Here is a 115,343-nt window from a genome sequence, read left to right on the forward strand (position 1 = left end):
TTTAAATATACTGAAACAGGGTCAGTCGGATTACTTGAAGATAAGCAAGTTATTGTATTAACGAGTCGTGGTGGGATCCATAAAGGACAACCCTCTGATTTAATTATTTCATATCTAACACAATTTTTATCATTTATTGGTATTAATAATGTACAGTTTATTCTAACCGAGGATACTGCGCTAGGCGAAGAATATGCACAACAGTCACATGTTCAAGTACAAAAAGAAATAGATTTAATTATTAATAAAGAAATAATGATAAAATCAAAATATATCTAATGGCACCTTTAATCAAGGTGCTATTTTTTATAAATATAATTACAAAAAAAACCTCTATTTTTTTTTAAAAAAAACCTTCAACAGATAAACCTTTCACCTTTTACCTATAAGTTAAAATTTAAATCTAACCAACCAAACACAAAAAACATATTTCGCTAATCATTTAACAAAATAATACTAATCATAATTATATATAACTTGTCAAATTTCACGTAAAAAAATATTATTATCTTGCTCTTAATTATGAGCAAATTTGTAACTACAATTAATACTTAAATGGACTTTAAAATGAAAAAATCATTATTTTCACTATTAATTCTATCTACACTTTCTTTATCAACACAAGCTATTGCACAACAGATTTCCCTTGGTGGTTATAATATAGATATCCAAGGCAGAGTAATTGACGAGAAACTAACTTGTGTCGTTCAAGATATTCCTTCAATTCAATTGGATGATGCTTACGTTGATTCTTTACTACTTACTCCTGCAAAACGATTTAGTGTGGATTTTTCTGGCTGTACTAATCAAGCAAGAGATAGAAAAGTCAAAGTAGTTGTTGCACGACAAAACGATACTCATTTAATGAATACTGGTTCGACAGAAAATGATACCAATGCTCGAGTAGTATTATTGCGTTCTACAGGTGAACCTGTTCTACTTAATGGTGAGGATTCAGAACGTACATTTTCTTCGGAGGTTGCCGGTGAACATGGTAGCTTAGAATTTTTATTAAAATATGATAGACCTGAATCGATTGATGATGCTATTACCGCAGGTGCTTTCAGAGCTACCTTATCTCTTGATACTTACGTCACTGATGATATCCAATAAAAAACGATCAAAACTAAATATAATTCTGCTTTAATTTTCAACCCAATAAAAAGCCGGGGAAATACCGGCTTTTTATTTATAGGGTAATACAATAAATAACTTAACTAATGGTTAATTAAAAAACACATGATTAAAAAATATATTGTTTATATAATATCATTTGTCTTTACATTCTCATGTTATGCTTCTATTCAAATTAATAAGGATAGATTTTTTTATAAAGAACAAGATAAGGAAATTCTATTTGACATAAGAAATAAAAGCGAACAAAAAACCTATATTATTCAAAGTTGGGTATCACACTATAACAAAGAAGATAATAGTGAGGCACCATTTATTATCTCCCCTAGCTTAATAAAACTAGCACCCAATGAAAATTTCACATTAAAAATTATCAAAACGGATGATATAAAAGAAATCAATCAAGAATCTGTATATAGAGTAAATATAAAAGTAGTTCCAGTTATAGATGATGAGATGGCCGATAAAAACCTGCTTCTTATCTCTTTAAACTCAATATATAATCTTTTCTATACACCTAGCAATATTATTAACAAAAGTGATAATAAAGATATTAATTTTTTTATTAATGATGAAGATTTTATTAAAATAAACAACCCCACTCCTTATTTTATTACCATAGCAGAAGCAAAGGTAGATAATATTGATATATTAAATGAGAGAATAACCCTATCGCCATTTAAAGATTACAGTATAAAAAATAAAAAAATAACTAAAAATATTAAAGATAGAAAAGTACATTGGAAGAGAGTCGATGAGTATGAGCAGACTATCATTGCAACTCCAAAGGAACTTGTTTATGAGTAAGATAAGCTTTAGGATAAAAACATCTTTGCTATTGATATTAAATGCATACCCTTTCTTTTCTATTGCTAACAATAATATTCATTCTCTATATAAAAGTGTATTGTCAAACATTGATAATAAAACTATCAATAACTTATTAAATAATGAACATCCTGATGGTTATTACTCAACAAATATTTATATCAACGAAAATAAAAAAGAAAGCATTGTTTTATATTATGAAAATAAATACGGTATATTAACACCAAGGATTAATGTTAATGATTTAATTCGTTTAAATATTGATCCGTCTTTTTATAACATTCCTGTTGATTTAAATTCGGATTTGTTATTAAGCGATTACAATATTGATTTTAAATATAATTTTTCCTCGCAATCATTATATTTAACTATTCCACAAAAAGCCTTAGATAATAAAAAAAATATGCTTGCTAGCCAAGTTTTATGGGATGATGGTGTCGCTGCTTTGTTTAGCTCATATTCTTATTTTGGTAAATATAACAATCAAAATAAGATAGAACACAAAATCAGTTTTAATTCAGGTGCTAACTTAGGTGCTTGGCGAGTACGTAGTAAAAGTTATTATCACCACACGGATAAGCAACAGCAATTTAAGCTATACTCATTATATGCTTATCATCAATTAAATACGCTGTTGGCAACGCTTAATATGGGGGAATTTCGACCAACCAGTAGAATGTTATCAACAGATAAATTAATTGGATTTCAACTTATATCTAGTAATTTGCTCTCTGGTAATGATCTCTATATGAATAGTCCTATCATAGAAGAGATTGCAGAATCTCATGCTGAAATTAAAGTGAAACAACAAGGAAGAACCATTTATGAAACTATTGTTCCTCCTGGGCCTTTTGTTTTAAACGATCTACCTGTTATAGGCAGCAATGAATTGGTATTAGAAATAAAAGAGGCTGATGGACGTATAAGAAAAAGTACACATTACTTTACTACAATGCCAAACCAATTAAAAAAAGGTCGTTATCAATATAATTTTATTTCTGGATATTCTTATGATAGATATAACCAGTTTAATAATCAAAATAATAACCCTATTTTTTTACTGGGTGAGTTCTCCTATGGTATTAATCAAAAAATAACCGCTTATGGTGCAATTAGAAAGAAGCTGAATAGCAATACTTTCTTTTCAGGACTATCATTAGATTTAGGACGCTGGGGGGGTGTCGCCAGTGATATTAGTTATTTTGATCACAATAATCTATTAAAATACCAGTTGCGCTATAATAAACGATGGAGCAATATTGGTACCTCTTTAAATATATCTTCTAGCCATTATCAATCAATAAATTCTGATAGTGTTAACATTAGAAAAAGTCAAAAAGACAATATAAAAAATAGCTATACAATCTCTCTTTTTCAACCGATTAAATCTTTCGGGACATTTTCTATTGGTTATCATCAAAATTCTTATGACAAAATAAAAAATGACTTTACAATCAATACTTCTCTATCATCTTCTATAAAAAAAATAAATTATAGTATAAAATATCAATATAAAAATGAAAGATATTATAATGACAATCATTTTTCTTTAAATTTTAATATTCCACTAACAAATAGCTCTCACTCTTATCATTGGGTAAGCAATCAATTTGATTATCATCCAAACAATAAAGGTTATATAAATAGTACGACTATAGGGGGAAGTTTACTAGAACACTACCGCTTAGGCTATTCTATTAATTACCAACGGGACTTTAGCCACCCAAATGCTGGCTATCATACTTCAGTAAATACTCAGTATAAGGGGAGATATCAATCTTATTCTATTAATGCAACGAAATCGTCTAATAATAAAACCAATTTAAGATTAGGGATTAATGGTGCTATAGTGTTACATCAAAGTGGAATAACTTTGTCACCTGATTTAGGTAATACTTTTGCTATTGTAAATACGAATGGCATTGCCGGAATTAAAACTAATTATTCTTCACAAGACACTACAGACAATAACGGTAATTTAATATTACCGCACATCATGCCATATCGCAAAAATACTATTGGACTAAACATAAATTCGTTACCCGAGTTTAGTAATACAAAAATTCAAAGTAAAATCATCGTACCTACTTTAGGTGCGGTAGCAAAAATCAATTTCCCTATAAATAGGGGTTATAATGTTTTATTTACCTCAAATACACCAATTCCTTTTGCTGCCAATGTAATGGTATTTGATGATAATAATAATCTCATTTCTAGTGATTCTGTCTATGACCACAATAGAATATTCCTCTCCGGAATAAAAGAAACCGGAACGGTACAAGTAAAATGGGGAGATACAGAGGAGCAACAATGTTTCTTCAATTATAACGTAAAAAATGAAAGTAAAAATAATTCAATTATTAATAAACAAATTGATTGCCAATAATGAATAATTTTTATTCTTGAATATTTATGTAAGGTGTTTCTATGAAGTCAATAAATATAACATTTTTAATTCCTCTATTATTACTATACTTCCCTTTTATTGCTTTATCTGATAATAGCAGAGGTAGTTTACCACCACCAGTAAATTGTGATACTTCCATATATCCCATTATACTTCGTGATATAAGTACTGATGATTTTGCTACACATTATGCTGGAACCTTAGCTGATGAACGCTATACTAGATATATTGCAGTGTTTTTCAATAATTGTTCAGAAAATAATACTAAAATAACCGTAAGTTTTGATAATAAAGATATTGATCCTAATAATGGTTACCTTGTCAATCATGCAACAGGCCCTACAGCAAGTGATAATGTGACATTCCAATTAATTGATCTTGAAGATAATCCTATTAATTTAAACCAGAGAAATGTATTCACCAAAAATATTGATGAAAATAATGAAGCTTTTTTTCGTTTCGCTGTAAATTATGTCAAAAAAGATAATCTTCCCCCAAAGCCAGGAAATGTAATTGCTCATATTACGTTCATTGCGGAAGCGAACGGTCAGATTGTTGAATCTGATAAAATCAAAATAGTAGACTAAAAAATAAAGTGATAATAAGTATTATCACTATATCAACGCTATGAGAATAATTTAGTCTCTCTTTTATCGCTACTTGGGTAGTGGATATTATTTCTTAATCCACTGCCCATTAATTCCTTTAACAAACTCACCTGAACTGGCTCTTGCTACTAATTTTTCACCCGCTAAACGGGCAACAGACTCAGGAGTCACTTGATTGGTTTTAGCAATTTCAGCATATTTGGCTTTTCTGGCTTGATTGATTTCATTCACCAATATTTGAGCCTGCTTATGGTTTGGTTGCACTAACTCAACATAACCACTAAAGGTTTCCCCTACTAAACCTTGCGCGCGTGCCTCATCAAGTGTTAACGCAAGCGCATTTGAACTAATCAATGCTGTGATTAATGCAAAACTAAAGAGATATTTTTTATAATTCATTATTCACTCCAACGTTAGAATATAGCGCTATTGTTTTTCAGCAAGTCTTCAACTTGGCGATCTATTTTGACATTAATTTCATGTTCAATCTTAACGTTCATATTAATATTTATCGGTTTTTCAGGGGTAGCAACCTCTAATCGAATACATCCGGTAAGTGCTGATATACCGATAGTGAAAATAACAAATAAAGATAATCTTTTTAAAAATAATAACATCATTCTGACTCACTCCCTAAATCGGATAGGCTCTTTTCTAACCACTCTTCCAATTGCGAACCAAATCGCAAGCTGCGCCATAACTGAAAAATATTTTCTTGATGGCGATAATTAAGATTTACTTGTCGCCGTTTGTCTTCCAATGGATTTTTCCCTTGGATTTCCGCTTCAAGCACTAATTCACCTAGGTTGCTTAAATTAACCCGCGTCCAAGAGCGACTAATCTCTAAATATCGTAACCATGCCATAGCAACACCGGCTGTCATATTGCTATCATCAATAGAGTCAACAAAATCTTTATCAAGCCTGAGGGTTAAATATGATGAATTAGCCAGCCACCCGTCTTTCACTATCCACTGATTGTTATTGATAAAGAAAGGCAATTCACCACTGACTTTACCTGATGCGGCAAATTGGGTCACCTTCAATAAAGTAAAAAGCCGACTTAACTCTAGATTGTCTAATGAGATAATCGCCGCTTCATGCTGTGGTAATGCTAATTTAGCCATAGAAATAGTGCCATCAAGCATGGCAACCTTGACATTAGATAAAACTAAAGGTTTTGCTTCTGTAATAGGGTAAAATCCTTGCAGATCGGCGGTAATATCTGTCATTTCAAATAAGTTATTGACGCGCTTAATGCGTAATTGCACTGGCTGCTTTACACCTAGTTGCCATTCGTCACCGTTTAAACGCCAAGGTAAAATAAAATCGAGTCCTTCCAATACACCATCTTTTAGCCACATGCTGCCTTGCTTAACCACTAGATGTCCACCAGCAACTAAACCTTGTTGAGGGGCAATAGAAAAGTCAGCTTGTGTATAAAACTCGCCATTATCTAATGTGATGCCTAATTTTTCTGGCAATAAAGATTGAAAGGCATTGATTGGTTGTGCAGGCCAACGCATCTGCCCTCTTAGCCTTTCACCATCCCAACGTGTATTAATCGTTATAGGTCCAATATTTGGCTTGGCATTGAGCTCGCCTTTCATATTAAAACGAAAAGGAGATTGACCTTTTACACTGGCAATAAAGTCCGCTCTATCTAAGAATCCCCCCGCAGGAAAATCAATTTTTTGACTGGTTAACTTCAATTTTCCTTCAAATAACGGGTTTTTATCGTCTCTTAACCAACGAAATGGCGTTAAGAGCGTCAATCTGGGTGCTAACATACTGGTATGCTGATAAGTTAAAACATCAAATCCGGTATTTAATGTCTCAAAACTCACCATGTTATCTATCCAAGAGCCAGTTCCAGCAATATCCCAACGCGCTTTTAATGGCAATAAATTGCCCTCTCCCCAATAACGCCATTGCCAATTGCCCTGATCAGGTAAGAAATCGGTCGAACGTCCAGCAAAATGGACTCGATAATCTCCCCAAATTGTATCTTCAGCTAACACAATCGCATTTAGGTGACCATTAAATCCTTTGGAAGATAATGTTGAACCAGCTAGTGGTAAACGAGCATCTTTTACCGTCAGCGTTTCTGTTAGTTGCCCTTTAAAGCGTAATAGTGAACCGGGCTGAAATTCGATAGTGGGATCTGTCAACATACCGGTCACTTTAACGGGAAGTTGTGCACTGGCTTGCATGAGATCTTTATTTACAATGCCTGTCAATTGAATAGGTATATCAGCATCTAACCAGTTAATCGCCGTTTCAGGTATCGTCATCACTAAATTCCCTTTCCCTGCATGCCCTTGCGTCATAACATTTAAGCGCGCAGTTAAGCGTAACCCCGTTAATCCTTGCTGCCACTGGGCAATGTTGATATTCACACCACCACGTAAGGGTTGATCAAGCCCAAACCATTCCCAACGCCCTTTTTCTATCGTGATATTTTCTGCAGTTACATTCCAAGGCAACACAGCTAACGCTTGCCCTCCACCTTGTTCAGCAATAGAAATAGTACCGCTATTCCCTTGCCATTGAGCAATAAAGACTACTGGGTAAGCATAATGGGATGTTAACAATGTTGTGCTGATAGAACCATTTTCTGGTAATGAATCAACATTAAGGGGTAACGCTATTTCAGCCGCCAGCTCTATCTGATTATCGTCAGGTAAATTAATCTTTAATTGTTTAATATCTAACCATTGATTATCACGGATCAGCGCTTGTATCTGCGTATTATCTCCCTGATAGCTGATTAACCGCCCATTTGTATCACTTTTAAGCTGAAAATGGCCGTTATAGCGCTGATTATCCATTAAAGAAACATGATTAATATCAACCGATAAATGAGGAATAGTAGCTAATAACGCATGAATATCGAGAGGAACTGCTGCGGTCTCTTTTTTATCTGCAAAAGATAATTGTGAAAAACACCCTTCGTTAATAGTAAGTTGTTGACTATTAAATGATAGGCTATCAATTTGCTGTTTTTGATAGTTAAACGTAAATTGCTGCACATTAGCCAAGGTACAGCTATCACTTTTTAATGCGATATCATCAATAAAAACACCCCATTGTTGTAACCTTGGTTGTGTTAAAGAGAGTGAAACACCTTCAGGTAAATAGGTTTTAGCCACAACAGGTAACCAACGTGGAATGGTGAGCCACAAGGTCGTGCTAACTGCGCCGACACCCAGTAGTATCATCCCTGTCCATTTGATTGTTTTCTTTAACAACACCTCATTTTCCTTTTGATCACATTAACCACATTCCGAACATCCACTTTACCCATTAAATTGTTTATAATAATAGTATTAAATGCTTCTCTATTGGGGTTAGATAATTCTTGTTTTCTCACTCTCAAAATAAATTTTAATCGATAATAAGCGAGTACAGGATGAAAATTGTTTCCTATAGTACTAAACATTATGACCGCAAACATATGGAATGGGTCAATCAGCATAATGGATATCATTATGATATCGAATATTTTGACTTTAATTTGACTGAACAAACAGCAAAAAATGCCGTCGGCGCAGATGCAGTCTGTATCTTTGTTAATGATGATGCTAATCGTGCGGTATTACAAGAGCTTGCCAGTCTCAACATCCATATCCTTGCACTGCGTTGTGCGGGATTTAATAATGTTGACCTTAAGGCAGCGGCCGAATTAGGGATCACCGTAGTGCGTGTGCCGGCTTATTCCCCAGAAGCGATTGCTGAGCATACTGTTGGGATGATGCTCTCGTTAAATCGTCGTATTCACAGAGCCTACCAACGTACCCGTGATGCAAACTTTTCCTTAGAAGGTTTAACTGGTTTTAATATGCATAATCGCACTGCTGGGATTATCGGTACGGGGAAAATTGGCCTAGCAACTTTACGCATACTAAAAGGCTTTGGTATGAAGCTATTGGCCTATGATCCTTATCCAAACCAAGCTGTATTAGATTTGGGTGCGGAATATGTTGACTTAGCGACTCTTTACGCAAATTCACATGTTATTTCGTTGCATTGCCCATTAACCGCAGGAAATCATCATTTATTAAATGAAAGTGCTTTTTCGCAAATGAAAGATGGCGTAATGATCATCAACACTAGCCGTGGGGCCTTAATTGATTCTGCAGCTGCCATTAATGCCTTAAAACAAGGTAAAATTGGCGCATTAGGCATGGATGTCTACGAAAATGAGCGCGATTTATTTTTTGAAGATAAATCAAATGATGTTATTCAAGATGACGTGTTCCGTCGCCTTTCCTCTTGCCATAACGTATTGTTTACCGGGCACCAAGCATTCTTAACTGAAGAAGCGTTAATTAGTATTAGTGAAACGACATTGCACAATATTAAAGAGGTTGCTGCAGGTATAACATCACCTAACGAAGTGAAAGCCTAAGTCTCTAAAAAACCCCTGTTAGTCACCTTTGAGTGGCTAAAGGGGTTTTATCTTATTCGTCTTGGCTAATGAATTAACAACATATTTATCTTCTTAGGTACATTTTTATCAAGCGCAAACCAACCCTTTTATGCATGCCTAGTATTTTCTTTCTCATCTACTTTAAATTGAGAGACTAAGTTGGCAAGCTGATGAGCTTCATCATCCATATTGGCAGTAATAGTGGCAGACTCTTCCACAAGTGCCGCATTTTGTTGAGTCACGGTATCCATCTCACTTACGGCCATAGCAATTTGATTAATCCCCATACTTTGTTCATTAGAGGCTAAGGCAATCTGTTGCATAAAATCATTAACTTGACTAATGGTGGTCACAATTTCCGACATAGAGCGTCCTGCTTCGCTCACTTGTTGTGATCCAACCTGTACTTTATTTACCGAATGGGTAATAAGTTCATTGATCTCTTTGGCTGCCTCTGCACTACGACTAGCTAAGTTACGTACTTCGGCTGCAACAACGGTAAATCCGCGACCTTGTTCACCTGCTCTAGCCGCTTCAACCGCTGCATTCAATGAGAGGATATTGGTTTGATTGGCAATACTGTTAATGATGTCATTAATATCTGAGATCTTCTTTGCACTTTCAGAAATCGATGACATGGTTTCGATAACATTATCCATCACCTTTTCGCCGTTTTGTGCTGACGTTGTCGCTCTTAATGCCAACTGGCTAGCTTGGCGTGAGTTATCGGCATTTTTTTCAACCGTCGTTTTGATTTGCTCCATGCTTGCAACGGTTTGTTGTAGCGCACTAGCCTGCTCTTCAGTACGTGAGGAGAGGTCAGTATTACCTGTTGCTATTTCACTTGCACTGACGCTAATGGTGTTTACTGCATTTTTTACCGAAGCAATCATTTGACTTAATGAAACTTTCATTTTATTCATTTCATTAAATAGCTTACCAAATTCATTGTTACCGTGATTTTCCACTCGCATACTTAAATCGCCTTGGCTCATTTTGCTAAAAATATTAATAAGCACTTTAATATTGCCGATAAAGCTATGAGAGAACCAACGTAAGATAATGATAAAGAGCATAATGACAATAATCGCTGTGACTAACGCCATTAGCATAATGCGCTGTTGTGAAGTTTTCGCAATATCAATATAATTATTCTCAATACCATTGGCGACTGCATAATATGTCATGGTGATCTCGTTGAGTTCATCCATTTTTTGACTAGCAGAGTGCGTAGTCAATTGTCCTTTACGTAATTTAGCTAAGGCATCGGTAAATATATCTAAAAGCTCATCAAAGCGTTTCGTCATATCATCAGCAACCTGACGCCCTTCCATGGTTAACTTTTCAGCATCCGCCCAACGGTGGATCTCTTCACGAGTGATTTTTATATATTCTTGAGTTTGATGAAGGTATTTAGCAGAAGGTTTTTCATTCACTCTTAACTGCCCATCCAAGCCATTAATATTCGCTCTGATCACCGCCATTTGATAACGCGCTTTTCCCATCAGCAACATTTGCTGACTTAAGTTATTTGATGAAACAAAGTTATGATAAGAGCGTGTTGAAGCATCATAACTAAAGTAAATAATGCTCATAATAAGTACAAATAAAATAGCCAGCATAACTTTAACGGTTTTTTCTATACTGATGTTTTTAAACATAATCATATTCCAGCAAAATATACAGCTTTGATTTTTCTGTATATTTGTAAGATATCAGAATGCACTCTTTAGTAAAAAAGAGTGCATTCCCTAGTGTTAACAAAATAAATTAAAGATTATTTTTTAGATTATAGAGACAGGTAAGAGACTGCTCACATTGATAATGTCGGTCATTTTTATCAAAAACTTTAGAGCATAGTGAAATCTATTTTTTATTTTTGAAATAAACATTTCATTTCACTGTCCACTAAGCAATTCGTTACATAATATTCCATTAGCATTATGATTTGATTGATAAAAAATTAAATGATTAATTATCTTTTAGAATGAACAGGATAGATTTTAAAGCATGACCAATTCATCATACAATATCAGTATTTATTTTATAAATTAAACTAATCATACTTTTTTATTTAAACAGAAAGAATTGTTGTTACTTTCTTAAAAAATAATGCTATTGCTTAATATTGTGGACATTAGGTTATTTAACTCAAATAGATTAACGATATTAAGAAAGATTACTTATTCTATTTTTAATTATTTTTTAGTTAGTTCAATTAAACTTATCTCTTTATTCAATCGCCATGTTTTTCTATTCAATAATACAGTGATAATTGAACAGAATTATTTGTTGATTGTTAATCTTTTGCGCAATGCTTAGAGGTATTTTAATACCTCTTTATGCCATATGTTGATGACGCTGTGGTGATGCTTGTTTTACCCCGATTAAAAAATCAGCAAAAATAGCTTTAAAGTCACTACATGCCTCTTTCGGTAATGACGCTTCATTTTTTAGATTGATAGCAATATGAGTAATAAAACCATAAATTAAATTCACCACAATAGCCGGTGAATAAGCACAGATCTGTTTTTCAGCAAAGAGTATATCAACACAGTGTTGGATACGAGGAATAAGAATGTTGGCGTCAATCTCTTCCCACTCTTTCCAACCTAATACCGAGATAACTTCTTGTAAGGGAATTAACTCGTTTTTACACTGATAAATATGGTCAACACAAAGAGAGAAGAGCGCCGTTAGCTCTTGCCATTTATCATCATAAGTAGGTACTTCATCTAATTTTTGAACAGCATGCTTAACTTGCAGTAAATAACACTCTCTCAAAAGGGCTTTTTTATTACTGAAGTGATGATAAAACGCCCCTTTAGTGACCCTTGCATAACGTGATATTTCATCAATGGAAACATCGTAATAGCATTGATTTACAAAGAGATATTGCCCGGCTTCAAGTAAAGCTAAGCGTGTTTGTTCTGAATTCTCTTGTTGCCGTGATTTTAATTTCATGATAAAAAAACCCATAAAACATACCATAAGTATGTAATAATATATGGGTATCAGTTTTGTGTAAACTGAACAAAATATCTTTTCAGGAAATCATCATGTCATCTCAGTTCAATGGACTTATCCCTTCCAATTCTTTATCTTCGTTTAATATAGAAGTGATTAAAGAACTTCTGCTCTGGATCGAGGTAAATCTAGAAAAGCCGTTATTACTTGATGATGTTGCGATAAAATCAGGTTATACAAAATGGCATTTGCAACGGGTGTTTAAACAAGCAACGGGCTTAACATTAGCCTCTTATATTCGTGGTAGACGACTGACCAAAGCCGCCACTGAATTGCGCTTAACTAAACTTCCGGTATTAACTATCGCACTACGCTATCAATTTGATTCGCAGCAATCTTTTACACGCCGCTTTAAAGCTGTTTTTGGCGTCACTCCTTCGGAATACCGTAAAGTTGATGTGTTGTGTAGCGACAATTTTCAGCCCCCCATCAATTTTGAAGTTACCGATCTCCCTATTCCAAATATTATCGAGCTACCTGAAAGCTTTCTTTATGTTATTCAATACCAATACTTTTGCTCTATCGAGGATATTGGCAAACTACATGAAGATATTCGCCATCAGTTTTGGAATGATTTTTTGTTGTACACAGATAAAAACTTTACGGAAAGTAGTGTGTTAATTTCTTATCAGCCAAATACATTACGTAAAGATAAGATCCAGATTGATTATGAAATTGGCCTAAACAATTTAGATCACTTTACCAGACCCCGTGGTTTTAGAAAAAAAGCGATCGCAGGCGGGCGTTATGTTCGTTTCCAATTTAAAGGCACGTTAGAAGAATATAAACAATTTGCCATCAAGATCTACTTTTATACTTTACCGGCTTTGGGGTTATGTCGTCGTTTAGGGCCAGATATTGAAAACTACATTTGTATAGAAACAGATAGCGACATTATGGAACTACCAAAAACACTGGAAATTGATTATTACGTTCCAATTCATTAATCAGTAATAAGTACTTAACGACTTGACTTTCTGTTTATTGATATGGCTAATTAACCGTCTTGATGGATTATTTAGCCATCCTTCTCTCTCACCCTCCCTTGGTTAATAAGGTTGTTCTATGCGTATTTGTTCTTTGTTGCTATGCACCACTTTCTTAGTATCATCAATAACATCAAGCTACGCAGAAATAAGCACACATAAACTAATTCGACAAGATAATAGCGAACTGATTTATTATCTAGATAAACAAGCTGAACATAACAAAACACTGTTAGTTTTAATGCAAGGTTCTGACTGTAATAGCATAAAAAATAATACTTTTATTCAAGAAACCTTTGGTAGATGGCTACCGAGTAGTGATATTTTAATGGTTGAAAAGTATGGTATTACAGCACAATTGACTTATTCCGACGATAATGGTGAAAGAGAAGATTGCCCTAAAAACTATAAACTGCATGATAATCCTAACCAAAGACTTGCTGATTATTTAGCAGTGCTAGATAAATTATCCCCTAATTACACCAATATTGTATTACTTGGAGGAAGTGAAGGCGCAACAATGGTTAATTTAGTTGTTGCTGAACGTCATGATATTAGCGCTGCAATCGCATTAAATGGCGGTGGCCGTTTTTTCCTTGATGATGTACTGTACAATATACGCAATACAACACCTAAAGAGCATGTGGAAGAAGCAATAAATAGCTTTCAACAACTCGCTAATGCAATAATAACGAATCAAATTGATGATGAGCAATTTGTTAGTGAACATAGCAAATTATGGTGGCAACAATATCTTGCTATTGATCTACTTGAGGTGATTAAGCGCAACACGCAAACTCCGGTATTAATTGTTCAAACATTAGATGATATCAATGTAGATGTGGCGGCATTCCATCAATTATCTCAAGAGATAACGCAACCTAATGTGACATTTATTAAATATGATAAATTAAATCATGGTTTTTATAATCAACAAGGCGAGCGATTAACCGGAAAAGTCGTTCAAGATATACAGCAATGGTATGCGCAATATAATAAATAACTTATTCATCCTATCTTGACTTATTTATATTAAGATAATTTTTACGAGCTGATGATTAGGCCTATTTTATCATGCTTAATCTTTTATGCTGCGTTATCTTTCTGTTTCCCCTATTGGCTATTTAATATTGATTGACTGATAGTAGTGATAGAGAAAAACAATTTATCATCACACACTTATGCTCTTATACTTAAGTTAAATCTTGTTATCAGATCACTGATATGGAACAGGATCATTATACAATTAACCTTGTATAATAGTGATAACTTCTCTCTTCTAGATGTATAGGATCAGAATGAACAATAATCGCGCACTACTATGTCTGGAAAAAATTGGCTTTCAACTCGATAGCAAAATTATTCTAGATAATGTGACTTTCTCACTACAACCTTCTGAATTTAAATTGATTACAGGCCCTTCTGGTTGTGGAAAAAGTACGTTATTAAAAATCATTGCCTCTTTATTCTCACCGACAAGTGGCACACTTTTCTTTGACGGAAAAGACTACTTAACCCTTTCTCCTGAACAATATCGACAACAAGTTTCGTATTGTACTCAAACCCCGATGTTATTTGGTGAAACGGTTTATGACAATCTTAAATTTCCTTATTTACTACGCAAAATCGCCGTTGATGAGAAGAAATTAGCGAAAGATTTAGATTACTTTAATTTGCCCAATGAGATTTTAAATAAAGGTATTAATGAACTTTCTGGTGGTGAAAAACAGCGTATCTCACTTATCCGTAACCTACAGTTTTTGCCTAAAGTGTTATTGCTTGATGAAATTACTAGTGCTCTTGATGAAGACAATAAAATAAAAGTCAATGAGCTTATCCATCATTATGTCAAAGAGCAAAAAATCGCCGCATTATGGGTAACTCATGATCAAAATGAAATCAAACATGCCGATGATGTGATCCACTTACCGAGTCATATGAACAATTAAGGTTAGGTTTACTTCCATTACCCCCCTTAGTTTTAACTTTATTGAGCAGTGAGCAAATAAATTATTATGAACGAACATACAATCAGTAATGAATCTCTTATTTTTTCTCTATTACTGGTCTTAGTGGCTATATTTATTAGCCGAAAAGAGAAACTTTCATTAGAGAAAGATATTATTTGGAGTACCGCCCGAGCGATAATTCAACTCTTTATTGTTGGCTACGTATTAACTTATATTTTCGACGTCGACCATATTATCCTTACATTTCTAATGGTCTTATTTATCTGTTATAACGCTGCCTATAATGCTAAAAAACGCAGTAAATACGTTAAAGATATTTTTATTATCTCGTTTGTCGCTATTACCACAGGGGCATTGCTCACCTTAAGTATTTTACTTTTTACCCATGCTATTGCCTTTACCCCTATCCAAATTATTCCTATTACCGGTATGATCGCGGGGAATGCAATGATTGCGACCGGACTTTGTTATAATCAGCTTGGGCAACGTTTTGAAAATCATCAACAACAGATCCAAGAAATGTTAAGTTTAGGGGCAACCCCTAAAATTGCTTCAATGGCTATTATTCGAGATAGTATTAAATCGTCGTTAATTCCGACCGTTGACGCAGCTAAGACCGTGGGGATTGTAAGCTTACCTGGAATGATGTCTGGATTAATTTTTGCCGGTGTTGATCCACTACAAGCGGTTAAATACCAAATTATGGTCACCTTTATGTTGATGGCAACCGCCAGTATTTCAACAATTATTGCTTGCTATTTAACCTATAAGAAATTCTTTAATCAACGCCATCAGTTAATGACGTTTAATCAATAAGATAATGACTCTCCCTCTGTGTAACACAAAGGGAGAGCGCAATATTAACCGCGTCCTTTGGGGCGATTAAGAATATGATCTTCCCAGTCCTCAACTTCCACTTCAGGAACAGCAATATATCTTACTGAAATATTACCTTGATGCATTTTTGCTTTATTACCTGCAATAAGGGGATGCCAATCCGCTAAAGGCTTCCCTTCTGCTAATAAGCGATAAGCACAAGTCATCGGTAACCATTCAAACGTCGGCAAATTATATCGCGTGAGTTTGATACAATCAGGCTCATAACGAAAACGATCTTCATAGTTACTGCATTGGCAGGTTTTAATATTTAACTGATTACAAGCGACGTTAGTAAAATAGATCTCATCAGTATCATCATCCATTAACTTGTGTAAACAGCACTGCCCACACCCGTCACATAACGATTCCCACTCATCATCACTCATTTCATCCAAAGTTTTTGTCTGCCAAAAAGCCTGTGTCATCTCTACGTTATTACCTTATTGCTCATCATATTATTAAATAACCCGTGTGGTCAGCTGATGTTCATTAACACTTAATACCAACATATCACCCGATGCTAAGGGACCGACACCTTCTGGTGTTCCCGTTAAAATGACATCACCTGGGCGAAGGGTAAAAAAGCGCGACATATAACTGATAAGGGGTAAAACAGGCGTTAGCATATCACGACTGTTCCCTTGCTGACGAATTTCACCATTAACTTTCAACATTAAGTCAACATTTTGGGGATCACCAAAAGAGTTCACCGGAATAAATCCCGACAAAGGTGCCGAGCCATCAAACGCTTTACTTTTCTCCCAAGGTTGTCCCGCTTTTTTTAATTGACTTTGTAAATCACGTAAAGTGAGATCTAAACCAACACCAAAACCAGCAATAGCGCGATCAACCCTATCTTCATTGGCTTGTTTCAGTGGCTGACCAATTAATACCGCTAACTCTATTTCATGATGCACCGCCCCCATCTCTTTGGGGATCGCAATAGGTTGGCGAATATCACACATTGCCGTTTCTGGTTTAATAAAGATAACCGGCTCTTCAGAGCGCACCGAGCCCATCTCTTTTATGTGGTTTGCATAATTACTGCCCACACAAATCACTTTATTGACAGGAAAATCAAGCAACGAACCTTCCCAATCTCTATGTTGATACATAATATTTTCCTTATTAGGTAAATCGCTGTGTTTTATGTCACTGCTAACGTGATTTAGTGTTGAGTTGGCAGTGTATTTATTTTATTGGCAACGCCATCAGCCATCGTCACAATGCTCAAAGCAAAAAAGTAAGAGCTATTCCAATGCATGATAGTACGGAAATTTTGGGTGACTAAATAGCTTCTATGTAAATCATCATCAGGAATTATCAGCCATACCTTCATATCATCACTTAATTGGCTATTAGCGGGTAATTGCACCCCTAGTGCCTTCCATTGTGCGACCGTTTTTTGTTGCTCTGTTTTTATACCTTCCAACTGTTGATTAAAATTAGCAGGTAAACTGACTTGTTCCCCCCAAGGGAGATCATGTTGCCATCCCTCGGTTGCTAAATAATTAGCGGCTGAAGCAAACGCATCTTCACGGCTATTCCATATATCAATATTGCCGTCACCATTGCCATCAGCAGCGTAAGTCAAAAATGAAGATGGCATAAACTGTGTCTGCCCCATTGCGCCTGCCCAAGAGCCTTTTAAACGCTGGCCTACAGGTAAATGTCCATTTTCGATTATCTCAAGTGCGGCCATTAATTGGCGACTAAACAAGGCCTCACGGCGACCTTCAAAAGCTAATGTGGCCAGTGCTGAGATAACATCTTCTTTCCCTTGTACTCGACCAAAGCCACTTTCTAATCCCCATAAGGCAACAATATAATTTGCAGGCACACCATATTGATTGCTGATCTGCACTAGGGTTTGTTGGTTAGCTTGATAAAGTTTCGCCCCTTCTGCGATACGTCCTTTCGTCACCACTCGAGGTAAATACACATCTAAAGTAATTTTCTTTTCTGGCTGATTACGGTCTGACTTCACTACTCTGTCAATAAAGTGAATTTCCGAAAAGGCAAAATTGATAGTTTCAGGTTTATAACCCAATTCAGCCGCTTTTTGTTTTAAAGCATCTACATAAGCAGGAAATTGTGCAGGTGTCCGTGACTGTTTTGGAAAAGCCTGTTCAAGTGAGGCAACATCAATCTGTTTCCAGCGAGCCGGTGCTGATGTCGCAATATTGGCAATTTCACTTGTTACAGGTTTTTTTTCTGCGCTCTTCTGATGGCTATCTGCACAAGCAGATAGCAAAACAGTAGAAACAATCACCGCGATGAACGAATATTTGAACATTTATGCTCCTTTTATCTCGATGATTTATTCAGTTTTTTCTGAATTTTTTAATTCATCTAAATAAGCATTTAACATACTTTCGACGGGAGGTGGCACTTGTAGGTAAAAACCTTGGTCAATCAACGCTTGTTTGACTTTTTCTATGTCAGCATTCGCTAAACGCTGTCTTTGCGCCAGATCTAGCAACATTGCAAACTGTGGTTCACCAAAACTTTGTAATAATTCCTCAGGAATTCGAGAGAAATCATCTTTTTTTTCGATGTATAAATAAGTTTGATCACGCTTGGTACTACGGTAAATTGCACAAATCATTTTCATTAAACTCTAATTATTAAAATAAGCGACTTGCCTGAATATTTTAGTAAATATAACATGCTTATATAATTTCGTAATATCGTCTCTGGTTTTTTGTGCCAGATTATAGAAAATTTACTGAGTCAGATAGATGTCAAACACGCCCATTGAGTTAAAAGGCAGTAATTTTACCCTCTCGGTACTTCATTTAAATGATGGATCACCGAAGGTTATTCGTCAGGCTATTTCAGATAAAATTGCCCAAGCGCCTCAATTTCTGAAAAATGCGCCTGTTGTTATCAATGTCTCTGCTATCGCAGATCAAACGATTGATTTTAAAAAACTGAGGCGAATAGTAGAAGATGCTGGCTTACGTGTTGTGGGAATTAGTGGTAGTCATGACGCTCAACAAAAAGAAGCGATAATTGCCGCACAGTTACCTATTCTAAATGAAGGTAAAATAACTAAGCCAGCAGCTCAGGCAAATAACGATAAAACGAATGAAGTACCGATAAATGTACGACAAAAAACCAAAATCATTCATACACCAGTGCGTTCCGGGCAACGTATTTACGCACCAAATAGCGATTTAGTTGTGTTAAGCAATGTCAGTGCTGGCGCTGAATTAATCGCAGACGGTAATGTACATATTTATGGTGTATTGCGTGGACGGGTTCTTGCCGGAGCATCAGGCGACCAAGAGAGCCATATTTTTTGTACACATTTATCTGCAGAACTAGTTTCCATTGCTGGTCAATATTGGCTAAGCGACCAAATTCCTACAGATTTTGTTGGCAAATCAGTCCAACTTAGTTTGCAAGAGAATGAATTAACAATCGAGAACTTAATTTAGAGCATCGACAAGGAATCACTCCATGGCACGCATTATTGTTGTTACGTCAGGTAAAGGTGGGGTTGGTAAAACAACTTCCAGCGCGGCCATTTCTACCGGCCTCGCTCAAAAAGGGCATAAAACGGTTGTTATCGACTTTGATATCGGATTACGTAATCTTGACCTAATTATGGGTTGTGAGCGTAGAGTCGTTTATGACTTTGTTAATGTTATTCAAGGTGATGCTACTTTAAATCAAGCCCTGATTAAAGATAAACGTACAGAAAACCTTTATATCCTCCCTGCTTCACAAACAAGAGATAAAGACGCTTTAACCCGTGATGGTGTAGAGCAAGTGTTAGATGAACTGGATGAAATGGGTTTTGATTTTATTATTTGTGATTCACCTGCAGGGATTGAAAGTGGCGCACTTATGGCACTCTATTTTGCAGATGAAGCCATTATCACCACCAACCCAGAAGTCTCCTCTGTACGTGACTCAGACCGTATTTTAGGTATTTTAGCCTCTAAATCACGTCGCGCTGAACGAGGCGAAGATCCTATTAAAGAACATCTTCTATTAACACGCTATAATCCAGGCCGAGTAAGCCGTGGTGATATGTTAAGTATGGAAGATGTGCTAGAAATTTTATGTATTCCACTGCTGGGTGTTATTCCAGAAGATCAATCCGTTTTACGTTCATCAAACCAAGGTGAGCCTGTTATTCTTGATAGTGAATCTGATGCAGGTAAAGCTTATTTAGATACAGTAAATCGTTTATTAGGTGAAGAACATCCATTCCGTTTTATTGAAGAAGAGAAAAAAGGCTTCCTAAAACGCCTTTTTGGGGGGTAAAAGATGGCTTTATTAGATTTTTTTCTGTCGCGTAAAAAGTCGACAGCAAATATTGCCAAGGAGCGCCTACAAATTATCGTAGCAGAGCGTCGACGTGGCGATACTGAGCCAGCTTATTTACCTGATATGAAAAGAGATTTATTAGGTGTTATCTGTAAGTATGTGCAGATAGATCCCGATATGCTATCTGTTCAGTTTGAGCAGAAAGGCGATGATATCTCCGTACTAGAATTAAATGTGACATTACCTGAAAATGAAGAATCACCTAAGTGATCATATTTAATTCGCTGATATAAGCTAATGATCCACAGAGCCAGCTATAAACTATCACATATTTGCTTGGCTCTGTGTTTTTAATTATATATAAACTGGCTGAATACAAATGTGCAAATAGCGCTATATATTGTTGCTATTTTAAACATTCATTAATAATAAGTTGGAGTTGCTATTTATTGGATGATAGAGGAATGATAGAAACTCATATTGGGTTTGAGAAAATTTCAGGCTAAATAATTACTCTTTAGCCTGAATTAATATAACGTGATATTAAGGATATTGCGCCAAAATTGCAGTAATTTTTTCTGCTAGTAACGCTTTACGCCAGCGTGAAAGCAATTCAGGCTCCCCTGTTTTAATTTTCCAGTGAATATTAAGCAATTGGTTTATTTGTCTTCTTGAGGCTAATAACTCGGGGTTATAGCGCTGCCCTTCACTTACCTCTTGGATCACCGTTTTTATTGCTTTAAAGGCTTTTTTATAGTTAGGTTGTTCAATTAAATTGCCAATAGGCTCAGGACAATCTTCATCTTTGATCTGTTTGGCTTTAGCAACAAAATCCAACAAGCGACGGCCATGACAACGAATTTCTTGCCCCGATAGAGAAAGCGCATCTAATTCAGCAAGAGAGGTCGGTAAATAGCGTGCTACTGACCATAAATGCTCTTCCCTTATAACAAAATTTAATGCCATATCACGGGCTCTAGCTTGATTTAAACGCCATTCTGCCAACATTTTTAAGCATGCTAATTGTTGACCTCGTAATTGCCATGCATTACCAATATCGCGGTAGGCAAGCTCTGGTGATACGGTCTCTTGGCGACGCTCGGCTATCATTTCACACTCATCAACAATAGCGTCCATATAACCGGCTTCTTGTGCCTGTGCAATTAATTTCTTAGCTAGAGGTAACAAATAAAACACATCACCACTCGCATATTGGCACTGTTTTTCGGTTAATGGGCGTGCCAGCCAATCTGTTCGTGATTCACTTTTATCGAGAGCAATATGTTCATATTTTTCTACTAAGGTCGCAAAGCCACAAGAAATGGGATAGCCCAGAAAAGCGGCCACGACTTGGGTATCTATCATGGGTGTCGGAACACAACCAAATTGATGAGAAAATACTTCAAGATCTTCACTTCCAGCATGCAAATATTTAAGGACTGCGGGATTAGTTAATAATTCAACAAAAGGAGTCCACTCAGTAATGGTCAGGGGATCAATAAGAGAGATCTGTTTACCATCGTACATTTGGATAAGCCCCAAATGTGGGTAATAGGTGCGTATACGGACAAACTCTGTATCTAATGCAATTTGTGATACCTCGGACGCTGCTTTACAGACATCTTCTAGTGCTGTGTTTGTCGTGATAAATTGATAATTCAAAACAGGTTTCTCTTGTATTTTTATGTCTAATGACTTTTTCGTAAAGACAAAAACGCCGGTATAAACCGGCGAATTTATCAAAGGTTATACTTTGTTGTATCAAGATCCAGTTGATGTTTTCAACTGTTTTTCTTCATTTCTTAATTCTCTGCGTAAAATTTTACCAACATTTGACTTAGGCAGCTCTTCTCGAAACTCAATAATCTTAGGTACTTTATAACCCGTTAAGTAACGGCGACAATGAGTTTTAAGTTCATCTTCTGTCAATGAGGGATCTTTTTTGACAACAAAGATTTTCACAGTCTCACCCGAGCTTTTACTCGGTACACCAATAGCTGCTGATTCTAAAACTTTCGGGTGCGCAGTAACCACTTCTTCAACTTCATTAGGATAGACATTAAATCCTGAAACCAAGATCATATCTTTTTTACGGTCAATGATGCGGATAAAGCCTTCATCATCCATTGTGGCAATATCACCTGTGGCAACCCATCCATCATGTAGTACTTCTGCTGTCGCATCAGGACGATTCCAGTAGCCTTTCATGACCTGAGGGCCACGAACCCACATTTCACCGCCTTCTGTGCGAGACACTTCATTACCTTCATCATCCATAAATTTTACTTCCGTTGAAGGTACAGGAAGCCCAATACTACCACTGTATTTTTTCAGGTTATAAGGGTTACCTGTTACTAGAGGCGAACACTCAGTTAAACCATAACCTTCTAATAGATGCTTACCGGTTAATTCTTCCCACTCTTTCGCAACACTACTTTGTACGGGCATTCCGCCACCAACAGAAAGGTTGAGCTTAGAAAAATCAAGTTGACGAAACTCGGGATTATGTAACCAAGCATTAAATAGTGTATTTACCCCGGTAATCGCCGTGACAGGATAACGCGATAACTCTTTAATAGTGCCTTTAACATCTCGTGGGTTCGTTATCAGTAGGTTTTTCCCGCCAACTTCAATAAATAACAAGCAGTTCACGGTTAAAGCAAAGACGTGATACAAGGGTAAAGCGGTTACCACCAGCTCTTTCCCTACATTAAGTGCAGGAACATAAGCGGCTTTAGCTTGTTCTAGATTAGCCAACATATTACGATGAGTTAACATCGCGCCTTTCGCAATTCCTGTGGTACCACCAGTATATTGTAAGAAGGCTAAATCATCTCCAGTAATTTCTGGCTTAATATATTGCATTCGATAGCCTAAATGCATCGCTCGACGAAATGATATCGCGTCAGGCAAATTATATTTTGGGACTAATCGCTTGATATATTTAACCACAAAATCAACCAGTGTCGCTTTAGGACGAGATAGCTGATCTCCCATACGTGTTAAAATAACGTGTTTAATACTGGTGTTAAAGACGATTTTTTCCAGCGTATGGGCAAAGTTAGAAACAATGACAATAGCTGTGGCGCCACTATCATTAAGCTGATGTTCAAGCTCTCTTGGTGTGTAGAGTGGGTTTACATTGACCACTACCATACCGGCACGAAGAATGCCGAAAAGCGCTATAGGATATTGCAGTAAGTTAGGCATCATTAAGGCGACACGATCACCTTTTTTCAATCCTAAGCCATTTTGCAAATAAGCGGCAAAAGCACGGCTACGCTCTTCTAGTTTGCGGTAAGTCATGACCTCGCCCATATTGATAAAGGCGGGTTGATCTGCGTAATTTGCGACAGCGTTTTCAAGCATCTCCGCAAGAGATGCAAAACGGTCCGGGTCAATTTCAGCCGGAACATCTGCCGGATAACGTTTAAGCCAGACTTTTTCCAAAGTAGTACTCCTGATTAATCGCACTTCTTGGTTAATATTATGTTTCTTTTTAACAAAGTATTAACTCATCCTACCAGCACAAACAATTTTCTGTTGTGAAGATGCGAAGTGTATCACTAAATTTTTTCTTTTTATGTTTAACAAAAAAGAAGGCGGTCAAAACCGCCCTCTCTTTTGTTGTCTTCATCTTTAATAATTATATTAGATAATTGCCATCTAATATATTACAGGTATTGATTATACACCGTTTCAAACTCATAAAGGTAAAATATTATATCGTCATTAACAATTATTCTAGTTTATTACTCCAAAACGGGGACAACTTGACCAGTGCCATATGGATATGCCCCATAGCCGCCATAGCCATAATTATACCAGTAAGGGGCATTACCATAGTATCCCCATGTCATAACAGGCGCAGGCATAATAACTTGTTGCGTTAATGTCCAGCGTTTCATTCCTGTAACATCGATACGTAAAAATGGATAAACGGCTTCACCCACTTTGCCTGTTTTTACACCTTTGATCGTACCCACTACCGTGACATACTGATTTTTATAATCTGTTGGATCTAAAAAATGGGTAACATTCGCATAAAGACGACCAACAGAAGGTTGCTGTAACTCAGGAGCCGCATCATAGTGAGAAAGTGGCATCACAGCAATTTCTAACTGGGTTGATGAAGGTAGATTCTTAACCTCAATCACTCGCCCACCAAAACGACCTTCTTGACCGACATAAAGCTCCGGTGCCGCTAGAACTACATTTAAGTCAGTAACAGGAGTTGCTGTTGTCCCTTTAATAGATTCAGGTATAGAGACGCAGCCCGTTAGTAATAGAGCGCCAGATAAAAATAGCGCTTTACTTACCAAACGGTAGTTTAATTGTCTGTTCATAAACCACCTCTTTGTACGTCATTAAGTACGTTACACTCTAAGATAAGTATAGCGTCACTCTGTCACTTCTAACAGAAAATCGCTAACAATCTATTCCCGTCCTGGTAATTTTTTCCAAGTGACTTCATTACGTAAATAAACAGGCTCGGCTTCTTCTACTTTAGTTGCTTTCCCTTCATGCCATGCTGTAACGGCAAGTGGCAACATATCTTGTGCCGCAGGCAAAGTAATTTGCGTTTCAACCACGGTAAAAGGCAATGATAAAGCTAAATCAGGATAAGCTTGCCACCCCGTACCCGCAATTGCCCAGCGACCTGTGGTAGCTTGTAACGTTTCGGCAAATTGTTCTGGTTTCATTACCGCTTCTGTTTCTTCACCAGACCAAATGCCAGCGTCATTACGCTGATATTGGGCACAGTAGATTTCCCCCATACGGGCATCAATGGCGACTAAAACTTGCTTAATGCCTGTTGTTCTAAAAACGCCTTCTGCCATGGTGGCAAGAGAAGAAATACCAATCAGTGGCAAATTAGCCCCTAGTGCGATACCTTGCGCAACACCGACACCAATGCGAACACCGGTAAAACTGCCCGGACCACGACCAAAAGCGAGGGCATCTAAGGATTGCAGTGATAAATTGGCTTCTTCTAAAGCACTTTTCACCATTGGTAAAATTTTTTGTGTATGTTCACGCGGTGAAATTTCAAAACGTGAAGCAACGACACCTTCATTCCAAACCGCAACAGTACAAGACTCAGTTGCGGTATCAATTGCTAAAATTCGCAGTGACACGCCATAACTCCGGCAGATTCAATAAGTAAAAAGAGAAAGAATAATATCATAATAGTATTCAACAGAATAAATACACATCATATGTAATCACTATTATGACTCCGACACTATTTTATTTCGTTGTGCCCGTTGGCTTAAAAAATAACTGGTTTTTTCTAATGAACGGGTTCGTGGTGATGGGGGCAAACTACTTAAAAACACTTCCCCATAAGGTCTTGAAACTAATCTATCATCACAAACAATAATGGCACCATAATCATGTATATCGCGGATCAAACGCCCGACGCCTTGCTTTAGAGTGATCACCGCATCAGGGATTTGTACATCCCGAAATGCATCACCACCACGTAATTGACAATCTTCAATACGTGCTCTTAATAATGGATCGTCAGGTGCGGTAAAGGGTAATTTATCAATGATCACACAAGAAAGTGTATCTCCCCTAACATCCACCCCTTCCCAAAAACTTTGGGTCGCGACAAGTAACGCATTGCCTGAGGAAACAAATTTTTTCAATAATTGCGATTTCCCCATTTCGCCTTGCATTAACACGGGAAGTGGTAAGCTGGCTTTAAACTCTTCGGCTAATCCACGCATCATAGCGTGAGAGGTACAAAGAAAAAAACAACGCCCCTGATTTTTTAAGATCACAGGAGCCAGCATAGCGGCTAAACGCTTCGCGGTGTATGGTTGATTTAACGGAGGTAAATAACGTGGTACACAGAGCAACGTTTGATGTTGATAATCAAATGGGCTATTTAAAATTAATGTTGTGGCATTTTCCAGTCCTAATCTATCTGTGTAATAAGACATTTTTTCATCTACAGAGAGTGTTGCAGAAGTAAATATCCAACTACTTTTATGGGACTTAATCAGCTCACGAAATTTATCAGCAACCGAAAGTGGCGTGATCGCCAGTAAAAAATGACGACCATAGCTTTCAAACCAATAACTGTATCCGGCAATCGTCGTATCAATTAGGCGTTTTAAACGATTACGATAAAGTGTTGCCCGTTCAAACGCACTATCCAGTAATTGGCTACGCCCTAAAGAGAGCTTCATTACATCATAACTTAGCTCTAACGCATCATCTAATAAGGTTAAATAGCGTTTGGTTTCCTTATTTTGTAATAGTTCCCTTAAGTTACCCCGAAAACCCGTATCACCTAAGCTAAGACGAAAATCTTGTACCATTTGAGTTAAACGGTCAGCACTTTTTTGCAGTTGCACTTGATCACGCACCTCAGTGCGATACGCCACAATCATATCGCGCGCTAGATCGAATAATTGGCGACTAGTGAGCTGTTGACCGAAGTAGTGGCTCGCTATATCAGGAATTTGATGCGCCTCATCGAAGATCATTATCTCCGCATCGGGGATCAGCTCACCAAAACCAGTATCTTTTACTACCGTATCTGCCATAAAAAGGTGATGATTAACAATCACCACATCAGCGGCTAACGCATTTTTACGGGCACTTAATACATAACACTCTTTGTAGCGAGGACAATCACTGCCCAGACAATTATCATTAGTGCTAGTCACCAGTGGCCATACTTTGCTATCTTCCGCCACACTATGACAGCGACTAATATCACCATCTTCTGTTTGCGTCGACCATTGTCGTACATGCATAACATCAGCAAGTACTTCTGCTTCTAAATCACCGCCACTGAGCATTTGCTGATCTAAACGTTCTAAACACAAATAATTAGAGCGACCTTTTAATAAAGCCGTTGTACCATCGTAGTCTAGCGCTTCTATTATGGTGGGGAGATCACGACTATACAGTTGATCTTGTAATGCCTTAGATCCGGTAGAGATGATAGTTTTTTTCCCAGAACGTAATGCAGGCACAAGATAGGCATAGGTTTTCCCTGTCCCAGTACCCGCTTCTGCAATAAGCACACCTTGTTTATCAATAACCTCTGTTACTGATATCGCCATTTGTCGTTGAGCTTCACGGGGATGAAATCCAGGAACGCGTCGGGTTAAAATCCCGTTTTCTGCAAAATCGTCTGACACAGGCATACTCTTTTTATAAAATAAGACGTAAATTATGCCAGTGGATAGCTAAAAGTACCACCCACGTTGTTAATACAAAGGAGAATTTATCGTGACTATAAAACGTATCGATCCAGAAGACCGTTGGTCTGAAGCGGTTATTTATAATGATACTGTCTATTACACTGCGGTTCCTGAAAACTTATCAGGGGATATAATCGAACAAACTGCAGATACATTAGCAGCTATTGATGTGTTATTACAAAGAGTGGGATCGGATAAAAGTAAGATCCTTGATGCAACACTATTTTTAGCAGATAAAGCCGATTTTGCAGGTATGAATCAAGCATGGGATGCATGGGTTGCTAAAGGGAGCGCGCCAGTACGTTGTACCGTTCAGGCTCAACTCATGCATCCTGAATATAAAGTAGAAATTAAAATCATCGCTGCTCTCTAATTTTTTATTAGCACCCGCACATGCGGGTACTATTTTTTGCATGGCTTAGTTTGAGCGCAAAAAAACTGAGTTCAACCGAACTCAGCCTTTTGTTTGAGTAAATATTTCGCTGTGAAACCTAATAGTTGTTATCCGTCTATTATTACATTAATTAGAGTTAAGCGAATTTAATCATTATCATACCGACTAATAATAATATAATTCCACTCCATCCTTTATAATTTAGGCGTTGATTAAATAAGATCCACCCAGCGGCGATAGTGGCAATAATACCAAAAGCTCCCCATAGTGCGTAAGCAACAGAAAGCTCTATCCCCTTTACGGCCATTGCCAATGAACTAAATGCACCTAACACACAAAGCAATGACAATATTCCCAACCCCCAACGACTAAAACCGTTAGACATTTTCAAGAATATATTGGCCACGATTTCAAGCACAACAGCAAGAAGAAGAAAAGCACCATGCCACCATTCAAATTGAGCTAACATATTAAGCCTCTTTAACATTAGAAGAAATTGGCTTATTAGCTCCCTTTACCACAGTGGCAACTTGTTTGGCTTTTCCGGCAATATTTTTTACCGAATCGGTTGTTTTTTTAGCAACCGCCGATTTTTTAGTGCCTGACTTAATTAAAGTGATCCCCGCAATTAACATTGCTAAACCACCTAATTTTAATGCTGACAGTGATTCACCAAACCAAAGCACGCTAAATGTTGTAATAATGACAATTCCAATACCTTCCCACAGTGCATAAGCTACACCTAATGCCACTTTTTTTACGGCTATGGCTAAAAAGATATAGGAAGTGGCAATCATTAACCACATAACGATCATACCAGTGTAACCACCGCTGACACTGGCATACTTCATTGATAAAGTGCCGATCACTTCACAGATAATAGCTAAAACTAAAAATATCCAATAAATCATTTTTCATCTCTCATACACGTTTAAAGCACGCCCAAACGTTTCTTGCGCAGAGAAGATAGAGAATATGTAGATAGTCTTTCTGGCGGTATAAAACCGAACGTTAAGGCAACGTTATTTCCTGATATATCAGGAAGTAGGATGAGAAATTTCTATAATGCGCCACACCAGTAGTGTTCGCTGGATAAAATAGCAGAAAGGAATAACTTATAAGTAGAACGTTTAACTTTTACGCTTTTGGCGCTAGTCATGATTATTTATTCTTTCATCGCGCAGCCCATCCGCACGATATACTCCGAACCCTCATATAATATGGATAAATGTTACATGATATTTCTATCATGCCGAATTATTTAAAGCAAGGATCTTCTGCAAAAATTTTTTAGGTAATTGATTGGTTTTATTTAGGTTTTAAGTTGAAGATTGCAATACACTGCATAGTTAATCAATTCTTAGCTGAACTTGTTCTTATTTTATTCATTTATATCGCAGTAATTATGCTTAATCAAAAAAACACCGCAAAACTAGAGCTCTTATTTTACGGTGTTATTTATAGGGCGTGGAGGATGTCAAATTAGTTAGGGACTATATCTGACGATGAAATTCCCTACTCAATTTCATTCCAAGAGCGGCCATCACGAGTGATCATTGCAACAGATGCAACCGGCCCCCATGTTCCTGCTTGGTATGGCTTAGGTAATTCATTATCGCATTCCCATGCATTAATAATTGAATCGACCCATTTCCATGCTTCTTCTACTTCATCACGGCGGACAAATAACGCTTGAATACCCCGCATTGCCTCAAGCAATAACCGCTCATAAGCATCAGCTAAATGAGTTTGGTTAAAAGTTTCGGAGAAACTTAAGTCTAATTTAGTGGTTTGTAAGCGGTGTTTATGATCAAGACCTGGTGCTTTATTTAGCACTTCAATATCAATACCTTCATCAGGCTGTAAACGAATAGTGAGTTTATTTTGTGGTAACTCTTGATAGGTTTCACTGAAAATATTCAGAGCGGGTTTTTTAAAATAGACCACCACTTCCGAGCATTTACTTGGCATACGCTTACCGGTTCTTAAATAGAAGGGTACACCCGCCCAACGCCAGTTATCAATATCAGCACGAATTGCAACAAAGGTCTCTGTATTACTGGCTTTATTTGCACCCTCTTCGTCTAGATAGCCCGGTACTTTTTTACCTTGTACAAAACCGGCCGTATATTGCCCACGAACCGTTTTTTCACGGACATTAGTCATATCAATACGACGTAATGAGCGCAGTACTTTCACTTTTTCTTGGCGGATACTATCAGCCGTTAAATCAGCAGGTGGTGACATGGCGATCATCGTCAAAATTTGTAATAGGTGATTTTGCACCATATCACGCATTTGACCCGCTTGATCGAAATACCCCCAACGTCCTTCAATACCAACTTCTTCTGCCACCGTGATTTGGACATGATCTATCGTTTTGTTATCCCAATTATTAACAAATAAGGAGTTAGCAAAACGTAAAGCCAATAAGTTTAAAACGGTTTCTTTACCCAAGTAGTGGTCGATACGATAAATTTGACTCTCTTTAAAGTATTTCGCCACACTGTCATTAATAGAAACTGAAGATGCTAAATCTGTTCCTAGTGGTTTTTCCATAACCACACGGTTTGGCTCTTTATTTAATTTAGCATGTCCCAAACCTTTACACATCGCACTGAAAGTACTTGGTGGCATTGCAAAATAGTAAATCGCCGGTAATTTGTCTTGTTTTAGATGTTTTGCTAACTCAATAAAGTGGTCAGTTTCATTGACATCAAGATTACAAAAATCGAGACGAGCACTTAAACGTTGCCAAATTTCAGGGTTAATCTCTTCTTTTAAAAAAGTTTGTAATGCTTCATGGGCAACATTTGTATAAGCAGCTACATCCCAATCAGCACGACCAACACCGATGATACGTGTATCAGGGTGAATATATCCTGCCTTTTCCAGTTGATAAAGTGATGGAATTAACTTACGACGGGCAAGATCCCCTTTAGTACCGAAGATAACCAGATCACAGGCCTGAGCAGTCGATATCGCTGCCATAGTACGTCTCCTCATGATGAGATTTTGTAATTTTGTTACATAATTTCGTATTAATGTACTCTTTTGGGTGTACGCAGTAAATACGCTTGCGTGTTTTAGTCTTTAACGCCCCTTACATCTTATTAACCAACTGTTTTTTATGTCTAGCTTTTTCTATTTCTATGTAAATTTACAACAGTTTTGTTAATTGTTTTCAGCTTTGAAAGTTAGACACAGGTCATACTTTGATGAAAAAAGCCCTTTTAAGGGGCTGTCAGCGATGTAAGTGCTGTTATATGCGTAGTATATTTTCATAAAACCGTTATAGATTTCTCCTTTTATTGAAATTGGCAAAGCCAAGGATCTGTATATTTAATGAATATATTGGAAAGGGTTCAGTCTAGTCTGGACATCTTGAGTAAATCAGAAAAAAAAGTGGCTGAGGTTGTTTTAACAACACCACAAACCGTGATCCATTCAAGTATCGCTCTTATGGCGAAAACAGCTGATGTTAGTGAGCCCACTGTAAATCGTTTCTGTCGACGCATGGCAACAAAAGGATTTCCAGATTTTAAGTTACAATTAGCACAAAGCATTGCCAACGGTACACCTTATGTCAATCGTAACATTGATGACTCCGATTCTGTCTCTGCTTATACCAATAAAATATTTGAATCCGCGATGGCGGGTTTAGAGAATGTCAAAAATAATCTCGATATAGCTGTTATTAATCGAGCTGTCGATATTCTTACTCAAGCAAGAAAAATCTCGTTTTTTGGTCTAGGTGCTTCTGCCGCCGTCGCACATGATGCCATGAATAAATTCTCACGTTTCAACATTCCCGTGACCTATTTTGATGATGTTATCATGCAACGAATGAGCTGTATAAATAGTATCGACGGTGATGTTGTGGTGATTGTGTCTCACACAGGTCGTACTAAAAATTTAGTCGAAATTGCTAAAATTGCACGTGAAAATGATGCATCAGTAATAGCGATTACCACTTCTGGCTCTTTATTAGCCGCCGAAGCAACGTTACCCATCTTACTTGATGTACCGGAAGATACCGATATCTACATGCCGATGATTTCTCGCCTTGCACAACTTACCGTTATTGATGTTCTGGCTACAGGGTTTATTTTACGCCGAGGGCCAAAATTTAGAGATAACTTGAAGCGTGTCAAAGAAGCATTACGCGATTCGCGCTTTGATAAGTAACCGTTTTAAATGAATTTGTTAGTATAGTCACATTTAGCAGTGTGCCCTTGACTAGATAACTTTTTGAAAAATGGTAGCATAACTGCGAGCTAACTCTCACATATGATGAAAACACCTAAGTATGTTACAATTAGCTTGAAGCGTTTCACTTAACATATTGGATAGAATGTTACTTACCTCCGTTTTATCCAATAGCCAATACCTTTCGTTCAAGGTCAACGGAGTAATGCATGTCCAGACGGCTCAGAAGAACAAAAATTGTTACCACCTTAGGCCCAGCAACAGATCGTGATAATAACCTAGAAAAAATCATTACTGCTGGTGCAAATGTTGTTCGATTAAATTTCTCTCATGGCTCTGCAGAAGATCATCTTGCTCGTGCTAATCGCACCCGTGAAATAGCAGCTAGACTTGGTCGCCATGTTGCTATTTTAGGTGATTTGCAGGGTCCGAAAATCCGTGTTTCGACATTTAAAGAAGGCAAAGTATTCCTTAATGTGGGAGACAAATTTCTCCTTGATGCCAATTTAGAAAAAGGCGAAGGCGACCAAACTAAAGTCGGTATTGACTATAAAGGGTTACCTGCCGATGTTGTTCCTGGCGATATCTTGCTACTTGATGATGGACGTGTTCAATTAAAAGTCCTTAAAGTCGAAGGCCTGAAAGTTTTCACTGAAGTGACTGTCGGTGGCCCATTATCTAATAATAAAGGGATCAATAAACTCGGTGGTGGTCTTTCTGCTGAAGCATTAACTGAAAAAGATAAACAAGATATTATTACTGCTGCCAAAATTGGTGTTGATTATCTGGCTGTCTCCTTCCCAAGAACAGGCGAAGATCTTAATTATGCACGTCGCTTAGCACGTGATGCAGGCTGCGAGTGCCAAATTGTCGCGAAAGTTGAACGTGCCGAAGCCGTTGCCAATGATGAAATTATCGATGAGATCATTCTCGCTTCTGATGTTGTCATGGTTGCCCGTGGTGATTTAGGCGTAGAAATTGGTGATCCTGAATTAGTCGGGGTACAGAAAAAACTCATCCGTCGCGCTCGTCAGCTAAATCGTGTTGTTATCACAGCCACTCAAATGATGGAATCGATGATAACTAACCCAATGCCAACTCGTGCAGAAGTCATGGACGTCGCCAATGCGGTATTAGATGGTACAGATGCCGTTATGTTATCGGCTGAAACAGCAGCAGGACAATATCCCGCTGAAACTGTAGCCGCAATGGCACAAGTCTGTTTAGGCGCGGAAAAAATGCCTGCGGCCAATGTATCAAAACACCGTTTAGATATGGTATTTGATAATGCTGAAGAAGCGATAGCCATGTCAACCATGTATGCAGCTAACCATATGAAAGGCGTTAATGCGATTATCGCTATGACTGAGTCCGGTCGTACTGCCCGTATGATGTCACGAATTAGCACCGGTTTACCTATCTTCTCTATGTCACGCCATGAGAAAACATTAAACCAAACTGCACTTTATCGAGGTGTTACGCCTGTTTATTGCAGTACTCATACTGACGGTATTGCTGCCGCTAATGAAGCTATTATGCGTTTATGTGAAAAAGGCTTTTTAGTTTCAGGTGATTTAGTCTTAGTCACACAAGGTGACCAGATGGGTACGATCGGAAGTACCAATACTTGTCGTATCCTTACCGTAGAATAATTGTTCTTATTCTTTTATAGCAAAATAGCAAACGGGCACTTTAAATAGTGCCCGTTTTTTTATCTTCCTATTCGTTCACCAGCAATGGACTAGTCTAGGATATTCTCACGCGCATAAGGTTCTATTTCCCCCTCTTTACGCGTTTTTAATAGTTTTAAGATCCAAGTATATTGCTCTGGTGTTGGTGAGACTAACGCTTCTAGCTCTTCATTCATCCGACGCGCAATATAACGATCATCTTGCCCTTCTATATCATCCATCGGCTCACGGATAATAATCTTTAGTTGATGCGTTTTATGACAGTAAACAGGAAACAGTGGCACAATGGCCGCTCTGCATACTTTCATTAATCGGCCAATCGCCGGTAATGTGGCTTTATAGGTACCAAAAAAATCCACAAATTGACTATGCTCGGCACCATGATCTTGGTCAGGTAAATAATACCCCCAAAACCCTTGGCGCACCGTTGAAATAAAAGGTTTTATCCCCGCTTCGCGCGAGTGTAAACGTCCGCCGAAATGGTAACGTGCTTTATTCCATAAATAATCAGTCACCGGATCTTTTTGGTGGTGAAACATTGCTGCCATTTTTTGCCCTTTAGCAGCCAATAACATGGCAGGTACATCAACAGCCCATCCATGCGGTACCATAAAAATAACATTACGCCCTTGTGCTTTTAAGCGCTCTATAATCTCTATCCCTTCCCAAGAGGTACGCTGTAATGTGTGTTTAGCCCCTCTTAAACAAAGATCTGCAAGCATCACGAAAGACTGTGGCGCTGTTTCAAACATTTTATCAAGCACATCTTCTCGTTGTGCTTTATCCCAGTGAGGAAAACAATATCTTAAATTGATATCTGCACGACGTCTGGCACTTTTCGCTTTACGCCCAACAAAACGACCTATAGAGGCAAGGAGCGGATCACGCCATTTTACCGGCATATACGCTAATGCACACAATACGCCTGCACCAAACCAGGTTCCCCAATGACGAGGATGCAAATAGGCGCGGTGAAAAGTCGGTACATAACCCGCTTTACTATCTGTATCTTTTTCTTTATTCATCAGATAACTCGCTGAACTGACACCTCTAAATAGGCGTAAAAATCATTAAAACAAAAACGGATGATATCAATCATCCGCTTTTATGTCTTTAACTTCTTGTTTAATGTCAATTATCTAACGTTAATTGAGGCATGATCTCTTTTACTTTAGCTAAGTATTCACGCTTCTCTTTGCCTGTTAGGCCATCTGCACGGGGTAATTTAGCTGTTAATGGATTAACCGCTTGTTGGTTGATCCATAATTCATAATGTAAGTGTGGCCCTGTGGAGCGTCCTGTATTTCCGGATAGTGCAATGCGATCACCTCGTTTTACACGTTGTCCCGGTTTGACTAACAGTTGGCGTAAGTGCATATAACGAGTGGTATATTGGCTACCATGACGGATAGCAATAAAATTACCTGCTGCACCACTGTATTTAGAGACAATGACTTCACCATCTCCCGTAGCTAAAACAGGCGTACCAACAGGCATAGCAAAATCAACCCCTTTATGCGGTGCAACACGGCCTGTGACAGGATTGATACGGCGAGGATTAAATTGAGAAGAGACTCTAAACTGTTTTACCGTTGGAAAACGCATAAAACCACGTTCTAAACCACCAGCTTGGCTATCATAGTAGCGGCCATCTTCAGCAAGAAAAGCATAGTAATCTTTACCACCACTTCGTAACCGCACACCAATAAGTTCGCTCTGTTCGGTACGACCATCTAATACTTCACGAGAAAAAAGGGCTGAGAATTTATCACCACTTTGTAATTTTCTAAAGTCTAATTGCCATTGCAAAGCTTTAGTCACTGCGCGAGCTTCTGCGTTAGTTAAGCCAGCATTTGTTGCACTTGCAGAGAAACTACCACGGATAACCCCTGTGGTCACACTATTTTTCCATTCGCCTTTTTGGAACTCTTTTGCTTCAGTAAAACCTGTTTCCGTACGCGTATAAACACGAGTTTCTCGGCGAGAAACGCCCCAACTTAACTCTTGCAATAAACCATCATCATCAAGTTTCCAACTTATTGGTTGGCCTATTTTAAGGTTTCTGAGATCTTTATTTTGATTGGAGAGCGTTGCAATATCAGCTGAGTCGATACCAAATTGCGTTAATATCGAACTTAATGAATCTCCACTGGAGACAATATAAGTATGAGGAACCTGTGCCACTGCGGTGCTAGTATCGACACCATCATCAGCACCTACAAGTCCTTCATCTGTTAGCTGATCACTACTGTCGGTGATAATATCGTCGGTGTTTTCCCCTTGGGTTGTCAGGGGAGTCTGAATACTGATAGGAACTTCTCTGCTTTGTTCGGTGTGAAGCACAACTGGCCGCCATATTGCGACAGCCAGTGTTGCTGCAGTTAACGAACCAAGCATAATTTTATGTGGTAAGGGTAAATTTAAATATACCTGTGCAATGGATCTCGTCTTCTGCTGCACGTTCTTAATTCCTTATTGTGTTTCATTCAGGCAGCTCGCATATTGGTTAGCTAATTGGGTAAGGAATTTCACATAACTATCTTGAGTTAATGCAATCCCACTTCCTAGGGGATCTAATACCCCCATTTTAACTCCAGTGCCTTTCGCCACTGTCTCAATTACTGTCGGCCTAAATTGTGGCTCAGCAAAAATACATGTGGCTTTTTGCTCAACCAACTGTGTTCGTATTTGATGTAATTTCTGTGCACCTGGTTGTATTTCAGGGTTGATCGTAAAATGACCTAATGGCTTTAAATTATAATGTTTTTCGAAGTAGCCATAAGCATCATGAAAGACAAAATAACCCTTGTTTTTAACAGGCGACAGAATATTAACAAGATTTTTATCTGTTTGCTTGAGTTGTTCGCTGAATTTACTTAGGTTTACGTCCAGAAGTTCTTTTTTATCTGGATAGAGCGTCACTAACCTATCGTGGATCTGTTTTGCAGACGACAACGCAATCTCTGGTGATAACCAGATGTGCATATTATAATCACCATGAGAATGATGTTCGTGATTTTCCTCATGTTTATGCACATTGTCATTATCATCTTTCAATAAAAGCGACTTTATTTTGTCAGTTTCCGCTAAAGCCAGTTTATTTTTGTCACTAAGTCTATTTAATGGTCTATCTAAAAAGACTTCCATATCCGGCCCAACCCATACCATTAAATCTGCTGAGGTGATTTTGCGTAAGTCCGAAGGCTTTAATGCATAATCATGTGGCGATGCCCCATCAGGTAATAAAACTTCTGTTGGCGTTACACCATCAGCAATTGCTGCCGCAATAAACCCTATCGGCCTAATTGAAGCAACAACATCTGCCTGAACAGATGAACTAAATGAGGCTATCATAGCAGTCACTAAACATGATTTAATTAAAAAACCATGCGCAAATTTGTTGTTTTTATGTAACATAGGCAAAATTCTCGTGAAACGTCATTGGGAATGTTATATTATAACGTTTCAATGATTCTGCAAGTGCTAATTTTATGTCTGACTTAATTCGTTTAAAATCGGTTGGTGTCTCTTTTGGTGAAAGCGTTATTCTAAAAGATATCTCTTTTAATCTAAAAGCAGGCCGTATTCTTACCTTACTTGGCCCTAATGGTGCGGGTAAGTCAACGATTATTCGTTTGGTTTTAGGGTTGTTGGCTCCCTCTTCTGGAAAGATTGAACGTCAACATAGTTTACGTATTGGCTATGTACCTCAAAAACTCTATCTCGATCCAACTATGCCATTGACAGTCAAACGGTTTATGACCTTAAAACCGGGTGTTAAAGATAAAGATATTTTACCTGCTTTAGAACGAGTCAATGCGGCAAAATTAATAAACGCCCCTATGCAAAAATTATCAGGGGGTGAATCGCAACGTGTTTTACTCGCCCGAGCTTTGCTTAATCAACCACAACTGTTAGTGCTAGATGAACCCACTCAAGGGGTTGATGTAAATGGTCAATTAGCCCTCTATGATTTAATTAATCAGCTTCGCAATGAATTAGGCTGCGCAATTTTAATGGTGTCACATGACTTACATCTGGTTATGGCTAAAACAGATGAAGTGCTCTGTTTAAATGGTCATATCTGCTGCTCAGGTACACCAGATGTGGTTTCTTCTCACCCTGAATTTATAGCTATGTTTGGTAGTCGTGGTGCTGAACAACTGGGTATTTATCGTCATCATCACCAACATAATAAGGAGTGTCATCATGATTGAGTTGCTGTTACCGGGCTGGATCGCCGGTATGCTCTTAGCGATGGCCGCAGGTCCATTAGGCTCCTTTGTTGTTTGGCGCAGAATGTCCTATTTTGGCGATACCCTCGCCCACGCCTCTTTATTAGGGGTCGCTTTTGGCCTGCTGTTTAATATCGAGCCTTTTTATGCCGTTATTGCCGTAACTTTGCTGTTAGCTATTTTATTAGTTTGGTTAGAACTAAAGCCTCAACTTTCTGTTGATACCTTGTTAGGTATCATGGCTCATAGCGCCCTTTCATTAGGGCTTGTTGTCGTCAGTTTAATGGCCAATGTTCGTGTTGATTTAATGGCGTATCTCTTTGGTGATTTACTCTCCGTTAATTACCAAGATGTGATCAGTATTTTTATTGGTGTCGTTATTGTTTTATTAGTGATTATCCGTTCATGGCGTCCACTTCTTTCAATGACTATTAATCAAGATATGGCTTTTGTCGATGGTGTGAATATTCAACGCGAACGTTTAAAATTAATGATGATCACCGCATTAACAATTGGGTTGGCAATGAAATTTGTTGGTGCACTTATCATTACGTCACTATTGATTATTCCCGCAGCAACAGCGCGCCGTTTTTCACGTTCACCAGAACAGATGGCAGTGATTGCCGTCGCTGTAGGTATGTTTGCTATCACTGGGGGATTAACTTTCTCTGCATTCTATGACACCCCTGCAGGCCCATCAGTAGTATTAGCCGCCAGTAGTTTATTTGTATTGAGCTTGCTTGTACCAGCAAAGCAGTAGTTGTTTAGCGTTTATCTTATAAACTAAACAAAAAAATAGCCTTTGCTAATTTATAGCAAGGGCTATTTTTTTAATAGAAAATGCGCGAATATGTTTATTAAGGTGCTTCCATAATACGATTAAAGTGACGATAAGCATGATTTGTGGCTACCCGACCACGGGGGGTGCGTTGAATAAAACCTTGCTGAATTAAATAAGGCTCTAATACATCTTCGATAGTTTCACGCTCTTCACCAATAGCTGCCGCAAGATTATCAAGCCCTACGGGGCCACCCATAAATTTATCAATAATGGCAAAGAGCAGTTTTCGGTCAAGATAGTCAAAACCGGCAGCATCAACATTAAGCATATCGAGTGCTTTAGACGCGATATCTTCATCAATTTCGCCATTACCTTTGACTTGAGCAAAGTCTCTTACTCGGCGTAATAAGCGGTTAGTAATACGCGGTGTACCTCGTGAACGCATAGCAATTTGTCGCGCCCCTTCTGCGGTTATTTCTAACCCCATAAAGCTGGCACTACGTGCAACAATATGCTGTAAGTCATCGACATTATAGAATTCAAGGCGTTGTACAATACCGAAACGGTCACGTAATGGAGAGGTTAACGAGCCAGCTCGGGTCGTCGCCCCAACTAAAGTAAATGGCGGTAAGTCGATTTTAATAGAGCGTGCTGCCGGCCCTTCACCAATCATAATATCAAGTTGATAATCTTCCATTGCCGGATAGAGTATTTCTTCAACAACGGGCGAGAGTCGATGAATTTCATCAATAAACAGTACATCATGAGGCTCAAGATTGGTTAGCATAGCGGCAAGATCGCCGGCTTTCTCTAATACAGGCCCTGAGGTTGTACGTAAATTAACGCCCATCTCATTGGCAATAATATTAGCCAGCGTGGTTTTACCAAGCCCCGGCGGGCCAAAGATAAGTAAGTGATCTAAGGCATCATGACGTAGTTTAGCCGCCTGAATAAAGATTTCCATCTGTTCACGAACTTGTGGTTGTCCCACATATTCAGCAAGCAGCTTAGGACGAATAGCCCTATCGATAATTTCTTCTTCAGGTTGTTGTATATCTGCTGAAATCAGGCGATCTGCTTCAATCACAATCAATTACTCCTAAATCGCTGCGCGTAATGCTTCTTTGATAAGTGTTTCACTATCAGCACCCGCCGTTGCTACCCGACTAATCATCTTGGCAGCTTCTTGTGGTTTATAACCTAAGGCAATTAAGGCAGCGGAAGCTTCTGCTTCAATATCTGCAGCAGATGGCGCTTTCGATGATGCACTGGCTGGTAGCTCAATATCGCCGTTTTGTTCAAATAGATCGCCATTAAGCCCTTTGAAGCGATCTTTCATTTCAACCACTAATCGTTCTGCGGTTTTTTTACCGACTCCCGGTAATTTAACTAATGAGGAGATGGATTCATTTTCAATTGCGGTGACAAATTGGCGTGCAGACATTCCTGATAAAATAGCCAGTGCTAGCTTAGGCCCTACACCATTGACTTTTATCAATTCACGAAACAATGCCCGTTCTTGTTTTTGATTAAAACCATATAGTAATTGCGCATCTTCACGAACAATAAATTGTGTGTAGATAATCGCCTCTTGACCAATATCAGGTAACTCATAAAAACAGGTCATAGGCATATTTATTTCATAACCCACCCCATTACCCGCTTCGATCAGCACCACTGGTGGCTGTTTTTCAAGAATAACGCCTCTAATACGTCCTATCACCCTAACGCCTCCGCAAAAATATTGACGCCAAATTTATAACATAAAAAAAGCTGGACGTATATCCAGCCTGCGAAAAACTAATCTGTTTTACCAACAGATAGCCTATCTTAACCTTCCTCGCGTTAAAACAAGACGCGGATCACCTACACGCAATAAGTTTTGATTAAAGTGGCAGTGTGTAATCGCAATCGCTAGCGCATCGGCAGCATCTGCCTGTGGCGCTGCAGATAGTTTTAAGATTGAGCGTACCATATGTTGTACTTGGCTTTTATCGGCTCCCCCTGTTCCTACCACACTCTGTTTTACTTGACGTGCCGCATATTCAAATACGGGAAGATCATTATTGACTGCCGCTAAAATCGCCACACCTCTTGCTTGGCCTAATTTTAATGCCGAGTCTGCATTTTTTGCCATAAAGACTTGTTCAACAGAAAATACATCGGGTGAAAATTGAGTGATGATTTCACTGACTCCCGCATAAATGCGTTTCAGTCGGCTTGGTAGATCAGGAACCTGTGTACGAATACATCCGCTTCCTAAATAGATAAGTTGTCGCCCTTGTTGGCGAATTACGCCATATCCCGTGACACGAGAGCCAGGGTCAATACCTAAAATAATAGCCATAACAATTCCTATGGCGGATAAGGTCGATGGCGAGAGAAAAGAGCAAATACACTTGCTCTGCTCTTCTCTTCGCACTATTCAACGCAGTGTAAAACACCACTATTGGCCGTTATCGTGATACCAATTACAGAATATCTTCCAGTTGTTTTGCAACTTCATCAGAGATATCACCGTTGTGATACACTTCTTGCACATCGTCGCTATCTTCTAGCATATCGATAAGGCGCATTAATTTTGGTGCGGTATCAATATCAAGCTCTGCTTTTGTTGATGGGATCATGGAAACTTCCGCTGATTCAGCGACAAAACCCGCAGCATCCATGGCATCTTTTACTTCACCGAAAGCTTCAGGGGTTGTGTAAACGTCAATAGCACCATCATCATAAGTTTCAACGTCTTCTGCACCTGCTTCTAGTGCGGCTTCCATGACGGCATCTTCATCAACACCCGGTGCATAAGAGATAACACCTTTTTTGGTAAAGAGATAAGATACCGAACCGTCCGTTCCTAAGTTACCACCTGTTTTGGTGAAGGCATGGCGAACATCGGAAACAGTACGGTTACGATTATCACTTAAACATTCAACCATAACAGCAGTACCACCAGGGCCGTAGCCTTCATAAATGATGGTTTCCATATTATCGTTTTCATCATTTCCCGCACCGCGAGCAATCGCGCGGTTTAGTGTGTCACGAGTCATGTTGTTAGATAATGCTTTATCAACTGCCGCACGTAGACGTGGGTTAGTTGCAGGATCACCACCACCTAAGCGTGCTGCTGTAACTAATTCACGAATAATTTTAGTGAAAATCTTACCGCGTTTCGCATCTTGCGCTGCTTTACGGTGTTTAGTATTGGCCCATTTACTATGACCTGCCATGAAAATATCTCCAAACGTGGTCTAATAATTAAATAACAAATTCTTCAATCGCTTGCTGATTGCTGGCTGACTTAGTTAATTTTGCCGCCAGTGGCGCATCTAACCATTGGTATTGCGTATGCTCAGTCAGTTCAATTTCCCGTTCAGAGGGAAGTGCTAACATAAACCAATGTTCCTGACAATGTGTCACATTAGGCGCATAACGATGGCGAAAGTGTGCGAATATCTCAAAAATAATTGAACGATGGCAATCCACCAGCTCAAGATTTTCTTTTATGATATCAATTCCTACTTCTTCCTGCACTTCTCGTAATGCGGCCTGATAAGGTGTTTCGCCCTCTTCAAGGCTCCCTGTCACAGATTGCCAGAAATCAGGATCATCTCGACGCTTCAGCATAAGCACCCGCTTAGTCTGTTTGGCATAGATAACAACTAAAACACATACTGGGTGCTTATATTTCATCATTTACTCGTTATCTGTGCTAACTTCTTTTTCTGTCACTTGAATAGCCAGCTCTTTTAACGCGTCTTCATTTGCAAAACTTGGTGCATTGGTCATTAAGCAAGCCGCTGCCGTGGTTTTCGGGAACGCGATAACATCACGGATATTATCTGTTCCTGTTAATAACATCACTAAGCGGTCTAAACCAAATGCTAACCCGGCATGCGGTGGTGTACCAAATTTTAGCGCATCTAATAAGAAACCGAATTTCTCACGTTGCTCATCCGGAGTAATACCTAAAATGCTAAATACCGCTTGTTGCATTTCATTACGATGGATGCGCACTGAGCCACCACCAACTTCATAACCGTTAATAACCATATCATAGGCATTAGCTACAGCGCCTACAGGATGTGCGGTTAGCTCTGCCGGCGTGAGATCTTTTGGTGAAGTAAATGGATGGTGCATTGCACTCAGGCTGCCGGTATCTTCATCTTCTTCAAACATTGGGAAATCAATAACCCACAGTGGTTTCCATGCGTTAAGATCGGTTAGTTCCAGATCACGACCGACTTTCAGGCGCAACGCTCCCATAGCATCACTCATGGTACCTTGACGACCCGCACCAAAGAAAATTAAGTCGCCATCTGTTGCATTTGTTGCCGCTAAGATGCTGTTAACCACATCATTAGTCAGGAATTTAGCAATGGGGCTTTGTACCCCTTCAATACCTTTTGCCTTTTCGTTGACTTTCATCCACGCTAGGCCTTTGGCACCATAAATACTGACAAATTGAGTATATTCGTCGATATTTTTACGAGTTAACGATGCACCACCCGGTACACGTAACGCGATAACACGACATTTTTCATCATTAGCCGCTTGTGCAAAGACGCTAAACTCAACATTTTTCACTAAATCAGCGATATCGATGAGTTCCATTGGGTTACGTAGGTCTGGTTTATCAGAGCCGTAACGACGCATAGCCTCAGCAAAGGTCATGACAGGGAATGCCCCTAAATCAACATTCAGGATATCTAGCCACAATGCGTGGATCATACGCTCCATCACTTCACGCACTTGTTCTGCGGTCATGAAAGAGGTTTCAACATCGATTTGGGTAAATTCAGGTTGGCGATCAGCACGTAAATCTTCATCACGGAAACATTTTACGATTTGATAATAGCGATCAAAACCAGACATCATTAACAGCTGTTTGAAAAGCTGTGGTGATTGAGGTAATGCGTAGAATTTACCTTTATGAACACGACTTGGTACTAAATAGTCACGCGCACCTTCTGGCGTTGCTTTAGTTAGCATTGGCGTTTCTACATCAAGGAACCCTTCACCATCCATAAAGCGACGAACAAAACTTGTGATTTTCGCACGAGTTTTTAGGCGTTGTGACATTTCAGGGCGACGTAAATCTAAATAACGATAAGTTAAACGACGCTCTTCTGTATTCGTTTGGTTGCTATCTAAAGGTAGCGCTTCAGAACGGTTAAAAATAGACAGCGATTCTGCCGCTAGTTCAATTTCACCTGTTGCCATATTTTTATTAACTTGGCTATCAGGGCGAGCACGTACTGTTCCTGTGACTTGAATACAAAATTCATTACGCAGTTCTGAAGCCTGTGAAAATGCCTCTTTCTGCTCTGGGTCAAAAAAGACCTGAACGATACCTTCACGATCTCGCATATCAATAAAGATAAGTCCACCTAAGTCACGGCGGCGGTTAACCCAACCACAAAGAGTCACTTTTTGGCCCACATGGGCGCTATTCAACTGCCCACAATAATTAGTACGCATACAATATCCTTTTACTCAGCTTGTTGTGCTTTCTGCTGCGGAAATTTTGGCAATAGTCTTTTTCGAGTAGTGTCAAAAAAAAGGCAGACATTATAACGAAAATTCTTCCCGACGATAAGAGTATAGACCTAGATTATATGATACATCTTTTCAAGGATTTGCTAATCCCCAAATAATTAATTAATAATAATTATTTATAGCGACATAAATCGCTTTGAGGTTTATCATTAAATTCGCCGTTTTTTTAGTTTTGGCAATGGAGAAAAGATGGTTAGCTCGCTTTATATCGTATTGGGCGCACTATTATTGATTAAATTGTCCCTAAATGTTGTAAAACTTAGAACACAATATCGAGTTGCATACGGTGATGGTGGTTTTTATGAGTTACAAACCGCTATTCGCGTCCATGGTAATGCAGTGGAATACATCCCTATTTCTATGATTTTATTACTTATCATGGAAATGAATGGCGCCTTTGTTTGGATGGTACATATTTGTGGCTCCATTTTAATAGCCGGTCGTCTTCTTCACTCTTACGGGTTGAAACACCGCGAGATACGCTGGCGTCGCTCTGGCATGGCCGCAACCTATTTATCAATGGTCTTAATGATCCTTGCTAATATTTACTTCCTGCCTTGGATACAAATTTTTTCCTTCTACTATTAATACCACAAGGAAAATATGATCATCCATGATCACAATAGACATCCTTGCTGTTGAGTCTAATAACGGCAAGGTATCGAAAAGGTTTACCTGTTTTTCTAATTTATTTCTAAATAATGCAACTTTGTGAGCAACGTCGCTTCTGGTAGAATACCCGCTTCTTTTATTCTTTAAGTCTATTTTAGTTATGTCTAATTCAAAATCAGCACCACAAGACAACTTATTTGCGACACCTATTGCTAATCTTGGTGACTGGCGCTTTGATGAAAAAGTCGCTGAAGTGTTCCCTGATATGATCAAACGCTCAGTGCCCGGTTACTCCAATATTATTTCCATGATAGGCATGTTAGCGGGTCGTTTTGTCACCCCTCATAGCCAAGTTTATGACTTAGGATGTTCGTTAGGTGCTGCTACCCTTTCTATGCGTCGTAATATCGATGTAGCGGGATGTAAAATTATTGGTGTTGATAATTCACCTGCGATGGTTGAGCGTTGTCAACGTCATATTGATGCTTATAAAGCAGCAACACCCGTTGAAATTATTGAAGGCGATATCCTTGATATTGACATTAATAATGCCTCAATGGTTGTCCTTAATTTCACCTTACAATTTTTAGCCCCTGATAATCGCCAAAGATTATTAAATCGAATTTACCAAGGGTTAAATCCTGGTGGGGTTTTAGTGTTATCAGAAAAATTCAGTTTTCAAGATAAACAAATTGGTGAATTACTGTTTAATATGCACCACGACTTTAAACGTGCTAATGGCTACAGTGAATTAGAGATTAGTCAAAAACGTAGTATGTTAGAAAATGTGATGCTCACTGATCCTGTTGAAACACATAAATCACGCTTACATCAAGCAGGCTTTCCTCATGCTGAAGTTTGGTTCCAATGTTTTAATTTTGGCTCTCTGTTAGCCATTAAAGGCGAATAATCATGATAAATTTTAGCTCATTTTATCAACATATTGCGCAAGATGAACGGTTATTTCATTGGCTTGATACGCTGCCGGCACAATTATCAGAATGGCGCGCCCATGCTTTACATGGCCATTTTGCTTCATGGGAAAGAATGCTGGAAAACTTACCTGAGATTACTCCCTCTGAACTTAATTTAAAGCAAGGTGTTATCGCCAATAAAACCCCAGCATTAAGTACCGGTGAACAACTTGGTTTAACGAATATTCTAAAAGCGTTAATGCCATGGCGCAAAGGCCCTTTTTCTCTTTATGGTGTCAATATTGATACTGAATGGCGTTCAGATTGGAAATGGGATCGCGTATTGCCCCATCTTTCGCCTCTTAAAGGCCGATTAGTTTTAGATGTTGGTTGTGGCAGTGGTTATCATATGTGGCGGATGCTTGGTGAAGGGGCTGATTTTGTTGTCGGTATCGATCCCACTCAGCTCTTTTTATGCCAATTTGAAGCAGTCAGAAAATTATTAGGTAACGATCAGCGTGCCCATTTAATCCCTGTCGGCATTGAACAAATGCCAGAACTAAATGCTTTTGATACAGTATTTTCAATGGGGGTTCTTTACCACCGTCGTTCACCACTTGATCATCTTTGGCAATTGAAAAATCAGCTCGTTTCTGGTGGTGAATTAGTATTAGAGAGTCTTGTGATTGATGGTGAGGAGTTCCAATGTTTAATTCCTGGTGAGCGCTATGCACAGATGCGTAATGTGTACTTTATACCGTCAGCCAAAATGCTCAAAGTATGGTTAGAAAAATGCGGTTTTAAAGATGTACGCATTGTTGATGAAAATGTCACATCACTTGAAGAGCAACGTAAAACAGATTGGATGGTGACTGATTCATTAGAAGCATTCTTAGATCCTCTCGATCACACCAAAACCGTTGAAGGCTATCCAGCTCCTAAACGGGCAATTTTAATTGCGACTAAACCTTAATTAACCACGTGTCATTTCTATAAAAAGGGTATTTATCAATAATACCCTTTTTATAACCTGTTGGTTTTATTTTCTGTTTATATAAAATCCCCGTGTCTATAAACAATAAATTTTATATGAGTATTGATTAAGGTTTTTTTGTCATTATAATTCTCCATGATTTTATCTTTTTTCTCTCCAAGAGGTACTTCCCTACAATGAACTAAATTCTGCCAGAAAATTCTCTCAATACCGTTTTGGTATCCATTTTCTGTTACTGGCAGACACTCGTTTATTGCTCTATAAACTCAATTAAGATCATTGCTGTCTGCCACCTATTTTTTAGGAGGCTTAATTATGACGATCGCCTGTCAATTTTCTCAGCTTAATATTGAATTCAATCAAGAAGCGCTTTTCCCACCGCTGACTCATTCACTGACTTGCCAAAGAAATGCTTTAATTGGTCAGAACGGTAAAGGAAAATCGGTGCTGTTAAAATTGTTAGCACAAAAACTATTGCCTTCATCAGGCCATATCATGTGGCGTATGCCTTTTATTCATGTCGATCAGCTTACCCGCCTAACAGGTAATACCATTGCTGATGCTTTAGGTATAGAGACTTTTTTTCAAGCATTTAAGCGGGTTGATAACGGCAGTGCTTCATTAGAAGATTTTGAGTTACTTGAAGATAAGTGGCATTTGCCCATGACTTGGCAAAATTTACTTCATTCAGCACAACTGCCGGTTTCACTTGATACACCTATTGCCCACTTAAGTGGTGGTGAGCAAACGCGTTTAGCATTATGTCAGGCTTTTTTACATGACGATCATTTTCTATTATTAGATGAACCAGATAACCATCTTGATCATCAAGGTCAGCAATGGCTCGTTGAACAATTAATGCATCATAAATCAGGTGTATTATTTATTAGCCATAATCGACATTTATTATCTTATGCTGAAAATATATTTGAACTGAGTGAAAAAGGCTTACAAGAATATGGCGGTAATTATTCGCTTTATGAAACACAAAAAAATGCGCAAATAGCCTCAATCGAAGCTGCAAATGAGCGTATCAATAGTCAAATAAAACAGGAAAAACGCCAACAACATGTAACATTACAAAAAGCATTACAGCGACGTAAACAAGGTGAAAAGATAAGAAACAGCGGCTCTCAATCACTGTTACTTCTTGATATGCAAACCAATCGAGCTGAGAAAAAACAGTCATCAATAGCTAAACGACATCAGCGCGTTATGGATGATATGCAGTCACAAAAACAACAGTTAGAACAGGAGTTAACTCATATTCATCAGCAAAAATTAATATTAAACTATCAAAGTGATGGACATCGGTTAAATGTATTTGCCACAGAGCTTGTTTTACCTTTTGGCAAGCAAACTCCCTACTCCTTTTCCGCTTATGGTGGTGAACATTGGCATATACAAGGTAAAAATGGCAGCGGTAAGTCAACCTTATTAAAATGTTTAATGGGCAAGCTATCCCCGTTATCCGGCGAATATCGTCTCAACCCAAATTATTGCTATCTTGATCAACATTTAACTTTATTAGATAAATCATTACCCGTTGCTGAAGCGCTATATCAATATCAGCCATTAATGACCATTGAGCAGTGGCGCACAAAACTGGGTATGTTACGTATTCGAGGTAACAAGTCTTTATTTCCTTTAGAAACACTCAGTGGCGGTGAGCAATTAAAAGCAACACTATTAGCATTAATTTATAGTCCTCAACCCCCTGCCGTTTTATTATTAGATGAACCAGATAATTATTTAGATTTAGACTCTAAACAGTTATTGGAAAATTTATTATTTCAATATAAAGGAACATTATTATTAATCTCTCACGATGAAGATTTTGTTAAACAATGTGGTATAACAAATACATTATTACTCTAATAGCAACATACCAAACTAATTAGCCCCCACTTTAAAACAGTATAGACGCTAGAAGCAATAAAAAATTTTAGCGTCTTTACTACTAATAATCTTTTTATTTTTAATCTTAACGATAAATATTATTAGCAGCTTCTATTGTTTTATTTTATTTTTTGGATATTTATTTTTAACAGTCTGTTAATTATAAAACTTAACTCAATAAACACTATTTCAATATTATTCTCCACTGTGAGGAATTTTATAATATAAAAAGCAGTAAAACATTTGCTAACTTTAATCTTTAACTTATTCATTATTAATGAGGATCTATTTTAATTTTTATCAAATTATTGTTAGCCAAATGGAGAAAACTTTATGTTAAAACATTATTTATTAGCCATTATTATAGGGTGCAGTATATTTCCTGCCTTCTCTGCCACTGTGCCATCAAAGCAAGATAATAGTCCCGCGCCAGCAGCAAAATGGAATTGCTGGGGAAGAAAAGAAGTGAATATGTCTAATCGAAATATCAATAATAAATCGGTCAGTTTAAAGTTAAGTACTGATATTTGTGATAGAAAAGATCTAAGACCATTATTTATCGATGTTTATCTACACAAGATATCCTTTAAAGGGGCGAAATACGATGGGATAACTATTGATATTATCGCCAATGCCACTCATAAATTAACAGGGAAAACACAAGAAATAAGATCAACAGAAAATATTAATAACATAGATGAACATGTGCAGAGATTGCAGTTTAGCGCAGTGCGTTCGGGAGATTATAACGTAGATATAAAACAGATATGGCTTATTTTTAGGGAGCATGGTAAAGCAGTAGGTTCATTTCAGATAACAGGGGATAATGCTCGTAATGGCGAGGCTTATATCGAATCTCATATCACCTATAATGCAATGCTTTCTCTCATTGAGAACGCAAAATCAGAAACATTAACAACAGGAAAACCAAGTCATATCGTTTTTGGTGGTCATTATGAAATACCAATGAATGCAGGCTCAGGAACCTATACATTAGCCAATAACGGCAATCTACTGATTATTCCTAGGATCCATGAAAAAGAAAAATACCTTATTCCTCATCTATTAGGTGATACTCATCAAGGCGAGGCAGCCCGCTGCGAAGGTAATACAAATGCTAAAACACAGGATGGCACTTCACAGACTGCGGAGCTTTATACCCCAGAACAGGCATGGATAAAGCTGGGTAAACCGTTAGTGGCTTTAAATGCAAACTATTTTGATGTTCGTCCTCAACTCAATAACACCACTTGGCAGAGTAATCTTTGCTCAGTGCCATTAGGGATATATTACGATAATATCGCGCAAGGGCCCACTCATGGTACTCATAACGAGCCCAATCAGTTTTTTGCAGGGCCTAATTACTTTATCAATAACAATAATGAACAAATCGCATTAGATGCACTGTTTTGGGTGTTAGATCAAACATCTAGGATAGATATCTACTATAGCAAAAAAGTATCTGATCCTGCGATTGAACTGTATGCCAATGAACTCTCTTTATCAGGATATCACTTTATTGCTATATCAGGATCCGGTTTACCTGTTCGCGGATTAACACCACTCCCTACCCCTGATTCTGGCGATTCAGAGACAACCCGACTCGCAATGGGTGCTGATGATAACAATAGCCTTATTTATATTTTCCAAGGAGGTAGTTATAGAGAGGGAATAAGCCGCAATGATCTGCATCATTTATATTATGGTCTTAGCATTGCGCAATCTATGGAGTTAGATGGCGGTGGTTCAGCTGCGCTGGCTTTAAAGGCAGATGAATTCACAGTGAGAGGTGATACAAGGCCTGATTCATCTTGTAACGAAGCAGGTTTGTGGTGCTCTTTGATAACACAACCTGACGGAAAACATCGCCCCGTTCCATCTTGGATTGGTCTGGCTATTAATAATCTAGCTATTGGTCAATGAGTTTAATAAAGGGAGTGAAACACTATCACTCCCTTTCGATTTATAAAAGATTATATTAATTAACAGATGTTGTATAAATACTCATAATGTCCTTCATTGCTCCCACCACATCTTCATCCACACAATAATGGGTAAATTCATCCACTTCGCTGTCTGAACTCATGGTGACCCCCGCTTTACGATAATTCATTGTCGAGGGTGCCTGTTTTCCCGCTGAGCTATGGATCTCTTGTAATCCCGAGTCTAAAAATTTCTGAATATTACTTAAACGAACTCCCGCCCCCGCCATGATAATCGGCCCTTGGGTTTTTTCATTCAGTGTTCTTAATAGAGGTAAGCCTAATTCAGCATTAGCTTGCTGACCTGAGGTTAAAATACGAGCAACACCTAATTGAGTCAGCTGATCTAACGCTAGCAATGGATTAATACACATATCAAAAGCGCGATGAAACGTAATGGCTAAAGGCCCTGCTAATTCCATCAAAATCGCCATTTTAGGTAAATCAATGTGACCTTCTTCATTTAATATACCAACCACAGCACCGGAAAACCCCATATCACGGATCATACTGATATCGTTTTTCATCGCAGCAAAATCGGCTTGGCTATAACAAAAATCACCACCACGCGGACGAATAATAGGATGAACGGGGATACGAACGAGATCTATGACTTGTTTTAATATTCCATAACTCGGTGTTACACCCCCTTCTGACGGGCTTGTACACAGCTCAATTCTATCAGCCCCCGAACGTTCTGCGATCAGTGCGCATTCTGCACCAAAGCAGCAAATCTCCAGTTTTGCCATACCACCCCTCTCTATCCTTAATACAGAAAGCAATTAGAAAATAACGATATTTCTCAGCAACTACTATCAGTAATTGTTAATAATAGTTGTCGAATATCGTTACTCATTCAATTCCAATATCAGAATTTTGTGCTGATACAAGCAATTTATTTTCTAAAAATGTTGTTCAACACTCACTTTCTACAATTTTCAGTAAGGAATATGGGTGATACTTTATGGTAACGATACCATCGGTTATGGCAACGGTTGGATTAGGTAAACGTTCTTTTTCAGCTTTAGGTTCACTTATTTTAATTTTAATCCCTTCAGGTAAAGGATGGGGTAATAATGTCATCACCTTTTCAACTAATTTTTCAGGGGCAACATTTATTACCTGTTCAATATGTTCCCAACCTTGATATTGGTATTTCTTATCTGTTGGGTAAGGTAACTCAACAATAGATATTTGCTGGCCTAACAGTGTTAAAGGTGAGGCTAGCTTAAAGAGATAAATAGGTCGCCCATTAATCATATTATCTGAAATACACTCGCCACATTGACTTAAGCCATTACGCCACTGTTCTGCTAACGCCAAATCGTGACAACGTAACGATATATGATCGGTTTGATAAGCATCAAGGTCGAGGGATAGTTTATTCGCCAGTAGAGTTAAATTTTTTGCAAATAGAGGAAGCTCTTGCGTTAAGTTATTTAAGAAAGGAATTGCGGAAAAAAGCACCATGATAAGTAACCTAAGAGAAAAAACAGAGAAAAACCCTTAAAGATAAGGCGCAGATAGTAGCATGTTCTAGCTAGAATATGTTATAAATTCAAGGTTAAATTCATATTCTTTATAAAAACCTGTCTGGCTAATGTCGTCAGGTTTTATTTTCTCAATAATTTAAGGTAACCCGGTGAATATTCAGGCTTTTCTTTCAGAAAAAATCAGTATGGCGATGAGCGCTGCTGGCGCCCCTGCTGATAGCGAACCACTTGTCCGTCAGTCAGCTAAAGTGCAATTTGGTGACTATCAGGCGAATGGTGTCATGGGAGCGGCAAAAAAAATGGGTATCCCACCCCGACAACTCGCAGAAAAAATTCTGGAACACCTTGATATCACAGATATTGCAGATAAAGTTGAAATAGCAGGCCCTGGTTTTATCAATATCTTCTTATCACCCGTTTGGGTTGCACAACAAGCCGAATTCGCATTAGCGGATGAGCACCTTAATATTACCAAGGTAACCCCTGAAACGATTGTGATTGACTACTCATCACCTAACGTTGCAAAGCAAATGCATGTGGGTCACTTGCGTTCAACCATTATTGGTGATGCCAGCGCACGTACTCTCTCTTTTTTAGGTCATAATGTTATTCGCGCTAATCACCTTGGTGATTGGGGTACGCAATTCGGTATGCTGATTGCTTATTTAGAGAAAAAGCAAAATGAAAATGCCGCAGATATGGCATTAGCGGATCTCGAAGAGTTTTACCGTGAAGCTAAGAAATGTTATGACGAAGATGAAGTATTCGCTGAACGTGCCCGTAATTATGTCGTTAGGCTACAAGGTGGTGATGAATACTGCCGTACTATGTGGCGCAAGCTTGTCGATATCACAATGCAACAAAATCAGCTAACTTATCAACGCCTTAATGTCACTTTAACCGAAGATGATATTATGGGTGAAAGTCTTTATAACCCAATGTTGCCGGGTATTGTTGCTGATCTTAAAGCAAAAGGTCTTGCTGTTGAAAGTGAAGGCGCTACTGTTGTTTTCCTTGATGAATATAAAAACAAGGAAGGCGAACCAATGGGAGTCATTATCCAGAAAAAAGATGGTGGTTACCTTTATACAACAACGGATATTGCCTGTGCTAAATATCGCCATGAACAATTACATGCAAACCGCGTATTATATTACATCGACTCACGTCAACATCAGCATTTAATGCAAGCTTGGACTATTGTCCGTAAAGCAGGCTATATTCCTGATAGTATGTCACTCGAACACCATATGTTTGGCATGATGTTAGGTAAAGATGGGCGTCCATTTAAAACGCGCTCGGGTGGCACAGTACGTTTAACTGACTTACTCGATGAGGCTCATGAAAGAGCATTAACATTAATTCGCGAAAAAAATCCTGATATGGATGAAGAGGAATTAAATAATATTGCTCGTGTAGTGGGCATTGGTGCTGTTAAATACGCAGATTTATCAAAGAACAGAACCACCGATTATATTTTCGATTGGGATCTGATGTTAAGTTTTGAAGGTAATACTGCACCTTATATGCAATATGCCTATACTCGTGTTGCCTCTATCTTTAAACGTGCAGAAATAGATGAAAGCGCATTAACCCAGCCTATCTCATTAACACAGCCTCATGAAAAACAACTGGCACTACGTTTAGTACAGTTTGACGAGACTATCACGCAGGTTGCACGTGAAGGTACACCTCATGTGATGTGTGCATACTTATATGATTTAGCGCAGTCCTTCTCAGGTTTTTACGAGAACTGCCCTATTCTATCGGCCGAAGATGACAATGTACGCCAAAGCCGTCTTAAGCTAGCACGTTTAACAGCAAGAACCTTAAAGCAAGGCTTAGAGACTTTAGGTATTGAAACTGTCGATAGAATGTAATTAAGCCATTATATTTATCTAAAAAAACCGATGGTGAAATCACCATCGGTTTTTCATTATAGAAACTTAATAGATAGAAACTTAATAGCGAGTTGATTAACCGTTACTATCTTAACTAACAATAAACCATGCCTTGATGCTAATATCACTAGTCTTCATTAGCCGTGATCACATCCTCACAGAGAAGACCAGAAACATCTTTAACATCAATCCAACCATCAACACTGTCTATTGGCTTATCTGGGCTGTATAAGCGCTGATCAACATCTTTTGCCGTAAAGCTGACTTGTTCATTAGTTTTATTAAATACGCCGACACAGTTAACGGGTGTCAGTTGAGAGGTTTTGATTTTTCCATCTGCAGTACAACCAGCAAGAAATAATGTGGCTAATGATACCGAAAGGATAATGGCCTTTTTCATAATCGCTCCTAAAACACACTTTATTTTTTAGTGTGATAAAATACTCGTTAAATGATTATTTAGTAGTTTTTATTCTACATATTCAACGGTTATAACGCTTGATAGCTTAGTTAATTATAATAAATTAGATAGAAAATAATTTGCGTTATAGAGCTATTAATAGAAAAAATAAAGAAAGGTATTCAAGAATAAGAAAAGAGAGGGAAAAACAGAAAACAAAGACGGGAGAAATGAAAAAACCACTATAAGGTTTTAGACCTAAAATGAGTAGTTATAACTACTTACCAATCACAGATCCAAAATAAATTTCATTATTAACACAATCTACTGTTCACTGCTTATCCCTAGCAATCGCATTATCTATCCGAAGCGCAGACAAAATAGATATGATTGCTTTCAGTAGTACTGAACGATAACAAGCAAATAACTTTACAGTCACTGTTAATCTACCTGAATGAAAAAATAATAATATGTCTCAAATCAAAGAATTCAAATGTTTTAAAATATAGCTCAACATTTTGAAATATTCGTAATATCTCATCATTTAGTAAGAAATATTTAACAGATGTGTCAATTTTTAAACCTAAACAACACAAGAGAGTTTATCTAAAAAAAGATAATTTGTCAAAGCGTAAGTTGCTAGAAAATAGCGTCTATTTTTTTACTTTATGTAAAATATCACTTAAAGTACACAATTTGTCTAAACCCGTCATCTTTAAAATATGTTAAGTTTTTCTTATTAATTAACGGTTAAATATGGGCTAATATAAGCAAAAAATGGAAAATTTATTTATTTGACAGAAAAAAAATTAATAAAAAAATAAACATTTATCTCTTGTTTTCCTTCACGACTATTCGCTAGAAAGTTTAATTATGTATTTTATTGCGTAAATTACATGGTATAAATGTGATCTAGATAACAATATTTTTTGTCTAAAATAAGAGAAAAGTACTAACTATAGGTGATGTTAAATAGCGGTAATAAATAGACAACGCCCCACTTTGTTACACTCAGTGAGGCGCCAGTTTGACAATAAAATTATAATGCTCGTAGAGAAAAATGTTTCGGTCTAAATCCAACAGCATATAAAGTGACAAAATAACTTGCGGCACCAGCTACAACAACAAGTAATAAACGTAAAATACGCATTAGCATATTCCCTTGTTGCCAATCAGGCATCACCCATAGCATGCCGACTAATACAGCACTCATCACAGCTAACGCAATAGCAAGTTTTAATAAAAAGATAGGCCAACCCGCTAATGGTTGATAAATATCTTGTTTACGGATTTGCCAAAATAGCATTCCTGCATTAAAACAAGCGGCTAATCCAATCGAAAGAGCCAGTCCCACATGCTTTAAACTCCCAACAAAAGCAAGGTTCATTAATTGAGTCAAAATAAGCGTTGCAATGGCAATTTTAACCGGGGTTTTAATATCTTGGCGAGAATAAAAGCCCGGTGCTAATATTTTTATAATAATTAACCCCATTAACCCAATGCAATACGCCACTAATGCTTGTTGAGTCATTAGCGCATCGTGCCCATTAAAATTACCATATTGAAATAACGAAATGGTTAAAGGGCCTGATAATAAAGCCAAACCCAAGGTACAAGGTAAAGCCAATAAAAAACAAAGCCTTAATCCCCAATCCATTAATTTCTGATATTCTTGTGTGTTGCCGCTGGCAAAACTTTTAGATAATGAAGGTAATAGAATTGTTCCTAATGCCACCCCTAACACACCAGTAGGAAGTTCCATTAGGCGATCAGCGTAATACATCCAAGAGACTGAGCCAGACACCAAGAATGAGGCAAAAATAGTATTGATGATCAGCGAAATTTGGCTGACAGAAACCCCTAAAATAGCGGGTCCCATCAATTTAATAACACGCCACACTCCGCTATTTTTAAACGAGATCCGCGGTAATACCAACATCCCTATTTTTTTCAGATGCGGAAGTTGATACCCCAACTGTAAAATTCCTCCCGCTAAAACAGCCCAAGCAAGCGCCATAATAGGTGGATCACAATAAGGAGCAACAACGAGAGCAAAAAAGATCATACTCACGTTTAACAACGTAGGTGCAAAAGCTGGAACAGAAAAGCGATTCCAAGTATTTAAAATAGACCCTGTTAATGATGCTAATGAAATTAATAAAATATAGGGAAAGGTGATTTTCAATAGATCCGTTGTGAGTTGGAATTTATCCGCTGAATCCGCAAAACCGGGGGCCGTAATATAAATAACCCACGGTGCGGCAACTATCCCTATTACTGTGACAATCGCTAAGATCAACGTCAGCATTCCCGATACATAAGCAATAAAGGTACGAGTTGCCTCTTCTCCCTGTTGACTTTTATACTCCGCTAAAATAGGAACAAAAGCCTGTGAAAATGCGCCTTCGGCAAAAATGCGTCGCAATAGATTAGGTAGTTTAAATGCAACAAAAAAGGCATCGGTTGCCATACCTGCGCCAAAAATACGCGCAATAATCGCATCACGAATAAAGCCCAGTACTCGTGAAAACATCGTCATCGAACTCACTGCAGCCAGTGATTTAAGTAAATTCATAGTTCATTCTAGTGTTTGTTGTGGTAAGGAATAAAAAGAAAGAGACTATACTCCGTCTCTCACACTGAAAAATCAATCATCAACTTGCTAGGAATACACTTAACTGTTTTTTTGATCAAAAAATAGTTCGCCTTAGTCAAAAAACTCAATATTTTAATGTATATTCGCCATTATCCTTTGGGAAAAGGACGAGTTGTTAATGCGGTAAGCACATGATCACGCCATTCTTGATTTATCTGCAGATAATTTTTAGCGTAACCTTCTCGTTCAAAGCCATGTTTAGCCAATAAATTACCACTGCGTAAATTATGAGGCATATAATTTGCCATAATACGATGCATTCCTTGTTGACGTTGCATAAAGCGTAATGTTTCATGCAATGCTTCTGACATATAGCCTTGCCCTTGCCACTTCTCACCGACTGAATAACCTAAAAAGCAGGCATTAAAAGCACCACGCATGACATTGCTGTAATTAGCAACCCCTATGACTTCATCTTCTTTTGGCGTCAATAATAGAAAATGAAAAGCACTCTCTTGGCGGTGCAATTCATTTATATAAAGTAAGCGGTGCTCCCACCCTGAAGGTAAATAGTGCGATTTATCTCTTACTGGCTCCCAAGGGATCAAGAAATGGCGGTTTAGTGTATAGTAATTAGCTAACTTCTCTGCATCTCTTTCATAAGCTAAGCGAACGATCATTCTTTTCGTTTCAAAACGAACTTTAGGGATCCCACTACGATAACCAAACATATCAGTCCTGTTGTATTTTTGATTAATCTTATTCTGAAGTAATCCTACTATTTCTAGCATTATCATCAATAAAAAAATATCATCTATAATAAGCTATCAATTAATAAAATTAACAGACAGAATAGATAAACAAAGCTCTGTCTTTGCCCTCCCTTTTATTTATTTTAAATCATTTGTTTAACTTATGGTGAATAATGGCACTGGTAACACAAGCTCGCACCTTGGGGAAATACTTTCTCCTCCTTGACAATATGCTGGTTGTTTTAGGATTTTTTGTCGTATTCCCTTTAATATCAATTCGGTTTGTTGAGCAATTAGGCTGGGCGGGTGTGATTGTCGGCTTTGCCCTTGGGTTAAGACAACTTGTTCAGCAAGGCTTAGGCATTTTTGGCGGTGCCATCGCCGACCGATTTGGTGCTAAACCGATGATTATTACCGGTATGCTATTACGTGCTCTTGGCTTTGCATTAATGGCTTTAGCGGATGAACCTTGGATCCTTTGGTTATCTTGTATTTTATCTGCACTCGGTGGCACTTTATTTGATCCACCAAGAACTGCCCTCGTGATAAAATTAACTCGCCCTTATGAACGCGGTCGGTTTTATTCTTTATTATTAATGCAAGATAGTGCGGGTGCCGTTATTGGGGCTTTAATTGGCAGTTGGTTACTCCTTTATGATTTCCATTTAGTTTGTTGGGTTGGCGCTGGCGTATTCGTTTTTGCGGCTATTTTTAATGCTTGGTTACTACCTGCCTATCGTATATCAACCACGAGAACACCGATAAAAGAAGGGCTAAAACGCGTTATTCTTGATAAACGTTTTGTTCAATATGTTCTTACTCTTACGGGATATTTTGTACTGTCGGTACAAGTTATGCTGATGTTTCCGATTGTTGTTAATGAAATTGCCGGCACCCCTAGCGCAGTAAAATGGATGTATGCGATTGAAGCTTTATTATCATTAACACTGCTTTACCCTATTGCCCGTTGGAGTGAAAAACATTTTCGCCTAGAACAACGCTTAATGGCAGGTTTATTTCTGATGAGTATCAGTATGTTTCCTGTGGGGATCACCCACTCATTACATGCCATATTTCTTATTATCACCCTATTTTACCTAGGCACTATTACCGCAGAGCCTGCTCGAGAAACATTAAGTGCCTCTTTAGCAGATCCTCGTGCTCGAGGCAGTTATATGGGTTTTAGTCGATTAGGGTTAGCTTTTGGTGGCGCGATTGGCTATACCGGAGGGGGATGGATGTATGATATTGGCAAACAACTTGAACTGCCTGAACTACCTTGGTTTTTATTAGGCACAATAGGGTTTATCACCCTTTACGCACTACATCGACAATTTAATCGTAAAAAAATTGAAACAGCCATGCTTACCCCATAGAGATCAGGTACACTTAGCGTGTTTACCATCAAGGAGTGTGTATGAAAGCTATTTTTTTGACTGCTTTATTTGTATTAACTAGTTTAGTGACTGGCTGTGATCAAATCAGACAATTTGATGTCAGTGAAAAAGTAATTAATGACTATCTGAGTCAAAAATCGGGATTACAAAAACACATTGGGGAAGACGGTGTTGTTTCTGCCGATATCACATTAAGTGATTTAGCGATCCAAATTGGTCGTACTGAGCCTGGAAAAGTGAGCTTTTCTGGTAGTGCTTCTCTTAAAATTGATTCTTTGTTTGGCAAAACTGGCGCGAATGTGAATTTAACTTTATCAGGCCAGCCCTTTTATCAAGCAGAGCTTGGGGCGATATATATCAAGTCAATGAAAATTGATAGCTATAAAGTGTCTCCTGAAAAAATGGAGCCGGTTGTAATGGCATTAAAACCTTACTTAGATACGACTATTGCGACTTATTTTGATAATCAGCCTGTTTATGTGCTCAACCCTGAAAAAAATAGTGCAGAAGCGGCTGCCTTTAAATTAGCAAAAGGGATTGAAGTTAAACCGGGTAAGTTTGTGATCCAACTTTAATCACAAAATGGTTAATTAAATATTTTTATCGTAATAAGGGCATTGGTTTTTATAAATATAAATAATTATAATGTATATTGAATATTAATCATGATGATGAGTCATAGGATTAATACTGATATAAATTAATTATTTTCTAGCCATAACATGCGCAATAAGCGAAACGGCACCCAAATAAGATAGCTATTTTAGGGTGCCGTTGAAAACATCAACGTTTTTATTATAGGATTTAATTATTTATTTTTCGTCTTCTTCATCTGATAATTCTTCTCGTAATGCAGAAAGTGCACCACGCGTAATTGCTGCTAAAGTACGATAAAAATTTGTTTTAGCATGCGCTTCAACCTTACCTAAAAAAGTTCCCGCCCAAGGTAATAGATAGTTGTCAAATAACTGTGTTTGTGCTAATACTTCATCTTGTGCGGCATTATCTTCAAGCCAAGAAGCGGCAAGTAACAACGCACCAAAGCTATCTGTCGCTGATCCGGTGACAGGCATACCTCGAGTGACTAAGAATTGACGAATATCTTGCTCTTTTATATCACCGTAATCATGTGCATAAAGAGATACTGCGGGTATTGGGTCAGCAAAAAGCGATTGGTAGTCAGCTTCTACTGCCGCTAAATCAGCTACGCTACTTTTTAACGTTTTGAACAGCTCATCTTGCTCTAATGGCCATAATTGGCTTAGTTTATCTTCCGCTATCATGGTTATGATCGGTGCTAAAATAGCATCACTCGGTGCACGTTGAAATAATGTACCTAATAGACGGCAGACAATCGAAAATTCATTCATTCTATTTTTACCCCATAAAGTTTGGTTTTATTGTCCTGTTAACCACCAGAAAATCAACAATTTTCTTTATTCTCTTTTCACTCTATTCCATTAATTACACATTATTTTCAGTCATTAATAACAGAAAAAGCGCGCTCTTATCATTAAGCTATATAGCCTAATATAAGAAACGCGCCTAATCCCATGTTATTTCTATTACGACAATAACACTTTATTGCATCATTTAGCTGGCGATATCGAGAAAATTATCTCTGACACCATTAACTCGAAACCACCCTGCAATACTGATCCTCTCTTTATGAGTAGGTAATACTTCATGTGGAAATTGTTCTGAAAGAAAAACCACTAAACGGCCACCTTGAGGGGCAACTGTCGCTAATTGATTATCATCCAGATCATAAATAACTAGTTCTCCACCATCTTGTTGTGTCCATTCATCATTAAGATATAACACTGTCGTTAAACGTCTTGTGACATTTTCTTTAAATGCATCAAGATGTTTTTTATAGAAAGCACCTTTTTCATAACAAGCGAAATGCGCTTCATATTCAAACAGCCCTAAAAAGAACTCACGATTAACTGCTCGTTGAATGCTTTCCATTTGCATAAGATAATGTTGAACTGGCTCTCCCATTTGCGGCTCTAGCCAACGAATTTTATCACTGCGTATCGTGGTTTCTGCTAATAGGTTTTCATGACGTCCTATACGTGCTTGTTGTGCATCATCACCAAAACAAGCACGTAATTGTTTAACCGCCTCTGGTGTAAGGAAGTCATCCCATACACACCAACCTTTATCTGCAATTTGTTCAAGAAGACTTGCTATATTCATTAGTCATATTGTCTGATTAACAGGGGAAACTATCTTATAGCACCATATTAAGCCAAATGACAATCTAATAAACTTATCCTTTCGATTACATGAATTTATTAGAACTAAATTCTATAAAAAAGAAAAACACATTGAAATATAAGATATTATTCCATAGAGAGCTATTATAAAAAACTAAAAAACATTGAATAATAATATATTAAGTTACACATCACCCCAAAATAAAGATAAGAAAAACAAATGGTTTAGTGAAAATAATAATTGGTGGTTATTTTCTCCAATTGCTTTTCATATTTATCATATAAAAAATTAATTTCACCTTTAACTTGGTGATGCATAATAGACTTTTTGCTTTCTAATCGTAAAAAAGCAAGAGGAAATGATTTTGCTTTATCAGCAAGTTCACTTATAGACATCACATCTATTGAATTAAGCTGGTATTCAATATTATTTAACTCTTGTTTCGCGTTATTATAGAAATTATCTAATTTATCTTTTATATCATTGACTGTTAGATTTTCATCTGTTTTCACCTCATTGATAAGCTCTTTCAGTTGAGTTTCAAGCACCGTATAACGCGTTCTCCCCTCACTATTTAGCTGATATTTAGAAATAAAATATGGCGTAAATTTTTCATTCATATTATTTTTTTGCTGTGAAGAAAGTATTTTTTTCTTTTCTGTTAAATCAGCTAAGAATTGTTGTACTCTGTTATTATTGTGTACTAGATCTATTAAGTTATCTATAACATCACTATTGAGAGCAAGATCATTCTCCATCAATTGTGGATTTAGTTTGTTTTTTAATTTCTTATTTGCATCCAACTGCAAATAAACATGATCAAGTTTATTTATGCTTCTTTTAACATCGTATTGAATAGGATATTTATCAAATAGCTTATTTATTTTAAGTACTCTTTTATAAAGTCCTTTTAAGTTATTTTTATGTGCTTCAAAATCTTTTTTATCTTGTTTGATTTTGTCATCATAAATTCTATGTTTAAATAGTGAATTAACTTTTTTTTCTAAAATGACTTCAAAATTTTTCAATGATGTCAATGGATACCAGTGAATGTTATGCGATGCTTTTGTCGCTGAAGGTGTAAATTTTAAATCTCGGTATAATTCAAAACTTCCACTAAAATACTCAACATCAATATTTCTTTCCAACTGTTTTGCTTTAGTCTCTCCATGACCAATAAATTTATTTATATTGTGAATAACATTTATTATTTTTAAAGAGAGATTAGCACCAACCGCATTTCTCGGTAAATTAAATTCTATTTTTTCATTAGCAGAAACTCCCACATCAAAACTGACTTCACTTCTAAGTTCAACACCTAATGACGCGTTTTGTGTTCTATTAAATTCCAGCGTTGCATTATCCTTAAGTTCACTCTCTGTAAGAGATACCCCTTGATTAATAAATTCGACTAAATCTTTTGGTTGAATTTTAAATGAAAAATTAGATTTTTTTTCATAATGATAATCGAGTATCACAGTGGCCATTAACGGTGTTACAAAACCATAATTAAACGCCCCTTCTCTCCATTTTTGTTCATTGTTCATAATCCCAGCAGATAAGCCCGTAGCAATCCCTGCATCCATTTTATTTACAAATGAGAATACAACTTCATCTTGCTTATTTTTTGAAATTGTTAGGGCATGTGTTTTCGCAAAATTAGCTAAAAGAAACGCACTCACACCAATATTTTGAGATAAATGAAATGCACTAATACCAAAGAATGCACGAATATCATTATACTGGCTAATTGTAATGCTCTCTTTATCATTTAATTGTTCTACTAAAGAATAAACAACCTCACCTTGAGATTTACCATTGTTAATTCCAGTAATATATTTATTAAGCAGATGATAATCATGTTTAATCGCCTTTTTTACACCATTTAGAGCATCTGTTTTAATTGTCCTCGGTAATGTAGCAGAATTAACTATAGCTTTTATAGTAGAAAACATCCCCCTAATACCAGGATCAAGACTTTTTGCGATATCTTTTACCATTGCACCATATTTTTTTAATGCATATTGTTGTTTTGCCCTATCAAAGTGAACCCTTGCATTATCAATAGCCGACGAAAAAAAGGGAATATTTTTAGCACTAAAATTACCTATTTTTTGAGTAGAAAATGGCTGTCCTGAATGATAGTTTTTATAATTATTTTCTCCAACCATTGAATAAAAAGATAACGGTGGCTCTTGAGTTAGACGAGTGATTTCATAATGATAATCTTTTAATGCAAAAATATGCAGAGGATCAAAGTAATATATTTTTATTTTATTACCTTTATCAACCACAAGTTGGATTTTATTTAACACCGGTTTTATGGCTAATATTTTATCTTTTGATTTTAATGGCAATTTTATTTGATTTTTTTTACTCTCACCATCTACGACATCCCCTTTAAACATTAGCGTTGGTGGTAAGCCATATGTAAAAAGTTTATTATCTTTTAAAGTTATAGTAATAGGCATCCCTTCTCTATTTATTTTTAATACATTTCCTTCTTCTTTTTCTATAATATTATTAATATTAGATAAATCATGTTTTAAACTATCTTCTATTTCATATTTTTCATATTCAATAATAAAATTAATATTAGTATTATCGGTGGCGTCATCGCTTAAATTATATTCACCTTCAATCTTTTTAAATTTTATTTTATAAAGTTCATTATTATTTCCTGAACTATCTCTCTTACTCCCAATTAAAAAACCATTATAATCGACATATAGTTCTTTAAATTTTATATCATCACCATGTTGAGAGTTGATATGAAATACATTATATTTAAAACCTCCATTAAAGTACTTTTGAATTAATCCGGTAAATAAATCATATGTTTTCCCTTTTATTAACATTAAAGTTCCATCATCATCAAGGGTAATTCCCATATTATTAAGTAGTGGACTATTTGTTGATCCAAGATAAACATAATTATTGGCATTATTTAAGCTAAACTGTTTAATATTTTTATTTTTATTATATACAGCAGGGGTATTAGACACATCAGAAATATAATCTGTTGATTTATAATTATTAAAAACACCAACCTCTGTTAACTTATTAACATATGTCATTATTTTATCAATCATAAACACCTCAACATTTCAAGCAGATGAGGTATCATCGATAAGACATATTATAAGAGATATCTTTTATAGCCTATTTTTTATTACATTATCTAAAATTTAGAAAAAGTTTTTTTTTTGAAAATTTAGGCAAAAAAAATAGACAATAAAATAAAATTTATTGTCTATTTATATATATATTATATCTATATTATTTAATAGCCACTTTTCATATCCACAACACCAAAAGGTGTTTCGCCCTTTTCAATACGTTGAATATTTTCAACAATTGTATCCATTGCAATATCTGGAATAGTAAAAGCAGCAATATGCGGTGTAATAGAGATACGAGGATGAGTCCAAAACGGATGCATACCCGGTAATGGCTCTTGGCTAAATACATCTAAAGAGGCATCAGCAATATAACCTTGATCGATAGCTTCTAGCAGATCTTGATCAACAAGATGTGCTCCCCTTGCCAAATTAATTAAATAAGAAGAAGGTTTAAGCTGTTCAAAAAGCGAGAAATTTAAAATACCATGAGTTTGTGGTGTATAAGGTAATAGATTGATTAACAACTGACACTCTTTAACAAAATCGCTCAGTTGCTCGTTACCATAAAAACTCTCTACCTGATTAATTTGCTTTTTACTACGACTCCAGCAACGCACGTTAAAGCCTAGTTCAGCAAGCTTAGTCGCTACGCTTGCGCCTAATGCACCTGCACCCAAAACACCAATAATAAAATTATCATAAGTATGTGCGGGGAGTTGTTTCCATAAGCGTTGTGATTGTTGACGTTTATAATCATCCATACGGCGAAAATAATACATCACTTTAGCAATGGCATACTCTTGCATTTGCAAACCCATACCCGTGTCTTCTAAGCGCATTACCGGAACCCCAGCGGGTAATGTGCCTGGTTTTTGTTGCTCTTGCTTTAAAATGGCATCAACACCCGCACCAAGTGCAAAAATACCTTTTAATTGGTTACGGCTTGCTAACATTTCATAGGGAGGAAGCCAGACCATTGCATAATCAGCAGGCTTATCATCACCATGCTCCCAAACACGAATATGCGCGTCAGGAAGTCGTGCTTTCATTCCACTTATCCATGTATTTGCATCAAAAAAAGGATGATAAAAAATAATATTCATTTTTGCCTTCCTCCAGCATTTTTACCATAGGGTGCGAGGGTTATGCTTTTATTTCAAGTCTGTTTGAAAAAGTTGTTAAGAAAAATGTTGATAATGTTAACCAGCTAACGAAATTTAGCTAAAAAATGGATGTTACATCTCAAAAGAGATCACATTATTTGCTTAAGCCTTGTTCATATTGTTTTTTATTTGACTGGTTGGCACAAAAGTTAAGGAAAAAACGCATTTAGCTGTTGACGCTTATCACTCTTTTCCCTATAGTAGCGCCCCGTTGAGCATGAATGCCATGTTTAACCACAATACGGTGAGATGTCCGAGAGGCTGAAGGAGCACGCCTGGAAAGTGTGTATACGGCAACGTATCGAGGGTTCGAATCCCTCTCTCACCGCCATCTTCTAAGAAAGCGCCTAGTTAAAAAACTAGGCGTTTTTTTTTTGTCTTGCTGTCCTTAATCTATACAGCTACAAAGTTCTGCTTGCTACCAGTACTAAAATTGTAATAATAAATTTATTGTGATTGTTTTTATATACGTTGCTATTAACCGATTCTAGATACTTAATTAGTCTATTTAATAAAAATGCTCTTTTTCATATACACTAATTAGCTTTATTTATAGAATTGTTTTTTCCTTTATTTTATAAAATACTTTTTAGCTATTTTTATGCATTACTATTTTTAATGACAATTATTCTAAAATAAAACGCTTTATATAATTTATAGAATAACGTCAAACTTCTTTTTCATGAAAGTAACAGAATAAATACAATACGTTACATAACGTTATCTCTTTTGCTTAAGTTTTTCAATTAATTGCTTTAATTTTCGCTAAGTATTAAGATAGTGTTTAATAATTTGATATATCACATTATTATTAGCAAATAAAAGCGATATCCTTTCTGCTCTTTTTTATCGCCTTTATTCGGCATTTGACTTCTTATTTTGGTTTAAGCCTAAATGAAAACGCATAAAGTTAACCGGGTTCGCCCCTTTAGTGCATTTATTGATGCATGTGTAAAAGAGCCTTACTCTTTTGCCCGTTTATTAAAAGATATTATTGCAGGGATCACCGTCGGCATTATCGCAATACCACTGGCAATGGCATTGGCTATTGGTAGCGGTGTTCCCCCGCAATACGGTCTTTATACCGCAGCTATTGCCGGTATTATTATCGCTGTAACAGGTGGCTCTCGCTACAGTGTTTCAGGGCCTACTGCCGCCTTTGTGGTGATACTTTATCCTGTTTCACAACAATTTGGTTTAAGTGGGCTATTAATTGCCACTTTGATGTCTGGGATTATTTTAGTGGTTATGGGGTTAGCTCGTTTTGGTAAGCTCATTGAATATATTCCCGTTTCTGTCACATTAGGATTTACTTCGGGGATTGCCATCACTATCGCCACCATGCAAATCAAAGATTTCTTTGGCTTAGAAATGTCGCATGTCCCAGAAACCTATATTGATAAAGTGATTGCTCTAGGTGCCGCTCTACCGACAATCCATCTTGGAGATACATTAATAGGCGTAACCACTCTCTTAGTATTAATTTATTGGCCTAAATTGAATTTACGCCTTCCCGGCCATTTACCAGCATTAATTGCCGGTACAGCTGTTATGGGGATAGTTAATTTATTTGGCCATGATGTTGCCACCATTGGTTCACAATTTAGCTATCTATTGCCTGATGGTTCAACAGGACAAGGCATTCCGCCGATCCTGCCACAATTTGTGCTACCGTGGAATTTACCCAGTAGTGGTGAGTCTATTGCATTAAATTGGAGCTCGGTCAGTGCGTTATTACCCGCCGCTTTTTCAATGGCAATGTTAGGTGCGATTGAATCACTCCTCTGTGCTGTGGTGCTTGATGGTATGACGGGGAAAAAACATCACTCTAATGGTGAGTTAGTCGGTCAAGGTATTGGTAATATTGTAGCGCCTTTCTTTGGTGGGATCACCGCAACTGCGGCTATTGCCCGCTCAGCGGCAAACGTACGTGCCGGTGCAACGTCCCCTGTATCTGCGATTGTGCACTCTTTATTAGTTTTAGTAACTTTACTGGTTTTAGCACCTTTTCTCTCTTATTTACCATTAGCAGCAATGTCTGCATTGTTATTAATTGTTGCATGGAATATGAGTGAAGCTCGTAAAGTTATCGATCTTATTCGTCATGCACCAAAAGACGATATTATCGTTTTAGTATTATGTTTATCGCTTACCGTGCTGTTTGATATGGTTATTGCGATCACTATCGGCATTGTATTAGCCTCTTTATTATTTATGCGTCGTATTGCTAATATGACGAAAATAACAGAATCAACTTATACTGATGATGATAAACAATTATTAGTTGTGCGTGTTAATGGTCCGCTATTCTTTGCTGCCGCCGAGCGTATTTTTAATGAATTACGTGAACGTAGTAAAGGATATAAAACTCTTATTATGCAATGGGATGCAGTACCTGTATTAGATGCTGGGGGATTACATGCTTTCCAACACTTTGTGGCGGATGTGCAACATGATACTCATATTATTGTTTGTGATATTCCCTTCCAGCCATTAAAGACATTAGCAAGAGCACGAGTAACGCCAATTGATGGCACACTTAATTTTTATCCTTCGCTACAAAAAGCGCTGGATGATATGGAATTAATTCAGTAGTTTTTTAATTATTAATTATAAAAATCTTTAAGCCCTTAATTTACACTATTTAATTAAGGGCTTAATTATTAAGTTATTATTTATATTTTATTTGCCATTGAAAGTGCAGTATAAATGGTTTTAAAGGAAATTAATAAAGAAAGAGGGGTATCTAATAATGGTATTGCCCCGTAGCTAATATACCAATTAGCGACTCGTTCATTTTTAGCATCTATAAGTAAAGCAACGCCTCCCAATTCACTAGCAACGGAAAGACAACGCCTTCCTGCTGCAAGCAATAATTGCCCACCCAAACCTTTTCCTTGAACGGATAGATCCGTAGCTAGTCGTGCAAGTTTAAAAACAGGGATATCATGACGCGCTAAGCCATGTTTGATCAATTCGGGCGTTCTTTCGAACTCAATAGAAGCAGGACATAAGCTGTAATAACCTAATATAATATTATTACTATTATTGATAGCTAAATATGTTTTCGCACTACCATTCTCATGATTTTGTCTTGCATGGCGATACAGAAATTGGTTTAGTACTGCATCGCCACAATTAAATCCATTTCTATTATGTTTTTTACTGATCGCTTCTTCGTGCCAATTTGGTATTGTCATGCATTGTCCGGTAGAGCAAAAGCCGCTGCAAGTAGTTTAGCATTAGGCTTTGGTGGATTATCTAAAAGTTCCATAACACGTAATGTGTCTTTTTCTGATAATTTTAAACGCTCATTATTTTCAATAACTTGCCGAGCTACAGGTACAATATTACGAAGTACAAACTCTGTTAAGTTTGTATTTTCCAAACTAGCAGCACGAACCAGCAGTGATTTATCTTCTGTAGTGATACGAATTGACACTCGTTCACTGTTTTCTACTAGTGCTTGAGCCATAGCAACCTCCTTTGTACAGCTTCAAAGCGTACAGTATGATTAAAAAAGTTACAAGTGATTTTATGTTGAGTGGATAATTATTTACAATTAGCCACAAAAGGCTTATTTATCCCACTACCTTGTACGCCTTTTTCTAATAAGTATTGATAGAGTGCATTCATACCCAACCAGTGATTTTCACACCATTCAGGGGCTAATAAAGTAGGTTTTCTGGCACTGGCACAAACACGATGATAAACAACTTCTGCAGGAGTATGACGGATTATTTCACCAGCAGTATAAACATATTGTTGTTGTGTTAATGCACTAATACGCCCTGCTTTCCATGCTTTGGCTATCGTACTCCCCTCAACTATGTGTAAAGGGTGTAATTTTAGTCCATCAACACCGGTTTCTACTACCTGCTCTAAGGTTTGCATATTTAACTGATGATCTTCACGAGGTAAACCGATAATAAGATGCGTACACACCTTTAAACCTCGGCGACGCGCTTCTTTTGTGGTTGCTTGATAACATTGAAAATCATGACCACGATTAATATGCTTTAATGTCTTATTATGTGCAGTTTGTAATCCTAACTCTAACCATACTTCATAACCTTGTTCGCAATAGCCTTGCAGTAGATCTAACACACTGACGGGCACACAATCAGGGCGTGTTCCCACACATAATCCAACCATATTGGCTTGTAATAATGCACTTTCATACATTTTTCGTAGATGTTCTACTTCTGCATAGGTACTAGTATAGGCTTGAAAATAAGCTAAATAACGGCGAGCACGGGTAATATGCTTAGCTTGGTAGGCGATTTGCTCTTCAATAGAGTGATATTGCGTTTGCTCATCAGCAAAAGAAGAGACATTGCAAAATGTACACCCTCCTCGTCCTAATGTGCCATCTCGATTAGGACAACTAAAACCACCATGAAGGGTTATTTTGTGGATTTTTTCATGATAACGGCGCTGGAGATCAGCGCCGAACATATTCACTACAGTGTGTAGTTGCATAACAAGTTTATTTACTGGTATCTAACTCAGGGAAGCTTTTTACCAGAGAGTCAATCGCTTTAATTTGAGCTAAGAAAGGTTCTAATTTAGCTAATGGTAAAGCTGATGGACCATCACAGCGGGCATGATCAGGATCGGGATGAGCTTCAAGAAATAACCCTGCCAGACCCACAGCCATACCTGCACGAGCTAACTCAGCGACTTGTCCACGACGACCACCAGAAGCCGCACCGAATGGATCACGGCATTGTAGTGAGTGGGTAACATCAAAAATCACTGGAGCCCCTTCTGAGGCTTGCATCATGACATGAAAACCTAGCATATCGACCACTAAATTATCGTAACCAAAATTACTACCACGATCACATAAAATCACTTGGTCGTTACCGCCTTCTTTAAATTTCTCGACGATATTTCCCATTTGACCAGGGCTAACAAACTGTGGCTTTTTCACGTTAATTACCGCACCGGTTTTGGCCATTGCCTCAACCAAATCGGTTTGACGCGCTAAGAATGCCGGTAGCTGAATAACATCAACGACTTCAGATACAGGCTGAGCTTGTGAAGGTTCATGAACATCCGTGATAATTTTTACCCCAAAAGTCTCTTTTAGCTCTTGGAAAATTTTCATTCCTTCATCAAGACCCGGTCCACGATAAGAGTGGATAGATGAGCGGTTTGCTTTATCAAAAGAGGCCTTAAATACATAAGGAATATCTAATTTTTGAGTAACCGTAACGTAATGCTCACAAATACGCATGGCTAAATCGCGCGATTCCAATACATTCATGCCACCAAAGAGCACAAAGGGTAGATTATTTGCTACCTTGATATCACCAATACTCACCACTTTATGTTGCATATCTATTCCTATCTTATTTTGCCATGTACCGTTATATACCCAGTACGGGATTAAATTTTAATGTAAAACAACAGGATGCTGTTCTATTGAATGAATTTGAATTTTAATCATCTCTGAAATGGGATCTTCCGGACACTGTTCAACAAAATAGTTAAGATCAGACAATGCCACATGATTACACTCTAATTGAGCATAAATCAGCCCACGATCACGTATTTCATAGGGATCTTCTGGATCAAACAATAACACCGTTTCACTGGTCTTAAGTGCCTGCTCCATCTTCTTTTCTTCCATTAAAGAGACTTTGAGTGTATCTAATAACTTGCGAATAATAGAACTGTGTTCTGACTCTTCTAGATCGGATGCTGATAGCTCAGATGTACTGCCTACATTACCTTTTAGCCAAACGTCTAAAGTATGACGAGAAAGATATTCACCATTAATGGGATTTAAGAAAAGTGGTTTTTCATCCGGAATATCTATTCTGATAATTAACTGTGTAGGAAAAATAACTGGCGCTAACGGTAAATTTATTGCCTGTGCGATATAAATTAAAATGGAACCTAATGACACAGGTGAACCAATATGAGTGGCCAATACTTTATCTAACCATAACGTATCAGAAAGACAATATTTGCCACTTGCACCACTGAAATGCCATTGTTTATAAAATAGCTTCAGCAGTGCATCAATTCTCTCTTGTATACTGGCTTGCTGGGGAATTTCCGCTTCTGCTTGCTCCACCAGCTGTGCCAATTGATAGCCAACTGAAGTGACCGGAAAATCTGGGCGAATTGCCTGAGAGATAAGGATCATACCCTTAACCAAAGGGGCTTTGTTAAATTCGTAATCAGCTATGGTTTCTATCATCATTCCAACGACCTACTGTCACTCGCTCATTACCGCCGTAATCACGGAAAGTTTCCACGCAGCAGTAACCCTTATCAATAAAAATATTACGTACTCTTTCACCTTGCTGCCAACCATGCTCTATTAATACCCAACCGTTATTAGCTAAAAACTGACGGGCATTTGTAATAATAAGCTCAATATCAGCAAAACCATGATCTGCCGCGACCAATGCGGTTAATGGCTCAAAGCGAACGTCTCCTTGATAAAGATGTTCATCTTCTTCATCAATATAAGGAGGATTGCTGATTATCATATCAAATTGATAACCAGAGAGTGAACTAAACCAGCAACTTTCCATAAATTCTACGTTGCTAAGTGCCAAATGTTGTGCATTTTCTATCGCTAATGCTACCGCTTCTGGTTGAAAATCAACACCCAGGACACGACTGTCAGAACGTTCCGAAGCTATCGCTAAGGCAATAGCCCCTGTCCCCGTACCTAAATCTAAAATTCGGCTTGCTTGTACAGAGAGTTTCTCTAATGCTTTTTCAACTAGACATTCGGTATCAGGCCGAGGGATAAGTGTTGCAGGAGAGACTTTTAAAGGTAGTGACCAAAATTCTCTCTCTCCTACTAAATAAGCGATAGGCTCGCCCTTTATACGTCGAGCAAGGAGGGATGACAATTGCACTAGTTCATCTTCTAAAAGTACAGTTTCACTAAAAGCAATCAAATAAGTACGAGCACGTTTTGTTACGTGCCCTAATAGAATTTCTGCGTCCCGCTTTGGGCTGTCACTATCAATTAATTGCAAGGCTGCTTGATGCAGCCATTGTTTATAATTCATTAATCTTGCTCAGATAAAGCGGATAGCTGATCGGCTTGATATTCAGTGACAATAGGTTGAATAAGTGCATCTAGTTTACCTTCCATCACCTCATCTAACCGGTAAAGAGTAAGGTTGATGCGATGATCCGTCACGCGACCTTGTGGGAAATTATAAGTTCTAATACGATCAGAACGATCTCCTGAACCTAATAAGTTACGGCGTTCAGATGCTTCGGCTTCTTGACGTTTTTGTACTTCGGCAGCACGAATACGCGCACCTAATACTGACATTGCTTTCGCTTTGTTTTTATGTTGAGAACGCTCATCCTGACACTCTACCACAATGCCCGTCGGGATATGCGTAATACGGATGGCCGAATCCGTGGTATTTACGTGCTGACCACCCGCCCCTGATGAGCGAAAAGTATCAATACGTAAATCACTTGGGCTAATTTCGGGTAATTCCGCTTCTGGCACTTCAGGCAATACCGCAACAGTACAAGCAGAAGTATGAATGCGTCCTTGAGATTCTGTTTCAGGCACGCGTTGTACACGATGTCCGCCTGATTCAAATTTCAGTACCCCATAAGCACCATCACCAATGACTTTGGCAATGATCTCTTTATAACCGCCATGTTCGCCTTCGTTTGCATTCATCACTTCAATACGCCAACGACGTGCTTCGGCATAACGGCTATACATACGGAACAGGTCACCGGCGAAAAGTGCGGCTTCATCCCCCCCTGTTCCGGCACGAATTTCAAGGAAACAGTTGAACTCATCATCAGGATCTTTAGGTAATAACAGTACTTGAAGTTGCTGTTCTAGCTCCTCATTGACGCTTTGTGCTTCTTTTAGCTCTTCTTGAGCCATCTCTTTCATTTCAGGATCATCAAGCATCATTTCTGCCGCTTCCATATCATCTTGCACTTTTCGCCATTGACGATAACAAGATGTGACATCCGTTAATTGAGCATACTCTTTTGAAAGCGCACGAAAACGCTCCTGAGAGGCAATAACATCAGCTTCTGCTAGAAGTGCTTGAATTTCTTCATAACGCTCTTGTAGAGCTTCCAACTTAGCGACAATAGAAGGCTTCATTCGTAGATTAAGATCCTGTTAGATAAAGTTAATTATGGGTAATACCCAAACTTTCACGTAAGAGATTCAGGCGTTCAATATCACCATCACTGGCAGCCTGTTGAAGAGATTTGGTTGGTGTATGAATAAGGCGATTCATCAACTGATGAGAAAGCTGTTGGATCACTTTTTCTGCATCAGCGCCATTTTGTATCAATGTAATCGCTTTTTCTGCCATTTCTGCACGTAACATTTCTGCACTATCGCGATATTCTCTAATCGCCCCGACAGCACCTTGAGCACGTAACCAATCCATAAATTGGCCACTCTCTTGTTGCACGATATGTTCAGCTTCAATGGCTGCGGCTTGGCGCTGTTCACGGTTATGCTGAATGATAGCTTCTAAATCATCAACACTATAAAGATAAACGTTACTCAGTTTTTCAATATCTTGTTCAATATCACGAGGCACAGCAATATCAACGAGTAGCATTGGTTGATTACGACGTTTCTTTAACGCCCTTTCTACCATGCCTTTGCCAATAATAGGCAACGGACTTGCTGTTGAACTGATCACAATATCCGCTTGAGAAAGTGACTCATCAATATCAGATAAAGTGATAACCTCAGCGTCAACTTCATTCGCTAAACGTTGCGCTCGCTCTTTGGTGCGATTAGCAATAATGATTTTTTTGACTTGATGTTCACGTAAGTGACGCGCCACTAATTCAATCGTTTCACCCGCACCGACCAATAAGATAGTCAATGATGATAATGACTCAAAGATTTGGCGCGCTAAAGTACAGGCAGCAAAAGCGACAGAAACAGCATTAGCACCAATTTGGGTCTCTGTTCTCACTCTTTTCGCAACTGAAAAGGATTTCTGAAACAGACGTTCCAGCTCTGAAGAGAGCGAGTGATAGTTTTGAGAATCGGCAAACGCTTTTTTGACTTGCCCTAAAATTTGCGGTTCACCTAATACCAAGGAATCTAAACCACTAGCAACGCGCATCAGGTGGCTCACTGCCTGATTATCTTGATGCCAATAAACACTATTTTTAAGCTCATGAGGCTCAATTTGGTGATACTGACATAACCAACTGATCAGTTGTTCATGGCTATTTTCTTTATCTTCTAGACTCAGATAAAGCTCAGTACGGTTACAAGTAGACAGCACTACACCACCTCTTACAGCAGGTTGCTGTAACAAGTTATTTAAGGCGTCACCCATGGTATCAGGAGAAAAAGAGACTTTCTCACGTAACGCTACGGGGGCTGTTTTGTGATTAATACCTAATGCTAATAACGTCATATCTTATAATTGAGTTATGAATAAATACCGACTCGCGACTTGACTTAGTATAAACCTAAAACAGCGCATTTAGTATGGACTCTTCATTGCCGCCATTCTACTTGATGAACTCTTTCAATAAAAGTGCTTACTTGTATGATAGGCAAATTCAATCGACTATTTAACGAAATATCGTTATATCTTCGCGTTTATGATACGCTTTTTTGCAACAAAGAACGAATGTAAGGAATATCTCAGCTATGCGCTCACGCATTTTTCCAACCAAATCACTTTTGCGTCTCCTTCCGCTAGCTGCGCTGCTACTAAGTGCATGTAATTTAAATAATATACAAACACAAGGTTCAGCGTCAGATAACGATGTTCAATGGCAATCGCGTCAACAAGCATTAAATAAGATTTCACAATATGAAACACGTGGCGCCTTCGCTTACATTGAAGGCACCTATAAAACTTACGCACGTTTCTATTGGCAAGATAAAGATACCGATCGCTATCGCTTACTTTTAACCAATCCATTGGGGACGACAGAGCTAGACTTAAATGTGATGCCTGGTGTGATTGAAGTGACTGATAATGGTGGTAAAAAGTATTATAGTGACAATCCAACTGAAATGATTTATCAGCTCACCGGCATGGTGATCCCTTTAAAAAATTTACGCGCTTGGTTAATTGGTTTACCGGGTGATGCCACGGATTTTGAACTCGATGCAAATCATCTTTTAAAATCGGTTACATGGCCAACCCTAGAAGGTGATTGGGTGGTAACCTACCAATCCTATGACACCGCAATAACACCGAACTTGCCACAGCGCCTTGAATTAAAACAAGGTGAACGTACGATAAAATTAAAAATGGATAACTGGGATATACAGCAATGACACTAAGTTGGCCCTCTCCTGCCAAATTAAATCTTTTTCTCTACATTACCGGGAAACGCCCCGATGGTTACCATAATCTACAAACCTTATTTCAATTTTTAGATTATGGCGATACGCTGACTTTTACACCCCGTAATGATACTCAGTTAACCATCTTAACCCCCGTCGAAGGGGTTGCAGATGAAGATAATCTGATTATTAAAGCAGCCAAATTATTACGTCAATACTGCCATCAGCACCATATTCCCCTACGCTATCAAGGGGCAGATATTAGTATTGATAAAAAACTGCCTATGGGAGGAGGTTTAGGGGGAGGCTCTTCCAATGCTGCGACAACACTGATAGCCCTTAATTACCATTGGCAAGCAGGCCTAAGCGATGAAACATTAGCCACACTCGGCGTGACGTTAGGCGCAGATGTGCCGGTATTTGTTAAAGGGCATGCCGCTTTTGCTGAGGGTGTTGGTGAAATATTAACCCCAGCATCACCCAAAGAGTGTTGGTATTTAGTTGCTCACCCCGGAATTTCTATCCCAACCCCGACAATCTTCACAGATCCAGAATTAAAACGTAATTCGCCTATTCGCTCTCTGGGCGCATTATTACAGGCTCCGTTTGCAAATGACTGTGAAATGATCGCAAGAAAACGTTTTCGTGAGGTTGAATATCTGCTTTCGTGGCTGTTAGAATATGCACCGTCACGCTTAACTGGGACAGGTGCTTGTGTATTCGGTGAGTTTGAATCGCAAGAGGCCGCTAGTGAAGTGTTAATTAACGCCCCTGAGTGGGTGCACGGATTTGTGGCGCAAGGCGTTAACATTTCCCCTGTGCATTTATTCCGCTCAAGGATACCTGTGTTATTGCACCCGTAACTATGATGTTTACAAACCCTATGTTGATAAACACGTTCTTTACAGGTCAACAATATCTCTCTCTGGACGCAAGCCTGAGGTTTTTCTCGTGCCCGATATGAAGCTTTTTGCTGGTAACGCAACCCCGGAACTGGCTCAACGTGTTGCCAATCGACTCTATACTAGCTTAGGAGACGCTGCTGTAGGTCGTTTTAGCGACGGTGAAGTCAGTGTGCAAATCAACGAAAACGTACGTGGTGGTGATGTTTTTATCATTCAATCAACCTGCGCACCAACTAATGATAACTTAATGGAATTAGTGGTCATGGTTGATGCATTACGTCGAGCTTCCGCTGGTCGTATCACTGCTGTTATTCCTTACTTCGGCTATGCCCGTCAGGATCGCCGTGTTCGTTCAGCCCGTGTTCCTATCACGGCTAAAGTTGTTGCGGATTTCTTATCTAGTGTAGGCGTAGACCGTGTTTTAACCTGCGACTTACATGCAGAACAAATCCAAGGGTTCTTTGATGTACCGGTTGACAATGTCTTCGGCAGCCCGATCCTTTTAGAAGATATGCTTCAAAAAGAATTGGACAACCCTATTGTTGTTTCTCCAGATATTGGCGGTGTTGTTCGCGCTCGTGCTATCGCTAAACTTCTGAATGATACTGATATGGCAATTATTGATAAACGTCGCCCTCGTGCTAACGTTTCTCAAGTTATGCATATTATCGGTGACGTTGCTAATCGCGACTGTATCCTTGTTGACGATATGATCGATACAGGTGGTACATTATGTAAAGCAGCAGAAGCGCTGAAAGAACGTGGTGCTAAACGTGTATTTGCTTACGCGACTCACCCTATTTTCTCTGGTAATGCTGTTGAGAACATCAGAAGCTCTGTTATTGATGAAGTGGTTGTCTGCGATACAATTCCATTGTCAGCAGAAATCAAAGCATTAAATAAAGTCCGCTCATTGACCTTGTCTGGTATGTTGGCTGAAGCCATTCGTCGTATCAGTAATGAAGAGTCAATTTCTGCGATGTTCGAACATTAATTTGTCGATTTAATATCGTACTTTGAGATAATTAAACCCGCTATAGCCTATGTTATAGCGGGTTTTTTGTTATCTTTTTAAGATAAAATATTTAGACAATAAAAAACCCGCGATCACTTTATCAGCGGGTCTTTAGATATGTATTATCTGCATATTAACGACAATGAGTTACTTATTATCTATTCTTACTTTATTATGAATTATGATTTTATCTATATTTTATTGATGCCCACACTGTTATGGATAACGATGATTATCATGGCGACGATAACGTTCGTCATGATTACGCAACCACCAATATCTTTCTGCAACGGTTTCTCTACCACCAATACGAGCCCCTGCTAACCAAACAAGTGCACCAATAAAGATCCCCATTAGCGAAGCATCAGATAAAATATCAGGTAGTCCTAATGGAAAAATATGGCTAAGAAGATTATAACCAAGACTACCGAGCATAAGCACCATACCGATAGCCATCAATAAATTGCCAACGGCAAAAGCATGTTTATATTTCATGTTGCACCTCCAAGCGCGTCGTCAGACGATTCAACACCAAAATACATCGAATAACCTTTTATTCATTGTAGTTATTATAGCCATAAAGACTAAAAAGGTATTGTCGCAGTGATCACATGCTCTGAAAATTATTGACAATTCTTTGCAAAAAATGTGTTTTATTGCTTTTATAAATCATTTATCGGTGCTAATACGCCTGTTTCGCTCTTTTTGCCCTATCAAATAATAAGTATTCTCTCCTAGAAAGATTTCAACAAAATAATCATGACAATCTATTTTGTGCTTCTTGACAGAGAAAGGTAAACTAGATGCTTTCTTTTAAGACGATAACAGTGAAAGGCAATTGTGAGTAAAATTAAACTTATCGTCGGGTTAGCCAACCCCGGTGCTGATTATGCCCAGACTCGCCATAATGCGGGTGCTTGGTATGTTGATTTATTGGCTCAACGTCATCAACAATCTCTAAAAGAAGAGAGCAAATTCTTCGGTTATACCGCTCGTATTAATTTAAATGGTAATGATGTTCGTTTATTAGTCCCTACCACTTTTATGAATTTAAGTGGTAAAGCGGTATTAGCGATGGCAAATTTTTATCGTATTCAACCCGATGAAATATTGGTTGCACATGATGAACTGGATTTACCACCAGGTGTGGTAAAAATGAAATTGGGTGGCGGTAATGGTGGCCATAACGGACTAAAAGATATTCAGAGTAAATTTAGCAATAACCCCAATTTTTATCGATTACGTATTGGGATTGGTCATCCCGGTGATAAAAACAAAGTGGTCGGTTTTGTGTTAGGTAAACCACCAACAAGTGAGCAAAAACTTATTGATGATGCAATTGATGAAGCCCTTGCTTGTACAGATATTCTGATGCGTGATGGTTACGAAAAAGCTATTAATCGTTTACATAGCTTTAAAGCTTAACCCCTATCAATAAAGCTATTAGTGTATCAAATAAGTTAACTGGGCAATGCCATGCCCTTTTCTTTTGCGCAATTAATCCCTGATGATTTAATCAAACAGGGATTTGTTCTATAATAGCGCCAATTTTTTTAACAGCACACAACAGGAGCTCCCCTTTTCCTGTTGTTTTTTATGTGACAAGGTGAACGTTTATGGGATTTAAATGTGGTATCGTCGGTCTGCCTAACGTAGGGAAATCTACACTGTTTAATGCCTTAACTAAGGCAGGTATTGAGGCAGCCAACTTCCCATTCTGTACTATTGAGCCAAATACAGGTGTTGTACCCATGCCTGATCCTCGCTTAGATAAGTTAGCAGAAATTGTAAAACCACAACGAGTGTTACCTACAACAATGGAGTTTGTTGATATTGCAGGTTTGGTTAAAGGCGCATCTAAAGGTGAAGGCTTAGGTAACCAATTCCTTACCAATATCCGCGAAACTGAAGCTATCGGCCATGTCGTGCGTTGTTTTGAAAATGACAATATTGTGCATGTGGCGGGTAAAGTCGATCCTGCAGAAGATATTGAAACTATTAATACCGAATTAGCGCTTTCTGATTTAGATACCTGTGAACGAGCAATGCATCGTAATCAGAAAAAAGCCAAAGGTGGTGATAAAGTTGCTAAAGCAGAGATGGAAGTTTTAGAGAAATGTTTACCGCACTTAGAAAAAGCCGGTATGTTGCGTGCATTAGATTTAAGTGATGAAGAAAAAGCGATTATCCGTTATTTAAGCTTTTTAACCCTGAAACCAACCATGTATATTGCCAACGTCAATGAAGATGGTTTCGAAAATAATCCTTATCTTGATACGGTACGTAAAATCGCTGAAGCCGAAGGCTCTGTTGTTGTTCCTGTTTGTGCTGCTATCGAAGCAGATATTGCAGAGCTAGACGATGAAGAGCGCGAAGAGTTTATGCAAGATTTAGGCATCGAAGAGCCGGGCTTAAACCGTGTTATCCGTGCAGGTTATGCGTTACTCAATTTACAAACTTACTTTACCGCTGGTGTAAAAGAAGTCCGTGCTTGGACAATCCCTGTAGGTGCAACTGCCCCACAAGCTGCAGGTAAGATCCATACTGACTTTGAAAAAGGTTTTATCCGCGCCCAAACCATCTCATATAATGACTTTATCACTTATGGTGGTGAACAAGGTGCGAAAGAAGCAGGTAAAATGCGCGCAGAAGGTAAAGATTATATCGTGCAAGATGGCGATGTGATGAACTTCTTGTTTAATGTGTAATAAATAGCTTTATCATTATTTAGTATTATTCGGTTTTCTTCACGTTTAAATACTAACAAAAGCAGCATAAACTCTACGAGACTTATCGAAAGTTTATGCTGTTTTATTTTATAAAAAATAACTTTAATATAATTTAATATCTAATTTATGCATTAAATTTGCACCCCACTCATTTAATGAGTTTTTACTTAAAAATAAAATAGATTATATATTGATAATCAAAAAATAATAAAATGCGTATATTTCAATAAAAACAATTTATTACATTTTAATCATTATAATTTCCCATTAAATAGTTTCATTGCAATTTTTTACAACGAAAATGCCCAATTAATACGTGTTGAGCAACAGACAGATCACCCTTATCGCCAATTTGGGTGGACTGATGCCGGTGTTATGGTGTGGCATAGCGATAAATATGGCTTACGCAGTGAATACCACTGGGCACTTTCAGAAGATAATCTTTGGCGAGTGATTGAAAACAAAACCAGCGAAGGCGAAAGCTATCGTCTTGAATATGATGATATCAACCTCACACGAACCGCTTATTGGCACGATGGTTCAACCTCATTTTGGCAACTTAATCATGATCACCAAATTATTCATTATACCGATCGTACAGGCATTAAAACGGCGCTAATTTGGGATGAGTTTGGATTACCTTGCGGTTGTCGCAATGCGTTGGGTCATACACATATTAGTGAATGGGACGCATTGGGCCGACTACTCAGCATAACGGATGGTAATGGTAACCAAACGCGTTGGCAATATCAGAATGAACGCGAGCGCCTTATCACTGTATTTTGGCCGGATAACACAGAGTCGCGTTTAGCGTATGACAGTTTGGGGCGACTGATTAAGGAAATATCTCCCCTTCATCAGATCACCGAATACCGCTATGACTTTAAAACCACATTGTGCCCCACTATACGCATTGATGCCAAGCAAGGACGCAGTGAGTTTCTCTGGAACAAACGTGGGCAATTACTGCGCCATACTGATTGCTCAGGCAAACAACATATTTGGTGTTATGATGACGAAGGCCGTGTTGTTTCTCAAACTAACGCCTTGCAGGAAGCCACCGAGTACCAGTACGATGAGGTGGGACACCTCACACGCATCATATTGCCCGATAATTCTACCGTGCAACTGGCATGGATGCCGCAGGATTACTTACTCATCATCAACGCAATGATAATATTACAGCAATTGCTCTGTAATATATAAAGGAAACATAATATGGCGTTCCCTTTTTGAATAAGATTAAAATAAATTACTTATATAATGCATTAATAATTATGCTACTTTTTAGTGAACCTTTTTCAACAATTTGAGATTGAGCATATGGTTTTGCAAAAAAACTAATATCAAATTGATTATTAAGATCTGCACTAAAACTTTTATTCACTCCAGATAGATTTATTGGGCTTGAGTCTGCCCATGATAAATAAATTCCTACACCAGATAAATTGGTTTTAAGTTCACCACCAATACCATTATTTAATGCACCTTGGCTACCAGGCTTAACTTTGATATCAATATGCTCAGGTTTAAAACCACTTTTTTGGCAATCAACAATAAACTGTGTTTTTACGGCTGGTTGATTACCAGCTAATAAATTACTTTCGTTGATAACATCAAAATCTACTATTTTATTAAATCCTTTTCCATTATTAATATCACAAGTGATTCTAACTACATCCAAAGAAATTGTTAATTGAGCATCAGGTAAGATTTCATCTGATAAACTTGGTTGAGGAAAATTACTTAAACAAGTAATAATAAAATACATATATATTTTTTTATTCATACAAAAACTCATATCAGATATATTTTATTTTGATAGTTATATGGGTATTTCCATTACCCAAATGAACGGACTTTCCTCCTAATGGAAGTACAACTGGTTTTATTTTAAGTTTAACTTTCATCAATGAAGCATCCGTTTTTTTAAAAAAAAGTGCCTTCCCCATTGGTACCCCTTCACCAATAGCACCTATTTGTTCATCTTCCCACGACACAAAATAGCCAAGTGTGGTATTTTTTGAACCAATATAACCCACACTACCCATGGTTAAATGAGGATTAGCAGGTTCAAAAAGTATTGTAACTCTTTGTGGCTTAATTGTGCCCGTACAATCCAAAAAGAGTGTTGAGTGCCCTTCAACTTCACCCGATAAAATAGTCGCTGTATCAACTGCTCCAAAAGTAACATTGTCAACAGTAGCGGGTAAGCATGTGGCTATTTTTACATTCATACTAAATTGCGATTGAACAGCACCGCCAATGATTGAGGTTGCATTTAACTCAGAGCCATAACAACTTCTTGTGATAAAGATTAACAGGCTGGTAAGCAATATAGATTTGCACATAGTCCCTCAACTAATTGAAAGTTAGTTTAATGTTTAACGCCGTATTTGCTGCACCAGGAGAAACAGTCTCCCCAAGAGCAACAGGTTTAACTTTGATTGGAATAGTAAAACTTTCTTGCGTTGGCTTGTTTGTTGGGGTAATTGTACTGCCATTAATAGTAATTGCTGTATCCACAGGTTTAACGGTCGAATCTCCCCACTTAAGTTGATAACCCACCGTTGAATTTAATTTAGTATTAATAATGCCATTTGCTACATCTTTAACACCATCAGCCGCCGTAAATGCTAATGTGTAATTAGTCATTTTTGTATCGCATACAATAGCCAATGATATTACCTTCTCTGCGACAGCTCCTTTTTTAATATCACCCGCGCTTTGGTCACCAAATGTCACATCACCAACCGTTGTACTGCAAGAGGCTTTCACTGTCATACTTAAATTTGAAGTGACTGTTCCACCAGTAACATTAGAGGTGAAACTTGTTGCTCCAACATAAATAGGAAATAAAATAACGCTAAACATAAAACAAGATTTTTTTACCATCGTTAACTCCATTTAATTTAACTTTATATTAATCGTTAATGCAGTATTAGCCGGCCCAGGGATTGGCTGAGTGGATAACGCAACAGGTTTTACCCTTATCGGAATAGTAAAATTATTGGTTTTTGGCTTTGTATTCGGAGCTATTGCCACATTATTAATAACTACAGCACTATTAATGGGTTTAACCGTGCTATCTGCCCAAGAAAGTTGATACCCCACTGAACTATTATCTTTAACCTTAATGATCCCTGTTGTGGCATTATTCACACCATCTTTACCAGAAAAACTGAGTGTGTATGCAGGTAATACAGCATTACACGTAAAAGAAATATTTATATTTTTTCCTGCAATAGTATTCATTTTTACGTCACTAGCGGTTTGTTCACCAAATGCGACGTCATTAACAGACACTGCACAAGAAGCATTATTTATCAACGTCATCGATGTTGGTGCACTAAGAGCAACGCTTTCCTTTTGTAACGTATTGCCCATTTGACCAATTCGAGAATAATAATTACGTTTCAACATATAGACAGGATTAATAACCGTTTTTCCTACAGGTGGCTTTTTTTGTAAATAAACAACGCCTGAATCAGTACCACCACCGGGACCTGTTAAATTGGTCCAGCCAACCCCAGATATTTTATAATCAAGAACTAGCAGCCAAGAAGAATTAGCACAACTTCCCGTTGAACGAAAACGCAAGTATCCATCTGGTGAATTTTTATCAACTGTACCAGTAGTCGGGCATAATGTTGGTGATGATCCATATTGATCAACAATATAAATATAATTTCCATTTGTATTTCCCGCCCCACTATTAGCACGTAGACATTGACCAGCAACGTTTATAGGGGCGTCTGGCGCACCAAAAGAATAAAGCTTATCTCCCACTTTTTTATTTGTAATATCTATTTGGGCTGGAAAATTATATTTGATTGACACATTCCGACATCGAGCAGCAGAAGTATCCATAGCAATAAAAAATAATAATAGCGTGAAATAAAATGATTTATTTTTCATTTTTACTTCCTTAATTAAGCTCAATAACACGTCTAGCACCATAATCATCAATAGCTTCAACGGTTACTTTACCTAACAATGGGCGCTGCACATTTACCTCACTGAAAGGTGGAAATAAACTAATAGATTGCTCAATGTCTTTTGACAAGACCAAAGGATTATTATTGACTGACACTTGAGTTAATGCAAAATAGTAAGGTGTAGGATTCTTTAAAACTGAACCACTATATGTCAGACTTTTTTCTGCATCCTCGCGTTTTTCAGCTAAAATCTTAGGGCGATAAATCAGTTTAACTTGTGTGTTTAATGCAACAGCAAGCACATTACTGTCATCGACAGAAGAAATTGGCGGGATTTCCTGAATATTGAGCCAAAACAATGATTCCCTATCTTTAGGTAAAATATCATTTACATATAGCAAGCGGATTAATTGTTTTTCTCCTCCAGTTATTTTGAATAAATTAGGTGCAGGAATAAAGAACACTTCATTCCCATTAAGATTATCAATCCAAACTTGGCCACCATAGGTTTTATCACTATTATTCTTAACTTCTATCGCGATATTCTTGCGACCTTCATCATAAATAAAGCGAGTACCATTAAGCGTAAACGCTGAATATGCTTTAAAACAGGTTAATGACGATATGATTAAAGCAAAAACAAATACTATTCTATTCATTACATTCAATTTCCATAATTTTATGATCATTAGATTCTACTTTCTCCAAATTTAAAGTACATTTTTCACCATTAGGTGATATAACGAATAGCTTATTAGGCTTATCTAATAAATTTAATAAAAGAACCCCAGAATTTGAAACAAATCCTATATATTCATCATTTTTATTTCTAACAGCACTTCCAGCAGAAATAAAATCACCATTTTTATTTTTTATTCTTAATATATACCTTTGAATTGTTGAATATTTAAACTCGCGATAAATAATAGCTTTATCTACTGGAGTAAAATTTTGAACAGAATCAAGTAATTCAACATTATTCGGAATTTCTTCTGTATTTATTTTTAAATTATTTTCAATGTATGGTGATACCCCAACAATAGTGTTTCCTTCTTTGTCAGTTGGCGGTGAGTCATTGAATGTTATACCCTCTATATTTTTAATTTTTGCAATTGCGACAGTATCTCTTCTGACATTACTGAATAATAATCCTGTATCTGGGGTGGCTAATAAACTTCCTGAAGCATTAATAGAACTGGTAGTTTGATGGCCATTTTGAGAAATCGCATATCCCGTATTAATAATACTATGATCAATACCAAAATAAGCAGAATTAGACCAGTTATCACGATCTTTACTTGTATTGATACTATAGTTTATTTTTTCATTAATACTTCCAGAAACACCAGAATTAAAACTAGCTTTATTTTTCCTATCGTAGCTAACAGAATTTGCCCAAAAATGATTTTTATCATATAAGCTAAAGGGAATATTTATTCCAACAGAAATAATATAATTATCATGCTCATAATCGTTTAATTTTTGATAATCCGCTGATAATGAGAAATCGACAGATTTAATCGTTGTATTGTAAGTAATATTTGCGCCAACTTCATTACTAATACTATTTCTATATGTTTGCATCCAAGCAGATAAGCTAACAAAGCTACCATCAAAACTTTGGGACAATATCGTTTCATAACGCTCTTTACGATTACTGCGATGATATAAAGCATTTGAATTAAATTCATTAAAATCAACATAATCTTTACCAGTATAGCGATATGCGAGTAGCTGTAAATTAGTATTATCAGTCAATGAATTTGCATATTGTAACGAATAGCTGATACCAGACTGCCTAACTTCGGGTGCTGTTGGTGTCTGTTTTTGAAATACACTTACAGCAGTATTAGCAGTAAATGACATTGCACCAAATCGTCCAAAATCTTTACTCATTCCTAATGCTGCACTTTTATAATTATTATGCAAAATTCCCGCAGCATGAACCGTAACATTAGTTAATCCGTAGTCAAATGCACCTAGAAAAAATAAACTATTTTCTCTTTTACCTACTGTTTCTTTTTCTCCGATAGCAATGTTGTAATTTATTTCATCTGTGCGTAATAAGGAAGAAAGTGTGGCAACAGGATAATAGCGAACTGTTTTTGTCCCATCACTTTCTTCTACTGTCACTGTTATATTTCCATTACTTACTGGTGCTATATTTTTTAATTGATAAGCCCCTGCGGGAACAACTTGTGAACTTAATACATATCCATTTTGAGATATAGTAATTTTAGCATTAGAGTTTGCAACACCAGAAATAACCGGTGCATAACCTCGTTTTTCCCATGGGCGCATATCCCTTTCTGAGCGCAGTGACATTCCATAAAAAGCAAAGTTAGGTAATATTGATAAAGAAGTTATTGTTTTACCTACGGTAAAACTTCCTTGTATTGATTTAATTGCTGTGGAAACTGTTGCCTCCGATGTTTCTGTACCCGAGTTCCTTTGGTAACTACTACGAACATAAGCGACCCAACGACCTAAATTAGCATATAAATCAAAATCACCATAAATTTGTGCTTGTGAAGAACTGGTTTTAGAAATATAGCCCGAATAGTTTAATTTAATACCTGTTATCCCATAATCCCATTCCTGCCGGCGCAGAGATTCATCTAATGCAATTTGAGGAATACTAAATGTTAAAGTTTGCTTCGAATTATCAAAAATAACCTGAGCCCCAGGATAACGGCTAATATCATAACAATCGCGCTCAGGATGATAATATAATTCAAATAAATTTAATTTTATTGGAAGCGATAACTCATTAATCCAATCTTTTTTTAAACATAAATTTTCATTATCTTCTGGTGAGATAATTAATTCTTTTTTACTAATTAATTTTCGATTGAAAATAACCTCAACAATATAATGCCCAGCAGGATAATTGGTATTTTTATCAAATACACCAGCAGCTTGCAGTTGAACTCCTCCATGTAAGAAGTCCATATTTAAATCTGCGCAAACATAAAATGGACTTACTAACAAGGATAACACAAAAGCATTAATTGATTTTAAACGCATTGATATTATCCATTAATATTTTCAAATGAAATAAAGGATCAATGACCCTTTATTCCAGTCATAATGCTTATATTAAACTTTATTTATATTCACAAAAATAGAATAAATTAAAAGCACCTTAAATAGAGCATAATAATAACTATTATTAGAATAATTAAATAAAAGTAACTACATTGATAATAGACATTATAAAATTAAATAATGAAACATTATTTATAAGCTACTGCATAAGTTGCGCTTGAAATTACAGTACCCTCTGTAACAGTTTGACCTGCCGTTGCTGTCATTCTTGCTTTAAATTTCATATTACCAATTGGATCATTACCATTACCAAAATCAACACTTTGGTTATTATAAGTTACATCCTGATTAGGTGTGGTTGAATTAATCGCTGTTAATTGAATAGATACACCACCGGCAGTACCTTTCATATTAGCAAGACCTGAATTAGTAAAACCTGCACTTTGCCAACCAACTTGGCCACTGGTTTTTTTCAGGCATTCATCCGTACGAGGGACTAATTCAAATTCAACATATTTACCATTGGTATCTGCAGTGGTCATTTTACCCAAATCGATTGTTGATTTAACTAAACCACCAATTTCTGTATCAATATCACACGTTTCCGACGTAACCGCACCAATAAATTGAACTTCACCGGTATTAGCTAATGTATATCCACTAAATAATGCACTGCTCATGACTAAAGGTAATAATAATTTTTTCATTTAAACTTCCCCATATATTAAATATTAATTAACAACAATTAAATCAGAATTAATACCTATCAGTTAATTCATTAAATGTTAAAAACTCACTCCATGATGAGTCCAATATCATCAGTATTTTATTAAGTAAGGTAACAGTAATATTTGTAGTTCCATTTTCATATCGAGAAATTTGTTGCTGACTAACATTCAATATGATCGCTAAATCCTGTCCTGTTAAACCTAACTCTTTCCTTTTATACTTTATAAACAACCCTGTTTTTTTATTAAAAAAATCCGACATACTAACGCTATTATTATCATCTTTTTTCATTTGTGAAAGCATTCCTTTTTCTTACTTTACCCTCTACTTAACTAAAATTTTTATTACTATATTGTCATAATTAGACTTAGTAAAAACGTTTTAATCGATCAATTAAGTGAAATGCAATAGGTAAAACCTATCATAATCAGACCATTGATCGGAGATACCGATCATAAATGTAAAAAAATCAACATAATCTGTTGATATATAATGACAAATGAAAATTAACAACTTACATAATAACAACAGCAATCTTACATATATAGATACATTTCTGTTTACCTGGAATTAAAAGTTACATTTTGTAACACTTTTATCCTTCTTGATAACTCTAACTTCCTCCTAAATAATAATTATTAAAATTAATCTTTTTTTAAATTTTAAGAAAATTAATTTTATTATTTATAACTAAAAATATATTTCTAATAAATCACAATGAAAATAAAAAACTATTAATATCCATTTTCTTTAAATCCTTCTTTAATTTCCTTGTGATTACTCATAATCGCTCAAAATAATTACATTAATTTATAGTTTCCAAAAGAAACAAACAAAGCAACCTCATCAATAACATTGATATTTTTTTAATTTTTTTTTAATAAAGTTACACGTAAAATTAAATTTATAAAAAACAATAAAATAGCTTTAACCTCACTCTCTATGATTATCACATCTTTTTTAATATCAATTAAAACATTTGAAAATCTTACCTATAGGGCTAATAATGAAATTGATAGTTGATGAATGTCTATCTAAATAAATAAGGATCTGCTTCATTATGAAAACTAGCTTTAACCATATCGAGCGAGATAATAGTGATATCACCCATAACCATAAAAATACTCATAGTTCCTGCAACTGCACCCAAGAAATAATAACTTCTTTAAATCATTATATTAATAAACATCCAGAATGTACTATCTACCAAAATTCTTTAATGAGTAGTCTTATTGCTGGTGTTTATGATAGTGATGTTACTATTGCTGATTTATTAAAGCATGGTGATTTTGGTTTAGGTACTTTTAATCATCTTGATGGCGAATTGGTCGCCTTTGATAGTAACGTTTTTCAATTACGTTCAGATGGCAGTGCGCGAGAAGCCCGTCCAGATCAAGGCTCGCCCTTTGCTGTAATGACATTCTTTAAACCTGATATTACACATCAGTTTTCAGATCCTGTCTCCCAACAACAGGTTCACAATATTATTAACCAATATGTCCCTTCCGATAATCTATTTTGTGCCATCAAAATTGAAGGCGAATTTGAATTAGTTAAAACACGTACAGTGCCACGTCAAGAGCCTCCTTATGTGCCCATGCTAGAAGCCATTGAAAATCAGCCTATTTTTACCTTTCACGATGAAATGGGTATTATTGCCGGCTTTCGTTCCCCGCAATTTACTCAAGGCCTTAATGTTGCTGGATTTCATGAGCATTATATTAATCACCAACGTGAAGGTGGTGGCCATGTACTTGATTATCAATTAAAAAAAGGCACCCTACAAATCGGTGTTATCTCTCGTTTTACTATTGACTTACCTCATCAATCAACATTCTTAGAAGCTAATTTAATGCCCGATGACCTTCATCAGGCAATAGAACAAGCCGAAAACTGAAAGTAATCATTCCTAAAGGTCATTCTGTTTTTATTCATTCACTTGCAAACTTAAAGAAGGTTTTATGAACTCTCATCATTGGAATTGCGGTGCTGACTTGGTGGTTAAGCAATTAGAACAACATGGTGTTAAACAAGTTTTTGGGATCCCCGGAGCCAAAATTGACCGTGTTTTTGATTCTTTGGTTGATTCAACAATTAAAACTATTGTTGTGCGTCACGAAGCCAATGCGGCTTTTATGGCGGGTGCGGTAGGACGTTTAACCGGTAAAGCGGGTGTGGCGATAGCCACTTCTGGTCCCGGTTGTTCTAATCTAGCAACAGGCATTGCGACAGCTACATCAGAAGGTGATCCTCTAGTTGCCTTAGGAGGCTCAGTTAAATCTACGGATAGACTTAAACTGGTTCATCAAAGTATGGACACAGTAACAATGTTTAACCCAATCACTAAGTTTTGTGCTGAAGTTGATTCTTCACAATCAATTTCAGAGACGTTAGCCAATGCTTTTCGTCATGCGGAGTCAGGTCGTCCCGGCTCGGCTTTTTTAACCTTTCCAATGGATATACTCAATAATGAGGTAGATAGCCCGTTATTAACACCTAAATCCAAACCTAATTTAGGTGCGGCGAGTGATGATGCTATTCAAGAAGCGATCAGCTTATTATTACAAGCGAAAAACCCTGTGATATTAATAGGGCTTCAAGCCAGCGATCCGGAAAATGCTCTTGCCTTACAGAATTTTCTTGATATTTTTCCTGTTCCTATTGTAGGTACTTATCAATCTGCCGGGGCTATTGCTCATCGCCATTTTCCACTCTTTGCCGGACGAATTGGTTTATTTAATAATCAGCCAGGGGATGAATTACTGGCACACGCTGATTTAGTTATCACTTTAGGTTATAGCCCGATTGAATATGAGCCTGCCTTATGGAACAGTCATAATGCCAATATTATCCATATTGATGAGATCCAAGCTGAAATCGATTTAGCTTACTGCCCTGCCTTAGAATTAACAGGTAATATTAAATTAACACTGGATAAGTTAACTCAACAATTAACTCACCAACCTAATTCAAAATTACAATTGTCTAATCAGAGCCAAGGAATACTAGAGAAAATACGTCAGCAAAGGGAAATTTTGCAACAAAATAGTTATTTTAGACAAGGCACACCTATTCATCCTTTAACTATCATACATGAAATGCAAGATATCATTGATAACGATGTCACCCTTTGTATTGATATGGGGAGTTTTCATATTTGGCTTGCACGTTACCTTTATAGTTTTAGAGCGAGACAAATGCTAATTTCTAATGGCCAACAAACCATGGGAGTTGCATTACCTTGGGGAATAGGCGCTTCTTTTGTACGTCCTTGCGATAAAATTATCTCTGTTTCTGGTGATGGGGGATTTATGCAATCTTCAATGGAGCTAGAAACCGCAGTTCGTCTTAATACCAATATATTACATATTATCTGGGTTGATAATGCTTATAATATGGTGGAGATGCAAGAAGAGGTAAAATATGGCCGTCCTTCTGGCGTAAAATTTGGCCCCATTGATTTTAAACGCTATGCAGAATCTTTTGGGGCTAAAGGATTTTCTGTTGAGTGCGCATCTCAACTTCGTAATACATTACGTGAAGCGATAGCTGTTGATGGTCCTGCTGTGTTAGCCATTCCCGTTGATTATCGTGATAATGCTAAATTAATGAAACACATTAATTATAATTTAATTATTTAGTAATAAGCCCCTCCTGTTAACGAATTAGACATTAAAATGGAGGGGCATTTTATTTACAAGCTCTTGACTTACTTTTTCTGACCATTAAATTTTGCTAGGCTAACGGACAGTCTGGTATAAAGATGCACTCTATACTAAAGGGGCAAAATATTATCAAAGGAGAATAAAATGGAGATACTCCATTCAATGCTTGACACATTAAGTCATGTTTCTCCTATCGCTTTATTTTCTACTATTACCCTACTCACTGCGGGAAAATCCACTATTGGTATTTCATCCTTTTTACCTCCCGCATCTTTAATGCTGATCTTAATATTTGGGGTTTGCTTGCCCTTCCATTCGCCTATTTTACTTTGGTTAGCAACTAGTTTAGGTGCCTTATTAGGATCTATAGCAAGTTATCAGTTAGGACGTTCCATTTATTATTTCCCTCGCTTAAATAAATGGGTTACCCGCTATCAAACAAAGATCTTACGTATACAACAACTGTTAAAAAATAAAGCATTCTTTATTCTTTTTATTTCACGCTTTTTAGCTGTGTTTCGCTACCTTACGCCTTTTAGCGCAGGTTTATTAAAACTCCCCATTTATGGTATTTATCTAACAAGTGCTGTTTCAGCCTTAGTGTGGTCGGGAGTATTTATTTTAATAGCCAATGGCGTACTCTCCATCTCATTATAAAATAATAATTTTTAATTATTATCTTTAATTGACTAATTTTGATATTTATTCGTTAGCCATACCCGTTAATTATTATTTCCTTGCCCCTCTCTGCTCTTATTTATTCCTTTAATGTAAATGGTTATTTATTTTAGAAAATCTATTATTAATTTATTTTTTAGTGAATTATTTTTCAAATAACCCAAGTTATCGATATTTTCTCTGTCTTCTTGATAAAAACCCCTTAATTATGGATATAATTTACATAATCACCATCATGATCACAATTTGTTACATTCACGTATCAAATTAATCAACCCAGTTCACAATTTCGTAACCTTCCTTTACCTATAAAAGTTGTCATGTTGTATACAAGTTGATGTGAAATATTCACCTGCGTTTTTATGTACAGGAACAACATCATGAGAATAAGAAAAACAAAGCTTGCCATCGGTATTGTTGCTGTTATTGCTGTTGTATCACTAGCAATGATCGGCAAAAAAGAGAATGCCAATAAGCAATTTCTCTCTGTAGCAACGGCCTCAACAGGAGGAACTTATTACCCGATGGGAGTCGGTTTAGCCAATGTTTGGAGCACCCACCTCAAGGATAGAGGAATACAAGTCACAGGGCAGTCCTCTGCTGGCTCAATTGAAAATATCTATTTAATGCAACAAAACGAAGCTCAGCTTTCTATTCTACAAAGTCTATTAGCTGTGGAAGCTTACGAAGGTGTGCGTAATTTTGAAGGCAAACCTGAAAAAAATCTACGTTCCATATCAATGCTTTGGCCAAATGTAGAGCACTTTGTCTTAATGAATGACAAAGTAAAAACAGGAACATTGGATGATATTCGTGCCACCAGCTTCTCTGTCGGGCCACAAGCAAGTGGCACTGAACAATCGACCATTATCATTCTTAAAGGTGTGAATTTAACTAAAAAAGAGATCACTCCTGAATATCTTGGTTATGGAGATACCGTTTCAGCAATGCGTGATGGACGCCTTGATGGAGGGGCATTACCTGCGGGTGTTCCCGCCTCTGCGGTTACCGATATGTATGCCAGTGGTGTTAATGCCAAATTACTTGAAGTGACTGATAAGCAACTTGATGATATTAATCATATTGCTAACTCTTGGTTTCGCTTCGAAATACCAGCAAATACCTACCCTCGCCAAGCAGAAAAAGTAAACACCATTGCACAACCTAATATCTTAATGACAACCACAAGTATTGATGACCAGTTAGTTTATGAATTGACTAAAACCATGTTTGAAAACTTACCAGAAGTTCATCAAGTACATAGTGCTGCAAAATACATCACCACCGAAAATGCGTTAAAAGGTGTTTCTGTGCCATTACACCTTGGAGCTTATCGTTATTACAAAGAAATTGGATTAGATATCCCTGACTATTTAATTCCACCTGAAGCTCAAACGCAAACTAATAATAAATAACAGGAGTGAGTTATGACTAATAATGACCACCTAACTCCGGTAGAGCCACCAGCATTAGATAAAGAAGCTAGCTCAGGCACTCGTCACCTTACCGGTATCTATTTAAAAATCACCACCACACTGGCGATATTCATTTCGTTGTATGCTATTTACTCTAATGCCTTATCCAACACCCAAGAGTTTTATCGTAATACTATTTTTCTTAGTGGTATTTTGATCCTTGGTTTTATTTTATTTCCATTCTCTAAACGATTTTCTACCGCGAAATTTAATGGCTGGGATTATCTGTTTATCGCTTTAACATTAATCAGCTATGGCTATTTTTTCTTTAACTATGTTGATCTCCATGTGGTAAGAAAAAGTATTCCCAACACAATGGATTATGCGATGGCAATTCTTGGCATTATTGTTCTTTTTGAAGCAGCAAGAAGAACAACGGGCTATTTTATTCCTAGCCTAGCCACATTCGCCATTATCTATGCCCTATTTGGCCAATACTTTATGGGTATTTTTGGTCATGCAGGATTTTCTGTAGAGAGACTGTTATATCGTTTATTTATGACCAGTGAAGGTATTTTTGGTATTACACTCTCTACTGCCTCTACCGCTATCGTGGTATTTATTTTATTCGGTTCGTTTTTAAGTGTTAGTGGTGCCACAGCACTATTTAATGATTTAGCGCTAGCCATGGCGGGACGTCGCCGTGGGGGGCCTGCTCAAGTTGCCGTCATTTCATCAGCATTAACAGGTTCATTAAGTGGTAGCGCGGTCGCCAACGTAGCCACTACGGGAACCTTTACCATTCCATTAATGAAAAACATTGGCTTAACATCACGTTTTGCGGGTGCCGTTGAAGCTACTGCATCTACAGGTGGAATGATCATGCCACCGATTATGGGTGCGGCTGCTTTTATTATGGCGGGCTTTTTGGGAATTTCTTATACCACGATTGTTATTGCCGCGATTATTCCTGCGTTGCTCTATTACGCGGCCTTGATCATGGCAATTGATATTGAAGCGAAAAAACAAGGTTTAAAAGGACTTAGCAAAGAGAATATTCCACAAGTTAAAGCGGTATTAAAAGCACGCGGTTTATTACTATTACCTTTAATTATTGTAATTGGCACGTTATTAATGGGTAAAACCCCTATTTATGCGGGTTTTCTTGGTATCTTAACCATTATTGTTGCCAGCTGGCTAACACCTGATAAAACGGTACGAATGACATTAACTAAAGTGGCTGATGCTTTAGCAGAAGCGGCTCGTGGCTCGGTACAAGTGACTATCGCTTGTGCTGCTATTGGTGTGATTATTTGTGTTGTTACCATGACCGGTATCGGTGCGACCTTAGCATTTAATATTGTCTCTATGACTGACAATACATTATGGATGATCTTACTGGTTGTGATGTTAGTCTGTATTGTATTAAGTATGGGCTTACCATCGACTGCTCTATATATCGTGGTTGCCGTTACAGTGTCACCTATCTTAATTAAAGCCGGTGTGATGCCTTTAGCGGCTCATTTCTTTGTCTTCTGGTTTGGCGCGTTATCCAATATTACTCCTCCGGTCGCCCTAGCAAGCTATACGGCAGCAAGTATTGCGAGAGCCGATCCGATGCAAACTTCATGGGATGCGGTACGTTTAGCACTCCCTGGTTTTATTATTCCTTTTATTTTGGTTTATAACCCTGCATTACTGATGCAAGGTGATAATTTAAGTGTTATCTCTATCGGGTTAATGGTCATCAGTGCATTAGTGGGAATTTATGCACTAAGTATTGCCACTGCGAATTTTTGGATAATCAAAACAACATGGTTTGAACGTATCGCCTTTGCAGCGGCCGCTATTTTAATGATTAAGCCCGGACTATATACCGATTTATTAGGTATGGCGTTGATCTTACTTACTGGCGCTTTCCATCTGTTGCGCTCTAAAAAACAGCTGGTCAATGTAGGGCAAGTATCTGGAGAAAACTAGATGATAAAAAAGATCTCACGCCAAAAAGCGTCGCAACAAATTCTTGATCAAATTAAGCAAAATATTTATGACGGGACCTATCCTATTGGTGAAAAACTACCGTCTGAAAATGTACTCGCTGACGCCTTTGGCGTTAGCAGAGTTCCCATCAGAGAAGCATTAGGGGTATTAGAAGCGAGTGGCATTATTACGTCACGCCAAGGGGGTGGTAGACGCGTTATTGACCACTCTATCTTGAGTAAATACGAACCTATTGTGATGGAAATTGCTTGTCCTCAAGAAATTGAATCACTGCTTGAAATGCGTGAGGTCATTGAACATGAAGCGGCAGCCATTGCCGCTTTACGCCGAACACCAGAAGAATTGCTGACGATAGAGCAAGCACATCAGGCCTTTATCTTAGCCACGCAGAAAAACAACAACATTGGTCATCAAGAAGACTATCAATTTCATCGTGCCATTATGGTTGCTTCACATAATCCTTTTTTCGTGCGCATCCTCGATAACTTACATGAGCTTTATCTTGGCGTATTGATGTATTCCTTAAGCCAAAATAAAGGACGTATTGCCGAAACTGAGCGTGTTATTGCAGAGCATGAAGCTATTGTTGAAGCAATAAGGCAACAAGATAGTGATGAAACTAGCCACAAAATGCGTCTTCATTTAGCCAATGTACGTGGAAAATTAAAGCGCTTACAACAAGAAAAAAATTAACTCTTATACTGGATTATATGGGTAGTATTATGACTTATGACGTAATTATCATCGGTGCAGGATTAGTAGGATTAGGGGTTGCCAGTGCATTACAAGAAAGCCAACCTGAGCTTAAAGTACTGGTGATTGATAAGGAGTCTGGCCCCGCCGTTCATCAAAGTGGCCATAACAGCAATGTTGTTCATTCGGGGATTTACTATACACCAGGAAGCCTAAAGGCAAGACTCGCTAAGCAAGGTAACATCACGACTTACAATTTTTGTAAACAGCATCATCTCTATTACGATCGTTGTGGCAAGGTGATTGTGGCAACTGATGAAAAAGAGCTACCAGCATTAGAAAATATCTATCAACGTGGAATACAAAATGGCCTTGAAGTAATTAAAATGACCGAGAGCGAGCTAAAAGCCAGGGAGCCTTATGTTAATGGTATTGCTGCTTTGCTTGTTCCTGATGCCGGTATTGTCAATTATCCGGAAATTGCCGCCAAACACGTTGAAATCATTCAAGCTCGAGGTGGAGTATTTGCCTTTAACCAAGCAGTAAATGCGATTAATGAAACGGACGAAACGGTAACAGTCACCACATCCACAACACAATTTACCGCAAAGTGGCTGATTAATTGTGCTGGATTATTTAGTGATCGGGTAGCAAAAATGGCGGGCTACGATACCGGCATGAAGATAGTTCCCTTTCGTGGCGAATATTTTATGCTCAACTCAAATAAAAATTATTTAGTTAATCATCTTATTTATCCTGTGCCGAATCCTGATTTCCCATTTTTAGGTGTCCATTTTACACGTATGTATAACGGGCATCGTGACGTAGGCCCTAATGCCGTATTAGCCTTTAAACGTGAAGGCTACAAGAAAAGTGATATTGACTTAAAAGATCTCACTGAAGTACTAACCTATAAAGGATTTTGGAAAATAGCCGGAAATTATTTAGGTGAAGGGATGGCCGAATTACGTCGTTCCTATTCACGTAAGCTGTTTGCCCAAAATGCACAAAAGCTTATTCCTGCTCTACGTGAAGCAGATATTCACCCAGGTCCGGCAGGTGTACGCGCCCAAGCTTTAACTCGCGAAGGAAAATTAGTTGATGATTTTCACTTTGTTAAAGGCAAACGTTCATTACATGTATGTAATGCCCCTTCTCCTGCCGCAACAGCATCGATTGAAATTGGTCGTGAAATTGTAAGAGAGCATTTTTTATTATAAAAAATCTTTCGTCTCACTCGCAGAGTGTCTCCCATTGTCTGCGAGTGAGCTTATTTAGCATATCTGCTTTTATCTTCTGCTCCTGTCTACAATTCCCCCTATGCAATAACCGTTTTTTGACAGATTTATGTTAGCCTTTATATATTGATAAAAGCACTGTAAACAACCTAGTATCAATACCTATTTTAATTAGAAATATTAATCATTAAAAAAACGATTTCAACCAATAAAATTGGATTTAAAATACATCTTCATCAATGATTTAATTGATTTTTTATCAAAAAATATAACAGTCTGCAAAACAACAGCTATAACAAATTTTAGCGATTGCTAAATAATAGAGTAAATTCAATAAAATAAAATTCGCCAATTTTATAAAACTTATTACTTTCTTTTTGATAGACTATCTATCAATCATTGTTTATTACTTACTCCTATTGCTTTGATAATGATTATCAATAATAAAAAGCACTTTTTGCCTACCTATTATTTCCTCTATGCTTAAAATAGATTACAAATAACATACGTTACTATTCTATTTAATTGGGCACTATGTCCCCACCTATTGTGGGAGGTTTTTATGGCTGAAAATGTCGTTAATGATATTCTGAAATGGTTAGAAACTCAGTTACAACGTAATGAGGGTATAAAGATTGATACGATTGCAAATAAAAGTGGCTACTCGAAGTGGCATTTGCAACGTATTTTTAAAGATTTTAAAGGTTGCACATTAGGCGAATATGTACGTAAACGTCGCTTATTGGAAGCAGCAAAGTCTTTACAAGAAAAAGACATGTCCATTTTAGATATTGCTTTGATGTATGGCTTTAGTTCCCAAGCAACATTTACTCGTATCTTTAAAAAACACTTCAACACTACACCAGCTAAATTTAGAGAACATGGTGAGTTACCAGATACACGTCGTTTTATGTCATGTGAAAATAGCTAATATAGCCAGAAGTATTGACTGACAAAACAAAGCGGCAAAACATCATGTTTTGCCGCTTTGTTATTATACAAACCATTTTATTGTCAGTCGTTTTCTTAGATAGATAATAATCAATTAAGAAAGCGCATGAACAAGCCACTGTTGCAGCTCTTCAAGCTCTGATTGGTTATTTGGGTACTGCTCTATTAATTGTGCTAATAGTCTTTTCATCGTTCCAGAAGCATAACGCTGTCCAACTAACATCTGCGATAACTTTTCTAATGGTGCGGGATCTAAACTGTCGGTATAAATTTGGCTTCTAATAATCGTACCGCGTTCAATATCAAAGTGCAGCTCAACACCACCCCATTTAAAGCGATTATCTAATAGATGTGAAAACGCAGGCGCTTGACCAAAATTCCACTCCCAACTACTTTGTTTTGCAAATGTTTCTGCAAAACCCGGTAAATCAGGTAATTTTTGTGGTGAAATAATTTCAGCTTCAACACGCTCACCATAATAGTCAAAAAAACTGTCAGTAATCGCTTGGCATAACTTTTCATGAGTTATATCGGGTTTTAATTCCACTAAATTAGTGACACGAGAGCGCACCGAGGTGATCCCTTTCGCCTGTAGTTTTTTCGGATCTGGATTTAAATAGTTAGCTAAACGAGATAAATCAGCATTAATTAATAAAGTACCATGATGAAAACCACGATCTTTTGTCTCTTTATAGGCAGAGCCAGAAATTTTTCTTTCACCATCAGCCAATGGTACGACTAAATCATTTCGTCCTGATGCCGTTGCTTGTATGCCGGCTTTCGATAACCCATCTAAAATAATTTGCGTCGAAATGGTTTTATTATATTCGGGTTTGCCTGCCATAAAGGTAAAACAGGTATTACCTAGATCATGAAATACTGCACCGCCACCACTTGAGCGACGCGCCAATTTCACACCATCTTCTTCCATTTTTCGGGTATTACACTCTTTCCATGGGTTTTGTGCTCGACCAATCACCACAGTATTATCATTACGCCATAAAAAAAGGACTCGTTGATCAGCTGGCATCTGTTTAAAAATGCACTCTTCAACCGCGAGGTTAAACCATGGATCATAAGACTCAGAAAGAAGTAGACGCAATTTGCCTGACATAAGATATCCCTATATGAAAAAAGTTAGCTATAAGATAGCATAACACTCAGTAGGTTAGCGCCTTCAATGGCACAAAATTACAATCGACGAGCCTGCCAGAAAGTTTTTTTCCAATACGCATTATCTAATGATGAACGAATAACGCCTTTACTGGTAGAAGCATGAATAAAGGTATTGTCAGTATCATAAATACCAACATGAAGCCCGTTATCCCCTCCTCCGGTTTTGAAAAACACTAAATCACCAGGCATCAAATCACTTTTACTAATTTGTGTACCATATTTAGTTTGATCGATAGTCATTCTTGGCAGTTGTATATCAAAACGATCACTATAAGTCCTATACACAAACCCTGAGCAATCAATACCTGATGGGCTCATGCCACCATAGCGATAAGGCGTACCATACCATTGCTCTAGCTGAGATTTTAATTGCACAATGACCATAATAGGATCAGAAAGTTGCGTTTTTAACGGGGGCGCGGGTGGGAGACGCTTAGAGGGACTCGATGAGCATCCAGCTAGCAGAATAATACAGAGTAAGAAAGAATAAAAAGTAGGCTTTCTCATTGCATCCACCCAATTATTGACAATAGATTTAAAATCTATCTGCTTTTTTACGTAAAAACAAGTGATTGAAGGTGAATACACAAGCATTGATAGTGTCAATCGCACAATAGCTCACTTTAAAGAGAAAATAACACTCTCTAAGTTAAGCTAATGCGATGTTGTTTGCTCCGTTTTTTGGCTTATTAACCAAACACCTAGCATAATAAAAATGATACCTATTGTTTTAGACCACGACAGTGTTTCTTGAAACCAAGGTAAAACCACCGCGAGAATATAAACAAAGACATAGCTAAGGCTGATGAGTGGATAAGCTTTGTTTAGGGGGATTGTACGTAAAGTCAATAACCAACAAACCATTGACAGTACGTAGCCAATCAGTCCCACGAAAACAACGCTGATAGGTATTATGTTTGCCCATAACCAATGAAGATCAAACCACTGTTTTTCTAATTGCAGATCAGGTAATTCTGACATACCTATTTTTAACAGTAGTTGTGCAACTGTGACTAATAATGCGCTGGCGATGGCCCATAAGTAACCGGTTTTCATGACTGCATACTCATTAACACAATACCTAACATAATCGAGGCAATACCAATCCAATGTTTCACATTAACCGTCTCTTTATAGATAAATTGGCCTATCAAAGTGACGACAATAAAGTTAATACTCAACATCGGATAAGCAATACTAAGTGGGAGGATTTGCAGTAAACGTAACCAAAATAACATGCCAAAGCCTAGCATAGCGATGGCAGTAATAAGCCAGAAAATCGTCTTTCTGGCTTTAGTAGTTGAATTATTTTGCCAACTCACCACTGCTTGTTTCTGACAAACTTGGCCAATACAGGTTAGCAAACTAACAATAAGTAATAAAAAAAAGGCCATTACTTACGTTTCTCATAGGTCAAAATAGCCATACGACGATTAGTCACTAACTCTTCAGGTCGTGGCATCTGCGCCAGTTTCTTCGGATCTTTATAAGTGATCACCACAGAGACATTACCTTCTTTTCTGGCATTTTCTAACCATTGCTCAAAACTTTCAGGTTTTAGTAATCTATGTTGAGAATCTGGATATTCAATTCCATAGGTTAATTCCCCTGTTCTCTCATAAAGGTAGATATCGCTACGTTGCAATTCCCAAGCTAATCCAGCCCCCACACCAACGCTGTTACTGACTATATATTTGCTCGCATTGAGGGTATCGATATTTTGGCGAATAAACTCTTGCGGTAATTTACCATCAATAGAGCTATTGGGAATGGCTTGCCCAATACATAAGCTTACCCCTAAAGAGCAAGAGGCTGCCCATAGCCAATGTTTACCATTTAATGTAGAGCAGAGATAACCAATGATGCCCCATAATGAGAAAGCGACAATCGCTAATACCCATTTTGACCATTCATAAGGCATATAGATAGGTTTAGAAGAAACCAATTGAATAATTAATATCGCAACAACAGCAGCGACACCAATAAAAATATTAATATAGCCATTAATGCGCAGTGCTTTCATTTTAAATTTTCTAGCACAGTCTACACCGTATTTGGCCATTAACATCGCCAACGGTCCCATAAATGGCAACATGTAAGTAGGTAACTTACCTTTCGCGATACTAAAAAATAGGAAAGGTACTACAAACCAACATAGTAAGAAAAAGAGTTCAGGACGCTTACGGCGCTTCTTCCATGCACTAGTTAGTGCCCCTGGTAATAATCCAAGCCAAGGAATAACACCCAGTAAAATTATAGGGATGTAATACCAGAAAGGAGAACTATGCTGAGCATCATCACCAGAAAAACGTTGGATATGCTCAACCCAAAAGAAATAGTGCCAATAATCAGGCTCAGCCTTCGCCACCGCTAAAACCCATGGCAAGCTAATTAACGCCGCACTTAAAACAGCAAGCACACCATAGAGTAACATCCGAGTGAACTGTTTTTGGTAAAGGGTTACAGGGATCATCACAATAACAGGGATAGCTAATGCCAAAAAGCCTTTGGTCATAAAGGCCATACCACAAGCTAAACCTAGCGTTATCCATGCCAATATACGCGTTTTTACCGTGGTTGCTTTCAACGCCCAAAAACAACACACCATACTTGCAGTAACCCAAAGCGCTAACATCGGATCAAGTACGCTATAAGTTCCGACGCTAAACACCAAAAACATGGATAAATAAATTAAGCTAGCCACAAAAGCGACTTGGCGATTACGCCACATCATTCGTGCTAATAAATAAATAAGTAGCGCACTTAATAGGATAGAAATAACTGAACCAAAGCGTACGGCAAAATTAGTGTGACCAAATATTAACTGGCTAATATTATTAATCCAGTAACCTGCTATTGGTTTTTCAAAATAGCGGATATCAAGCATATGGGGAACAATCCAGTTCCCGCTCACCACCATTTCACGGCTAATTTCCGCATAACGTGTTTCATCAGGTTGCCATAATAACCGGCTGTTCAATGGAAATAAGTAGGTAAGAACAAAAAAAAGAGCCAAGAGGATGGCCCCGATTTTACTCGCCCGGTTATTCAACATAGTTTTGTTAGACCTCTTGTTGGCACCCTAACCAGCCTTCTCGACCTGGAAAGTCAGATCGGACAACTTTACCCATCGGAAGCATGTCTATATCTTGTGGTAGTAGATGGCTTAATGGACAGAATTCGATGCCTTCGTTTGCAATCATTGCCAATAACTGCTCAAATTGAGCCGCTTTTGACATTCCCTCAACTTCGGTATGAATAGTATAAACAGGTATACCCTGATCTTTTTTGATTTCATCAATAATAAATTGATTAAAATCTTCGTCCTTTACCTTAGTACCGACCACTTCATCATAAGTTGGTAATGTTACTGGAATTTGCACTGTACCGATAGAACCATTTTCTAGAACTGGCCTAAATGGATGCGTTCCCCGACAATCACTATTGTAGTCAAATTGGAAAGCTTCTTTAACCATTAGAACACGTTCATCAGCACGCCACCCAGCAACCGCAGAACATTTTACAGGTTTTTCAAGTGCTTTTTCCAGTGCTTCTACACCTAAACGAACCTGTTGCATTAATTCTTCTGTTGACCAACGGCCTACTTTAGCTTGCCAACCTTGATGATCCCATGAGTGTAATCCGACTTCATGCCCCGCATCTTGGGTTTGTTTCATCAAATAGCCTAAATTTTTGGCAATTTTTTTACCTGGCCACGCCGTACCGGCTAATAGAATATCCAGTCCATATAATGAAGCAGCATTCGACCTTAGCATTTTCCACAGAAATTTCGGTTTTAAAAGGCGCCATAAATGGCGCCCCATATTATCTGGACCGACACTGAAGAAAAAGCTGGCCTGAATGTTATGCTTGTTAAAGACATCCAGCAATTGTGGAATACCTTCTTTTGTACCTCGATAAGTATCCACATCGACTCTCAAGCCAACTTTCTTCATTACTTATTACCTAACTCTTCAACTGCACCACGTAAGAAGAAGTCTAACGTCTCTTCTACCGTTTGGCGTGTTTCGATAGTTGGTTTCCAATCTAATAGACGCTCAGCATTTTTGATGCTTGGTTTGCGGTGTTCAACATCTTGATAGCCTTTACCGTAGTAGCTGCTACTTTCGATTTTCTTGAAGCCAGCAAATGGAGGGAAGTGACCGCGTAACTCATGTTTTTCAAAGCAATCTAACAGCATTTCTGCTAGCTCACGAATACTTGCTTCGTTAGTTGGGTTACCGATATTGATGATCTGACCATCACATTTGTTATCACGATTTTCAATAATGCGGAATAATGCTTCAATACCATCATTAATATCAGTGAAACAACGTTTTTGCTCACCACCATCAACCAGTTTAATCGGTGAACCTTCCACTAGGTTCAAAATTAACTGAGTAATTGCACGAGAGCTACCAATACGCGCTGAATTTAAGTTATCAAGACGTGGCCCCATCCAGTTAAATGGACGGAATAAAGTGAATTTCAGCCCTTCTTTAGCACCATAAGCCCAAATAACTCGGTCTAATAACTGTTTAGAAACAGAGTAAATCCAACGTTGTTTATTAATAGGACCGACGATTAAGCGTGAATTATCTTCATCGAACTCTTTATCATCGCACATACCGTATACTTCTGATGTGGATGGGAAAATAATACGTTTATTGTATTTAACACAATAACGAACAATTTTTAAGTTCTCTTCAAAGTCTAATTCAAATACACGTAATGGATTACGGGTATATTCAATCGGTGTTGCAATCGCTACTAATGGCAAGATCACATCACATTTCTTGATGTGATATTCAATCCATTCTGTATGAATGCTGACATCACCTTCAATAAAGTGGAAACGAGGGTTACCAATAAAGCGTTCAATTGCTGATGAACCGATATCCATACCGTAGATATCATAGTTACCATCTTTTAATAAACGCTCGGTTAGGTGGTTACCAATAAAGCCATTGACACCTAAAATCAGTACACGTTGACGACGTTTGACTTGTGCTGTTGCTTTTGGTCCAACGCGTACATCTGTCACGATCCCCATTTCAGTGGCTAAACGGCTGCCTTGAACATAAAGACCATTTTCACTTTGACCTGTGATAACTTCAATTGCACCTTTCGCACATGCGATAACTAAAGGCTCAGTTGAAATAACAGTACCCGGACGTTTACCTTGGTTATATGCCACTGGACGTGCGCGCCAGATAATCATTTTGCGCTCACCTAAGAAAGTGAAAGCACCTGGGTATGGTTCAGTAACGGCGCGAACTAAATTATGAACCGTTTTAGCATCTGCATTCCAGTCAATTAAACCATCATCAGCACAACGACGACCATAATAAGTTGCTTGGCTTTCATCTTGCGCTGTTGTTGAATAGTTACCTGAGGCGATATGCGGTAACGTATGAGCCATTAATTTCGCCGCAGCTTCTCTGACTTTTTCATGTAAAATTAATGAAGTATCAGTATCTTCAATCGTTACTTTTTCTTGTGCAACGATATCACCAGCATCTGCTTTAGCCGTCATTTTATGTAAAGTGACACCTGTTTCAGTTTCACCATTGACAATGGCCCAATTGATAGGTGCACGACCGCGATATTTAGGTAATAAAGAGCCATGTAAATTAAATGCACCTTTAGGTGCTAAATTCAGGATCTCATCGCTTAGCATATGGCGATAATAGAAAGAGAAAATGACATCTGGCTTCATCTCACGAATACGCTCAATCCATAATGGATGATTAACGTTTTCTGGAGCAAACACAGTTAATCCCATTTCTGCGCTAACACGCGCTACGGATGAGAAGAAATGATTTTCGTTAGGATCGTCAGTATGGGTAAATACAGCTTGAATATCGAAACCCGCTTTTTCAAGTGCTTTTAAACCAACACAGCCAATATCATGATAGGCAAATACTATTGCTTTCATTAGTCTTCTTCCTGATTTTTGTTGGGTTTTTTAACACCAACCACTTTTTGGATAAAATACCGAGGACGCGCTCTTACATCATTATAAATTCGGCCTATATATTCACCTAATAGACCCATTGCAACGAACTGCGCACCGATAAACATGAATAAGATAGCAAAGAGTGTAAACACTCCGTCTGCCGCCCAAATTGCACCGAAAATAAGTCGTAGTACAATCAGTAATACGGCAAGTAAAAAGCCGGCAACAGCAATCACACTACCTACGACACTTAATAAACGTAATGGTGCAGTTGTCAGACAGGTTAATAAGTCGTACATCAAATTGATGAGTTTTAAGAAACTGTATTTTGAATCACCATATTCACGCTCAGCGTGAGCAACTTCAATTTCAATCGTACGGCGAGCGAAGGTATTCGCTAAAATTGGGATAAAAGTACTACGCTCATGGCATTGCAACATCGCATCAATAATATGACGACGATATGCTCTTAACATACAACCATAATCCCCCATTGAACGACCTGTTGCCTTGGTTATCATGGCATTAATCATTTTAGAGGCCGTTTTACGAAACCACGAATCTTGACGGTTACGGCGTCGAGTTCCGACAACATCATACCCCTCTTCTGCGGTTGCCACTAAACGGGGGATCTCCTCTGGTGGGTTTTGTAAATCAGCATCTAAGGTAATGACTAAATCCCCATCAGCTTGGTTAAAACCCGCCATAATAGCGGAGTGTTGACCATAGTTGCGATTTAAAATAATCGCAATAACATGGTTATCTTCAATGTTGGCAGCTTCTTCTAGCATTTTTGCTGAATTATCGCTGCTTCCGTCATCAACAAGGATCAGCTCATACTCTTGTTCTAACTGTTTACAGCTTTTGATTGTTCGCTCTAAAAGCTGTGGGAGACTCTCTTCCTCGTTATAAACGGGAATAACGACTGATACTTTATTGATTTTTTCAAATGTTGACACTAGATATGCTCCGAAAGAATTTCATTGATCGCATCGACAACGCGAATAACATCTTTATTGCTCATATCAGGAAACAGCGGCAGCGAGCATAACGTTGCAGAGTTCCATTCTGATTGAGGAAGGGATAACGAAGGGTAGCGCTCACGATAGTATTTTTGTGTATGCGCAGCACGGAAATGAAGCCCTGTACCAATCTCTTTTTGTTTGAGTTTTTCCATAAATGTATCACGATCGATACCACAGGCATTTTTATCAACTCTGACCATAAAGAGATGGTTAGCATGTAAGTGTGGATACTCCGGCACACTTAACATTTCCAATGGTGAATCTTGAAGTTTTTCACGATAAAGGGCAACTAACTCAGCACGTTTAGCATTCATTTCTTCTAAGCGACTTAATTGCACTACCGCGATAGCAGCATGAATATCCGAGAGATTATATTTATAACCAGGCTCAACGACTTCCGCTTGAGGTTTACGTCCTTGGATTTGACGATCAAAAGCATCAACACCCAAACCATGAAATTTTAAGCAACGGACTCGATTGGCTAATTCATCATCGTCCGTAACAACTAATCCACCTTCGGCACAAGTGACATTTTTAATGGCATGAAAAGAAAAAATAGAAGTTCCCTTCTCACCTATCCATTCATCTTTATATCGAGTACCTATCGCATGTGCTGCATCTTCAATCAGAGGAATGCCCGCTTCATCAGCAACCGCTCTGAGTGCATCAAGATCACAAGGCGCTCCGGCATAATGCACAGGGATAATTGCTTTGGTTCTTGGGGTAATCGCTTTTTTTACCGATTCAGCGCTGACCATTAATGTGTCACGATCAATATCGACCATTACTGGCTCTGCGCCTAATAATGTAATGATATTGATAGTTGATACCCAAGTTTGGGAAGGTGTAATAACTTCATCACCAGGCCCTATTCCCATCGCCATCAAAACAACATGCATACCCGCTGTTGCAGAACAAACCGCAATAGCATGTTTGCTACCAAATTTTTCACAAAAATCTTGTTCTAGCTGATGATTTTGGGGACCTGTTGTGATCCAGCCGGAGCGTAAAACGCTTTCAACTGCTTTAATCTCTTCATCCCCGATAGCAGGACGGGAGAATGGAAGAAAGTGACTCATAAAGATGTAGCCTAATTAATGAATGAATAAAAACTAATTATATACAATTTGCTGTTTCACAGCACCCGTTGTTATTAAGAAAGCCTTAAAGAAGGCTTAATAATTTCCGATGCGCAGACTCTGACTCAATAACATCACTCTATTACTTGCCAAATTACACTATTTGCTGATCTATTACATCTAATCTTAGTATTAAATGTAGTAGATAATAAATTTTCATCCAACAAAAGTGCTGAGTCACCTGAGTTGATTATTTTTCCCTCTAACATAAACCATAACTTATCTGCTTTTAGATAAGAATGATTCAAATCATGAGTACTCATAATAATACTGCCACCTTGTAGACAAAATTTATCTAGCCATTTATCCAATAAAGTAAGTTGTACAATATCTAAATTATTTGCCGGCTCATCAAGCATCATTAATTTTCCTGTTAAATCATCGCTTGACCATAATTGTATAAAAGTGGCAACAATCCGAACGCGTTGCCATTCCCCACCAGATAAATGATGAATATTTTTTGACAATAATTTATTGATTTGAAAATCGCTTAATAGTGCATTCAATTCTTGAATATCCATTTTTGATAACTGATAGGATAAAGAAAGATAATGAAACACTGGCATAAATGGCAAAGCTAACGATTGTTGTCTAACAACGCTTTGTATTCTAGAAAGTTCGGCAATTTTATAATCTCTCATTGAAGTTTTGTTTAAAAATATATTTCCAACGTATGAAACTTCACCAGCAATGGCCATTAACAACGTACTTTTACCCGCCCCATTCGCGCCAATTAAATGAATGCGTTCGCCATCATTAACTTGTTCAGTAATACCATATAGTCTTTTATTGACAGCTAATTTATATAGTTTTAATTGTGCCATATTATAAGCGCTCCATCTGTTTAGTGGCTAATAACCAAATAAAAAGAGGTGCGCCTAAGGTGGCAGTTATCACGCCAATAGGGACTTCTGCGCCATTTAACATCAGCCTTGATATTAAATCAGCGAATATCAGTAAACTCGCTCCCGTTAAAGCACAGCCCGGTAACAAGGTTTTATAATGTGTGATACCAGACAATCGTAATAAATGCGGTACAATCAACCCGACAAAACTAATTGCGCCGGCTAGAGCAACGCTAAAACCAATTAATAAACCAACGGTTAAAATAAACCAATTACGCCATATAATCACAGAGATGCCGAGTTTTTTGGCTTCAAAACTCCCCAAAGAAAGGTAATTTAAAATATCGGCTTGCCAAATAAGAAGTGTGATGATTGGAAGTAATGCCCAAAATAATATTTGGTGACGCCAGTCAATGCCACTAAAGCTCCCCATAAGCCAGTACATTAATTGTCTTAAATCTAACGCAGAGCTAAAATAGACCAGCCAAGTCATAACAGCACTTGCTAATACCCCTAATGCTACGCCTATTAATAATAATTGAGCATTAGATAGTTTTTTTATTTGTGAGAAAAACATTAATAAGCAGGTGATCCCCAAAGCCCCTAATATCGCGGCACTGCTTATTAACCAGTATGCAGTTCCTAATTGGAAAACAATCAGTAACACAACACAAACACCCGCACCACTGCTTACACCTAAAAGTCCCGGCTCTGCTAACGGATTTTCAAAGATTGCCTGCATAATGGCACCAGCAATCGCTAAGCTTGCGCCAACCATCATCACAGCCAATATTCTTGGAAGCCTAATTTGCCAAATAAATAAACTAGCTTCTTCAGTGAGCCATTTATTGGGGAATAACCAAATTTCACCGGCTGAAAGTGAGATAACAATAAGAACAAATAAAACTAACACCAGCAAAGTGAGTTTTAGCTTATCACTAATTTGCTGTTTGTGTCGTAATTGATTAAGCGGATCATCATATTGATTATTCATATTGTTTAGGAAATAGCCCATAAATTACGCTATTTTTATAAATAAATTGCTAATAAATGTAGGGCAACATAACACAGTCCCTTTCAATGAAGAAAATTTAATTTTCTATCTTAAAGAAATAAACCTTCCAGTATGATTGATTTTAAACCAATGATTATTCCCCTCAAGCACATCTTATTTAAACAATAAAATAACTATTAGGCGCTATCACAGATAACCAAAAGAAAAATAGAAGGAGTAGATCGTAGAAGTAAGTCGAAAAAAAACGGCTTTCAATAGAAAGCCGTTTTGGTGTTTAAGTATTACTCTTTTGGTGTCGCATTTTCAACCCGGCTTTTTAACTTTTGTCCCGGGCGGAAAGTTACAACACGGCGGGCTGTAATAGGAATATCTTCCCCTGTTTTCGGGTTACGACCTGGGCGCTGATTTTTATCACGTAGGTCAAAGTTTCCGAATCCAGACAGCTTCACCTGTTCTCCATTTTCCAGAGAACGACGCACTTCCTCAAAAAAGGCTTCTACAAGGTCTTTTGCATCGCGTTTGCTAACGCCAAGTTTTTCAAACAGATTTTCTGCCATTTCAGCTTTTGTAAGCGCCATAGGTCTAGTCCCTCAAGGATGCTTGGAATCGCTGTTTCAATGCTGCAACACAGGTATTGACTGTGGCAGCAATCTCATCTTCTTCCAGAGTATGCTCGATATCCTGCAAGATTAAGCTAATAGCGAGGCTCTTATAACCCTCCGCTACTCCCTTACCACAATACACGTCAAATAAGTTTATGCCAACTATTTGATTTCCGCCAACTTTCTTACATTCAGCTAAAATATCTTCTGCAGCCACATCATTTGGAACAACTACAGCGATATCTCTACGATTCGAAGGGAAACGTGAAACAGCTTTCGCTTGCGGTAAATTGCGGTTTGCGATTGCGTCCCAACGTATTTCGAATACTACCGTACGGCCGTTTAAATCAAGTTTACGTTCAAGCTCTGGGTGAACAACACCAATACAGCCAATATATTCATTTCTCAGATAAATCTCAGCACTTTGTCCCGGATGGAGCGCTGAATGATTGGCTGGTTTAAATGTAATTTCATCTAACTGGCCTGTCAATTCCAGAATTGATTCAATATTACCTTTCAAATCAAAGAAATCAACAGTTTGCTTCTCTAAAGTCCAATGTTCTTCATAACGGTTGCCCGCGATCACACCAGCTAGCATAAGTTCCTGACGTATTCCATATTCTGCTTGATTATCAGGAACAAAACGCAGACCTGCTTCAAATAACCTAACTCTAGACTGTTGACGGTTCTGATTGTAAACCACTGTGGTTAATAATCCGGTCAACAATGACAAACGCATGGCTGACATATCAGCAGAAATTGGGTTAGGTAAGATCAACGCTTCTTCATTAGGATGCAGTAAGCTTTGGATCTTCGGATCAACAAAGCTATAAGTGATAGCTTCTTGGAATCCATTATCAACCAGCATGGTTTTTACACGTTTTAATGGCAGATCCGCTTCACGGTGGTCTGTCATAATCAGATCGGCACGTAAAGGTACATCTGGAATATTGTTATACCCGTAAATACGTGCAACTTCTTCAATTAAGTCTTCTTCAATTTCAACATCAAAACGCCATGAAGGCACAGTGGCTAACCACCCGTCATTTTCAACGGTGACGCCAAAACCTAAACGTGTTAACGAATCAACAACTTGTTCATCATCAATAACATGACCTAATAAACGGTCTAATTTTGCACGTGTTAATTTGATAGGAGCGACATGAGGTAAATAGCTGTCATTGGTGACATCAATAATTTCACCCACTTCACCACCACAAATTTCGAGTAATAATTTCGTTGCTCGCTCAATGGCCTGATATTGTAGCGTTGAATCAACACCACGCTCAAAACGATGAGATGCATCGGTATGTAAACCATAACGACGTGCACGGCCGGTGATCGCTAATGGAGAGAAGAATGCGCACTCTAAAAATACGTTTTTAGTTGCTTCATTAACACCAGAAGATCCACCACCGAAAATACCTGCCATTCCTAATGCTTGTTTTTCATCAGCAATAACCAGTACATCATCTTTTAAGGTGATTTCATTACCATCAAGTAAAGTTAGTTTTTCACCCTCTTTGCCCATACGAACAACCACAGCCCCATCGACATGGTCAAGATCAAACGCATGTAATGGTTGTCCCATTTCAAGTAAGACAAAGTTAGTGATATCAACGATAGGATCGATAGAGCGAATACCACCACGACGTAATTTTTCTTGCATCCATAATGGTGTGTTCGCTTTCACATTCACATTAGTGAAAACACGACCTAAATAGCGAGGACAAGCTTGTGGTGCTTCAACTCGCACAGGAAATGTCGCTGAAGAAGTGGCTGCAATTGGTGACATATCAGGGATTTTGCATGTCATTTTATTAATGACAGCGATATCGCGAGCAACACCCATAATACCTAAGCAATCTGCTCGGTTTGGTGTAATGCTGATTTCAATCGCATTATCATTTAATTTTAAGTATTCGCGAATATCGGTACCGATAGGTGCATCAGCAGGTAATTCGATAATGCCTTCATGGTTTTCTGAGATAGCTAATTCAGAAAAAGAGCACAGCATACCTTCTGAAGGCTCACCACGTAGTTTGGCTGCTTTAATTTTAAAGTTACCCGGTAATACCGCCCCAACCGTTGCTACAGCAACTTTTAAGCCTTGGCGACAATTTGGCGCACCACACACGATGTCCAATAAACGCTCACCACCGACATTGACTTTTGTCACTCGTAGTTTATCTGCATTTGGGTGTTGTCCACATTCAACCACTTCACCCACAACAACACCGTGAAAATCACCGGCAACAGGCTCTACACCATCAACTTCAAGGCCAGCCATGGTTAGCTGTTCAGAAAGCTCTTCGCTACTAATTGCTGGGTTTACCCACTCACGTAACCAAAGTTCACTGAATTTCATGAGATAATCCCACCTTATTTAAACTGTTTGAGGAAACGAAGATCATTTTCGAAGAATGAACGTAAATCGGTGACACCGTAACGTAACATAGTTAAGCGTTCCATACCCATCCCGAAAGCAAAACCAGAATAAACTTCAGGATCGATACCGACATTACGCAACACATTTGGATGCACCATACCGCAGCCCAAGACTTCTAACCATTTGCCATTTTTACCCATTACATCAACTTCAGCTGAAGGCTCTGTAAATGGAAAATAGGATGGGCGGAAGCGAATTTCCATATCTTCTTCAAAGAAGTTTTTCAGAAAATCGTGCAGTGTTCCTTTTAAATTAGTGAAGCTAATGTCTTTATCAACAATTAAGCCTTCAACTTGATGAAACATTGGAGTATGTGTTTGGTCATAGTCATTACGATAAACACGGCCAGGTGCAATAATGCGGATCGGTGGCTGTTTATTTTGCATAGTGCGAATTTGTACACCAGAGGTTTGAGTACGCAATAAACGTTTAGCATCAAACCAGAAAGTGTCATGATCAGCTCTTGCAGGGTGATGAGCAGGAATATTTAACGCATCAAAGTTATGATAGTCATCTTCAATTTCAGGGCCTGATTCCACAGAGAACCCTAATTCGCCAAAGAAAGTTTCAATACGTTCAATTGTGCGAGTAACAGGGTGCAGACCACCATTTTCAATACGACGTCCAGGCAAAGAGACATCAATTTTCTCAGCCGCTAAACGTTCGTTTAATAGCGCTGATTCCATTTGTTCTTTACGAGCGTTCAGTGCTTGCTGAACCTCTTGTTTTGCCTGATTAATGACCGCTCCAGCAGCTGGACGCTCTTCAGCGGGTAAGTCGCGCAGCGTGGACATCTGGAGCGTTAAATGACCTTTTTTCCCCAAGTATTCAACACGAACCGAATCCAGCGCAGCAACATCCTGTGCCTCTTCGATAGCTGCTTTAGCTTGAGCAACGAGTTCAGCGAGATGTGGCATCGTTTCCTCTTCCTTTGACCTGATGAGGTCTATTAGTTGTTATCAATGATGACGATTAAAAAATTGCCCTTTTGATTTCTGAACTCAAGTTTGAGTACTGAAAACAAAAAAGCCTCCAAAATGGAGGCTCCGGCGCTACTTTTCGTTTCTTTTCTTACGCGCAAAAGCCCCCAAAATTAGGCGCTAAAGTAAAAAAAGAAGCGGAAAAAAGCGATATTTAACATTGAGACATTCTCATTATGTGTAACTTATTGAATTTTACCATTAAGCCACAAATTTAGACAAAATAAAAGAGGGAGTTAACTCCCTCTTCCATTGACTTAATTAAGCCAGAGCACCTTTCGCTTTTTCAACTAAAGCAGCAAATGCAGCTTTGTCGAATACAGCGATATCCGCCAGGATCTTACGGTCGATTTCAATAGATGCTTTTCTTAATCCATTGATGAAACGGCTGTAAGACATGCCGTTCTGACGAGCTGCTGCGTTGATACGCGCAATCCACAGCTGACGGAACTGACGTTTTTTCTGACGACGGTCACGGTACGCATATTGACCAGCTTTGATAACAGCCTGGAAAGCTACACGATATACACGAGAACGTGCACCGTAATAACCTTTAGCTTGCTTTAAAATTTTCTTGTGACGAGCACGGGCGATAACACCACGTTTAGCGCGAGCCATATAACACTCCTAATGTCTATAATTCTGTTAAAAAAACTGATACTTATGCGTATGGTAGGCAAGCTACGACCAGGCCTAAATCTCCTTTAGAGATCATACCTTTTGGACGTAAATGACGTTTACGCTTAGTTGATTT

General features: G+C 37.8%; 110 protein-coding genes, 1 tRNA gene and 1 other annotated feature (1 of these 112 running past the window's edge). Of the genes, 42 read left to right on the forward strand and 69 right to left on the reverse strand.

Annotated elements, in window-relative coordinates; translation table 11 throughout:
- The 5 genes from GWI58_RS10885 to GWI58_RS10905 all read left to right on the forward strand — a co-directional run.
- Window positions 1-279 (forward strand): NAD(P)H-dependent oxidoreductase (locus tag GWI58_RS10885; RefSeq protein WP_202608548.1); only part of this gene is annotated, 279 nt, incomplete at its 5' end.
- Window positions 280-555: 276 nt separating this feature from the next.
- Window positions 556-1,113 (forward strand): fimbrial protein, encoded by a 558-nt coding sequence (locus tag GWI58_RS10890; protein ID WP_110229249.1) that lies wholly within the window; start codon window positions 556-558, stop codon window positions 1,111-1,113.
- 126 nt (window positions 1,114-1,239) lie between these two features.
- Window positions 1,240-1,941 (forward strand): fimbrial biogenesis chaperone, encoded by a 702-nt coding sequence (locus GWI58_RS10895; RefSeq protein ID WP_161769176.1) that lies wholly within the window; start codon window positions 1,240-1,242, stop codon window positions 1,939-1,941.
- A complete protein-coding gene (locus tag GWI58_RS10900) occupies window positions 1,934-4,348 on the forward strand; it encodes a fimbria/pilus outer membrane usher protein (RefSeq protein WP_161769177.1) in 2,415 nt (804 codons plus the stop codon). Before GWI58_RS10895 ends, GWI58_RS10900 begins: the two co-directional genes overlap by 8 nt.
- Window positions 4,349-4,389: 41 nt before the next feature.
- Window positions 4,390-4,956, forward strand: coding sequence for a fimbrial protein (locus GWI58_RS10905; RefSeq protein ID WP_110229252.1), 567 nt, complete (start codon window positions 4,390-4,392; stop codon window positions 4,954-4,956).
- 87 nt (window positions 4,957-5,043) lie between these two features.
- On the opposite strand, the gene GWI58_RS10910 is transcribed toward GWI58_RS10905, so the two are convergent.
- From GWI58_RS10910 to GWI58_RS10920, 3 genes are read right to left on the reverse strand one after another with little or no spacing between them, the layout of a single operon-like run.
- Window positions 5,044-5,376 (reverse strand): YdbL family protein, encoded by a 333-nt coding sequence (locus GWI58_RS10910; RefSeq protein WP_094959151.1) that lies wholly within the window; start codon window positions 5,374-5,376, stop codon window positions 5,044-5,046.
- 14 nt (window positions 5,377-5,390) lie between these two features.
- A complete protein-coding gene (locus GWI58_RS10915) occupies window positions 5,391-5,597 on the reverse strand; it encodes a YnbE family lipoprotein (RefSeq protein ID WP_036908037.1) in 207 nt (68 codons plus the stop codon).
- The gene (locus tag GWI58_RS10920; protein WP_161769178.1) at window positions 5,594-8,230 is read right to left on the reverse strand and encodes a YdbH family protein; all 2,637 of its coding nucleotides are present in this window, start codon (window positions 8,228-8,230) and stop codon (window positions 5,594-5,596) included. The genes GWI58_RS10915 and GWI58_RS10920 overlap by 4 nt, the downstream gene beginning before the upstream one ends.
- A gap of 158 nt (window positions 8,231-8,388) precedes the next feature.
- Between GWI58_RS10920 and GWI58_RS10925 the strand changes: the two genes are divergently transcribed.
- Window positions 8,389-9,387 carry a 2-hydroxyacid dehydrogenase gene (locus GWI58_RS10925; protein ID WP_161769179.1) on the forward strand — a complete coding sequence of 333 codons (999 nt, stop codon included), beginning with the start codon at window positions 8,389-8,391 and terminating at the stop codon, window positions 9,385-9,387.
- A gap of 128 nt (window positions 9,388-9,515) precedes the next feature.
- On the opposite strand, the gene GWI58_RS10930 is transcribed toward GWI58_RS10925, so the two are convergent.
- Both GWI58_RS10930 and GWI58_RS10935 read right to left on the reverse strand, forming a co-directional pair.
- Window positions 9,516-11,069 (reverse strand): methyl-accepting chemotaxis protein, encoded by a 1,554-nt coding sequence (locus GWI58_RS10930; protein ID WP_012367887.1) that lies wholly within the window; start codon window positions 11,067-11,069, stop codon window positions 9,516-9,518.
- 679 nt (window positions 11,070-11,748) lie between these two features.
- The gene (locus GWI58_RS10935) at window positions 11,749-12,372 is read right to left on the reverse strand and encodes a TetR family transcriptional regulator (RefSeq protein WP_124725344.1); all 624 of its coding nucleotides are present in this window, start codon (window positions 12,370-12,372) and stop codon (window positions 11,749-11,751) included.
- Between the two features lie 95 nt (window positions 12,373-12,467).
- On the opposite strand from GWI58_RS10935, the gene GWI58_RS17935 reads away from it, so the two are divergent.
- From GWI58_RS17935 to fetB, 4 genes are all read left to right on the forward strand, one after another.
- A complete protein-coding gene (locus GWI58_RS17935; protein WP_004242792.1) occupies window positions 12,468-13,382 on the forward strand; it encodes a helix-turn-helix domain-containing protein in 915 nt (304 codons plus the stop codon).
- 118 nt (window positions 13,383-13,500) lie between these two features.
- Window positions 13,501-14,424, forward strand: a complete 924-nt coding sequence (locus GWI58_RS10945; RefSeq protein WP_161769180.1) for an alpha/beta hydrolase family protein — start codon at window positions 13,501-13,503, stop codon at window positions 14,422-14,424.
- A gap of 295 nt (window positions 14,425-14,719) precedes the next feature.
- Window positions 14,720-15,370 (forward strand): iron efflux ABC transporter ATP-binding subunit FetA, encoded by a 651-nt coding sequence (gene fetA / locus GWI58_RS10950; RefSeq protein WP_161769181.1) that lies wholly within the window; start codon window positions 14,720-14,722, stop codon window positions 15,368-15,370.
- A gap of 66 nt (window positions 15,371-15,436) precedes the next feature.
- Window positions 15,437-16,207, forward strand: coding sequence for an iron efflux ABC transporter permease subunit FetB (fetB, locus tag GWI58_RS10955; protein WP_004242789.1), 771 nt, complete (start codon window positions 15,437-15,439; stop codon window positions 16,205-16,207).
- Between the two features lie 44 nt (window positions 16,208-16,251).
- Here the strand turns inward: fetB and GWI58_RS10960 are convergent, their stop codons facing one another.
- The 4 genes from GWI58_RS10960 to GWI58_RS10975 are packed head-to-tail and all read right to left on the reverse strand — an operon-like array spanning window position 16,252 to window position 18,878.
- Window positions 16,252-16,695 carry a YcgN family cysteine cluster protein gene (locus GWI58_RS10960; protein WP_004242788.1) on the reverse strand — a complete coding sequence of 148 codons (444 nt, stop codon included), beginning with the start codon at window positions 16,693-16,695 and terminating at the stop codon, window positions 16,252-16,254.
- A gap of 33 nt (window positions 16,696-16,728) precedes the next feature.
- On the reverse strand, window positions 16,729-17,385 hold the full coding sequence (locus GWI58_RS10965; RefSeq protein WP_004242786.1) for a fumarylacetoacetate hydrolase family protein: 657 nt from the start codon (window positions 17,383-17,385) through the stop codon (window positions 16,729-16,731).
- A gap of 53 nt (window positions 17,386-17,438) precedes the next feature.
- The gene (locus GWI58_RS10970) at window positions 17,439-18,566 is read right to left on the reverse strand and encodes a lytic murein transglycosylase (protein WP_161769182.1); all 1,128 of its coding nucleotides are present in this window, start codon (window positions 18,564-18,566) and stop codon (window positions 17,439-17,441) included.
- A 24-nt stretch (window positions 18,567-18,590) separates the two neighbouring features.
- Window positions 18,591-18,878 carry a YcgL domain-containing protein gene (locus tag GWI58_RS10975; RefSeq protein WP_161769192.1) on the reverse strand — a complete coding sequence of 96 codons (288 nt, stop codon included), beginning with the start codon at window positions 18,876-18,878 and terminating at the stop codon, window positions 18,591-18,593.
- A gap of 133 nt (window positions 18,879-19,011) precedes the next feature.
- On the opposite strand from GWI58_RS10975, the gene minC reads away from it, so the two are divergent.
- From minC to minE, 3 genes are read left to right on the forward strand one after another with little or no spacing between them, the layout of a single operon-like run.
- Window positions 19,012-19,713 (forward strand): septum site-determining protein MinC, encoded by a 702-nt coding sequence (minC, locus tag GWI58_RS10980; protein ID WP_004242783.1) that lies wholly within the window; start codon window positions 19,012-19,014, stop codon window positions 19,711-19,713.
- Between the two features lie 22 nt (window positions 19,714-19,735).
- Window positions 19,736-20,548: a septum site-determining protein MinD gene (gene minD / locus GWI58_RS10985; protein WP_004242782.1), complete on the forward strand. Its 813-nt coding sequence runs from the start codon at window positions 19,736-19,738 to the stop codon at window positions 20,546-20,548.
- Between the two features lie 3 nt (window positions 20,549-20,551).
- Window positions 20,552-20,821 carry a cell division topological specificity factor MinE gene (minE, locus tag GWI58_RS10990; protein WP_004242781.1) on the forward strand — a complete coding sequence of 90 codons (270 nt, stop codon included), beginning with the start codon at window positions 20,552-20,554 and terminating at the stop codon, window positions 20,819-20,821.
- A 273-nt stretch (window positions 20,822-21,094) separates the two neighbouring features.
- On the opposite strand, the gene rnd is transcribed toward minE, so the two are convergent.
- The 5 genes from rnd to GWI58_RS11015 all read right to left on the reverse strand — a co-directional run bounded on the left by rnd (window position 21,095) and on the right by GWI58_RS11015 (window position 27,720).
- Window positions 21,095-22,213, reverse strand: a complete 1,119-nt coding sequence (gene rnd / locus GWI58_RS10995) for a ribonuclease D (RefSeq protein ID WP_161769183.1) — start codon at window positions 22,211-22,213, stop codon at window positions 21,095-21,097.
- Window positions 22,214-22,312: 99 nt separating this feature from the next.
- Window positions 22,313-24,001 carry a long-chain-fatty-acid--CoA ligase FadD gene (gene fadD / locus GWI58_RS11000; protein WP_004242778.1) on the reverse strand — a complete coding sequence of 563 codons (1,689 nt, stop codon included), beginning with the start codon at window positions 23,999-24,001 and terminating at the stop codon, window positions 22,313-22,315.
- Between the two features lie 302 nt (window positions 24,002-24,303).
- Window positions 24,304-24,897: a Slp family lipoprotein gene (locus tag GWI58_RS11005; protein WP_004242776.1), complete on the reverse strand. Its 594-nt coding sequence runs from the start codon at window positions 24,895-24,897 to the stop codon at window positions 24,304-24,306.
- 90 nt (window positions 24,898-24,987) lie between these two features.
- Window positions 24,988-25,689 carry a tRNA (adenosine(37)-N6)-threonylcarbamoyltransferase complex dimerization subunit type 1 TsaB gene (gene tsaB, locus GWI58_RS11010; protein ID WP_004242775.1) on the reverse strand — a complete coding sequence of 234 codons (702 nt, stop codon included), beginning with the start codon at window positions 25,687-25,689 and terminating at the stop codon, window positions 24,988-24,990.
- Window positions 25,690-25,782: 93 nt separating this feature from the next.
- Window positions 25,783-27,720 carry an ATP-dependent DNA helicase gene (locus GWI58_RS11015; RefSeq protein WP_020945589.1) on the reverse strand — a complete coding sequence of 646 codons (1,938 nt, stop codon included), beginning with the start codon at window positions 27,718-27,720 and terminating at the stop codon, window positions 25,783-25,785.
- Between the two features lie 85 nt (window positions 27,721-27,805).
- Between GWI58_RS11015 and GWI58_RS11020 the strand changes: the two genes are divergently transcribed.
- On the forward strand, window positions 27,806-28,150 hold the full coding sequence (locus GWI58_RS11020) for a RidA family protein (RefSeq protein ID WP_004242773.1): 345 nt from the start codon (window positions 27,806-27,808) through the stop codon (window positions 28,148-28,150).
- 157 nt (window positions 28,151-28,307) lie between these two features.
- On the opposite strand, the gene mdtI is transcribed toward GWI58_RS11020, so the two are convergent.
- The 3 genes from mdtI to zwf all read right to left on the reverse strand — a co-directional run bounded on the left by mdtI (window position 28,308) and on the right by zwf (window position 31,162).
- The gene (gene mdtI, locus GWI58_RS11025) at window positions 28,308-28,640 is read right to left on the reverse strand and encodes a multidrug/spermidine efflux SMR transporter subunit MdtI (protein ID WP_004247986.1); all 333 of its coding nucleotides are present in this window, start codon (window positions 28,638-28,640) and stop codon (window positions 28,308-28,310) included.
- Between the two features lies 1 nt (window position 28,641).
- Window positions 28,642-29,082, reverse strand: a complete 441-nt coding sequence (gene mdtJ, locus GWI58_RS11030) for a multidrug/spermidine efflux SMR transporter subunit MdtJ (protein WP_036894852.1) — start codon at window positions 29,080-29,082, stop codon at window positions 28,642-28,644.
- Between the two features lie 604 nt (window positions 29,083-29,686).
- On the reverse strand, window positions 29,687-31,162 hold the full coding sequence (gene zwf / locus GWI58_RS11035) for a glucose-6-phosphate dehydrogenase (protein ID WP_004242768.1): 1,476 nt from the start codon (window positions 31,160-31,162) through the stop codon (window positions 29,687-29,689).
- Between the two features lie 354 nt (window positions 31,163-31,516).
- Here zwf and GWI58_RS11040 point away from each other — a divergent pair, with 354 nt between their 5' ends.
- Window positions 31,517-32,359 (forward strand): MurR/RpiR family transcriptional regulator, encoded by an 843-nt coding sequence (locus tag GWI58_RS11040; RefSeq protein ID WP_012367880.1) that lies wholly within the window; start codon window positions 31,517-31,519, stop codon window positions 32,357-32,359.
- 230 nt (window positions 32,360-32,589) lie between these two features.
- Window positions 32,590-34,032, forward strand: a complete 1,443-nt coding sequence (gene pyk, locus GWI58_RS11045) for a pyruvate kinase (RefSeq protein WP_004242765.1) — start codon at window positions 32,590-32,592, stop codon at window positions 34,030-34,032.
- Window positions 34,033-34,121: 89 nt separating this feature from the next.
- On the opposite strand, the gene lpxM is transcribed toward pyk, so the two are convergent.
- The 3 genes from lpxM to znuA form a co-directional block, all read right to left on the reverse strand.
- A complete protein-coding gene (gene lpxM / locus GWI58_RS11050) occupies window positions 34,122-35,096 on the reverse strand; it encodes a lauroyl-Kdo(2)-lipid IV(A) myristoyltransferase (protein ID WP_004242762.1) in 975 nt (324 codons plus the stop codon).
- Between the two features lie 106 nt (window positions 35,097-35,202).
- Window positions 35,203-36,531, reverse strand: a complete 1,329-nt coding sequence (gene mepM / locus GWI58_RS11055; protein ID WP_004242759.1) for a murein DD-endopeptidase MepM — start codon at window positions 36,529-36,531, stop codon at window positions 35,203-35,205.
- 12 nt (window positions 36,532-36,543) lie between these two features.
- Entirely contained in the window at window positions 36,544-37,488 is a 945-nt protein-coding gene (gene znuA / locus GWI58_RS11060) for a zinc ABC transporter substrate-binding protein ZnuA (RefSeq protein ID WP_004242757.1), read from the reverse strand.
- Between the two features lie 74 nt (window positions 37,489-37,562).
- Here znuA and znuC point away from each other — a divergent pair, with 74 nt between their 5' ends.
- Complete coding sequence (gene znuC / locus GWI58_RS11065) at window positions 37,563-38,288, forward strand: zinc ABC transporter ATP-binding protein ZnuC (RefSeq protein WP_004242756.1); 726 nt, start codon at window positions 37,563-37,565, stop codon at window positions 38,286-38,288.
- Window positions 38,281-39,066, forward strand: a complete 786-nt coding sequence (znuB, locus tag GWI58_RS11070) for a zinc ABC transporter permease subunit ZnuB (protein WP_004247983.1) — start codon at window positions 38,281-38,283, stop codon at window positions 39,064-39,066. The genes znuC and znuB overlap by 8 nt, the downstream gene beginning before the upstream one ends.
- Window positions 39,067-39,163: 97 nt before the next feature.
- Here znuB and ruvB read toward each other — a convergent pair whose 3' ends face one another.
- The 6 genes from ruvB to aspS all read right to left on the reverse strand — a co-directional run bounded on the left by ruvB (window position 39,164) and on the right by aspS (window position 44,565).
- Entirely contained in the window at window positions 39,164-40,174 is a 1,011-nt protein-coding gene (ruvB, locus tag GWI58_RS11075; RefSeq protein WP_004242732.1) for a Holliday junction branch migration DNA helicase RuvB, read from the reverse strand.
- A gap of 12 nt (window positions 40,175-40,186) precedes the next feature.
- On the reverse strand, window positions 40,187-40,810 hold the full coding sequence (ruvA, locus tag GWI58_RS11080) for a Holliday junction branch migration protein RuvA (protein WP_004242731.1): 624 nt from the start codon (window positions 40,808-40,810) through the stop codon (window positions 40,187-40,189).
- 102 nt (window positions 40,811-40,912) lie between these two features.
- Complete coding sequence (gene ruvC / locus GWI58_RS11085; protein WP_004242730.1) at window positions 40,913-41,434, reverse strand: crossover junction endodeoxyribonuclease RuvC; 522 nt, start codon at window positions 41,432-41,434, stop codon at window positions 40,913-40,915.
- 124 nt (window positions 41,435-41,558) lie between these two features.
- Window positions 41,559-42,314, reverse strand: coding sequence for a YebC/PmpR family DNA-binding transcriptional regulator (locus tag GWI58_RS11090; protein ID WP_004242729.1), 756 nt, complete (start codon window positions 42,312-42,314; stop codon window positions 41,559-41,561).
- A gap of 28 nt (window positions 42,315-42,342) precedes the next feature.
- Window positions 42,343-42,777: a dihydroneopterin triphosphate diphosphatase gene (nudB, locus tag GWI58_RS11095; protein WP_004247981.1), complete on the reverse strand. Its 435-nt coding sequence runs from the start codon at window positions 42,775-42,777 to the stop codon at window positions 42,343-42,345.
- A gap of 3 nt (window positions 42,778-42,780) precedes the next feature.
- Window positions 42,781-44,565: an aspartate--tRNA ligase gene (gene aspS, locus GWI58_RS11100; protein WP_004247980.1), complete on the reverse strand. Its 1,785-nt coding sequence runs from the start codon at window positions 44,563-44,565 to the stop codon at window positions 42,781-42,783.
- A gap of 267 nt (window positions 44,566-44,832) precedes the next feature.
- On the opposite strand from aspS, the gene GWI58_RS11105 reads away from it, so the two are divergent.
- The 5 genes from GWI58_RS11105 (at window position 44,833) to GWI58_RS11125 (ending at window position 50,985) form a co-directional block, all read left to right on the forward strand.
- Window positions 44,833-45,231, forward strand: a complete 399-nt coding sequence (locus GWI58_RS11105; RefSeq protein ID WP_004242719.1) for an MAPEG family protein — start codon at window positions 44,833-44,835, stop codon at window positions 45,229-45,231.
- 184 nt (window positions 45,232-45,415) lie between these two features.
- On the forward strand, window positions 45,416-46,165 hold the full coding sequence (gene cmoA, locus GWI58_RS11110) for a carboxy-S-adenosyl-L-methionine synthase CmoA (RefSeq protein WP_004242718.1): 750 nt from the start codon (window positions 45,416-45,418) through the stop codon (window positions 46,163-46,165).
- 2 nt (window positions 46,166-46,167) lie between these two features.
- Entirely contained in the window at window positions 46,168-47,142 is a 975-nt protein-coding gene (cmoB, locus tag GWI58_RS11115) for a tRNA 5-methoxyuridine(34)/uridine 5-oxyacetic acid(34) synthase CmoB (RefSeq protein ID WP_110229268.1), read from the forward strand.
- 336 nt (window positions 47,143-47,478) lie between these two features.
- The gene (locus GWI58_RS11120; RefSeq protein WP_161769184.1) at window positions 47,479-49,041 is read left to right on the forward strand and encodes an ATP-binding cassette domain-containing protein; all 1,563 of its coding nucleotides are present in this window, start codon (window positions 47,479-47,481) and stop codon (window positions 49,039-49,041) included.
- Window positions 49,042-49,395: 354 nt separating this feature from the next.
- On the forward strand, window positions 49,396-50,985 hold the full coding sequence (locus GWI58_RS11125) for a phosphodiester glycosidase family protein (protein WP_110229270.1): 1,590 nt from the start codon (window positions 49,396-49,398) through the stop codon (window positions 50,983-50,985).
- Window positions 50,986-51,040: 55 nt separating this feature from the next.
- On the opposite strand, the gene cutC is transcribed toward GWI58_RS11125, so the two are convergent.
- Together cutC and GWI58_RS11135 are read right to left on the reverse strand one after the other, a co-directional pair.
- Complete coding sequence (cutC, locus tag GWI58_RS11130) at window positions 51,041-51,793, reverse strand: copper homeostasis protein CutC (protein ID WP_004242710.1); 753 nt, start codon at window positions 51,791-51,793, stop codon at window positions 51,041-51,043.
- A gap of 166 nt (window positions 51,794-51,959) precedes the next feature.
- Window positions 51,960-52,514 (reverse strand): VOC family protein, encoded by a 555-nt coding sequence (locus GWI58_RS11135; protein ID WP_004242708.1) that lies wholly within the window; start codon window positions 52,512-52,514, stop codon window positions 51,960-51,962.
- Between the two features lie 172 nt (window positions 52,515-52,686).
- Here GWI58_RS11135 and argS point away from each other — a divergent pair, with 172 nt between their 5' ends.
- Complete coding sequence (gene argS, locus GWI58_RS11140) at window positions 52,687-54,417, forward strand: arginine--tRNA ligase (protein WP_004242704.1); 1,731 nt, start codon at window positions 52,687-52,689, stop codon at window positions 54,415-54,417.
- A gap of 148 nt (window positions 54,418-54,565) precedes the next feature.
- Here argS and GWI58_RS11145 read toward each other — a convergent pair whose 3' ends face one another.
- The 3 genes from GWI58_RS11145 to rimJ form a co-directional block, all read right to left on the reverse strand.
- The gene (locus GWI58_RS11145; RefSeq protein ID WP_004247976.1) at window positions 54,566-54,838 is read right to left on the reverse strand and encodes a hypothetical protein; all 273 of its coding nucleotides are present in this window, start codon (window positions 54,836-54,838) and stop codon (window positions 54,566-54,568) included.
- Window positions 54,839-55,877: 1,039 nt separating this feature from the next.
- Window positions 55,878-57,413, reverse strand: coding sequence for a murein biosynthesis integral membrane protein MurJ (gene murJ / locus GWI58_RS11150; protein ID WP_004242702.1), 1,536 nt, complete (start codon window positions 57,411-57,413; stop codon window positions 55,878-55,880).
- Window positions 57,414-57,583: 170 nt separating this feature from the next.
- On the reverse strand, window positions 57,584-58,165 hold the full coding sequence (gene rimJ, locus GWI58_RS11155) for a ribosomal protein S5-alanine N-acetyltransferase (RefSeq protein WP_004251376.1): 582 nt from the start codon (window positions 58,163-58,165) through the stop codon (window positions 57,584-57,586).
- A gap of 194 nt (window positions 58,166-58,359) precedes the next feature.
- On the opposite strand from rimJ, the gene mdtH reads away from it, so the two are divergent.
- Together mdtH and GWI58_RS11165 are read left to right on the forward strand one after the other, a co-directional pair.
- Window positions 58,360-59,562: a multidrug efflux MFS transporter MdtH gene (gene mdtH / locus GWI58_RS11160; RefSeq protein WP_161769185.1), complete on the forward strand. Its 1,203-nt coding sequence runs from the start codon at window positions 58,360-58,362 to the stop codon at window positions 59,560-59,562.
- Window positions 59,563-59,603: 41 nt separating this feature from the next.
- Entirely contained in the window at window positions 59,604-60,158 is a 555-nt protein-coding gene (locus tag GWI58_RS11165; protein WP_004247972.1) for a lipoprotein, read from the forward strand.
- Between the two features lie 237 nt (window positions 60,159-60,395).
- Here the strand turns inward: GWI58_RS11165 and GWI58_RS11170 are convergent, their stop codons facing one another.
- The 4 genes from GWI58_RS11170 to ghrA form a co-directional block, all read right to left on the reverse strand.
- Window positions 60,396-60,953 carry a TorD/DmsD family molecular chaperone gene (locus tag GWI58_RS11170; protein ID WP_004247971.1) on the reverse strand — a complete coding sequence of 186 codons (558 nt, stop codon included), beginning with the start codon at window positions 60,951-60,953 and terminating at the stop codon, window positions 60,396-60,398.
- Between the two features lie 223 nt (window positions 60,954-61,176).
- On the reverse strand, window positions 61,177-61,785 hold the full coding sequence (locus GWI58_RS11175; RefSeq protein WP_094959137.1) for a 2OG-Fe(II) oxygenase: 609 nt from the start codon (window positions 61,783-61,785) through the stop codon (window positions 61,177-61,179).
- A gap of 245 nt (window positions 61,786-62,030) precedes the next feature.
- Complete coding sequence (locus GWI58_RS11180; RefSeq protein WP_110229272.1) at window positions 62,031-64,898, reverse strand: hypothetical protein; 2,868 nt, start codon at window positions 64,896-64,898, stop codon at window positions 62,031-62,033.
- A 191-nt stretch (window positions 64,899-65,089) separates the two neighbouring features.
- A complete protein-coding gene (gene ghrA / locus GWI58_RS11185) occupies window positions 65,090-66,031 on the reverse strand; it encodes a glyoxylate/hydroxypyruvate reductase GhrA (protein WP_094959135.1) in 942 nt (313 codons plus the stop codon).
- 303 nt (window positions 66,032-66,334) lie between these two features.
- Between ghrA and GWI58_RS11190 the strand changes: the two genes are divergently transcribed.
- Together GWI58_RS11190 and dauA are read left to right on the forward strand one after the other, a co-directional pair.
- A tRNA-Ser gene (locus GWI58_RS11190) sits at window positions 66,335-66,422 on the forward strand.
- Between the two features lie 563 nt (window positions 66,423-66,985).
- Window positions 66,986-68,686: a C4-dicarboxylic acid transporter DauA gene (dauA, locus tag GWI58_RS11195; RefSeq protein WP_110229273.1), complete on the forward strand. Its 1,701-nt coding sequence runs from the start codon at window positions 66,986-66,988 to the stop codon at window positions 68,684-68,686.
- 80 nt (window positions 68,687-68,766) lie between these two features.
- Here dauA and GWI58_RS11200 read toward each other — a convergent pair whose 3' ends face one another.
- The 8 genes from GWI58_RS11200 to hemA form a co-directional block, all read right to left on the reverse strand.
- Complete coding sequence (locus GWI58_RS11200) at window positions 68,767-69,291, reverse strand: hypothetical protein (RefSeq protein ID WP_004247966.1); 525 nt, start codon at window positions 69,289-69,291, stop codon at window positions 68,767-68,769.
- Window positions 69,288-69,566, reverse strand: coding sequence for a type II toxin-antitoxin system TacA family antitoxin (locus GWI58_RS11205; RefSeq protein ID WP_004247964.1), 279 nt, complete (start codon window positions 69,564-69,566; stop codon window positions 69,288-69,290). Before GWI58_RS11205 ends, GWI58_RS11200 begins: the two co-directional genes overlap by 4 nt.
- 77 nt (window positions 69,567-69,643) lie before the next feature.
- On the reverse strand, window positions 69,644-70,573 hold the full coding sequence (locus GWI58_RS11210) for a TIGR01212 family radical SAM protein (protein WP_094959134.1): 930 nt from the start codon (window positions 70,571-70,573) through the stop codon (window positions 69,644-69,646).
- 7 nt (window positions 70,574-70,580) lie between these two features.
- Window positions 70,581-71,435, reverse strand: a complete 855-nt coding sequence (gene kdsA, locus GWI58_RS11215) for a 3-deoxy-8-phosphooctulonate synthase (RefSeq protein WP_004242689.1) — start codon at window positions 71,433-71,435, stop codon at window positions 70,581-70,583.
- 57 nt (window positions 71,436-71,492) lie between these two features.
- Window positions 71,493-72,308: an invasion regulator SirB1 gene (gene sirB1 / locus GWI58_RS11220; protein WP_110229275.1), complete on the reverse strand. Its 816-nt coding sequence runs from the start codon at window positions 72,306-72,308 to the stop codon at window positions 71,493-71,495.
- Window positions 72,286-73,134 carry a peptide chain release factor N(5)-glutamine methyltransferase gene (gene prmC, locus GWI58_RS11225; RefSeq protein WP_110229276.1) on the reverse strand — a complete coding sequence of 283 codons (849 nt, stop codon included), beginning with the start codon at window positions 73,132-73,134 and terminating at the stop codon, window positions 72,286-72,288. The genes sirB1 and prmC overlap by 23 nt, the downstream gene beginning before the upstream one ends.
- Window positions 73,134-74,216, reverse strand: a complete 1,083-nt coding sequence (gene prfA / locus GWI58_RS11230; RefSeq protein ID WP_004242680.1) for a peptide chain release factor 1 — start codon at window positions 74,214-74,216, stop codon at window positions 73,134-73,136. Before prfA ends, prmC begins: the two co-directional genes overlap by 1 nt.
- A gap of 28 nt (window positions 74,217-74,244) precedes the next feature.
- Window positions 74,245-75,507 carry a glutamyl-tRNA reductase gene (hemA, locus tag GWI58_RS11235; RefSeq protein ID WP_110229277.1) on the reverse strand — a complete coding sequence of 421 codons (1,263 nt, stop codon included), beginning with the start codon at window positions 75,505-75,507 and terminating at the stop codon, window positions 74,245-74,247.
- A gap of 239 nt (window positions 75,508-75,746) precedes the next feature.
- Between hemA and lolB the strand changes: the two genes are divergently transcribed.
- The 3 genes from lolB to prs all read left to right on the forward strand — a co-directional run bounded on the left by lolB (window position 75,747) and on the right by prs (window position 78,293).
- Window positions 75,747-76,385, forward strand: coding sequence for a lipoprotein insertase outer membrane protein LolB (gene lolB, locus GWI58_RS11240; protein ID WP_110229278.1), 639 nt, complete (start codon window positions 75,747-75,749; stop codon window positions 76,383-76,385).
- Complete coding sequence (gene ispE, locus GWI58_RS11245) at window positions 76,382-77,257, forward strand: 4-(cytidine 5'-diphospho)-2-C-methyl-D-erythritol kinase (protein WP_004247961.1); 876 nt, start codon at window positions 76,382-76,384, stop codon at window positions 77,255-77,257. The genes lolB and ispE overlap by 4 nt, the downstream gene beginning before the upstream one ends.
- Window positions 77,258-77,345: 88 nt before the next feature.
- A complete protein-coding gene (prs, locus tag GWI58_RS11250) occupies window positions 77,346-78,293 on the forward strand; it encodes a ribose-phosphate diphosphokinase (RefSeq protein WP_004242665.1) in 948 nt (315 codons plus the stop codon).
- Between the two features lie 237 nt (window positions 78,294-78,530).
- Here the strand turns inward: prs and ychH are convergent, their stop codons facing one another.
- The gene (gene ychH, locus GWI58_RS11255; protein ID WP_004242663.1) at window positions 78,531-78,809 is read right to left on the reverse strand and encodes a stress-induced protein YchH; all 279 of its coding nucleotides are present in this window, start codon (window positions 78,807-78,809) and stop codon (window positions 78,531-78,533) included.
- Window positions 78,810-79,154: 345 nt separating this feature from the next.
- Between ychH and pth the strand changes: the two genes are divergently transcribed.
- The 3 genes from pth (at window position 79,155) to GWI58_RS11270 (ending at window position 82,249) form a co-directional block, all read left to right on the forward strand.
- The gene (gene pth / locus GWI58_RS11260) at window positions 79,155-79,739 is read left to right on the forward strand and encodes an aminoacyl-tRNA hydrolase (RefSeq protein ID WP_004242660.1); all 585 of its coding nucleotides are present in this window, start codon (window positions 79,155-79,157) and stop codon (window positions 79,737-79,739) included.
- Between the two features lie 191 nt (window positions 79,740-79,930).
- Window positions 79,931-81,022, forward strand: coding sequence for a redox-regulated ATPase YchF (ychF, locus tag GWI58_RS11265; protein WP_110229280.1), 1,092 nt, complete (start codon window positions 79,931-79,933; stop codon window positions 81,020-81,022).
- Window positions 81,023-81,418: 396 nt separating this feature from the next.
- A complete protein-coding gene (locus GWI58_RS11270; RefSeq protein WP_094959130.1) occupies window positions 81,419-82,249 on the forward strand; it encodes an RHS repeat domain-containing protein in 831 nt (276 codons plus the stop codon).
- A gap of 46 nt (window positions 82,250-82,295) precedes the next feature.
- Here GWI58_RS11270 and GWI58_RS11275 read toward each other — a convergent pair whose 3' ends face one another.
- From GWI58_RS11275 to GWI58_RS11310, 8 genes are all read right to left on the reverse strand, one after another.
- Window positions 82,296-82,832, reverse strand: coding sequence for a fimbrial protein (locus GWI58_RS11275; RefSeq protein ID WP_004242654.1), 537 nt, complete (start codon window positions 82,830-82,832; stop codon window positions 82,296-82,298).
- A gap of 13 nt (window positions 82,833-82,845) precedes the next feature.
- Entirely contained in the window at window positions 82,846-83,394 is a 549-nt protein-coding gene (locus GWI58_RS11280) for a hypothetical protein (RefSeq protein ID WP_004242653.1), read from the reverse strand.
- A 10-nt stretch (window positions 83,395-83,404) separates the two neighbouring features.
- Entirely contained in the window at window positions 83,405-83,938 is a 534-nt protein-coding gene (locus tag GWI58_RS11285; RefSeq protein WP_004251411.1) for a spore coat protein U domain-containing protein, read from the reverse strand.
- Window positions 83,939-83,950: 12 nt separating this feature from the next.
- Window positions 83,951-84,961 (reverse strand): fimbrial protein, encoded by a 1,011-nt coding sequence (locus GWI58_RS11290; RefSeq protein ID WP_004251413.1) that lies wholly within the window; start codon window positions 84,959-84,961, stop codon window positions 83,951-83,953.
- 10 nt (window positions 84,962-84,971) lie between these two features.
- The gene (locus tag GWI58_RS11295; protein ID WP_161769186.1) at window positions 84,972-85,640 is read right to left on the reverse strand and encodes a fimbrial chaperone; all 669 of its coding nucleotides are present in this window, start codon (window positions 85,638-85,640) and stop codon (window positions 84,972-84,974) included.
- Window positions 85,633-88,008, reverse strand: a complete 2,376-nt coding sequence (gene pefC / locus GWI58_RS11300; RefSeq protein ID WP_094959127.1) for a PefC/AfrB family outer membrane usher protein — start codon at window positions 88,006-88,008, stop codon at window positions 85,633-85,635. The genes GWI58_RS11295 and pefC overlap by 8 nt, the downstream gene beginning before the upstream one ends.
- Before the next feature lie 209 nt (window positions 88,009-88,217).
- Window positions 88,218-88,736 carry a fimbrial protein gene (locus GWI58_RS11305; protein ID WP_004247956.1) on the reverse strand — a complete coding sequence of 173 codons (519 nt, stop codon included), beginning with the start codon at window positions 88,734-88,736 and terminating at the stop codon, window positions 88,218-88,220.
- Window positions 88,737-88,785: 49 nt separating this feature from the next.
- Window positions 88,786-89,049: a helix-turn-helix domain-containing protein gene (locus GWI58_RS11310; protein WP_004247955.1), complete on the reverse strand. Its 264-nt coding sequence runs from the start codon at window positions 89,047-89,049 to the stop codon at window positions 88,786-88,788.
- A 769-nt stretch (window positions 89,050-89,818) separates the two neighbouring features.
- Here GWI58_RS11310 and budA point away from each other — a divergent pair.
- From budA to GWI58_RS11350, 8 genes are all read left to right on the forward strand, one after another.
- A complete protein-coding gene (gene budA, locus GWI58_RS11315; RefSeq protein WP_036894824.1) occupies window positions 89,819-90,655 on the forward strand; it encodes an acetolactate decarboxylase in 837 nt (278 codons plus the stop codon).
- A 64-nt stretch (window positions 90,656-90,719) separates the two neighbouring features.
- A complete protein-coding gene (alsS, locus tag GWI58_RS11320) occupies window positions 90,720-92,399 on the forward strand; it encodes an acetolactate synthase AlsS (RefSeq protein WP_161769187.1) in 1,680 nt (559 codons plus the stop codon).
- A 168-nt stretch (window positions 92,400-92,567) separates the two neighbouring features.
- Entirely contained in the window at window positions 92,568-93,080 is a 513-nt protein-coding gene (locus GWI58_RS11325) for a DedA family protein (RefSeq protein ID WP_094959124.1), read from the forward strand.
- 401 nt (window positions 93,081-93,481) lie between these two features.
- A complete protein-coding gene (locus GWI58_RS11330) occupies window positions 93,482-94,516 on the forward strand; it encodes a TAXI family TRAP transporter solute-binding subunit (protein ID WP_004242633.1) in 1,035 nt (344 codons plus the stop codon).
- A gap of 12 nt (window positions 94,517-94,528) precedes the next feature.
- On the forward strand, window positions 94,529-96,496 hold the full coding sequence (locus GWI58_RS11335; protein WP_004242632.1) for a TRAP transporter permease: 1,968 nt from the start codon (window positions 94,529-94,531) through the stop codon (window positions 96,494-96,496).
- On the forward strand, window positions 96,497-97,210 hold the full coding sequence (locus GWI58_RS11340) for a FadR/GntR family transcriptional regulator (RefSeq protein ID WP_004242631.1): 714 nt from the start codon (window positions 96,497-96,499) through the stop codon (window positions 97,208-97,210).
- A gap of 17 nt (window positions 97,211-97,227) precedes the next feature.
- On the forward strand, window positions 97,228-98,430 hold the full coding sequence (gene lhgO, locus GWI58_RS11345) for an L-2-hydroxyglutarate oxidase (protein ID WP_004242630.1): 1,203 nt from the start codon (window positions 97,228-97,230) through the stop codon (window positions 98,428-98,430).
- A 580-nt stretch (window positions 98,431-99,010) separates the two neighbouring features.
- Entirely contained in the window at window positions 99,011-99,379 is a 369-nt protein-coding gene (locus tag GWI58_RS11350) for a helix-turn-helix domain-containing protein (protein ID WP_004242629.1), read from the forward strand.
- Between the two features lie 114 nt (window positions 99,380-99,493).
- Here the strand turns inward: GWI58_RS11350 and GWI58_RS11355 are convergent, their stop codons facing one another.
- From GWI58_RS11355 to rpmI, 17 genes are all read right to left on the reverse strand, one after another.
- On the reverse strand, window positions 99,494-100,513 hold the full coding sequence (locus GWI58_RS11355; RefSeq protein WP_094959121.1) for a lipoate--protein ligase A: 1,020 nt from the start codon (window positions 100,511-100,513) through the stop codon (window positions 99,494-99,496).
- A gap of 77 nt (window positions 100,514-100,590) precedes the next feature.
- Window positions 100,591-101,082 (reverse strand): NlpC/P60 family protein, encoded by a 492-nt coding sequence (locus GWI58_RS11360; protein WP_012367837.1) that lies wholly within the window; start codon window positions 101,080-101,082, stop codon window positions 100,591-100,593.
- A 147-nt stretch (window positions 101,083-101,229) separates the two neighbouring features.
- Window positions 101,230-101,631 (reverse strand): 4-amino-4-deoxy-L-arabinose-phosphoundecaprenol flippase subunit ArnF, encoded by a 402-nt coding sequence (arnF, locus tag GWI58_RS11365; RefSeq protein ID WP_004242625.1) that lies wholly within the window; start codon window positions 101,629-101,631, stop codon window positions 101,230-101,232.
- Window positions 101,628-101,969 (reverse strand): 4-amino-4-deoxy-L-arabinose-phosphoundecaprenol flippase subunit ArnE, encoded by a 342-nt coding sequence (gene arnE, locus GWI58_RS11370; RefSeq protein ID WP_004247948.1) that lies wholly within the window; start codon window positions 101,967-101,969, stop codon window positions 101,628-101,630. The genes arnF and arnE overlap by 4 nt, the downstream gene beginning before the upstream one ends.
- The gene (gene arnT / locus GWI58_RS11375; protein ID WP_004242623.1) at window positions 101,969-103,630 is read right to left on the reverse strand and encodes a lipid IV(A) 4-amino-4-deoxy-L-arabinosyltransferase; all 1,662 of its coding nucleotides are present in this window, start codon (window positions 103,628-103,630) and stop codon (window positions 101,969-101,971) included. The genes arnE and arnT overlap by 1 nt, the downstream gene beginning before the upstream one ends.
- 7 nt (window positions 103,631-103,637) lie before the next feature.
- The gene (gene arnD / locus GWI58_RS11380; protein WP_004242622.1) at window positions 103,638-104,531 is read right to left on the reverse strand and encodes a 4-deoxy-4-formamido-L-arabinose-phosphoundecaprenol deformylase; all 894 of its coding nucleotides are present in this window, start codon (window positions 104,529-104,531) and stop codon (window positions 103,638-103,640) included.
- The gene (gene arnA, locus GWI58_RS11385; RefSeq protein ID WP_161769188.1) at window positions 104,531-106,513 is read right to left on the reverse strand and encodes a bifunctional UDP-4-amino-4-deoxy-L-arabinose formyltransferase/UDP-glucuronic acid oxidase ArnA; all 1,983 of its coding nucleotides are present in this window, start codon (window positions 106,511-106,513) and stop codon (window positions 104,531-104,533) included. Before arnA ends, arnD begins: the two co-directional genes overlap by 1 nt.
- The gene (gene arnC / locus GWI58_RS11390) at window positions 106,513-107,493 is read right to left on the reverse strand and encodes an undecaprenyl-phosphate 4-deoxy-4-formamido-L-arabinose transferase (RefSeq protein ID WP_004242618.1); all 981 of its coding nucleotides are present in this window, start codon (window positions 107,491-107,493) and stop codon (window positions 106,513-106,515) included. The genes arnA and arnC overlap by 1 nt, the downstream gene beginning before the upstream one ends.
- Window positions 107,493-108,638, reverse strand: coding sequence for a UDP-4-amino-4-deoxy-L-arabinose aminotransferase (gene arnB / locus GWI58_RS11395; protein ID WP_036894814.1), 1,146 nt, complete (start codon window positions 108,636-108,638; stop codon window positions 107,493-107,495). The genes arnC and arnB overlap by 1 nt, the downstream gene beginning before the upstream one ends.
- Window positions 108,639-108,772: 134 nt before the next feature.
- A complete protein-coding gene (locus tag GWI58_RS11400) occupies window positions 108,773-109,522 on the reverse strand; it encodes a vitamin B12 ABC transporter ATP-binding protein BtuD (RefSeq protein WP_161769189.1) in 750 nt (249 codons plus the stop codon).
- A gap of 1 nt (window position 109,523) precedes the next feature.
- Window positions 109,524-110,558: a vitamin B12 ABC transporter permease BtuC gene (gene btuC / locus GWI58_RS11405; RefSeq protein WP_104459657.1), complete on the reverse strand. Its 1,035-nt coding sequence runs from the start codon at window positions 110,556-110,558 to the stop codon at window positions 109,524-109,526.
- A gap of 281 nt (window positions 110,559-110,839) precedes the next feature.
- Window positions 110,840-111,136 (reverse strand): integration host factor subunit alpha, encoded by a 297-nt coding sequence (ihfA, locus tag GWI58_RS11410; protein WP_004242612.1) that lies wholly within the window; start codon window positions 111,134-111,136, stop codon window positions 110,840-110,842.
- Between the two features lie 4 nt (window positions 111,137-111,140).
- On the reverse strand, window positions 111,141-113,528 hold the full coding sequence (gene pheT / locus GWI58_RS11415; protein ID WP_110229289.1) for a phenylalanine--tRNA ligase subunit beta: 2,388 nt from the start codon (window positions 113,526-113,528) through the stop codon (window positions 111,141-111,143).
- A 14-nt stretch (window positions 113,529-113,542) separates the two neighbouring features.
- A complete protein-coding gene (pheS, locus tag GWI58_RS11420; RefSeq protein ID WP_004242610.1) occupies window positions 113,543-114,526 on the reverse strand; it encodes a phenylalanine--tRNA ligase subunit alpha in 984 nt (327 codons plus the stop codon).
- Between the two features lie 102 nt (window positions 114,527-114,628).
- Window positions 114,629-114,751, reverse strand: a sequence feature (Phe leader region).
- A complete protein-coding gene (gene pheM / locus GWI58_RS18015) occupies window positions 114,703-114,750 on the reverse strand; it encodes a pheST operon leader peptide PheM (protein WP_120655563.1) in 48 nt (15 codons plus the stop codon). It overlaps the preceding feature by 48 nt.
- Window positions 114,752-114,850: 99 nt before the next feature.
- On the reverse strand, window positions 114,851-115,207 hold the full coding sequence (gene rplT, locus GWI58_RS11430; protein ID WP_004242609.1) for a 50S ribosomal protein L20: 357 nt from the start codon (window positions 115,205-115,207) through the stop codon (window positions 114,851-114,853).
- Window positions 115,208-115,250: 43 nt separating this feature from the next.
- Window positions 115,251-115,343: the end of a 50S ribosomal protein L35 gene (gene rpmI / locus GWI58_RS11435; RefSeq protein ID WP_004242608.1), read on the reverse strand. The gene runs 105 nt beyond the window's last position; the window shows 93 of its 198 coding nt (coding positions 106-198); the start codon falls outside the window, past its right edge — the gene reads right to left on this strand; its stop codon occupies window positions 115,251-115,253.

Origin of the sequence: Proteus sp. G2674 (assembly GCF_009915195.1) — a bacterium.
Lineage (GTDB): Bacteria > Pseudomonadota > Gammaproteobacteria > Enterobacterales > Enterobacteriaceae > Proteus > Proteus mirabilis.

What these genes read in the sequence shown, in the direction of transcription:
- pefC (WP_094959127.1), bottom strand. Translation starts at nt 88,008, where the DNA reads ATGCGTTTAAAATCAATTAATGCTTTTGTGTTATCCTTGTTAGTAAGT.
- GWI58_RS17935 (WP_004242792.1), top strand. Translation starts at nt 12,468, where the DNA reads ATGTCATCTCAGTTCAATGGACTTATCCCTTCCAATTCTTTATCTTCG.
- GWI58_RS11295 (WP_161769186.1), bottom strand. Translation starts at nt 85,640, where the DNA reads ATGAATAGAATAGTATTTGTTTTTGCTTTAATCATATCGTCATTAACC.
- btuC (WP_104459657.1), bottom strand. Translation starts at nt 110,558, where the DNA reads ATGGGCTATTTCCTAAACAATATGAATAATCAATATGATGATCCGCTT.
- GWI58_RS11040 (WP_012367880.1), top strand. Translation starts at nt 31,517, where the DNA reads ATGAATATATTGGAAAGGGTTCAGTCTAGTCTGGACATCTTGAGTAAA.
- GWI58_RS11090 (WP_004242729.1), bottom strand. Translation starts at nt 42,314, where the DNA reads ATGGCAGGTCATAGTAAATGGGCCAATACTAAACACCGTAAAGCAGCG.
- ihfA (WP_004242612.1), bottom strand. Translation starts at nt 111,136, where the DNA reads ATGGCGCTTACAAAAGCTGAAATGGCAGAAAATCTGTTTGAAAAACTT.
- kdsA (WP_004242689.1), bottom strand. Translation starts at nt 71,435, where the DNA reads ATGCAACATAAAGTGGTGAGTATTGGTGATATCAAGGTAGCAAATAAT.
- GWI58_RS10930 (WP_012367887.1), bottom strand. Translation starts at nt 11,069, where the DNA reads ATGTTTAAAAACATCAGTATAGAAAAAACCGTTAAAGTTATGCTGGCT.
- GWI58_RS11105 (WP_004242719.1), top strand. Translation starts at nt 44,833, where the DNA reads ATGGTTAGCTCGCTTTATATCGTATTGGGCGCACTATTATTGATTAAA.
- GWI58_RS11325 (WP_094959124.1), top strand. Translation starts at nt 92,568, where the DNA reads ATGGAGATACTCCATTCAATGCTTGACACATTAAGTCATGTTTCTCCT.
- GWI58_RS11210 (WP_094959134.1), bottom strand. Translation starts at nt 70,573, where the DNA reads ATGCAACTACACACTGTAGTGAATATGTTCGGCGCTGATCTCCAGCGC.
- GWI58_RS11340 (WP_004242631.1), top strand. Translation starts at nt 96,497, where the DNA reads ATGATAAAAAAGATCTCACGCCAAAAAGCGTCGCAACAAATTCTTGAT.
- GWI58_RS11270 (WP_094959130.1), top strand. Translation starts at nt 81,419, where the DNA reads ATGGTGTGGCATAGCGATAAATATGGCTTACGCAGTGAATACCACTGG.
- prmC (WP_110229276.1), bottom strand. Translation starts at nt 73,134, where the DNA reads ATGAATTATAAACAATGGCTGCATCAAGCAGCCTTGCAATTAATTGAT.
- GWI58_RS11015 (WP_020945589.1), bottom strand. Translation starts at nt 27,720, where the DNA reads ATGCCTGTGTCAGACGATTTTGCAGAAAACGGGATTTTAACCCGACGC.
- GWI58_RS11005 (WP_004242776.1), bottom strand. Translation starts at nt 24,897, where the DNA reads ATGAACAGACAATTAAACTACCGTTTGGTAAGTAAAGCGCTATTTTTA.
- fetB (WP_004242789.1), top strand. Translation starts at nt 15,437, where the DNA reads ATGAACGAACATACAATCAGTAATGAATCTCTTATTTTTTCTCTATTA.
- znuA (WP_004242757.1), bottom strand. Translation starts at nt 37,488, where the DNA reads ATGTTACATAAAAACAACAAATTTGCGCATGGTTTTTTAATTAAATCA.
- ychF (WP_110229280.1), top strand. Translation starts at nt 79,931, where the DNA reads ATGGGATTTAAATGTGGTATCGTCGGTCTGCCTAACGTAGGGAAATCT.
- GWI58_RS11165 (WP_004247972.1), top strand. Translation starts at nt 59,604, where the DNA reads ATGAAAGCTATTTTTTTGACTGCTTTATTTGTATTAACTAGTTTAGTG.
- GWI58_RS10960 (WP_004242788.1), bottom strand. Translation starts at nt 16,695, where the DNA reads ATGACACAGGCTTTTTGGCAGACAAAAACTTTGGATGAAATGAGTGAT.
- znuB (WP_004247983.1), top strand. Translation starts at nt 38,281, where the DNA reads ATGATTGAGTTGCTGTTACCGGGCTGGATCGCCGGTATGCTCTTAGCG.
- GWI58_RS11350 (WP_004242629.1), top strand. Translation starts at nt 99,011, where the DNA reads ATGGCTGAAAATGTCGTTAATGATATTCTGAAATGGTTAGAAACTCAG.
- arnF (WP_004242625.1), bottom strand. Translation starts at nt 101,631, where the DNA reads ATGAAAACCGGTTACTTATGGGCCATCGCCAGCGCATTATTAGTCACA.
- ruvC (WP_004242730.1), bottom strand. Translation starts at nt 41,434, where the DNA reads ATGGCTATTATTTTAGGTATTGACCCTGGCTCTCGTGTCACGGGATAT.
- GWI58_RS11305 (WP_004247956.1), bottom strand. Translation starts at nt 88,736, where the DNA reads ATGAAAAAATTATTATTACCTTTAGTCATGAGCAGTGCATTATTTAGT.
- GWI58_RS11280 (WP_004242653.1), bottom strand. Translation starts at nt 83,394, where the DNA reads ATGTGCAAATCTATATTGCTTACCAGCCTGTTAATCTTTATCACAAGA.
- lpxM (WP_004242762.1), bottom strand. Translation starts at nt 35,096, where the DNA reads ATGAATAAAGAAAAAGATACAGATAGTAAAGCGGGTTATGTACCGACT.
- arnB (WP_036894814.1), bottom strand. Translation starts at nt 108,638, where the DNA reads ATGAGTCACTTTCTTCCATTCTCCCGTCCTGCTATCGGGGATGAAGAG.
- GWI58_RS10895 (WP_161769176.1), top strand. Translation starts at nt 1,240, where the DNA reads ATGATTAAAAAATATATTGTTTATATAATATCATTTGTCTTTACATTC.
- hemA (WP_110229277.1), bottom strand. Translation starts at nt 75,507, where the DNA reads ATGACGTTATTAGCATTAGGTATTAATCACAAAACAGCCCCCGTAGCG.
- arnT (WP_004242623.1), bottom strand. Translation starts at nt 103,630, where the DNA reads ATGTTGAATAACCGGGCGAGTAAAATCGGGGCCATCCTCTTGGCTCTT.
- GWI58_RS10970 (WP_161769182.1), bottom strand. Translation starts at nt 18,566, where the DNA reads ATGTTCAAATATTCGTTCATCGCGGTGATTGTTTCTACTGTTTTGCTA.
- GWI58_RS11310 (WP_004247955.1), bottom strand. Translation starts at nt 89,049, where the DNA reads ATGAAAAAAGATGATAATAATAGCGTTAGTATGTCGGATTTTTTTAAT.
- alsS (WP_161769187.1), top strand. Translation starts at nt 90,720, where the DNA reads ATGAACTCTCATCATTGGAATTGCGGTGCTGACTTGGTGGTTAAGCAA.
- GWI58_RS11125 (WP_110229270.1), top strand. Translation starts at nt 49,396, where the DNA reads ATGTTAAAACATTATTTATTAGCCATTATTATAGGGTGCAGTATATTT.
- ychH (WP_004242663.1), bottom strand. Translation starts at nt 78,809, where the DNA reads ATGAAATATAAACATGCTTTTGCCGTTGGCAATTTATTGATGGCTATC.
- nudB (WP_004247981.1), bottom strand. Translation starts at nt 42,777, where the DNA reads ATGAAATATAAGCACCCAGTATGTGTTTTAGTTGTTATCTATGCCAAA.
- GWI58_RS10910 (WP_094959151.1), bottom strand. Translation starts at nt 5,376, where the DNA reads ATGAATTATAAAAAATATCTCTTTAGTTTTGCATTAATCACAGCATTG.
- GWI58_RS11275 (WP_004242654.1), bottom strand. Translation starts at nt 82,832, where the DNA reads ATGAATAAAAAAATATATATGTATTTTATTATTACTTGTTTAAGTAAT.
- zwf (WP_004242768.1), bottom strand. Translation starts at nt 31,162, where the DNA reads ATGGCAGCGATATCGACTGCTCAGGCCTGTGATCTGGTTATCTTCGGT.
- rplT (WP_004242609.1), bottom strand. Translation starts at nt 115,207, where the DNA reads ATGGCTCGCGCTAAACGTGGTGTTATCGCCCGTGCTCGTCACAAGAAA.
- dauA (WP_110229273.1), top strand. Translation starts at nt 66,986, where the DNA reads ATGAAAACGCATAAAGTTAACCGGGTTCGCCCCTTTAGTGCATTTATT.
- arnD (WP_004242622.1), bottom strand. Translation starts at nt 104,531, where the DNA reads ATGAAGAAAGTTGGCTTGAGAGTCGATGTGGATACTTATCGAGGTACA.
- GWI58_RS11135 (WP_004242708.1), bottom strand. Translation starts at nt 52,514, where the DNA reads ATGGTGCTTTTTTCCGCAATTCCTTTCTTAAATAACTTAACGCAAGAG.
- fetA (WP_161769181.1), top strand. Translation starts at nt 14,720, where the DNA reads ATGAACAATAATCGCGCACTACTATGTCTGGAAAAAATTGGCTTTCAA.
- prfA (WP_004242680.1), bottom strand. Translation starts at nt 74,216, where the DNA reads ATGAAGCCTTCTATTGTCGCTAAGTTGGAAGCTCTACAAGAGCGTTAT.
- GWI58_RS11180 (WP_110229272.1), bottom strand. Translation starts at nt 64,898, where the DNA reads ATGATTGATAAAATAATGACATATGTTAATAAGTTAACAGAGGTTGGT.
- pheS (WP_004242610.1), bottom strand. Translation starts at nt 114,526, where the DNA reads ATGCCACATCTCGCTGAACTCGTTGCTCAAGCTAAAGCAGCTATCGAA.
- znuC (WP_004242756.1), top strand. Translation starts at nt 37,563, where the DNA reads ATGTCTGACTTAATTCGTTTAAAATCGGTTGGTGTCTCTTTTGGTGAA.
- GWI58_RS10915 (WP_036908037.1), bottom strand. Translation starts at nt 5,597, where the DNA reads ATGATGTTATTATTTTTAAAAAGATTATCTTTATTTGTTATTTTCACT.
- pheT (WP_110229289.1), bottom strand. Translation starts at nt 113,528, where the DNA reads ATGAAATTCAGTGAACTTTGGTTACGTGAGTGGGTAAACCCAGCAATT.
- lolB (WP_110229278.1), top strand. Translation starts at nt 75,747, where the DNA reads ATGCGCTCACGCATTTTTCCAACCAAATCACTTTTGCGTCTCCTTCCG.
- GWI58_RS11330 (WP_004242633.1), top strand. Translation starts at nt 93,482, where the DNA reads ATGAGAATAAGAAAAACAAAGCTTGCCATCGGTATTGTTGCTGTTATT.
- aspS (WP_004247980.1), bottom strand. Translation starts at nt 44,565, where the DNA reads ATGCGTACTAATTATTGTGGGCAGTTGAATAGCGCCCATGTGGGCCAA.
- GWI58_RS10975 (WP_161769192.1), bottom strand. Translation starts at nt 18,878, where the DNA reads ATGATTTGTGCAATTTACCGTAGTACCAAGCGTGATCAAACTTATTTA.
- mdtJ (WP_036894852.1), bottom strand. Translation starts at nt 29,082, where the DNA reads ATGATTTATTGGATATTTTTAGTTTTAGCTATTATCTGTGAAGTGATC.
- GWI58_RS10965 (WP_004242786.1), bottom strand. Translation starts at nt 17,385, where the DNA reads ATGTATCAACATAGAGATTGGGAAGGTTCGTTGCTTGATTTTCCTGTC.
- mdtH (WP_161769185.1), top strand. Translation starts at nt 58,360, where the DNA reads ATGGCACTGGTAACACAAGCTCGCACCTTGGGGAAATACTTTCTCCTC.
- GWI58_RS11170 (WP_004247971.1), bottom strand. Translation starts at nt 60,953, where the DNA reads ATGAATGAATTTTCGATTGTCTGCCGTCTATTAGGTACATTATTTCAA.
- GWI58_RS11360 (WP_012367837.1), bottom strand. Translation starts at nt 101,082, where the DNA reads ATGAGAAAGCCTACTTTTTATTCTTTCTTACTCTGTATTATTCTGCTA.
- GWI58_RS11120 (WP_161769184.1), top strand. Translation starts at nt 47,479, where the DNA reads ATGACGATCGCCTGTCAATTTTCTCAGCTTAATATTGAATTCAATCAA.
- GWI58_RS10900 (WP_161769177.1), top strand. Translation starts at nt 1,934, where the DNA reads ATGAGTAAGATAAGCTTTAGGATAAAAACATCTTTGCTATTGATATTA.
- GWI58_RS11175 (WP_094959137.1), bottom strand. Translation starts at nt 61,785, where the DNA reads ATGAATATAGCAAGTCTTCTTGAACAAATTGCAGATAAAGGTTGGTGT.
- ispE (WP_004247961.1), top strand. Translation starts at nt 76,382, where the DNA reads ATGACACTAAGTTGGCCCTCTCCTGCCAAATTAAATCTTTTTCTCTAC.
- GWI58_RS11285 (WP_004251411.1), bottom strand. Translation starts at nt 83,938, where the DNA reads ATGGTAAAAAAATCTTGTTTTATGTTTAGCGTTATTTTATTTCCTATT.
- GWI58_RS11335 (WP_004242632.1), top strand. Translation starts at nt 94,529, where the DNA reads ATGACTAATAATGACCACCTAACTCCGGTAGAGCCACCAGCATTAGAT.
- rimJ (WP_004251376.1), bottom strand. Translation starts at nt 58,165, where the DNA reads ATGTTTGGTTATCGTAGTGGGATCCCTAAAGTTCGTTTTGAAACGAAA.
- GWI58_RS10925 (WP_161769179.1), top strand. Translation starts at nt 8,389, where the DNA reads ATGAAAATTGTTTCCTATAGTACTAAACATTATGACCGCAAACATATG.
- arnA (WP_161769188.1), bottom strand. Translation starts at nt 106,513, where the DNA reads ATGAAAGCAATAGTATTTGCCTATCATGATATTGGCTGTGTTGGTTTA.
- murJ (WP_004242702.1), bottom strand. Translation starts at nt 57,413, where the DNA reads ATGAATTTACTTAAATCACTGGCTGCAGTGAGTTCGATGACGATGTTT.
- minE (WP_004242781.1), top strand. Translation starts at nt 20,552, where the DNA reads ATGGCTTTATTAGATTTTTTTCTGTCGCGTAAAAAGTCGACAGCAAAT.
- pyk (WP_004242765.1), top strand. Translation starts at nt 32,590, where the DNA reads ATGTCCAGACGGCTCAGAAGAACAAAAATTGTTACCACCTTAGGCCCA.
- GWI58_RS11145 (WP_004247976.1), bottom strand. Translation starts at nt 54,838, where the DNA reads ATGAAAAAGGCCATTATCCTTTCGGTATCATTAGCCACATTATTTCTT.
- budA (WP_036894824.1), top strand. Translation starts at nt 89,819, where the DNA reads ATGAAAACTAGCTTTAACCATATCGAGCGAGATAATAGTGATATCACC.
- GWI58_RS10935 (WP_124725344.1), bottom strand. Translation starts at nt 12,372, where the DNA reads ATGAAATTAAAATCACGGCAACAAGAGAATTCAGAACAAACACGCTTA.
- cutC (WP_004242710.1), bottom strand. Translation starts at nt 51,793, where the DNA reads ATGGCAAAACTGGAGATTTGCTGCTTTGGTGCAGAATGCGCACTGATC.
- mdtI (WP_004247986.1), bottom strand. Translation starts at nt 28,640, where the DNA reads ATGTTAGCTCAATTTGAATGGTGGCATGGTGCTTTTCTTCTTCTTGCT.
- cmoA (WP_004242718.1), top strand. Translation starts at nt 45,416, where the DNA reads ATGTCTAATTCAAAATCAGCACCACAAGACAACTTATTTGCGACACCT.
- GWI58_RS11290 (WP_004251413.1), bottom strand. Translation starts at nt 84,961, where the DNA reads ATGAAAAATAAATCATTTTATTTCACGCTATTATTATTTTTTATTGCT.
- GWI58_RS10945 (WP_161769180.1), top strand. Translation starts at nt 13,501, where the DNA reads ATGCGTATTTGTTCTTTGTTGCTATGCACCACTTTCTTAGTATCATCA.
- cmoB (WP_110229268.1), top strand. Translation starts at nt 46,168, where the DNA reads ATGATAAATTTTAGCTCATTTTATCAACATATTGCGCAAGATGAACGG.
- sirB1 (WP_110229275.1), bottom strand. Translation starts at nt 72,308, where the DNA reads ATGATGATAGAAACCATAGCTGATTACGAATTTAACAAAGCCCCTTTG.
- minD (WP_004242782.1), top strand. Translation starts at nt 19,736, where the DNA reads ATGGCACGCATTATTGTTGTTACGTCAGGTAAAGGTGGGGTTGGTAAA.
- GWI58_RS11200 (WP_004247966.1), bottom strand. Translation starts at nt 69,291, where the DNA reads ATGACAATACCAAATTGGCACGAAGAAGCGATCAGTAAAAAACATAAT.
- arnE (WP_004247948.1), bottom strand. Translation starts at nt 101,969, where the DNA reads ATGGCCTTTTTTTTATTACTTATTGTTAGTTTGCTAACCTGTATTGGC.
- GWI58_RS10890 (WP_110229249.1), top strand. Translation starts at nt 556, where the DNA reads ATGGACTTTAAAATGAAAAAATCATTATTTTCACTATTAATTCTATCT.
- GWI58_RS10905 (WP_110229252.1), top strand. Translation starts at nt 4,390, where the DNA reads ATGAAGTCAATAAATATAACATTTTTAATTCCTCTATTATTACTATAC.
- minC (WP_004242783.1), top strand. Translation starts at nt 19,012, where the DNA reads ATGTCAAACACGCCCATTGAGTTAAAAGGCAGTAATTTTACCCTCTCG.
- ghrA (WP_094959135.1), bottom strand. Translation starts at nt 66,031, where the DNA reads ATGAATATTATTTTTTATCATCCTTTTTTTGATGCAAATACATGGATA.
- lhgO (WP_004242630.1), top strand. Translation starts at nt 97,228, where the DNA reads ATGGGTAGTATTATGACTTATGACGTAATTATCATCGGTGCAGGATTA.
- GWI58_RS11205 (WP_004247964.1), bottom strand. Translation starts at nt 69,566, where the DNA reads ATGGCTCAAGCACTAGTAGAAAACAGTGAACGAGTGTCAATTCGTATC.
- GWI58_RS11355 (WP_094959121.1), bottom strand. Translation starts at nt 100,513, where the DNA reads ATGTCAGGCAAATTGCGTCTACTTCTTTCTGAGTCTTATGATCCATGG.
- GWI58_RS11400 (WP_161769189.1), bottom strand. Translation starts at nt 109,522, where the DNA reads ATGGCACAATTAAAACTATATAAATTAGCTGTCAATAAAAGACTATAT.